Source organism: Streptomyces sp. NPDC049597, assembly GCF_040675505.1.
Taxonomy (GTDB): Bacteria; Actinomycetota; Actinomycetes; order Streptomycetales; family Streptomycetaceae; genus Streptomyces.
Genome location: NZ_JBFAOY010000006.1, coordinates 1 through 113,896, shown reverse-complemented (window position 1 = coordinate 113,896; position 113,896 = coordinate 1). Strand labels below are relative to the sequence as shown.

The 113,896-nt window shown below is 71.5% G+C and carries 103 protein-coding genes, 2 tRNA genes, 1 pseudogene and 1 riboswitch (1 of these 107 cut by a window edge); of the genes and pseudogenes, 63 read left to right on the top strand and 43 right to left on the bottom strand.

The window, feature by feature from the left end; all coding sequences use genetic code 11:
- The 15 genes from AB0K02_RS09970 to AB0K02_RS09900 form a co-directional block, all read left to right on the top strand.
- Positions 1-1,014: the 3' portion of an iron-containing alcohol dehydrogenase family protein gene (locus tag AB0K02_RS09970; RefSeq protein ID WP_365991869.1), read on the top strand. 48 nt of this gene lie to the left of the window's left edge; only the last 1,014 of its 1,062 coding nucleotides appear in the window; its start codon lies beyond the left edge, outside the window; its stop codon occupies positions 1,012-1,014.
- A complete protein-coding gene (locus AB0K02_RS09965) occupies positions 992-1,771 on the top strand; it encodes a CDP-alcohol phosphatidyltransferase family protein (RefSeq protein WP_365991868.1) in 780 nt (259 codons plus the stop codon). The genes AB0K02_RS09970 and AB0K02_RS09965 overlap by 23 nt, the downstream gene beginning before the upstream one ends.
- On the top strand, positions 1,768-2,652 hold the full coding sequence (locus AB0K02_RS09960) for a glycosyltransferase (protein ID WP_365991867.1): 885 nt from the start codon (positions 1,768-1,770) through the stop codon (positions 2,650-2,652). Before AB0K02_RS09965 ends, AB0K02_RS09960 begins: the two co-directional genes overlap by 4 nt.
- A gap of 84 nt (positions 2,653-2,736) precedes the next feature.
- The gene (locus tag AB0K02_RS09955; RefSeq protein ID WP_365991866.1) at positions 2,737-3,666 is read left to right on the top strand and encodes an ABC transporter permease; all 930 of its coding nucleotides are present in this window, start codon (positions 2,737-2,739) and stop codon (positions 3,664-3,666) included.
- Positions 3,659-4,456 carry an ABC transporter ATP-binding protein gene (locus AB0K02_RS09950; protein ID WP_365991865.1) on the top strand — a complete coding sequence of 266 codons (798 nt, stop codon included), beginning with the start codon at positions 3,659-3,661 and terminating at the stop codon, positions 4,454-4,456. Before AB0K02_RS09955 ends, AB0K02_RS09950 begins: the two co-directional genes overlap by 8 nt.
- A 408-nt stretch (positions 4,457-4,864) precedes the next feature.
- Positions 4,865-5,776: a squalene synthase HpnC gene (gene hpnC / locus AB0K02_RS09945; protein WP_365991864.1), complete on the top strand. Its 912-nt coding sequence runs from the start codon at positions 4,865-4,867 to the stop codon at positions 5,774-5,776.
- On the top strand, positions 5,773-6,723 hold the full coding sequence (hpnD, locus tag AB0K02_RS09940; protein WP_365991863.1) for a presqualene diphosphate synthase HpnD: 951 nt from the start codon (positions 5,773-5,775) through the stop codon (positions 6,721-6,723). The genes hpnC and hpnD overlap by 4 nt, the downstream gene beginning before the upstream one ends.
- A gap of 202 nt (positions 6,724-6,925) precedes the next feature.
- Positions 6,926-8,311 (top strand): hydroxysqualene dehydroxylase HpnE, encoded by a 1,386-nt coding sequence (gene hpnE / locus AB0K02_RS09935; RefSeq protein WP_365991861.1) that lies wholly within the window; start codon positions 6,926-6,928, stop codon positions 8,309-8,311.
- Between the two features lie 38 nt (positions 8,312-8,349).
- Positions 8,350-9,435: a polyprenyl synthetase family protein gene (locus tag AB0K02_RS09930; protein ID WP_365991980.1), complete on the top strand. Its 1,086-nt coding sequence runs from the start codon at positions 8,350-8,352 to the stop codon at positions 9,433-9,435.
- A gap of 133 nt (positions 9,436-9,568) precedes the next feature.
- Positions 9,569-11,608: a squalene--hopene cyclase gene (gene shc / locus AB0K02_RS09925; protein ID WP_365991860.1), complete on the top strand. Its 2,040-nt coding sequence runs from the start codon at positions 9,569-9,571 to the stop codon at positions 11,606-11,608.
- Complete coding sequence (locus tag AB0K02_RS09920) at positions 11,608-12,273, top strand: 1-hydroxy-2-methyl-2-butenyl 4-diphosphate reductase (protein WP_365991859.1); 666 nt, start codon at positions 11,608-11,610, stop codon at positions 12,271-12,273. Before shc ends, AB0K02_RS09920 begins: the two co-directional genes overlap by 1 nt.
- A 5-nt stretch (positions 12,274-12,278) precedes the next feature.
- Positions 12,279-13,298, top strand: a complete 1,020-nt coding sequence (hpnH, locus tag AB0K02_RS09915; protein WP_365991858.1) for an adenosyl-hopene transferase HpnH — start codon at positions 12,279-12,281, stop codon at positions 13,296-13,298.
- 58 nt (positions 13,299-13,356) lie between these two features.
- The gene (locus tag AB0K02_RS09910; protein WP_365991857.1) at positions 13,357-14,751 is read left to right on the top strand and encodes an aspartate aminotransferase family protein; all 1,395 of its coding nucleotides are present in this window, start codon (positions 13,357-13,359) and stop codon (positions 14,749-14,751) included.
- Between the two features lie 77 nt (positions 14,752-14,828).
- Positions 14,829-15,416, top strand: coding sequence for a helix-turn-helix domain-containing protein (locus tag AB0K02_RS09905; RefSeq protein ID WP_365991856.1), 588 nt, complete (start codon positions 14,829-14,831; stop codon positions 15,414-15,416).
- A gap of 13 nt (positions 15,417-15,429) precedes the next feature.
- The gene (locus AB0K02_RS09900) at positions 15,430-15,603 is read left to right on the top strand and encodes a DUF6126 family protein (RefSeq protein WP_365991855.1); all 174 of its coding nucleotides are present in this window, start codon (positions 15,430-15,432) and stop codon (positions 15,601-15,603) included.
- A gap of 18 nt (positions 15,604-15,621) precedes the next feature.
- Here the strand turns inward: AB0K02_RS09900 and AB0K02_RS09895 are convergent, their stop codons facing one another.
- Entirely contained in the window at positions 15,622-16,434 is an 813-nt protein-coding gene (locus tag AB0K02_RS09895; RefSeq protein ID WP_365991854.1) for a tyrosine-protein phosphatase, read from the bottom strand.
- A gap of 734 nt (positions 16,435-17,168) precedes the next feature.
- Positions 17,169-17,325: riboswitch (cyclic di-AMP (ydaO/yuaA leader) on the top strand.
- Between the two features lie 4 nt (positions 17,326-17,329).
- Here AB0K02_RS09895 and AB0K02_RS09890 point away from each other — a divergent pair.
- A complete protein-coding gene (locus tag AB0K02_RS09890) occupies positions 17,330-18,241 on the top strand; it encodes a LysM peptidoglycan-binding domain-containing M23 family metallopeptidase (protein ID WP_365991853.1) in 912 nt (303 codons plus the stop codon).
- 177 nt (positions 18,242-18,418) lie between these two features.
- A complete protein-coding gene (locus tag AB0K02_RS09885) occupies positions 18,419-19,210 on the top strand; it encodes an SGNH/GDSL hydrolase family protein (RefSeq protein ID WP_365991852.1) in 792 nt (263 codons plus the stop codon).
- Positions 19,211-19,387: 177 nt separating this feature from the next.
- On the opposite strand, the gene AB0K02_RS09880 is transcribed toward AB0K02_RS09885, so the two are convergent.
- Together AB0K02_RS09880 and AB0K02_RS09875 are read right to left on the bottom strand one after the other, a co-directional pair.
- Entirely contained in the window at positions 19,388-20,005 is a 618-nt protein-coding gene (locus AB0K02_RS09880; RefSeq protein WP_365991851.1) for a TetR/AcrR family transcriptional regulator, read from the bottom strand.
- A 76-nt stretch (positions 20,006-20,081) separates the two neighbouring features.
- Complete coding sequence (locus tag AB0K02_RS09875) at positions 20,082-20,660, bottom strand: carboxymuconolactone decarboxylase family protein (protein ID WP_365991850.1); 579 nt, start codon at positions 20,658-20,660, stop codon at positions 20,082-20,084.
- Between the two features lie 267 nt (positions 20,661-20,927).
- On the opposite strand from AB0K02_RS09875, the gene AB0K02_RS09870 reads away from it, so the two are divergent.
- The 6 genes from AB0K02_RS09870 to AB0K02_RS09845 all read left to right on the top strand — a co-directional run bounded on the left by AB0K02_RS09870 (position 20,928) and on the right by AB0K02_RS09845 (position 26,348).
- Positions 20,928-22,175: an MBL fold metallo-hydrolase gene (locus AB0K02_RS09870; protein WP_365991849.1), complete on the top strand. Its 1,248-nt coding sequence runs from the start codon at positions 20,928-20,930 to the stop codon at positions 22,173-22,175.
- A 352-nt stretch (positions 22,176-22,527) separates the two neighbouring features.
- Positions 22,528-24,375: an ATP-binding protein gene (locus AB0K02_RS09865; RefSeq protein ID WP_365991848.1), complete on the top strand. Its 1,848-nt coding sequence runs from the start codon at positions 22,528-22,530 to the stop codon at positions 24,373-24,375.
- Between the two features lie 7 nt (positions 24,376-24,382).
- On the top strand, positions 24,383-24,817 hold the full coding sequence (locus tag AB0K02_RS09860) for a roadblock/LC7 domain-containing protein (protein ID WP_365991847.1): 435 nt from the start codon (positions 24,383-24,385) through the stop codon (positions 24,815-24,817).
- Between the two features lies 1 nt (position 24,818).
- Positions 24,819-25,190, top strand: a complete 372-nt coding sequence (locus AB0K02_RS09855; RefSeq protein ID WP_365991846.1) for a DUF742 domain-containing protein — start codon at positions 24,819-24,821, stop codon at positions 25,188-25,190.
- Positions 25,168-25,782, top strand: coding sequence for an ATP/GTP-binding protein (locus AB0K02_RS09850; RefSeq protein WP_365991845.1), 615 nt, complete (start codon positions 25,168-25,170; stop codon positions 25,780-25,782). Before AB0K02_RS09855 ends, AB0K02_RS09850 begins: the two co-directional genes overlap by 23 nt.
- Positions 25,779-26,348: a GAF domain-containing protein gene (locus AB0K02_RS09845; protein WP_365991844.1), complete on the top strand. Its 570-nt coding sequence runs from the start codon at positions 25,779-25,781 to the stop codon at positions 26,346-26,348. The genes AB0K02_RS09850 and AB0K02_RS09845 overlap by 4 nt, the downstream gene beginning before the upstream one ends.
- Positions 26,349-26,420: 72 nt before the next feature.
- Here the strand turns inward: AB0K02_RS09845 and AB0K02_RS09840 are convergent, their stop codons facing one another.
- Together AB0K02_RS09840 and AB0K02_RS09835 are read right to left on the bottom strand one after the other, a co-directional pair.
- Positions 26,421-27,617 (bottom strand): acyl-CoA dehydrogenase family protein, encoded by a 1,197-nt coding sequence (locus tag AB0K02_RS09840; RefSeq protein ID WP_365991843.1) that lies wholly within the window; start codon positions 27,615-27,617, stop codon positions 26,421-26,423.
- A gap of 403 nt (positions 27,618-28,020) precedes the next feature.
- The gene (locus tag AB0K02_RS09835; RefSeq protein WP_365991842.1) at positions 28,021-28,473 is read right to left on the bottom strand and encodes an Lrp/AsnC family transcriptional regulator; all 453 of its coding nucleotides are present in this window, start codon (positions 28,471-28,473) and stop codon (positions 28,021-28,023) included.
- A gap of 181 nt (positions 28,474-28,654) precedes the next feature.
- Between AB0K02_RS09835 and AB0K02_RS09830 the strand changes: the two genes are divergently transcribed.
- The gene (locus AB0K02_RS09830) at positions 28,655-29,569 is read left to right on the top strand and encodes a DMT family transporter (protein WP_365991841.1); all 915 of its coding nucleotides are present in this window, start codon (positions 28,655-28,657) and stop codon (positions 29,567-29,569) included.
- 95 nt (positions 29,570-29,664) lie between these two features.
- On the opposite strand, the gene AB0K02_RS09825 is transcribed toward AB0K02_RS09830, so the two are convergent.
- Positions 29,665-30,192: a helix-turn-helix domain-containing protein gene (locus AB0K02_RS09825; protein ID WP_365991840.1), complete on the bottom strand. Its 528-nt coding sequence runs from the start codon at positions 30,190-30,192 to the stop codon at positions 29,665-29,667.
- A 132-nt stretch (positions 30,193-30,324) separates the two neighbouring features.
- Between AB0K02_RS09825 and AB0K02_RS09820 the strand changes: the two genes are divergently transcribed.
- On the top strand, positions 30,325-30,840 hold the full coding sequence (locus tag AB0K02_RS09820) for a DUF309 domain-containing protein (RefSeq protein WP_365991839.1): 516 nt from the start codon (positions 30,325-30,327) through the stop codon (positions 30,838-30,840).
- Between the two features lie 338 nt (positions 30,841-31,178).
- Here AB0K02_RS09820 and AB0K02_RS09815 read toward each other — a convergent pair whose 3' ends face one another.
- The 3 genes from AB0K02_RS09815 to AB0K02_RS09805 all read right to left on the bottom strand — a co-directional run bounded on the left by AB0K02_RS09815 (position 31,179) and on the right by AB0K02_RS09805 (position 34,395).
- Entirely contained in the window at positions 31,179-31,550 is a 372-nt protein-coding gene (locus AB0K02_RS09815) for a DUF488 family protein (RefSeq protein WP_365991838.1), read from the bottom strand.
- A 161-nt stretch (positions 31,551-31,711) separates the two neighbouring features.
- A complete protein-coding gene (locus AB0K02_RS09810) occupies positions 31,712-33,022 on the bottom strand; it encodes an MFS transporter (RefSeq protein ID WP_365991837.1) in 1,311 nt (436 codons plus the stop codon).
- A complete protein-coding gene (locus tag AB0K02_RS09805; RefSeq protein ID WP_365991836.1) occupies positions 33,019-34,395 on the bottom strand; it encodes a hypothetical protein in 1,377 nt (458 codons plus the stop codon). Before AB0K02_RS09805 ends, AB0K02_RS09810 begins: the two co-directional genes overlap by 4 nt.
- 136 nt (positions 34,396-34,531) lie before the next feature.
- On the opposite strand from AB0K02_RS09805, the gene AB0K02_RS09800 reads away from it, so the two are divergent.
- The 7 genes from AB0K02_RS09800 (at position 34,532) to AB0K02_RS09770 (ending at position 42,703) form a co-directional block, all read left to right on the top strand.
- Positions 34,532-34,975, top strand: a complete 444-nt coding sequence (locus AB0K02_RS09800) for an SsgA family sporulation/cell division regulator (RefSeq protein WP_365991835.1) — start codon at positions 34,532-34,534, stop codon at positions 34,973-34,975.
- Between the two features lie 197 nt (positions 34,976-35,172).
- Positions 35,173-37,596, top strand: a complete 2,424-nt coding sequence (locus AB0K02_RS09795) for a SpoIIE family protein phosphatase (RefSeq protein ID WP_365991834.1) — start codon at positions 35,173-35,175, stop codon at positions 37,594-37,596.
- Positions 37,597-38,045: 449 nt separating this feature from the next.
- Positions 38,046-38,261, top strand: a complete 216-nt coding sequence (locus AB0K02_RS09790) for a hypothetical protein (protein ID WP_365991833.1) — start codon at positions 38,046-38,048, stop codon at positions 38,259-38,261.
- Between the two features lie 174 nt (positions 38,262-38,435).
- Entirely contained in the window at positions 38,436-40,199 is a 1,764-nt protein-coding gene (locus AB0K02_RS09785) for a S8 family serine peptidase (protein WP_365991831.1), read from the top strand.
- A gap of 46 nt (positions 40,200-40,245) precedes the next feature.
- On the top strand, positions 40,246-40,524 hold the full coding sequence (locus tag AB0K02_RS09780; RefSeq protein ID WP_365991830.1) for a hypothetical protein: 279 nt from the start codon (positions 40,246-40,248) through the stop codon (positions 40,522-40,524).
- A gap of 344 nt (positions 40,525-40,868) precedes the next feature.
- Positions 40,869-41,588, top strand: coding sequence for a response regulator transcription factor (locus AB0K02_RS09775; RefSeq protein ID WP_365991828.1), 720 nt, complete (start codon positions 40,869-40,871; stop codon positions 41,586-41,588).
- Complete coding sequence (locus AB0K02_RS09770) at positions 41,585-42,703, top strand: HAMP domain-containing sensor histidine kinase (RefSeq protein ID WP_365991827.1); 1,119 nt, start codon at positions 41,585-41,587, stop codon at positions 42,701-42,703. Before AB0K02_RS09775 ends, AB0K02_RS09770 begins: the two co-directional genes overlap by 4 nt.
- 110 nt (positions 42,704-42,813) lie before the next feature.
- On the opposite strand, the gene AB0K02_RS09765 is transcribed toward AB0K02_RS09770, so the two are convergent.
- The 3 genes from AB0K02_RS09765 to AB0K02_RS09755 form a co-directional block, all read right to left on the bottom strand.
- The gene (locus AB0K02_RS09765) at positions 42,814-43,353 is read right to left on the bottom strand and encodes a DM13 domain-containing protein (RefSeq protein ID WP_365991826.1); all 540 of its coding nucleotides are present in this window, start codon (positions 43,351-43,353) and stop codon (positions 42,814-42,816) included.
- Positions 43,354-43,530: 177 nt separating this feature from the next.
- Positions 43,531-43,983 carry an SRPBCC family protein gene (locus tag AB0K02_RS09760; RefSeq protein WP_365991825.1) on the bottom strand — a complete coding sequence of 151 codons (453 nt, stop codon included), beginning with the start codon at positions 43,981-43,983 and terminating at the stop codon, positions 43,531-43,533.
- 246 nt (positions 43,984-44,229) lie between these two features.
- A tRNA-Pro gene (locus AB0K02_RS09755) sits at positions 44,230-44,303 on the bottom strand.
- 146 nt (positions 44,304-44,449) lie between these two features.
- Between AB0K02_RS09755 and AB0K02_RS09750 the strand changes: the two genes are divergently transcribed.
- Positions 44,450-45,154 carry a transketolase gene (locus AB0K02_RS09750; protein WP_365991824.1) on the top strand — a complete coding sequence of 235 codons (705 nt, stop codon included), beginning with the start codon at positions 44,450-44,452 and terminating at the stop codon, positions 45,152-45,154.
- A 64-nt stretch (positions 45,155-45,218) separates the two neighbouring features.
- Entirely contained in the window at positions 45,219-46,118 is a 900-nt protein-coding gene (locus AB0K02_RS09745) for a transketolase (protein ID WP_365991823.1), read from the top strand.
- Between the two features lie 87 nt (positions 46,119-46,205).
- Here the strand turns inward: AB0K02_RS09745 and AB0K02_RS09740 are convergent, their stop codons facing one another.
- Complete coding sequence (locus AB0K02_RS09740) at positions 46,206-46,790, bottom strand: ABATE domain-containing protein (protein ID WP_365991822.1); 585 nt, start codon at positions 46,788-46,790, stop codon at positions 46,206-46,208.
- A 105-nt stretch (positions 46,791-46,895) separates the two neighbouring features.
- Here AB0K02_RS09740 and AB0K02_RS09735 point away from each other — a divergent pair, with 105 nt between their 5' ends.
- A complete protein-coding gene (locus tag AB0K02_RS09735) occupies positions 46,896-47,687 on the top strand; it encodes an MBL fold metallo-hydrolase (RefSeq protein WP_365991821.1) in 792 nt (263 codons plus the stop codon).
- Positions 47,688-47,849: 162 nt separating this feature from the next.
- Here AB0K02_RS09735 and AB0K02_RS09730 read toward each other — a convergent pair whose 3' ends face one another.
- Complete coding sequence (locus AB0K02_RS09730) at positions 47,850-48,218, bottom strand: MmcQ/YjbR family DNA-binding protein (protein WP_365991820.1); 369 nt, start codon at positions 48,216-48,218, stop codon at positions 47,850-47,852.
- A 372-nt stretch (positions 48,219-48,590) separates the two neighbouring features.
- Between AB0K02_RS09730 and AB0K02_RS09725 the strand changes: the two genes are divergently transcribed.
- From AB0K02_RS09725 to AB0K02_RS09695, 7 genes are all read left to right on the top strand, one after another.
- Positions 48,591-48,664: transfer RNA gene (locus tag AB0K02_RS09725), tRNA-Pro, on the top strand.
- Between the two features lie 359 nt (positions 48,665-49,023).
- Positions 49,024-50,199 carry an acyltransferase gene (locus AB0K02_RS09720; RefSeq protein WP_365991819.1) on the top strand — a complete coding sequence of 392 codons (1,176 nt, stop codon included), beginning with the start codon at positions 49,024-49,026 and terminating at the stop codon, positions 50,197-50,199.
- An 814-nt stretch (positions 50,200-51,013) separates the two neighbouring features.
- The gene (locus tag AB0K02_RS09715; RefSeq protein WP_365991818.1) at positions 51,014-51,688 is read left to right on the top strand and encodes an LPXTG cell wall anchor domain-containing protein; all 675 of its coding nucleotides are present in this window, start codon (positions 51,014-51,016) and stop codon (positions 51,686-51,688) included.
- Positions 51,689-52,052: 364 nt separating this feature from the next.
- Positions 52,053-53,228 carry a glycosyltransferase family 4 protein gene (locus AB0K02_RS09710; RefSeq protein ID WP_365991817.1) on the top strand — a complete coding sequence of 392 codons (1,176 nt, stop codon included), beginning with the start codon at positions 52,053-52,055 and terminating at the stop codon, positions 53,226-53,228.
- Between the two features lie 93 nt (positions 53,229-53,321).
- Positions 53,322-54,305, top strand: a complete 984-nt coding sequence (locus AB0K02_RS09705) for an NAD-dependent epimerase/dehydratase family protein (RefSeq protein ID WP_365991816.1) — start codon at positions 53,322-53,324, stop codon at positions 54,303-54,305.
- 231 nt (positions 54,306-54,536) lie between these two features.
- Positions 54,537-54,704, top strand: a complete 168-nt coding sequence (locus AB0K02_RS09700; RefSeq protein ID WP_365991815.1) for a hypothetical protein — start codon at positions 54,537-54,539, stop codon at positions 54,702-54,704.
- Positions 54,701-54,835 (top strand): hypothetical protein, encoded by a 135-nt coding sequence (locus AB0K02_RS09695; RefSeq protein ID WP_365991814.1) that lies wholly within the window; start codon positions 54,701-54,703, stop codon positions 54,833-54,835. The genes AB0K02_RS09700 and AB0K02_RS09695 overlap by 4 nt, the downstream gene beginning before the upstream one ends.
- A 153-nt stretch (positions 54,836-54,988) precedes the next feature.
- On the opposite strand, the gene AB0K02_RS09690 is transcribed toward AB0K02_RS09695, so the two are convergent.
- Positions 54,989-55,741 (bottom strand): hypothetical protein, encoded by a 753-nt coding sequence (locus AB0K02_RS09690; RefSeq protein ID WP_365991813.1) that lies wholly within the window; start codon positions 55,739-55,741, stop codon positions 54,989-54,991.
- A 229-nt stretch (positions 55,742-55,970) separates the two neighbouring features.
- Entirely contained in the window at positions 55,971-57,149 is a 1,179-nt protein-coding gene (locus AB0K02_RS09685; RefSeq protein WP_365991812.1) for a glycosyltransferase, read from the bottom strand.
- A 511-nt stretch (positions 57,150-57,660) separates the two neighbouring features.
- Between AB0K02_RS09685 and AB0K02_RS09680 the strand changes: the two genes are divergently transcribed.
- Together AB0K02_RS09680 and AB0K02_RS09675 are read left to right on the top strand one after the other, a co-directional pair.
- Positions 57,661-59,076: an O-antigen ligase family protein gene (locus tag AB0K02_RS09680; protein WP_365991811.1), complete on the top strand. Its 1,416-nt coding sequence runs from the start codon at positions 57,661-57,663 to the stop codon at positions 59,074-59,076.
- 1,718 nt (positions 59,077-60,794) lie between these two features.
- Positions 60,795-62,636: a DUF4012 domain-containing protein gene (locus AB0K02_RS09675; protein ID WP_365991810.1), complete on the top strand. Its 1,842-nt coding sequence runs from the start codon at positions 60,795-60,797 to the stop codon at positions 62,634-62,636.
- Between the two features lie 46 nt (positions 62,637-62,682).
- Here the strand turns inward: AB0K02_RS09675 and AB0K02_RS09670 are convergent, their stop codons facing one another.
- The 3 genes from AB0K02_RS09670 to AB0K02_RS09660 all read right to left on the bottom strand — a co-directional run bounded on the left by AB0K02_RS09670 (position 62,683) and on the right by AB0K02_RS09660 (position 65,332).
- Positions 62,683-63,246, bottom strand: a complete 564-nt coding sequence (locus tag AB0K02_RS09670) for a low molecular weight phosphatase family protein (protein WP_365991809.1) — start codon at positions 63,244-63,246, stop codon at positions 62,683-62,685.
- 71 nt (positions 63,247-63,317) lie between these two features.
- On the bottom strand, positions 63,318-64,421 hold the full coding sequence (locus AB0K02_RS09665) for a glycosyltransferase (protein WP_365991808.1): 1,104 nt from the start codon (positions 64,419-64,421) through the stop codon (positions 63,318-63,320).
- Entirely contained in the window at positions 64,418-65,332 is a 915-nt protein-coding gene (locus AB0K02_RS09660) for an FkbM family methyltransferase (protein WP_365991807.1), read from the bottom strand. Before AB0K02_RS09660 ends, AB0K02_RS09665 begins: the two co-directional genes overlap by 4 nt.
- Before the next feature lie 196 nt (positions 65,333-65,528).
- Between AB0K02_RS09660 and AB0K02_RS09655 the strand changes: the two genes are divergently transcribed.
- Positions 65,529-66,728, top strand: a complete 1,200-nt coding sequence (locus tag AB0K02_RS09655; protein ID WP_365991806.1) for a glycosyltransferase — start codon at positions 65,529-65,531, stop codon at positions 66,726-66,728.
- 5 nt (positions 66,729-66,733) lie between these two features.
- The gene (locus AB0K02_RS09650) at positions 66,734-67,723 is read left to right on the top strand and encodes an NAD-dependent epimerase/dehydratase family protein (RefSeq protein ID WP_365991805.1); all 990 of its coding nucleotides are present in this window, start codon (positions 66,734-66,736) and stop codon (positions 67,721-67,723) included.
- Between the two features lie 116 nt (positions 67,724-67,839).
- On the opposite strand, the gene AB0K02_RS09645 is transcribed toward AB0K02_RS09650, so the two are convergent.
- Positions 67,840-68,961 (bottom strand): glycosyltransferase family 4 protein, encoded by a 1,122-nt coding sequence (locus AB0K02_RS09645; RefSeq protein ID WP_365991804.1) that lies wholly within the window; start codon positions 68,959-68,961, stop codon positions 67,840-67,842.
- A gap of 77 nt (positions 68,962-69,038) precedes the next feature.
- On the bottom strand, positions 69,039-69,785 hold the full coding sequence (locus AB0K02_RS09640) for a class I SAM-dependent methyltransferase (RefSeq protein ID WP_365991803.1): 747 nt from the start codon (positions 69,783-69,785) through the stop codon (positions 69,039-69,041).
- Positions 69,786-70,266: 481 nt separating this feature from the next.
- Between AB0K02_RS09640 and AB0K02_RS09635 the strand changes: the two genes are divergently transcribed.
- On the top strand, positions 70,267-71,598 hold the full coding sequence (locus AB0K02_RS09635; protein WP_365991802.1) for a UDP-glucose/GDP-mannose dehydrogenase family protein: 1,332 nt from the start codon (positions 70,267-70,269) through the stop codon (positions 71,596-71,598).
- A 254-nt stretch (positions 71,599-71,852) separates the two neighbouring features.
- Here the strand turns inward: AB0K02_RS09635 and AB0K02_RS09630 are convergent, their stop codons facing one another.
- Positions 71,853-72,890, bottom strand: coding sequence for an MraY family glycosyltransferase (locus tag AB0K02_RS09630; protein ID WP_365991800.1), 1,038 nt, complete (start codon positions 72,888-72,890; stop codon positions 71,853-71,855).
- Between the two features lie 8 nt (positions 72,891-72,898).
- Complete coding sequence (locus AB0K02_RS09625) at positions 72,899-73,990, bottom strand: GDP-mannose 4,6-dehydratase (RefSeq protein WP_365991799.1); 1,092 nt, start codon at positions 73,988-73,990, stop codon at positions 72,899-72,901.
- A 251-nt stretch (positions 73,991-74,241) separates the two neighbouring features.
- Between AB0K02_RS09625 and AB0K02_RS09620 the strand changes: the two genes are divergently transcribed.
- The 3 genes from AB0K02_RS09620 (at position 74,242) to AB0K02_RS09610 (ending at position 78,164) form a co-directional block, all read left to right on the top strand.
- On the top strand, positions 74,242-75,510 hold the full coding sequence (locus tag AB0K02_RS09620) for a nucleotide sugar dehydrogenase (RefSeq protein ID WP_365991798.1): 1,269 nt from the start codon (positions 74,242-74,244) through the stop codon (positions 75,508-75,510).
- Between the two features lie 131 nt (positions 75,511-75,641).
- On the top strand, positions 75,642-77,123 hold the full coding sequence (locus AB0K02_RS09615) for a polysaccharide biosynthesis tyrosine autokinase (RefSeq protein WP_365991796.1): 1,482 nt from the start codon (positions 75,642-75,644) through the stop codon (positions 77,121-77,123).
- A gap of 213 nt (positions 77,124-77,336) precedes the next feature.
- Positions 77,337-78,164 (top strand): glutaminyl-peptide cyclotransferase, encoded by an 828-nt coding sequence (locus AB0K02_RS09610; RefSeq protein ID WP_365991795.1) that lies wholly within the window; start codon positions 77,337-77,339, stop codon positions 78,162-78,164.
- Positions 78,165-78,184: 20 nt separating this feature from the next.
- On the opposite strand, the gene AB0K02_RS09605 is transcribed toward AB0K02_RS09610, so the two are convergent.
- The 5 genes from AB0K02_RS09605 to AB0K02_RS09585 all read right to left on the bottom strand — a co-directional run bounded on the left by AB0K02_RS09605 (position 78,185) and on the right by AB0K02_RS09585 (position 86,745).
- Positions 78,185-81,013 (bottom strand): AAA family ATPase, encoded by a 2,829-nt coding sequence (locus AB0K02_RS09605; RefSeq protein WP_365991794.1) that lies wholly within the window; start codon positions 81,011-81,013, stop codon positions 78,185-78,187.
- A gap of 190 nt (positions 81,014-81,203) precedes the next feature.
- Complete coding sequence (locus tag AB0K02_RS09600; protein WP_365991793.1) at positions 81,204-82,898, bottom strand: S8 family serine peptidase; 1,695 nt, start codon at positions 82,896-82,898, stop codon at positions 81,204-81,206.
- Positions 82,899-83,497: 599 nt separating this feature from the next.
- Positions 83,498-83,929 carry a pyridoxamine 5'-phosphate oxidase family protein gene (locus tag AB0K02_RS09595; protein ID WP_365991792.1) on the bottom strand — a complete coding sequence of 144 codons (432 nt, stop codon included), beginning with the start codon at positions 83,927-83,929 and terminating at the stop codon, positions 83,498-83,500.
- A 119-nt stretch (positions 83,930-84,048) separates the two neighbouring features.
- Entirely contained in the window at positions 84,049-85,617 is a 1,569-nt protein-coding gene (locus tag AB0K02_RS09590) for an amino acid permease (protein ID WP_365991979.1), read from the bottom strand.
- A gap of 126 nt (positions 85,618-85,743) precedes the next feature.
- Entirely contained in the window at positions 85,744-86,745 is a 1,002-nt protein-coding gene (locus AB0K02_RS09585) for a hypothetical protein (protein ID WP_365991791.1), read from the bottom strand.
- Positions 86,746-87,253: 508 nt separating this feature from the next.
- Here AB0K02_RS09585 and AB0K02_RS09580 point away from each other — a divergent pair.
- From AB0K02_RS09580 to AB0K02_RS09560, 5 genes are all read left to right on the top strand, one after another.
- Positions 87,254-88,708, top strand: a complete 1,455-nt coding sequence (locus AB0K02_RS09580; RefSeq protein WP_365991790.1) for an FGGY family carbohydrate kinase — start codon at positions 87,254-87,256, stop codon at positions 88,706-88,708.
- Complete coding sequence (locus AB0K02_RS09575; RefSeq protein WP_365991789.1) at positions 88,705-90,129, top strand: FAD-dependent oxidoreductase; 1,425 nt, start codon at positions 88,705-88,707, stop codon at positions 90,127-90,129. The genes AB0K02_RS09580 and AB0K02_RS09575 overlap by 4 nt, the downstream gene beginning before the upstream one ends.
- A 31-nt stretch (positions 90,130-90,160) precedes the next feature.
- A complete protein-coding gene (locus AB0K02_RS09570) occupies positions 90,161-91,471 on the top strand; it encodes an FAD-dependent oxidoreductase (protein ID WP_365991788.1) in 1,311 nt (436 codons plus the stop codon).
- Positions 91,468-92,916, top strand: a complete 1,449-nt coding sequence (locus tag AB0K02_RS09565) for an AlkA N-terminal domain-containing protein (RefSeq protein WP_365991787.1) — start codon at positions 91,468-91,470, stop codon at positions 92,914-92,916. Before AB0K02_RS09570 ends, AB0K02_RS09565 begins: the two co-directional genes overlap by 4 nt.
- A gap of 234 nt (positions 92,917-93,150) precedes the next feature.
- Entirely contained in the window at positions 93,151-93,699 is a 549-nt protein-coding gene (locus tag AB0K02_RS09560; protein ID WP_365991786.1) for a DoxX family protein, read from the top strand.
- Positions 93,700-93,742: 43 nt separating this feature from the next.
- Here AB0K02_RS09560 and pstS read toward each other — a convergent pair whose 3' ends face one another.
- From pstS to AB0K02_RS09545, 3 genes are all read right to left on the bottom strand, one after another.
- On the bottom strand, positions 93,743-94,867 hold the full coding sequence (gene pstS / locus AB0K02_RS09555; protein ID WP_365991785.1) for a phosphate ABC transporter substrate-binding protein PstS: 1,125 nt from the start codon (positions 94,865-94,867) through the stop codon (positions 93,743-93,745).
- A gap of 160 nt (positions 94,868-95,027) precedes the next feature.
- A complete protein-coding gene (locus AB0K02_RS09550; RefSeq protein WP_365991784.1) occupies positions 95,028-95,759 on the bottom strand; it encodes a hypothetical protein in 732 nt (243 codons plus the stop codon).
- A gap of 481 nt (positions 95,760-96,240) precedes the next feature.
- Positions 96,241-97,335 (bottom strand): magnesium and cobalt transport protein CorA, encoded by a 1,095-nt coding sequence (locus tag AB0K02_RS09545; RefSeq protein ID WP_365991783.1) that lies wholly within the window; start codon positions 97,333-97,335, stop codon positions 96,241-96,243.
- Positions 97,336-97,426: 91 nt separating this feature from the next.
- On the opposite strand from AB0K02_RS09545, the gene AB0K02_RS09540 reads away from it, so the two are divergent.
- On the top strand, positions 97,427-97,819 hold the full coding sequence (locus tag AB0K02_RS09540; RefSeq protein WP_365991782.1) for a metalloregulator ArsR/SmtB family transcription factor: 393 nt from the start codon (positions 97,427-97,429) through the stop codon (positions 97,817-97,819).
- Positions 97,820-97,886: 67 nt separating this feature from the next.
- Here the strand turns inward: AB0K02_RS09540 and AB0K02_RS09535 are convergent.
- The 8 genes and pseudogenes from AB0K02_RS09535 to AB0K02_RS09500 form a co-directional block, all read right to left on the bottom strand.
- Positions 97,887-98,420, bottom strand: a pseudogene (locus tag AB0K02_RS09535) (CorA family divalent cation transporter); the annotation flags it as partial.
- Between the two features lie 26 nt (positions 98,421-98,446).
- Positions 98,447-99,091: a TetR family transcriptional regulator gene (locus AB0K02_RS09530; protein ID WP_365991781.1), complete on the bottom strand. Its 645-nt coding sequence runs from the start codon at positions 99,089-99,091 to the stop codon at positions 98,447-98,449.
- A gap of 188 nt (positions 99,092-99,279) precedes the next feature.
- Positions 99,280-99,882: a hypothetical protein gene (locus AB0K02_RS09525; RefSeq protein WP_365991779.1), complete on the bottom strand. Its 603-nt coding sequence runs from the start codon at positions 99,880-99,882 to the stop codon at positions 99,280-99,282.
- A complete protein-coding gene (locus AB0K02_RS09520) occupies positions 99,870-100,268 on the bottom strand; it encodes a hypothetical protein (protein ID WP_365991778.1) in 399 nt (132 codons plus the stop codon). The genes AB0K02_RS09525 and AB0K02_RS09520 overlap by 13 nt, the downstream gene beginning before the upstream one ends.
- Entirely contained in the window at positions 100,247-101,212 is a 966-nt protein-coding gene (locus AB0K02_RS09515; protein ID WP_365991777.1) for a hypothetical protein, read from the bottom strand. Before AB0K02_RS09515 ends, AB0K02_RS09520 begins: the two co-directional genes overlap by 22 nt.
- A 241-nt stretch (positions 101,213-101,453) precedes the next feature.
- The gene (locus tag AB0K02_RS09510) at positions 101,454-103,445 is read right to left on the bottom strand and encodes an AAA family ATPase (protein ID WP_365991978.1); all 1,992 of its coding nucleotides are present in this window, start codon (positions 103,443-103,445) and stop codon (positions 101,454-101,456) included.
- Positions 103,446-103,701: 256 nt separating this feature from the next.
- Positions 103,702-103,908, bottom strand: coding sequence for a hypothetical protein (locus AB0K02_RS09505; RefSeq protein ID WP_365991776.1), 207 nt, complete (start codon positions 103,906-103,908; stop codon positions 103,702-103,704).
- Positions 103,909-104,081: 173 nt separating this feature from the next.
- Positions 104,082-104,492 (bottom strand): phosphopantetheine-binding protein, encoded by a 411-nt coding sequence (locus AB0K02_RS09500; protein WP_365991775.1) that lies wholly within the window; start codon positions 104,490-104,492, stop codon positions 104,082-104,084.
- Between the two features lie 29 nt (positions 104,493-104,521).
- Between AB0K02_RS09500 and AB0K02_RS09495 the strand changes: the two genes are divergently transcribed.
- On the top strand, positions 104,522-104,713 hold the full coding sequence (locus tag AB0K02_RS09495; protein WP_365991774.1) for a hypothetical protein: 192 nt from the start codon (positions 104,522-104,524) through the stop codon (positions 104,711-104,713).
- A gap of 279 nt (positions 104,714-104,992) precedes the next feature.
- On the opposite strand, the gene AB0K02_RS09490 is transcribed toward AB0K02_RS09495, so the two are convergent.
- The 4 genes from AB0K02_RS09490 to bfr form a co-directional block, all read right to left on the bottom strand.
- Positions 104,993-106,027: an ABC transporter ATP-binding protein gene (locus tag AB0K02_RS09490; RefSeq protein WP_365991773.1), complete on the bottom strand. Its 1,035-nt coding sequence runs from the start codon at positions 106,025-106,027 to the stop codon at positions 104,993-104,995.
- A 1-nt stretch (position 106,028) separates the two neighbouring features.
- Complete coding sequence (locus AB0K02_RS09485) at positions 106,029-107,480, bottom strand: iron ABC transporter permease (protein WP_365991772.1); 1,452 nt, start codon at positions 107,478-107,480, stop codon at positions 106,029-106,031.
- Between the two features lie 122 nt (positions 107,481-107,602).
- Entirely contained in the window at positions 107,603-108,685 is a 1,083-nt protein-coding gene (locus tag AB0K02_RS09480) for an iron ABC transporter substrate-binding protein (RefSeq protein ID WP_365991771.1), read from the bottom strand.
- A 115-nt stretch (positions 108,686-108,800) separates the two neighbouring features.
- Positions 108,801-109,280 (bottom strand): bacterioferritin, encoded by a 480-nt coding sequence (bfr, locus tag AB0K02_RS09475; RefSeq protein ID WP_365991770.1) that lies wholly within the window; start codon positions 109,278-109,280, stop codon positions 108,801-108,803.
- A 386-nt stretch (positions 109,281-109,666) separates the two neighbouring features.
- On the opposite strand from bfr, the gene AB0K02_RS09470 reads away from it, so the two are divergent.
- The 6 genes from AB0K02_RS09470 to AB0K02_RS09445 all read left to right on the top strand — a co-directional run bounded on the left by AB0K02_RS09470 (position 109,667) and on the right by AB0K02_RS09445 (position 113,433).
- Positions 109,667-110,131 carry a VTT domain-containing protein gene (locus AB0K02_RS09470; RefSeq protein WP_365991769.1) on the top strand — a complete coding sequence of 155 codons (465 nt, stop codon included), beginning with the start codon at positions 109,667-109,669 and terminating at the stop codon, positions 110,129-110,131.
- A gap of 71 nt (positions 110,132-110,202) precedes the next feature.
- Positions 110,203-110,424, top strand: coding sequence for a hypothetical protein (locus AB0K02_RS09465; protein ID WP_365991768.1), 222 nt, complete (start codon positions 110,203-110,205; stop codon positions 110,422-110,424).
- A 400-nt stretch (positions 110,425-110,824) separates the two neighbouring features.
- Complete coding sequence (gene panD / locus AB0K02_RS09460; RefSeq protein ID WP_177147334.1) at positions 110,825-111,241, top strand: aspartate 1-decarboxylase; 417 nt, start codon at positions 110,825-110,827, stop codon at positions 111,239-111,241.
- A gap of 74 nt (positions 111,242-111,315) precedes the next feature.
- Positions 111,316-111,657, top strand: a complete 342-nt coding sequence (locus AB0K02_RS09455) for a GNAT family N-acetyltransferase (RefSeq protein WP_365991767.1) — start codon at positions 111,316-111,318, stop codon at positions 111,655-111,657.
- 224 nt (positions 111,658-111,881) lie between these two features.
- Positions 111,882-112,697 carry an MBL fold metallo-hydrolase gene (locus tag AB0K02_RS09450; protein ID WP_365991766.1) on the top strand — a complete coding sequence of 272 codons (816 nt, stop codon included), beginning with the start codon at positions 111,882-111,884 and terminating at the stop codon, positions 112,695-112,697.
- 52 nt (positions 112,698-112,749) lie between these two features.
- Positions 112,750-113,433, top strand: coding sequence for an aspartate/glutamate racemase family protein (locus tag AB0K02_RS09445; RefSeq protein WP_365991764.1), 684 nt, complete (start codon positions 112,750-112,752; stop codon positions 113,431-113,433).
- Positions 113,434-113,896: the final 463 nt, after the last annotated feature.

Below are 113,896 nucleotides of genomic sequence, written 5' to 3'. Positions count from 1 at the left end.
CGCGCGGGAGCCCTGGACGACCTGGCCGCGCTCCTGGCGGACCAGCGCATCTCCGCGTCCGGCAAACTCGCCTTCGCCGTCAGCGGCGGCTCGGGGCAGGCGCTGCGCGAGCGTCTGGCCCCCGCGCTGCCGGGCGCCGACTGGTACGAGGTCTGCGACGGCACCATCGACTCCGCGGTCAAGCTCGCCGACGACATCAAGGGCAGCCGCTACGACGCGGTCGTCGGCCTCGGCGGCGGCAAGATCATCGACGTGGCGAAGTACGCCGCTGCCCGGGTCGGGCTTCCGCTCGCCGCCGTCGCGACCAACCTCGCGCACGACGGCCTGTGCTCGCCGATCTCCATCCTCGACAACGACAACGGCCGCGGCTCCTACGGCGTGCCCTCGCCGATCGCCATGGTCATCGACCTCGACGTGGTCCGCGACGCCCCCGTGCGCTTCGTCCGCTCCGGCATCGGCGACGCGATCTCCAACATCTCGGCGATCGCCGACTGGGAGCTGTCCCACCGCGTCAACGGCGAGCCGGTGGACGGCCTGGCCGCGGCCATGGCCCGCACCGCCGGTGAGTCCGTGCTGCGCCACCCCGGCGGCGTCGGCGACGACGAGTTCCTCACCGTCCTCGCCGAGGCCCTGGTGCTCTCCGGCATCGCCATGTCGATCAGCGGCGACTCGCGGCCGTCGTCGGGCGCCTGCCACGAGATCAGCCACGCCTTCGACCTCCTCTACCCCAAGCGGGCCGCCAGCCACGGCGAGCAGGTCGGCCTCGGAGCCGCGTTCGCGATGCACCTGCGCGGTGCGCGCGAGGACGCGGTCCTGTTCGCCGAGGCACTGCGCCGGCACGGGCTGCCGGTGCTGCCGGAGGAGATCGGGTTCTCCGCGGAGGAGTTCGTCCGCGCCGTGGAGTACGCACCGCAGACCCGCCCGGGACGGTTCACCGTCCTCGAGCACCTCGACCTCACCACCGATCAGATCAGGGACGCGTACGCCGACTATGCCAAGACCATCCGTAGCTGAACTGCGTCCGGTCGTTCACCCGGCGGGTGTCAAGGACCGGCGCAGCGGAGAGCACTGGGGCGGGCGCCTGTACATGCGGGAGATCTCGCTGCGCGTCACCCGCTGCCTGGTGAACACCCGGGTCACGCCGAACCAGCTGACCTACCTGATGACTCTCGCGGGCGTCCTCGCCGCTCCGGCCCTTCTGGTGCCGGGGATCTGGGGTGCCGTCCTCGGCGTGGTGGCGGTTCAGCTGTACCTGCTGCTCGACTGCGTCGACGGCGAGGTGGCCCGCTGGAAGAAGCAGTTCTCGCTGTCCGGCGTCTACCTGGACCGGGTCGGCGCCTACCTGTGCGACGCGGCGGTCCTGGTCGGCTTCGGCCTGCGCGCCGCGGACCTGTGGGGCAGCGGCCGGATCGACTGGCTGTGGGCCTTCCTCGGCACGCTCGCCGCGCTCGGCGCGATCCTGATCAAGGCGGAGACCGACCTGGTCGGCGTCGCCCGCCACCAGGGCGGCCTGCCCCCGGTCAAGGAGGCGGCGGCCGAGCCGCGCTCCTCCGGCATGGCGCTCGCCCGCCGGGCCGCCGCCGCGCTGAAGTTCCACCGGCTGGTCCTCGGCATCGAGGCGTCCCTGCTCATCCTGGTGCTGGCCGTCCTGGACCAGTTCCGGGGCGACCTGTTCTTCTCGCGCCTCGGCGTCGCCGTGCTGGCCGGCATCGCGCTGCTGCAGACCGTGCTGCACCTGGTCTCGATCCTGGCGTCGAGCAGGCTCAAATGACCGCTCCGCTCAAGCTGGGCGCGGTCGTCATCACCATGGGCAACCGCCCCGACGAACTGCGCGCGCTCCTCGACTCGGTCGCCAAGCAGCACGGCGACCGGATCGAGGTCGTCGTGGTCGGAAACGGCGCCCCCGTGCTCGACGTCCCGGACGGCGTGCGGACCGTGGACCTGCCTGAGAACCTGGGCATCCCGGGCGGGCGCAACGTGGGCATCGAGGCGTTCGGCCCGTCCGGCAGGGACGTCGACGTCCTGCTCTTCCTCGACGACGACGGCCTGCTGGCGGGCGCCGACACCGGCGAACTGGTGCGCCAGGCCTTCGACGCCGACCCCCGGCTCGGCATCATCAGCTTCCGCATCGCCGACCCCGAGACCGGGCTCACCCAGCGCCGCCACGTCCCGCGGCTGCGCGCCAGTGACCCGATGCGCTCCTCGCGCGTCACGACCTTCCTCGGCGGCGCCAACGCCGTGCGGACCGAGGTCATCGAGCAGGTCGGCGGGCTGCCCGACGAGTTCTTCTACGCCCACGAGGAGACCGACCTCGCCTGGCGCGCGCTCGACGCGGGCTGGGCCATCGACTACCGCGCGGACATCGTCCTGCTCCACCCCACGATGCCGCCCTCGCGGCACGCGGTCTACCACCGCATGGTGGCCCGTAACCGTGTGTGGGTGGCCCGCCGCAACCTGCCCGCGCCGCTCATCCCCGTCTACCTGGGCGTGTGGGTGCTGCTCACGCTGCTGCGCCGGCCCACGGTGCCCGCGCTGAAGGCGTGGTTCAGGGGCTTCGCGGAGGGATGGCGGACCCCCTGCGGACCGCGCCGTCCCATGAAGTGGCGTACTGTGTGGCGGCTCACCAAGCTGGGCCGACCTCCTGTCGTCTGACAAGCTCGGTTCTGAGAGCATCTGGGCCGAAGGACACACAGAGCCCCGATCAGCCCCGCATCGTGAACACGGAAGTTTCAACTTGTGAGTGACACAACCCATGACGGTGCCGTCGCGATGAGCCCTACGCCGTCGCCCGACGACGGCCTCTCGCCGGCGCAGCTCGCCGCCAAGTACGGACTGTCCGTCTCCGGTGCCCGTCCCGGCCTCGCCGAGTACGTCAGGCAGCTGTGGGGGCGGCGCCACTTCATCCTGGCGTTCTCGCAGGCCAAGCTCACGGCCCAGTACAGCCAGGCGAAGCTCGGCCAGCTGTGGCAGGTGGCGACCCCGCTGCTCAACGCGCTGGTCTACTTCCTGATCTTCGGTCTCATCCTGAAGGCCAGCCGCGGCATGCCGGTCGAGGTCTACGTGCCCTTCCTGGTGACCGGTGTGTTCGTGTTCACGTTCACCCAGAGCTCGGTGATGGCGGGCGTCCGCGCGATCTCGTCCAACCTGGGCCTGGTGCGGGCCCTGCACTTCCCACGCGCCTCGCTGCCCATCTCCTTCGCGCTCCAGCAGCTCCAGCAGCTGCTGTTCTCCATGCTCGTGCTGGTCGTCATCGTCGTGATCTTCGGCAGCTATCCCACCTGGTCGTGGCTCCTGGTGGTCCCGGCGCTGGCCCTGCAGTTCCTGTTCAACACCGGGCTGGCCATGATCATGGCGCGGCTCGGTGCGAAGACCCCGGACCTGGCCCAGCTCATGCCGTTCGTCATGCGGACCTGGCTGTACGCGTCGGGTGTGATGTTCTCCATCCCGGTCATGCTCGCCGACCGGCCGGCCTGGATCGCCGACGTCCTGATGTACAACCCGGCGGCGCTGTACATGGACCTCGTCCGGTTCGCACTGATCGACGGCTACGGTTCCGAGAACCTGCCCTCGCACGTGTGGGCGTCGGCCCTGGGCTGGGCCGTCGTGATCGGCTTCGCGGGCTTCGTGTACTTCTGGAAGGCTGAGGAGCGCTACGGCCGTGGCTGACGAAAAGAACGACATCAGGTCCGCCGCACGCGTGCCGACCGTCATCGCGGACGACGTGCACATCGTCTACCGCGTCAACGCGGGCGGCGGTGGCAGGGGGAGCGCCACCGCGGCCCTGAGCCGGATCCTGCGGCGCGACAAGGGCGAGTCCCGCGGGGTGCGCAAGGTGCACGCCGTACGCGGTGTGTCCTTCACCGCCTACCGCGGCGAGGCCATCGGCCTCATCGGCACCAACGGCTCCGGCAAGTCGACCCTCCTGCGGGCGATCGCCGGCCTGCTGCCCGCCGAGAGCGGCAAGGTGTACACCGACGGACAGCCCTCGCTGCTCGGCGTCAACGCGGCGCTGATGAACGACCTCACGGGCGAGCGGAACGTCATACTCGGCGGCCTGGCCATGGGCATGTCGCGTGAGGAGATCCGCGAGCGCTACCAGGGCATCGTCGACTTCTCGGGCATCAACGAGAAGGGCGACTTCATCACCCTGCCCATGCGCACGTACTCCTCCGGCATGGCGGCCAGGCTCCGTTTCTCCATCGCCGCCGCCAAGAACCACGACGTCCTGATGATCGACGAGGCCCTGGCCACCGGCGACCGCCGCTTCCAGATCCGCTCCGAGGAGCGCATCCGCGAGCTCCGCAAGGAGGCCGGCACGGTCTTCCTGGTCAGCCACAGCAACAAGTCGATCAGGGACACCTGCGACCGGGTCCTGTGGCTGGAGAAGGGCGAGCTGCTGATGGACGGCCCGACCGACGAGGTCATCAAGGCGTACGAGAAGGAGACCGGCAAGTAGCCGTCACCACGCCCCGGGCCCCCGCCGCAGGCCGAGCGGCGGGGGCCTCGTGCACGGGGTGGGTCCTGTCGCCGTGTCCCCCCTGATCCGCTCGGAACGCAAGGGCGAAGTCCTGTGCGTCCAGGGGAGGTTGGGGTGAATCGACGCGTCTGCCCCGGGGCGGGCGGTACCCCGGGACTGTGTCGCGCGTTGTACGACGTAAGCTGTAGCGGTGCGGAATCGCGGCAAGTGAGGGGATTTGTCCCTCACGTCTCGGGGGCGGGACGGTCACCGGAGGTGAGGACGGGCGGCGGCGTGTCCGAAATAGGATGTATTGGGTCGGCAGTGTAGAACGGGAGATGTGACGGCCATGACGGAATCTCTCCAGCTCCGCGACGCCTGTGCCGTCCCCGTACCGGGCAGTGCGCGGTGACGGCCGCCGGGGAGGCGCACGAGGCGTCCGCCCGCGCGACCCTCGACAAGGCCGCGGACGAGAACTTTCCGGTCGCACCCTTCTTCCTCCCGCGTGACTGGCGCGATGACCTCATGGCCGTCTACGGATTCGCCCGTCTCGTCGACGACATCGGTGACGGCGACCTCGCCCCCGGCGGCGCCGACGCCCGCAGCCTCGGTGTCGACCCCGCCGAGGCCGACGACCCGCTCGTCCTCCTGGACGCCTTCGAGGCCGACCTGCGCCGCGTCTTCGACGGCGAAACCCCGCGTCATCCGCTGTTGAGCGCCCTGCGGCCCACCGTCCGCCGCCACTCGCTCACCCCCGAGCCCTTCCTCGGCCTCGTCGCCGCCAACCGGCAGGATCAGCTCGTCCGCCGCTACGGGACCTGGGACGACCTGCTCGCCTACTGCGAGTTGTCGGCCACCACCGTCGGCCGGATGGTCCTCGCGGTCACCGGCACGTCGAGCCCCGAGCGCATCCGCCGTTCCGACGCCGTGTGCACCGCGCTGCAGATCGTCGAGCACCTCCAGGACGTCGCCGAGGACCTCGCCCGCGACCGCGTCTACCTGCCCGCCGAGGACCTCGCGCGCTTCGGCGTCACCGAGGAGGACCTCGCCGCCCCCACGGCGAACGCCTCGGTGCGGGCGCTGATCGCCTACGAGTGCGGGCGGGCCCGTGACCTCCTCGACGAGGGCACGGCGCTCGTCGGCAGCGTGCACGGCAGGCTGCGGCTGCTCCTCGCCGGATTCGTCGGCGGTGGGCGCGCCGCCCTCGCCGCGATCGCCACGGCCGGACATGATGTGCTGCCCGGACCGCCCAAAGCCGCGAAAGCACATGTGCTGCGCGAAACGGGAGCGGTCTTGCGAGAAGCGTGCAGGAAGGGATGAGCCGGACGATGGAGGGATCGCCCCAGACACCCGCGCCGGTGCAGGCCGCGTACCGCTACTGCGAGGTCGTGACCGGGCAGCAGGCCCGTAACTTCGCCTACGGCATCCGGCTGCTGCCGGCCGACAAGCGCAAGGCCATGTCGGCCCTGTACGCGTTCTCCCGGCGGATCGACGACATCGGTGACGGTGCGCTGACGCCCGAGGCCAAGTACGCCCGGCTGGAGGACACCCGGCAACTGCTCGACCGCGTCCGCAAGGGCGTCGTCGAGAACGACGACACCGACCCCGTCGCCGTCGCGCTCGCCGACGCGGCACAGCGCTTCCCCCTGCCGCTGGACGGGCTCGACGAGCTCATCGACGGCGTCCTCATGGACGTGCGGGGCAGGACGTACGAGACCTGGGACGACCTCAAGGTCTACTGCCGCTGTGTCGCGGGCGCGATCGGCCGGCTCTCGCTCGGCGTGTTCGGCACCCTGCCCGGCGCACGCGGCACCGAACGCGCCGCCGAGTACGCCGATACGCTCGGCCTCGCCCTTCAACTGACCAACATCCTCCGCGACGTTCGCGAGGACGCCGCCAACGGGCGCAGCTACCTGCCCGCCGACGACCTCGCGCGCTTCGGCTGCTCCGCGGGCTTCCACAGCACGACCCCGCCGCCGGGGGCCGACTTCGCGGGCCTGGTCCACTTCGAAGTGCGCCGCGCCCGTGCGCTGTTCGCCGAGGGCTACCGGCTGCTGCCCATGCTGGACCGCCGCAGCGGTGCCTGCGTCGCCGCCATGGCGGGCATCTACCGCCGCCTGCTCGACCGCATCGAGCGCGACCCCGGGGCGGTGCTGCGCGGCCGGGTCTCCCTGCCCGGCCACGAGAAGGCGTACGTGGCGCTCCGCGGCCTCTCGGGCGTCGACGCCCACCACATCGGCCGCCGCACACAGGGGGGCCGCGCGTGAGCACCCTCGCGGCCGCGGCCCCCCGAGGGCCGCTCGCCACTTTCGCCCGGCCCGGGCCGCACGCCGCCGCGGCCGCGGTCGTGAGGCAGCGGCCCACGTCACGGCCCCGCCGGGCCGTGCCAGGGCCTCACGCGCATCGTGCGCCCCTGGTGGCACCCGCGCCGGAGAGCATGTCCGTGACGCCTCGGAGGAGGGGGAGCCGATGACGGGCGACGACACCCCGGGTCGGCACGCCGTGGTCGTCGGCGGCGGTATCGCCGGAGTCACCGCCGCGCTGCAACTCGCCGAAGGCGGACTCGAGGTCACCCTCCTGGAGGGGCGGCCCCGCCTCGGCGGACTCGCCTTCTCCTTCCGCCGCGGCGACCTCACCGTCGACAACGGCCAGCACGTCTACCTGCGCTGCTGCACCGCCTACCGCTGGTTCCTCGAGCGCATCGACGCGGCCGCGCTCGCGCCCGTGCAGGACCGGCTGGACGTCCACGTGCTCGACGCGGCGGCACCCGGAGGACCGCGGCTCGGCCGGCTGCGGCGTACCGCCCTGCCCGTACCGCTGCACCTCGCGGGCGGGCTCGCCGCCTACCCGCACCTCTCGCTCGCCGAGCGCGTCGGCGTCGCCCGCGCCGCGATGGCGCTGGGCAGGCTCGACCCCGCCGACCCCGCGCTCGACGGCATCGACTTCGCCACCTGGCTCGGCCGGCACGGCCAGTCGCCGCGGGCCGTCGCCGCCCTGTGGGACCTCGTCGGCGTCGCGACGCTCAACGCCCGCGCGCCGCACGCCTCCATGGGCCTCGCCGCCATGGTCTTCAAGACCGGGCTGCTCTCCGAGCCCGGCGCCGCCGACATCGGCTGGGCGCGCGTACCCCTCGGCGAACTGCACGACACCCTGGCCCGCAAGGCGCTCGACGCGGCGGGTGTGCGCACCGAACTCTCCGCCCGCGTGCGGGGCATCACCCGTGCCGGAGGCGGGCGTTGGCGGGTGGCGGCCGGCGGCGAGACGCTGTACGCCGACGCCGTCGTCCTCGCCGTGGCGCAGCGCGAGGCCCACGCCCTGCTGCCGGAAGGGGCCCTGGACGACCCCGACCGGCTGCTGGACATCGGCACCGCCCCGATCCTCAACGTCCATGTCCTGTACGACCGCAAGGTGCTGCGCCGCCCGTTCTTCGCCGCACTCGGCACGCCCGTGCAGTGGGTCTTCGACCGCACCCACGCCTCCGGGTGCACCGAGGGCCAGTACCTGGCGCTGTCGCAGTCGGCGGCCAAGGACGAGATCGACGATCCCGTCGCCGTGCTGCGCGAGCGCTACCTGCCCGAAGTGGAACGGCTGTTGCCCGCCGCGCGCGGCGCACACGTCCGCGACTTCTTCGTCACCCGGGAGCGCACGGCGACGTTCGCGCCCGCCCCCGGCGTCGGCCGTCTGCGGCCGGGCGCGCGCACGCGTGCCCCCGGCCTGTACCTTGCTGGCGCGTGGACTGCCACCGGCTGGCCCGCGACCATGGAGGGTGCCGTGCGCAGCGGGTTCAGTGCCGCCGGTGCTGCGCTCTCCGCGCTCGGCCGTCGCCATGAACATCCGCTCAAGGAGGCGGCGTGAGCACCAGTACTGGAAAAAGAGGAGTAAGCGTGCCGACAGTGCCCTCGGCGAACCCGGCTGAAGACACCGCACAGACCGCCCAGGCCGTGGAAGACACGGACATCGCCGCGCTGCTGGAGCGCGGACGCACCCTGTCCACCCCGGTGCTGCGCGCCGCCGTGAGCCGGCTCGCCCCGCCCATGGACACCGTGGCGGCCTACCACTTCGGCTGGATCGACGCCGAGGGCCGCCCCTCGGCCGGCGACGGCGGCAAGGCGGTGCGCCCCGCGCTCGCGCTGCTGTCGGCCGAGGCGGCCGGGGCCGCGCCCGAGGTCGGCATTCCCGGCGCGGTCGCGGTCGAGCTCGTGCACAACTTCTCGCTCCTGCACGACGACCTGATGGACGGCGACGAGCAGCGCAGGCACCGCGACACGGTGTGGAAGGTGCACGGCCCCGCGCAGGCCATCCTCGTCGGCGACGCCCTCTTTGCGCTGGCCAACGAACTCCTGCTGGAGATGGGCACGGTGGAGGCGGGCCGCGCCACCCGCCGCCTGACCACCGCGACGCGCAAGCTCATCGACGGCCAGGCCCAGGACATCTCCTACGAGCACCGCGAGCGGGTCACCGTCGAGGAGTGCCTGGAGATGGAGGGCAACAAGACCGGCGCACTGCTGGCCTGTGCCGTCTCCATCGGCGCGGTCCTCGGCGGCGCCGACGACCGTACCGCCGACACCCTGGAGGCGTACGGCTACCACCTCGGACTGGCGTTCCAGGCCGTCGACGACCTGCTGGGCATCTGGGGCGACCCCGTCGCCACCGGCAAGCAGACGTGGAGCGACCTGCGCCAGCGCAAGAAGTCCCTGCCGGTCGTCGCCGCGCTCGCCGCCGGCGGCCCGGCCTCCGAGCGCCTCGGCGAGCTGCTCGCGGCCGACGCCAAGAGCAACGACTTCGACAGCTTCTCCGAGGAGGAGTTCGCCGCCAGGGCCGCCCTGATCGAGGAGGCGGGCGGCCGCGAGTGGACCTCCCAGGAGGCCCGTCGCCAGCACGCCGTCGCGATCGAGGCGCTCGACGGCATCGACATGCCGGAACGGATCCGCGCGCAGCTCGTGGCGCTCGCGGACTTCGTCGTCGTACGGAAGAGATGATCACCATCACACGCAGCACGAGGCGGAGCAGCAGCCGCGCCATATGAATCGCGTCGCCGGCCGGTGACACCGAGCGTCACCGGCCGACGGAGACCCCAGCACAGCAGAGGACCACTGCAACGAAGGGGAAGCCATGACAGCGACGACCGACGGAGGCAACGGGCCCCTGCGGGCCTCGGCTGCCGCTGCCGGCAACACGACCGCCCCCGCCGCCGGCACGGCCACGACGGCCACGGGGCCGAAGGCCCCGGCGGACGTCCGCGAGGCCGCCGGGAAGGCGGTGGAACGGGCGGTCGACCATCTGCTCCGACGCCAGGACGCCCAGGGCTGGTGGAAGGGCGACCTCGAGACCAACGTGACGATGGACGCGGAGGATCTGCTGCTGCGGCAGTTCCTCGGCATCCAGGACGAGCGGACCACCGAGGCGTCCGCCCGCTTCGTGCGCGGGCGGCAGCGTGAGGACGGCACCTGGGCGACGTTCTACGGCGGCCCCGGTGAACTGTCCACCACCATCGAGGCGTACGTCGCCCTGCGGCTCGCCGGGGACCGGCCCGACGACCCGCACATGCTGCGCGCGGCGGCGTGGATCCGCTCGCGCGGCGGCATCGCCGCGAGCCGTGTCTTCACCCGGATCTGGCTCGCCCTGTTCGGCTGGTGGAAGTGGGAGGAGCTGCCCGAGCTCCCGCCGGAACTCATCTTCCTGCCGCCGTGGTTCCCGCTGAACATCTACGACTTCGGCCAGTGGGCACGCCAGACGATCGTCCCGCTCACCGTCGTGTCCGCCAAGCGGCCCGTGCGTCCGGCGCCTTTCCCGCTGGACGAGCTGCACACCGACCCGGACAACCCCAGCCCGCCCAAGGCGCTTGCCCCGGCCCGGACTTGGGACGGGTTCTTCCAGCGTGCCGACAAGGCGCTGCATCTGTACCACAAGGTCGCCCCCCGCCGTCTGCGCCGTACCGCGATGAACAGCGCGGCCCGCTGGATCATCGAGCGCCAGGAGAACGACGGCTGCTGGGGCGGCATCCAGCCCCCCGCCGTGTACTCCGTGATCGCGCTGTACCTGCTCGGCTACGACCTGGAACACCCGGTGATGCGGGCGGGCCTCGAGTCGCTGGACCGGTTCGCCGTCTGGTACGAGCAGGACGGGCTGCCCGTCCGCATGATCGAGGCGTGCCAGTCGCCGGTCTGGGACACCTGCCTCGCCACCATCGCGCTGGCCGACGCTGGCCTGCCCGCCGACCATCCGGCGCTGGTCAGGGCCGCCGACTGGATGCTCAGCGAGCAGGTCGTACGGCCCGGGGACTGGTCCGTGCGCAGGCCCGGACTGACGCCCGGCGGCTGGGCGTTCGAGTTCCACAACGACAACTACCCCGACATCGACGACACCGCCGAGGTCATCCTCGCCCTGCGCAGGGTCAGGCACCCCGATCCGGAGCGTCTGGACGCGGCCGTCCAGCGCGGCGCCCGCTGGAGCCTCGGCATGCAGTCGAGGAACGGCGCCTGGGGCGCGTTCGACGCCGACAACACCAGCGCGTTCCCCAACCGGCTGCCGTTCTGCGACTTCGGCGAGGTGATCGACCCGCCGTCGGCGGACGTCACCGCGCACGTCGTGGAGATGCTGGCGTACGAGGGCAAGGCCGGCCACCCGCGGACCCGCCGGGCGATCGAGTGGCTGCTCGCCGAACAGGAGCCGAACGGCGCCTGGTTCGGCCGCTGGGGCGTCAACTACCTCTACGGGACCGGTTCCGTGGTTCCCGCGCTCACCGCGGCCGGACTGCCCGTGTCCCACCCGGCCGTGCGCCGGGCGGTCGGCTGGCTGGAGTCGGTCCAGAACGACGACGGCGGCTGGGGCGAGGACCTGCGCTCCTACCGCGAGGAGAAGTGGATCGGGCACGGCCCCTCCACCGCCTCCCAGACGGCCTGGGCGCTGCTGGCGCTGATCGCGGCGGGTGAGCAGGACGGCAGGGCCGCCCGGCGGGGCGTCGCCTGGCTCGCCGGCGCCCAGCGCGCCGACGGCTCCTGGGACGAGCCGCAGTTCACCGGGACCGGCTTCCCCTGGGACTTCTCGATCAACTACCACCTGTACCGGCAGGTCTTCCCCCTCACCGCGCTGGGCCGCTTCGTGCACGGCGAACCCTCCGCCGCCCGCGCGCACTCCCGCAAGGGGGGCTGATGGCCCGACCCCCGGAGCCGGCCGGCTCCGCCGCACGGCTGCTGATCGCCTGCGCGCTCGGCATCGAGAAGGCCGCCCTGCGCAGCGGCGTCCGCGGCCTGGACACGGACGGCCGGCCCGGGGACGTCACGGTGCTGCGCACCGGGATGGGGCCGGTCAACGCGGAACGGGCCGTGCTGGCCGCCTGCGCGAGCGGGCCGCTGCGCGAGGCCGCCGTCGTCGCCTCCGGTTTCTGCGCGGGGCTCGCCCCGGGCATGCACCCCGGTGACCTGGTCGTCGCGGACGAGACCCGCGTCGACGAGGTCACCACCGCGTGCACGGCTGCCGGCCTGCTGCGCCGGGCGGTCGCCAGGGCCGTGCCGGGACGCACCGTGCACGGCGGTCTGCTGACCGGCGTCGACCATGTGGTGCGGGGAGGCGAGCGCGCCCGCCTGGAGGCCACCGGGGCGATCGCCGTCGACATGGAGTCCGCGGTCACGCTGAGCAGCGCGCTGCGCGCCGGCCCCCGCCCGGTTGCGGCCGTCCGGGTGGTCGTGGATGCTCCGGAGCACGAACTGGTCCGTATCAGCACGGTGCGCGGTGGAATATCGGCTTTCCGTGTTCTTCGTGCCGTCCTTCCCGCTTTTTACGAATGGCACCGTTCTTTGCTGCTCCCCAGGAGGTGAGCCAGATGGCCATGCCACTCCGCCAGACCATCAGGGTCGGGACCTATCTCTTCGAACAGAAGCTCCGCAGGCGTGAGAAGTTTCCCCTCATCGTCGAACTCGAACCACTGTTCGCCTGCAATCTCGCGTGCGAAGGATGCGGCAAGATCCAGCATCCCGCCGGCGTGCTCAAGCAGCGGATGCCGGTGGCGCAGGCGGTCGGAGCGGTGCTGGAGTCCGGGGCCCCGATGGTCTCCATCGCCGGCGGCGAGCCGCTGATGCATCCCCAGATCGGGGAGATCACCCGCCAGTTGGTGGCCCGGAAGAAGTACGTCTTTCTCTGCACGAACGCGATGCTGCTGCGCAAGAAGATCGACGACTTCGCACCGTCGCCGTTCTTCGCCTTCGCCGTGCACATCGACGGGCTGCGCGAGCGGCACGACGAGTCGGTCGCCAAGGAGGGGGTGTTCGACGAGGCGGTGGAGGCGATCAAGGAGGCCAAGCGCCGCGGCTTCCGTGTCACCACCAACTCGACCTTCTTCAACACCGACACCCCCCAGACCGTCATCGAGGTGCTGAACTACCTCAACGACGACCTCGAGATCGACGAGATGATGATCTCGCCCGCGTACGCCTACGAGAAGGCGCCCGACCAGGAGCACTTCCTCGGCGTCGAGCAGACCCGCGAACTGTTCAGGAAGGCGTTCGCCGGGGGCAACCGGCGGCGCTGGCGGCTCAACCACTCCCCGCTCTTCCTCGACTTCCTCGAAGGCAAGGCCGACTTCCCCTGCACGGCCTGGGCCATCCCCAACTACTCGCTCTTCGGCTGGCAGCGCCCCTGCTACCTGATGAGCGACGGCTACGTCCCCACCTACCGCGAACTCATCGAGGACACCGACTGGAGCAAGTACGGACGGGGCAAGGACCCGCGCTGCGCCAACTGCATGGCGCACTGCGGGTACGAACCGACCGCCGTGCTCGCCACCATGGGTTCGCTCAAGGAATCCCTGCGCGCCGCCCGCGAGACGATCAGCGCCGGCCGGTGATCCCGCGGCGGCAGCCCAGGACCGGCCCGCCGAGGGCCCAGGCAAGGAGAACTGAGTGATGAGCGAGGCATCCAAGGGCTTCGACCTGGCGACACTGCTGGCCCGGCGGGGGGCCGAACGCTACGAGCTGCACGCCCGTCACCTCAACCACCAGCTGCCGCGCGTGCTGCACACCATCGGCTTCGACAAGGTCTACGAGCGGGCCGAGGGCGCGTACTTCTGGGACGCCGACGGACACGACTACCTGGACATGCTCGCCGGGTTCGGCGTCATGGGCCTCGGGCGCCACCACCCGGTCGTACGAAAGGCCCTGCACGACGTGCTCGACGCCTCGCTGCCGGACCTCACCCGCTTCGACTGCGCTCCGCTGCCGGGTCTGCTCGCGGAGAAGCTGCTCGCCCACACCCCGCACCTGGACCGCGTGTACTTCGGCAACAGCGGGACGGAGGCGGTGGAGGCGGCGCTGAAGTTCGCCCGGTACGCCACGGGGCGGCCGCGCATGCTCCACTGCACACACTCCTTCCACGGTCTGACCACGGGCTCCCTCTCGGTCAACGGCGAGCCCGGATTCCGGCAGGGCTTCGAGCCGCTGCTGCCCGACTCGGCGATCGAGCCGGGTGATCTGGACGGCCTGGAGCGCGAGTTGCGGTGCGGTGACGTCGCGGGTCTGATCGTCGAGCCCATCCAGGGCAAGGGCGTGCTGCCGAGCCCGCCGGGATTCCTGCGGGCCGCGCAGGAGCTGCTGCACCGGCACAAGGCGCTGCTGATCGCCGACGAGGTGCAGACGGGCATCGGGCGCACCGGCGACTTCTACGCCTTCCAGTACGAGGCGGGCGTCGAGCCCGACATGATCTGCCTCGCCAAGGCCCTGTCCGGCGGCTACGTCCCCGTCGGGGCCACACTCGCCAAGGACTGGATCTTCAAGAAGGTCTACTCGTCCATGGACCGGGTGCTGGTGCACTCCGCCAGCTTCGGATCCAACGCCCAGGCGATGGCCGCGGGCCTGGCCGTCCTGTCGGTGCTGGAGGACGAGCACGTCGTGGCGAACGCCCGGGTGACGGGCGAGCTGCTGCGGGCGCGGCTCGCCGCGCTCGTGGACCGCTACGAGCTGCTGCGTGAGGTGCGCGGCCGCGGCATGATGATCGGGATCGAGTTCGGGCGCCCGGAGTCGATGCGGCTGCGCAGCCGGTGGGCCATGCTGCAGGCCGCCCGGAAGGGACTGTTCGCGCAGATGGTCGTCGTGCCGCTGCTGCAGCGGCACCGGATCCTCACCCAGGTGTCCGGCGACCACATGGAAGTGATCAAGCTGATCCCGCCGCTGATCATCGGCGAGCGCGAGGTGGACCGGTTCGTGGCGGCGTTCACGGCGGTCATGGACGACGCCCACAACGGCGGCGGGCTGGTGTGGGACTTCGGCAAGACGCTGGTCAGACAGGCCATGGTCAACCGCTGAGCACACCGCCGTCGCGGGCCTTTTGCCTATGAGGCAAGAAACTTGCCTCTGGGGCAAGAGCCTGGCGCAATGGACGCATGACCACTTCCGCCGCACCGACGGGCGAGGGGCTGCACCAGGTCGCGCCGCGGCTGCGCGATCTGCGCCGCCGCCGCGGGCTGACCCTCGAGGCCGCCGCCCAGCGCGCCGGCCTGTCCCCGGCCCACCTGTCCCGGCTCGAGACCGGCAACCGGCAGCCCTCGCTGCCCATGCTGCTCGCCCTCGCCAGAATCTACGGTACGACGGTCGCCGAGGTTCTCGGCGAGCTCCCGCCCGAGCGCGAGCCGGTCATCCGGGCCGGCCGCCGCGAACCGGCGACCGCCGACGGCTGGACGTACCACCAGGTCGGTGCCCCCGGCCGGGCCATGCAGGCCCTGCGGGTGGTCGTCCCGTACGGCACCCAGGGCGATCTGATCCGGGTGCACCCGGGCGAGGAGTGGCTGTATGTCCTCGCCGGGCGGCTGCGGCTCGGACTCGGCGACGCCGTCCACGAACTGACGCCCGGGGACAGCGCGCACTTCGACTCGCTCACGCCGCACCGCATCGCGGCCGCCACGCCGGAGGGCGCGGAGCTGCTTTTCATGCACACCCTGCTGCAGAGTCCCGATCCGCACCCGCACGCCTGACCCGGAGGTTGTGATGACGCCCACATGGGACCCCTTGGACAAGCCCCTGGCCGACGCGCCCGAGAACAGGCGCGAGGACCGTTTCCCGCGCGGCCTGGTCATCCGGCTGTTCGCCTACCTCGTGGCGGGGCACCTCGTTGCCGCGTTCCTCTACCTGCTGTTCCTCGTGGGCGGCCAGAACCAGTAGGCGGCGCCCGCCCGGGGCTCAGCCCTCCTCGACGAGCCGTTCGCGCAGCAGCTCACGCGTCTGCGCGGAGAGCCCGAGCCCCTTCGCGAGGTACTGCTCGGTGCCGCCCCATGTCTCCTCGATCGTCTCGAACGCGGCGGACAGATAGGCGGCGCGGGCGTCGAACAGCGGGCTCAGCAGGTCCATGACCTCCTCCGACATGGCCTCGGGGGAGTCGTCGCCGCGCTTGACCTTGTAGCGGCGGTGCGGGTCGTTGGACTTCAGGTAGTCCGCCTCGATCGCCTCGCGCTCCACGCCGACGGCGAGCAGGGTCACCGCGATCGACAGGCCGGCGCGGTCCTTGCCGGCCGCGCAGTGCATCAGCGCCGGGACGCTGTCCTCGGCCAGCGCGTGCAGGACGCGGCTGTGCTCGGCGGTCCGCTCCTTGACGATCATCCGGTACGAGGCGATCATCCGGGCGGCGCCCTTGCCGTCGGCGAGGATGGACTTCAGCTGGTCGAGGTTGCCGTCCCGGACCATCTTCCAGAACTCCGCGCCGTCGGCCGGGTCGCTCAGCGGGAGATTGACGTTGCGCACGCCCGGCAGCTCGACGTCCGGGCCTTCCAGCCTCTGGTCCGCCGCATTGCGGAAGTCGAAGATCGTGTGCAGCCCGAGGGACGCGAGGAAGGCGGCGTCGCTCTCGGTGGCGTGCGCGAGGTGTCCGCTGCGGTAGAGCCGGCCGTGCCGCACGCGCCCGCCGTCCACGGTCGGCAGTCCGCCCACGTCCCGGAAGTTTCGCACCCCGGCCAGCCGGGGCTCGGTCGACGGGGCCTGCGGCAGCTGCTGCGTCACGTGGACTCCTTCAGGTGACGGCCGTCGGCGCCGTTCGCCGACGATGGCGCGATCCGACGATACGGCACAGGTTCATGAGGCAACCATGTCGGTCGGGGCGCGTTCGGTGCCCGCGGGCGCGGCTGTGGGACCGCCGCCCCGGCACCGTTACGAGGGGCGGTGTCCGCCTCGCACCCGCGGCACGGCGTGACGGGCTCCGCGTGGAATTGCCGGCGCCGTGACCGAAACCGAGGAGCCGGCACCGGTCCGGTCGGATTCCGTTTGGGTGCGGGGGAACTGCCGTCATTCGCGGGGCGTATCCCTGGGAGCCGACGCGGCTGAATTCAGGATGACCGGAAACGGACGATGAGAGGGTTCCGCCGCAGGCCGTGCGGCAGCAGGGGACGAAGTCGGGCGTTGTGGACCGATCTTGACACCCAAGTGCACGCTTAGATGATTATTCGCGCCTTCTGTCCGAATTGAGGCTTTGCGGATAACGTGCCCCGCCTGCGGGTGAGATGGGCCGTGGCTCGTGAGCAGGATCATATTCGTGACGGAACGTGCCCGCTTTCCCCGTGTCAATTCCGTCGTCTGCAAGGGAATTGACCGCCTCTCGTCCACGGAGGGTGACGACCGGAGCGGCCCGGAAAACACGACGGTGAAAGTCGGGGGGAATTCGCGGCTTGTTCCGCCCGGTGGACTCGCCTACGGTCACGCTCAATCCGGACGGACCGCCTAATCCTGCCGCCGACCGGACTTCGAACCCACCCACGCGTGGCAGGAGCGGGGGACCCAGGTAGTACGCCGTATCCGAAGAATTCGGACGGCTCGGGGTTAATTCGTGCAACAAGTGCGAACGGGCACCTCCAGCCCGAACCCGACAGCTCACCTCGCAGGCGCCGGAGAGGAATGCGCCATGCCCGGAAAGGGTAAGCACCGCCGTCCCAAGTCCCACCCCCTCACCCGCGGCTTCGCCGTCGCCGGTGCGGGCAGCGCCGCCATAGCCCTGCCGCTGCTCGGCGCGACCGGCGCCAACGCCGCGACCCCCGCCGCCGCTCCCCAGAAGGTCGCCCCGGCCTCGGTCCCGGCGGCCGCTCCGGCCGCCGAGAAGAAGGCCCCGAAGACGTACACCGTCGTCGCCGGGGACTGCCTCGCCGAGATCGCCGACGAGCAGAACGTCCGCGGCGGCTGGAAGAAGCTCTACAACGACAACCGCCGCGCCATCGGTGCGGACCCGGCGCTGATCCACCCGGGTCTCGAACTGACCATCAACGCGAAGTCGAAGGCGAAGAACGACCCCGAGCCGCGCTCCGAGTCCACGCCCCGGTCCTCGCGCGACGCCTCGCGGACCGCCGCTCCCGCCGCTCCCGCGGCCGCTCCCGCCGCTGCCGAGGCCCCCGCCGAGAAGGCCGCCCCGGCGTCCTCCGGCTGGACCCTTCCGGTCGGCGGCGGTGTCTCCACGCCGTACCGCGCGTCCGGCGCCATGTGGTCCAGCGGGTACCACACCGGTGTCGACTTCATCGCCGGAAGCGGCACGAGCGTGAAGTCCGTCGGCCCGGGCACCGTCGTCTCGGCCGGCTGGAACGGCTCGTACGGCAACGAGGTCGTCATCCAGCACGGCGACGGCACCTACTCGCAGTACGCCCACCTCTCCTCCCTGTCCGTCTCCAGCGGTCAGAGCGTCTCGGGCGGCGACCAGATCGGTCTGTCCGGCTCCACCGGCAACTCCACCGGTCCGCACCTGCACTTCGAGATCCGCACCAGCCCGTCGTACGGCTCCGACATCGACCCGCTGGCCTACCTGCGCCAGCACGGCGTCTCCATCTGACGTACTCCGGTGGCCCGTTGGGCCGCCGACCGCGCATCCCTCGTTCCGTCCGGCGGCGGAGCGGGGGATTCCGCGTATTCCGGCTTGGTGGAAACTTGACCGGTGGCACAGATCACCTCGCGTCAACCCCTCCTTACGGTCGCGTAGGTCACATCCGTAAAGGAAAGATGTGCTCCCGTGGCAGACGATTCGAGAACAGAGAACAAGGGCGCATTCGGGTCGTACGCGGCGATCGGTGACAGCTTCACCGAGGGCGTGGGAGACCCCGGTCCCGACGGGACGTACGTCGGCTGGGCGGACCGGTTCGCGGTGCTGCTCGCCGACCTGACGCCGGAACACACCTTCCGGTACGCCAACCTCGCCGTACGCGGCCGCCTCCTCGACCAGATCGTCGACGAGCAGGTCCCGAGGGCCAAGGAACTCGCCCCAGACCTGGTGACGTTCTGCGCGGGAGGCAACGACATCATCCGGCCGGGCAGCGACCCGGACGACGTGGCCGAGCGGTTCGAGCGGGCGGTCGCCGACCTCAAGAGCTCGGTCGGCACGGTCATGGTGACCACCGGCTTCGACACCCGGGACGTGCCGGTCCTGCGCCATCTGCGCGGAAAGATCGCCACGTACACCGCGCACGTGCGGGCCATCGCCGACCGCCACGACTGCCCCGTCCTCGACCTGTGGTCGCTCAAGTCCGTTCAGGACCGGCGTGCCTGGGACGCTGACCGGCTGCACCTGTCGCCCGAGGGCCACACCCGCGTCGCCCTGCGCGCCGCCCAGGTGCTCGGTCTCGACGTACCCGCCGACCCGGACCAGCCCTGGCCGCCGCTCCCGCCGCGCGGTGCCTTCGAGGTGCGGCGCGACGACATCCACTGGGCGCGGGAGTACCTGGTGCCGTGGATCGGCCGGCGGCTGCGGGGCGAGAGCTCCGGCGACCACGTGGCGGCCAAGCGCCCGGACCTGCTGCCGCTCTGAGCGGAGCCGGCACAGCGCCCGGGGCCCGCGCCCCGGGCGCTCCGTCATGGTGCCGCGAGCCGCCGGTCCGACGGCGAGACATCCACCGGACCCGCCACGCCCCCGCCGAGGGAGCACAGCGTCCCCGGCTCCCGGCCCGTCTCCCGCGGACGCGGGCCGGGCCGACGACCGGCCCGGCTAGCGGGACGCCGTGAGCGCCTCGCGGTCCACCCCCAGCTCGCGGGCCAGCGCCTCGTCCGTCCACTGCAGCATCGCCGCACGGGTCAGCGACCCCGCGTACGACGTCATCTGCACGGCGAGCCCGTCGAGGAACGCCGTCAGACGCCAGGCCGCGGCCGCCGGGTTCTCGCACGTGAACTCCCCGGCCTGCGCGCCCTCCGCGATCACCTCGGTGAGCGCCGCCTTCCACTGCTGGTCGAGGGCGCGGGCGACCTCGCGCAGGGCCGGATCGCGCAGGGAGGCGGCCCAGGCGTCGATCCACAGCCGCCAGCCCTTGGCCTGGCCGGTCGGGGCGTACCAGCGCACGGCCGCCCGCAGCCGGCGCAGCGCGGAGGTGCGTCGCCCGAGGAGCTTGCGCAGATGGGCCAGGTCGGCGTCGGCGGCATGCGTGAACGCCGCGGCGACCAGCTGTTCCTTGGACGAGAAGTGGTAGAGCACCAGGGCGCTGGAGACGCCGAGGGAGGAGGCGACATCGGCGATCCGCACGGCCGCCACACCCCGCTGCTCGATCTGCTCGACAGCCGCGTTCAGCAGTTCCTCACGCCGCTCCGACACGTTCAACCGAATCCTCGCCACGGCGTCACCCTACACAGCCGATCTTGGACGGGACCCCCTTCCCGCCGACGCGGAAAGGGGACTCGGCGCTCACCGCTCAGGCCGTCGTTCCGGCGGCGGACCGTGCGGCGGCCGGGATCTCGCAGTGGTCCTTGAACCCCTGGCTCGTCAGGCCGAGCGCCGCGTTGATGCGCGAACGCAGGTTCTCCACCGCCACCATCGCCGTCAGCTCCACGAACGCCTCCTCGCCCAGCACCGCGAGCAGGCGTCCGGTCAGCTCGTCGGTCACCTCCGGCGGATTCGCGGTCATCGCCTCGGCGTACTCCATGACGTCCCGCTCCAGCGGGGAGTAGACGTCGCTGTCCCGCCACACGGGCACGTCCTGCAGCTTGCGCGCGTCCATCCCGCGCGTCCGGTTCTCCCAGTGGCCGAAGTCCATGCACCAGCTGCAGCCGATCGACGCCGCGGACGCCATCGTGGCCAGCGCCTTGAGGTCCGTGTCGAGCGCCTTCCACCGGGCGACCGACATCTCCAGCCGCAGGTCGGTGAACAGCACCCGCCGGTTGTGCCCCAGTGCCCGTACCGGGTCGAGCGCCTTGCCGTACCTGCGCCGCGTGTACCACTCGGTGAAGCGCAGGAACAGGGTGCGGCGCGGGGCGAGGGAGATACGGGCCATGACGTGCCTCCTGAGGTCGTCGTACAAGGCTCCGTACCCGTCGTACGGGCCTGCGTGGTGTGCTCTCACCGGTACGACGGACGGGCGTCGCCGGGATGTGACATCGCGTGGGCAGGGTTCGGCGCGGGGCCCGTGGGGAGGGTCACGGAACACCGGCGCCGGAGTGCGCGTTGCCCGTCATGACGGATCGGACGCAGCACAGGACACCCCGGCGTGACGTGCGTGCCCGCACATAATGAAGAGAGCCCCCGATCATCAGGAGGTGTCGTGACCGGCGCTGGTTCCCACCACTCGCTGAGAGCCCGGCTGCGTTCACTCAGGCCGGCCGCCTTCGGAGCCGACCCGGCCGGGGAGCGGATGGCGAGAATCCGCCGCTCCCCGAACTTCGCCGACGGCGTCTTCCACAACCCGGTGGGTGCGCGCACCAGGCCCTCCGGCGGTTCCATGGTCGAATTCGCCAAGATCTACTTCGAGAAGGAGGCGCGGGCCCGGCGGACCCCGGTCGGTCATGTGCCCGTGCACCCCACCACCGTCGCGGATCTCGCCCGCCCGCCCGCCTCCGGCCTGCGGCTGACCTGGATGGGCCACTCCAGTGTCCTGGCGGAGATCGACGGCCGCCGGGTCCTGTTCGACCCCGTCTGGGGCGAGCGCTGTTCCCCCTTCTCCTTCGTCGGCCCCAAGCGGCTGCACCCCGTGCCCGCGCCGCTCGCCGCTCTGGGCGCCGTCGACGTCGTGGTGATCTCCCACGACCACTACGACCACCTCGACCTGCCCACCATCAGGGCCCTCGCCGGTACGGGCACGGTGTTCGCGGTCCCGCTCGGGGTGGGCGCCCACCTGGAGCGCTGGGGCGTGGCTCCGGACCGGCTGCGCGAGCTCGACTGGAACGAGTCGGCCGAGGTCCACGGCATCCGGCTGACCGCCACACCGGCCCGCCACTTCTGCGGGCGCGGACTGCGCAACCAGCAGCACACCCTCTGGGCCTCCTGGGCGGTGGCGGGCCCCGAGCACCGGATCTACCACAGCGGCGACACGGGATACTTCCCCGGCTTCACGGACATCGGGGCGCAGCACGGGCCGTTCGACGCAACCATGATCCAGATCGGCGCCTACTCCGAGTACTGGCCCGACATCCACATGACACCCGCCGAGGGCACGCGGGCCCACCTGGACCTCCAGGGCGGTACGCCCTCGGGTGTGATGCTGCCGATCCACTGGGGCACCTTCAACCTGGCGCCGCATCCGTGGGCCGAGCCCGCCGAGGGCACCGTCACGGCCGCGGCCGGTGCCGGAGCAGCCGTCGCGCTGCCCCGCCCCGGCGAGCCCTTCGAGCCGACCGCGGAGAACGTGCCGTCCGCGCTGTGGTGGCGGGCGGTCGCGACCACTCCGGCCGGGGGCTGGACGGCAGCGACGGACGCCGCGACGGCCACGGCGACGGCCGTCACGGCCCCGCAGGCGCCGCCCGCGGCCGACAAGGACCCGGGCGGCACCCCGGAGGCCGCGCCCTCCCGCTGACCACGGGAAACGCGCCGAGCCGGCCCACGCCGCAACACCCGTCGGCCGCGTGCTCTTCGGCGGCCGGATCGGAACGGCCGGTTCCAGCCATGAGCGTCACTGTCGACCCCGTTGCCGCACCGCGGCAGCGGGGTCGACGCCTGTTTCGGGCTGATGTACGAACCCTCATACCAGAGCGGGACGAACGGCGGGGAAGTTTCCCAACTGCCCGCCGTACGCGTCCACTCCGCGACTACCGTGTGTGGCCGGTGATCCACGGTGGGCTCTTCCTCGTGTGCCCTCGGCCCGCCGCTCACCGACCTCGCCCAACCGCAGTACGCCGATTCCTGGGGCCCACGTACCAAGGACGCCGATGTCTCACCTACGCGCACCCGCCGCGCGGTCCGACCGCCGAGAGGGCGGACGTCACGGCCGGCCAGGCACCCGCACCCTGTCCTCGCCGGGCCGGTCGGGGACCGCCCCGCCGCCGCGGACCCGCATACGACACCAACTCCTGCGCACCGCGGTCCTGCCCACCGTAGTCGCCGCCCTCAGCGGCGCGGCAGCGGTGCTGTTCACCCTGCGTGTCACCTCCCCCGAGCCGACCCTCGGCCTGTGGGCCGTACTCCTCGGCACGGCCGCACTGGCCGCCGCGGCCGTGGCAGCGGCCGCCGCGGGCGCCGACCGCACGGCCACGTCCCTGCTCGACCGCGCCTCCGCACTGCGCCGCACCACCACGCGCGGACAGGCCGAACTGCACACCGTCGTCGAGGGACTGCGCCGCGGGGAAGGCCCCCCGCCCCGCCGAGACCCCGTCCCACCGGCCCCCGGCTCCGACGAATTCGATCTCCTCGCACAGGAGTTGGCCCGCTCCCACGAGGCCGCCGTCGCGGCGGTCGTCCAGGCGTCCCGGCTCTCCAGCAGCGTCGGCAACGAGCAGAAGGTCGAGGTCTTCGTCAACCTCGCCCGACGGCTCCAGTCCCTCGTCCACCGCGAGATCCAGCTGCTCGACGAGCTGGAGAACGAGGTCGAGGACCCCGAGCTGCTCAAGGGCCTGTTCCACGTCGACCACCTCGCGACCCGCATGCGCCGGCACGCCGAGAACCTCGCCGTCCTCGGCGGTGCCATCTCCCGCCGCCAGTGGTCGAACCCGGTCACCATGACCGAGGTGCTCCGCTCCGCGATCGCCGAGGTCGAGCAGTACCCGCGGGTCAAGCTGGTACCGCCGATCGACGGCACACTGCGCGGACACGCCGTCGCCGACGTGATCCACCTCCTCGCCGAACTCGTCGAGAACGCCACCCTGTTCTCCGCGCCGCACACCCAGGTCCTGCTGCGCGCCCAGCACGTCACGGCCGGGCTCGCCGTCGAGGTGGAGGACCGCGGCCTCGGCATGCCCCTCGGTGAACAGGACAAGATGAACGCCCTGCTCGCCGATCCCGACCAGGTCAACGTCGCGCATCTGCTGCAGGACGGGCGGATCGGCCTGTTCGTGGTCTCCGCGCTGGCCCGCCGGCACGGCATCGTCGTACGGCTGCAGTCCAACATCTACGGCGGGGTGCAGGCCGTCCTCGTCCTGCCGCAGTCACTGCTCGGCGCCGAAACGGGCGGACGCGCGCAGCACGAGGGCGAGCCGGCCTCCGCCGGGCCCCGTATCGCCGCAACCTCACCGCCCCAGCTGCCGCAGCCACCGGCGACTCCCCGGCCGCAGCCCGCCGGGACGGGCGCCCAGCCGCAGCCCGATCCGCATCCGCGGACAGGGCTCCCGTCCGAGCCGCACCCCCATGCACGGACACAGCCGCAGCCGCTTCCCGCCCAGCGCGAGCCGGTCCGGGTCTCGGACCGGCTCGAACCCCTCCCCGTACGCGGCGAGCACGGCGAGCGGCCCCAACCGGCCGCCGCCCGGCCCGACCACGGCCACCACACCCCGCCTCACCGGGAACCGGCCCCGGACCCCCGTCAGACCGAGGTGGACCCGCTGCGCCCCCACGCGGTGCGCGACACCATGGGCCGCCCCCAACTCCCCAAACGCCGCAGTCAGGAGCACCTGGTCCCGCAACTGCGCGACGCCCCCGCGCCGCGCAGGGACGACGACCAGGCCCTCCACGACCCGGGACTGATGGCCGCCTTCCAGCGCGGCATCGGACTCGCCGCGTCGCAGCCGCCGACCGCCTCCGCACGATCCCACCCGCACCCCCGGGACACCACCACCAAGGAGTAGATGCACCATGGCGAGCGATGTGCCGTCCGGCCACGTCTCGGACCTCGACTGGCTGCTCAGCGGCCTCGTACAGCGAGTGCCGTACACCCGCAACGCTGTACTGCTCTCCTCCGACGGCCTCGTCAAGTCCGTGCACGGCCTGGACAACGACAGCGCGGACCACATGGCCGCCCTCGCCTCCGGCCTCTACTCACTGGGCCGCAGCGCCGGCGCCCGCTTCGGCGACGGCGGCGAGGTGCGCCAGGTGGTCGTGGAACTCGACTCCACCCTGCTGTTCGTCTCCACGGCCGGCTCCGGCACCTGTCTGGCCGTGCTCGCCGGACGCGAGGCCGACGCCGCCGTGCTCGGGTACGAGATGGCGATGCTGGTCAAGAGCGTACGACCGTACCTGGTCACGCCGGCCAGAGCGGCCGCGGGGGCGCCGAGCGCTGCGGGGCAGTGACATGCCCGTGCCCAAGGAGGGGCCGCTGCTGGACGACGCGGCCGGCCGGCTGATCCGTCCGTACACGGTCAGCGGCGGCCGCACCCGTCCGACGACGGCGCTGGACCTGCTCAGCCTGGTGATGGCCACCGGATCGGCGCCGCGGGAACACCTCGGCCCCGAACACACCATGGCGCTCGGACTGTGCCACGGGCCGACGTCGGTCGCCGAGATCTCCGCGCACCTGAGACTGCCGGCCGTTGTCACCAAGGTGCTCGTGTCCGACCTCGTGGACTGCGGCGCCGTCACCGCGCGGATGCCGCGCGGCCATGACACACCCACGGACCGATCCCTCCTGGAGGCGGTGCTCGATGGCCTACGACGACGGCTCTGAAGCCGCCGACCTGTTTCCGACCGCGCTCAAGGTCCTGGTCGCGGGCGGTTTCGGAGTGGGCAAGACGACGTTCGTCGGAGCGGTCAGCGAGATCGACCCGCTCAGCACGGAGGAGCTGCTCACCCAGGTCAGCGCCGCGAAGGACAGCCTGGACGGCATAGAGGCCAAAAGGACGACCACGGTCGCCATGGACTTCGGCCGGATCACCCTGGACGCCCGCCATGTGCTCTACCTCTTCGGCACACCCGGCCAGGAGCGCTTCTGGTTCATGTGGGACGAGCTCTCCGAGGGCGCGCTCGGAGCGGTCGTCCTCGCGGACACCCGCCGCCTGGAGGAGTCCTTCTGCGCGGTGGACTTCTTCGAGCGGCGCGGCATCGGGTTCGTCGTCGCCGTCAACGAGTTCGACGGCGCGTACCGCTACGAGCCCGATGAGGTGCGGGCGGCGATCGACCTCAGGCCGGAGGTGCCGGTCGTGCTGTGCGACGCGCGGGTCTCCGGCTCCGGCATCGCGACCCTGGTCACCCTCGTCCAGCATCTGCTCACCACCACTGCCCACTCCGCCCCGGCACCGAGCCATGGAGCACCGACATGACGTACGACCCCACCGGCCACCTGCTGCTCACCCCGGTCGACCGCGAGGCACCCGCCCGGGTGCGGCGTCTGCGCCAGCTCGGGTTCGGGGAACGGCCCGACCCCGCCTTCGACGACTTCGCCCACAAGCTCGCGGAGGTGACCGGCGCGCCGTACTCCATGGTCAACTTCATCGACGAGAACCGGCAGTTCTTCGCCGGGCTGCACACTCCGGGCGGCACGCACGGCGGCACCGACCTGAGCGCGGCCGCGACGGGTGGCGAGGTCAGCCGGTACATGGCACGCGACCACGGCTACTGCCCACATGTGGTCGTACGGCGCAAGGCGCTCGTCCTGGAGGACGTCTGCGACTACCCGCGTTTCGCGGGCAATCCGGTCGTCGACGAGATCGGCATCCGCTCCTATCTGGGCGCGCCGCTGATCGACCGCACGGGGATCGCCCTGGGCACCATCTGCGTGGTGGCCACCGAGCCGCGTCCATGGGGCAGGGCGGGGCTCAAGACGATCAAGTCGCTGGCGGCGGAGCTGATCGAGCAGATCCACCGACGGGAGGACGGGAGCATCTGAGGCGCGCTGCGCGGGTGCCCGGGGGCGTGCCGCCCCACGAGCCGTCCTGACGCGGTGTCGCCCGCGCACGCCTCAGCCGGTGGGCGCCATCCGTACGGCGTCCGACAGCCGCTGGGACCACTGGCCCTTCGCGGTGCCGAGCGCGACCTCGGCCAGCCGCAGCAGCTGGACGTCGGAGGTGCCGGCGGGAGCGAACATGTGCAGCGCGTCCCGCATGTAGCGCTCGATGGGCCGGTCCGTGAACAGTCCGGCGGCGGCGTGGATCTCCATGGCGTTGCGGGCGGAGTCGATCGCCGACTCCACGTTCACCAGCTTGGCGTTCATCAGCTCGGCGTCGCAGGGCGCGCCCGCGTCGAGCAGGTGGACCGCGTGGTAGGCGGCGAGCCGTGAGGTCATCAGCCGCGACTGCATCGTGCCCAGCTTCAGCCTGACGGACGGCAGTTCGTGCAGCGGTTTGCCGTAGCGGCGGCGCTGCTCGCAGAAGCGCGTGGTCTCCTCCAGGATCGCCTGGTGGATGCCCAGGGACACGGCGGTGAGGTTGGCGCGCCCGTACAGCACGCTGGAGGAGTACGCGACGGACAGTCCGTCGCCCTCCTCACCGAGGCGGTTCACGGCGGGGACACGGCAGTTGTCGAAGAACAGCTCGCCGAAGCTGAAGCCGTGCAGTCCCATCGCCGGCTTCTGCTCGCCGATGCGGAACCCCGGCCGGCCGGACTCGACGAGGAAGGCGGTCAGCCCGTGTGAGCCGGGGCCGGTGCGCACCACGACACCGTGCAGATCACCGACATGGCTGTTGCCCACATAGACTTTTCGGCCATTGAGAACGTAGTCGTCGCCGTCGCGCACGGCGGTCGCGCTCATGCCGAGCACGTGTCCGCCGGACTCCGGCTCGGTGACGGCGATGGTCGGCAGGCATTCGCCGGCGGCTATCGCCGGAAGCCAGGTCTTCTTCTGCGCGGCGTCGCCGAAATGGACAATCTTGGCGACGCCGAGCTGCGACGCCTGCACCATGGCGCCCATCGCCCCGCTGACCCGGGACAGCTCCTCGATGATGATGGTCTTGGCGAGGTGGCCGAGGGCCATTCCGCCGAAGTCGGCACTGATCGTGACACCGAGCCACCCCTGCCGGGCGATCAGCCGAGAGAGGTCCCTGTCGGCCGCGCGGGTCGCCTCCATGGCCGGAATGCGCGGGCGCACCTCCCGCTCGGCGAAGTCCCTCACCTGAGCACGCAGCCGGTGATGCAGCCGACTGGCGAAGTAACCGTCCATCGCGAGCTCCCCTCCGCATGACGCCTGTTCGCGCAGTTGTGCGAGCAGGTGGTGCGTCGGCGGTGGCCCCCGTCCCGAACAGGCCGACCACTTCAGCCTGTTGACCCTTCCCGGCCGGAACAAGACCGACGCCAACTTTGGCCGAAATTCAGAGCATTGACGTTTGATTGGGCATATGAGCCGGGTGGTACAGCCTGCTCCGTCGCCGCTGGGGACCATTCCCCCTGGATCTTTTCCTGCCACATGCCAACGGCAAGAAGTGCGCAGGCCTGCGGTGGAACCGCCGCTGGGGACACCTCGGATGGGCACAGGAGTGCCATCGAGGAACATCCGTGGGGTCGATGCGGCGCCCGCCAAGGCCGAAAACCGACCTCGTCCGGGCTGATCGCGACCCTGGAGGACCTCACATCGGCTCGATGGCGTTCTTCCGCAGGTGCCCGTAGACCACCGACGTGCGTACGTCCGCGAGCTCCGGTCGCTCGGTCAGCTTGTCCAGGACCACCGAATTCAGATGGTCGGTGTCGCGCACCGCCACATGGAGGAGGAAGTCGTCGGCGCCCGTGAGCACGAAGACCGCGATCACCTCGGGCATCCGCGCCACGAAGGCCTGGAACTGCTCGATGACCGCACGCGTCGGCGGCCGTACCCGCACGGCGATGATCGCCTGCAGTCCCCGGCCGAGCGAGGGGAGATCCACCTCGGCGTGGAATCCGAGCAGCACCCCGCGCTCGCGGAGGGAGCGCACCCGCTCCAGGCAGGTGGAGGGTGCGATGCCCAACTCCTGTGCCAGGTCCCGGTTGGTGCGCCGACCATCCTGCTGGAGAAGCCGCAGCAACGCCGAATCAAGTTCATCCATATTCCGTTGCACTCCCGGGGTTCCGAATGATATTCGGTAAGCATGTCATGTAGCCGCACTGATTGCTAGTCTGCGCGCGATTGTTCCGTTCATGATTCGCTTCTTCACTGTGCGGTCCGGGCGGAGTCGAGGAGTGCGGACGGGAAGGGCATCAGGGGTGGACGAGCCAAAGACCAGGGTCTTGGCGATCTGTTCCGTCGTGGCGGCAGCGCTGTTCTGGAGCAGCTCGTACGCGGTGACCAAGGAGGTGCTGGCGGACGTCGGGCCGCTGACCATCGGGGCCATCCGTTTCACGATCGCCGCCGTGCTGCTCGGGATCATGGTGCGCTTGCGCCGCAAGCCGGTCGCCCGGCCGGACGCCCGCCGACGGCGGATGATCCACCTGAGCGGCCTGCTCGGCATCACGGTCTACTTCGTCCTGGAGAACATCGGCGTCGAGTTGTCGACTGCCTCCGACGCCTCCCTGATCGTGGCCTCATATCCGCTGATGACCATGCTCCTGGAGCTGGTGGTGTTCCGGACCAGGATGCCGCTGCTCAGGGTCGGCGGCGTGCTGCTCGCCACGGGGGGAGCGTTCCTGGTCGTGCGCAACGGGGCGGAAGTCGGAGGCAGCGCACGCTGGTTCGGCGATGTCCTCCTGCTGCTGGGCGGGCTGGTGTGGGCCGGGTACAACGTGCTGGGCAAGTACGCGGGCCGTGGGCAGGACGCGGTGAACCTCACCTACCACCAGACCGTGGCGGGCGCCGCCGGCTTCCTGCTCGCCTCGCTCCTGGAGATCGGGGACTGGCGCCGGCCGGACGCCACGGCCTCGGCGCTGCTCGCCTATCTGGCCGTGGCCTGTTCCGTCGGCGGCTTCCTCCTCTACAACTACGGTCTGCGCCGGATGACCTCGAGCGTCGCGGTCAACATCCTCAACCTGGTACCGGTGTTCGGTGTGCTCGGTGCCGTGGTCATCAACGGAGAGACAGTCCGGCTCGCGCAGGTCTTCGGCGGCGTGGTCATCATCGCCGGTGTGGCACTCGGGCTGGTCGAGCGCCGAACGGCCGTAGGGAAAGCCGCAGTTCCCGATCCGGCCCCGGTCGGCGAGCGCGCCTGAAGGCGGCCGCACGTCGACTGCTCCGGCACCCGGGCCCGGAACCTCACGGGCGCGGCCGGTCCAGGAAACGTGCGGTCACCGGAGGCCGTGGCCCGTCACTCCGCGGGGCCGCCGGGCTGATCCGCCGCGACCGGGCCGCCGCGGTCCCAGCCCGGGCTGTGCACCGTCAGGCGCAGGTCGTCCGGCAAGACCTCGGCACCGCAGTGGCGGCAGCTGTGGACCATGTCCAGTTCCTCGCCGCAGGAGTGGGTGAAGACGGCGGGCGGCTCGTCCACGAGCCAGCGGTCGCCCCAGTCGCGCAGCGCCGTCAGCACGATCAGCAGGTCGCGGCCCGCTTCGGTGAGGTGGTACTCGAACCGGGGCGGGTGCTCGCTGTACCGGCGGCGGGTGACGACACCCACCGCCTCCAGGTGACGCAGGCGTGCGGTCAGGACATCGCGCGGGGCGCCGGTGTTGCGGGCGATCACACCGAAACGGTGGTTGCCGAAGCTGATCTCCCGGACCGCCAGCAGCGCCCACTTCTCTCCGACCGCCTGGAGCGACACGGCGATCGAGCAGGGCCTGCCGCGCGGGTCCATGGTGAGCGCGGCGGCCGGTCCGTCCCCGGGCGTCGGTGCCTTCATGGTCCCAGGTTGCCACATCCAACTCAGTCCTCCGGTCCGGCGCCCGCCCCCAGCGGCGGCCGCGGCTGGGGGCGGGCCGCAGTCCCCGGTGCCGCAGCCGAGCGCGTCGGTCGGCCGGGGCACAATCGCGGTATGGACGAGCAGCGCAGTGCCGGGCCCCGCCGTGACCGCGACGCCGAGGGCCGCGCCCGCAGCGCCCGGCCCCGCGACGGTCTCGGGCGCCCCCTCCCGTACGGCGCTCCCGGGGTGGAACGACAGCCCGAGGGCGTGCGGCGCACCGGCCCCGAGACGGTGGCCGAGGCACAACGGCTGCTGGACGCGGGTATGCCGTTCCACGCCCACGAGGTCTTCGAGGACGCCTGGAAGTCGGGCCCCAGTGCCGAACGGGAGCTGTGGCGTGGGCTTGCCCAACTGGCGGTCGGCCTCACGCACGCCGCCCGCGGCAACACCACGGGCGGCGCCCGCCTGCTGCTGCGCGGAGCGGAGCGGATCACGCCGTACCGGGGACCGTACGGGATCGACGTTCCGGGCCTGGCTCGGTGGGCCCGGGAACTGGCGGACGGCCTCACGGCCCCGGTGGACCCGGCGGCCGAGGCCCCGAAACTGACAGGTGGTCCGGCACGGCGAGTATCGGGCCCCGGGACGTGACGTACGGGGCCGGGACGTGGCGTACACAGCAAGGCACGTGACGTACGCGGTCCGGCATGTGGGCGTACGCAGCCCCGGCACGTGACGCGTCCGGTTTGGGCGCGTGAGGTAGTGCGGGCCGGGAGGCGACGGGTCCGGTTTGGGCGCGTGACGTACGAGCGCCGGGACGCGACGAGTCCGGTTGCGCGCGCCCGGGCCGGCGGCAGGAACCTGCCCCCAGGCGCGCCGCCCGGCGCGCGGTGGTGCGTCCGCCCGCATGAATTGACCCGCGCGGCGGCCGTGCGGGGGGCGTCGACCCGGGCGGGACTCCCTCTCGGCCACGGCCAGGACCCAGAGCCCTAGCGGCGCCCGCGGAGCAGGCGCAGCAGCACCGACGCATGGCTGACGTCCGGGTCCTTGGCCGCCGTGAGCAGGGTCAGCGGTCCGCTGGCCGCCAGGGCCCTGAGCCGTTCCAGAGCCTCGGCCGCCCCCGGCTCGGCGAGTTCGTCCTCGTAGCGCCTGCAGAACTCCTCGTACGTCCCCTCCGGGCCGTGGTACCAGCGGCGCAGTTCCGTCGACGGTGTGAGCGCCTTGGGCCATTCGTCGACGCGCGCCTCGGTCTTGGCCAGTCCGCGGGGCCAGAGCCGGTCGACGAGCACGCGCACGCCGTCGTCCGGGTCGGGCGTCTCGTAGACCCGGCGGACCTTCACCCTGTCGGAACGTCGCTGCATTCCCCCAGGGTCGCCGCCCGGCCGCCCGGGAGGCAGCGGAACGCGGCCGTACGGTCTACGCCGGTGCGAGGCCGCGCGGAACAGCGCCGCCTCGACGAAGTCGGCGCGTCCTGGCGTGCGACAGCCGTCCCGGCGCCACAGCCCGCCCGGCGCTCCTCGCCTCAGGCGGGCTCCCCGGCGTGTGTGTCCGGCAGCCGCAGCAGGCACAGCAGGCTCACCGCACAGACCCCGACGAGGTACGCCGCCACCGCCCAGGGCACGCCGTCGCCCGTCGTCTGCGAGAGCCTGCTGTTGATCAGGGGCGTGAGCGCTCCACCGAGCACCGCCCCCAGGTTGTACGAGACCGCCGTCCCCGACGTGCGCAGGCCCGGTGCGAACAGCTCAGGGATGTACGCGCCCTGCACGCCGAGCATGGTGATCAGGGCGAGGAGCATCACCGTCGTGCAGGCCCACAGGGTCGGCAGGCCACCGGTTCCCAGCAGCGCCAGATACGGCACGGTGGTGACGCCCATGGCCAGGCAGCCGACGACGCTCAGGGTGCGCCTGCCGTAGCGGTCGCCGAGCGCGGCGGCGACAGGCGTGGCGGCGGCCATCACGGTCATCGCCGCCATCAGGCACAGCAGCGTCCCGGTGGCGGTGAAGCCCGGGCGGCCCACGAGGTGGGACATCGCCCAGGTGGTGGCCGTGTAGTGCACCGCGTACGTGCACATGACCGCGCCGGCCACGAGCAGGACGCGTGCCCGGTGCCGCCGCAGGACGGTCCGCAGCGGGGAGCGGGCGAGGGCGTCGTCGCGGGCGAGCCCCTGGAAGACCGGCGTCTCGACGATCCTGGACCGCAGCAGGAAGCCGGTCAGGGTGAGGAGCCCCGCGCACCAGAACGGCACGCGCCAGCCCCACGCCAGGAACTGCCCCTCGGGGAGGGCCGCCGAAAGCGCGAGGACGCAGCCGTTGGCGAGCAGGAAGCCGATCGCCGGGCCGGTCTGGGGGTACGAGGCCCACAGTCCGCGGCGGTCGGCCGGCGCGTGCTCGCCGGCGATCAGGACCGCCCCGGTCCACTCGCCGCCGATCCCGAGACCCTGGACGAAGCGGAGGACGACGAGGCAGACGGGCGCGGCGACGCCCAGCTCCCGGTAACCCGGCAGCAGTCCGACGGCGAACGTGGCGAGGCCCGTGACCAGCACCGTGGACTGCAGGACGACGCGCCGGCCCAGCCGGTCGCCGATGTGGCCGAAGAGGACCGAGCCGAGCGGGCGCGCCACGAAGCCGGTGGCGAAGGTCCCGAACGCGGCCAGCGTCGCCGTCGCCGGGGCGAAGCCGGGGAAGAAGACGGGGCCGAACACGATCGCGGCGGCGGTGGCGTAGAGCGCGAAGTCGTAGAACTCGATGACCGTGCCGACGAGTGCCGCGCCCGTGACCCGGTTGACGGATGCCGGTCTTCGTACCGGGCGCTCGGTCGGCTGCCGGATGCTCAAACGTCCTCCTCGGCCGTCCACAGCCGCGCACGCTCCTCGAGCTCGACGGCGGCCTGCACCCTGCGCTGCCGGTACGGGGCCAGCTCGCGCCGCATTCCGGCGACCGCGCGCGTGACACGGGCGGAGCGCACCCCGTCCATCAGCTGCAACGCCTGTTCCCATGTGGCGCACGCCTGTTCCACCAGGCCCTGGCGGCACTGCATCGTCCCGGTGTGCGCGACGCTGAGCGCGGTGATGCGCCGGTGCTCGCTGCCGGAGCGTTTCCCCACGGACCGGCTGAAGTGGTGTTCGGCGACGTCGTAGGAGCCGAGGTGCTCGGCTGCCTTGGCCGTGTGGTTGCCCACGCAGGCGCTCGCCGATCCCCACAGCGCCGCCCAGAACGGCATCTCCCTCTCGTCCGCGCCCCCCACGAGCCGGGCCGCGCGCGCCGCCTCCGCGACGGCCTCCCGGCCCCGGCCGGCCATGGCGAGCGCGCGGGCTCGGGTGGCGACGTACAGGGACTCGGTCGCCGGGTCCGTACGGCCCCGCGCGCGCCGCAGCGCTTCGTCGACGAGGTCGAGCGAGTGCTCCGGGCGGCCCACCTCCATGCCGTGGTGGGCGAGGACGCGCAGGACGAACGCGCCGTGAAGGTCGTCCTCCGCCTCGTGGGTGAGGGCGTACGCCTGGAGGTAGTAGCGCTGGGCGAGTCCCTGTTCACCGGCGTCGTACGCCTTCCAGCCGGCCAGGTAGGCCACGCACGCCCCGGCCGACAGCATCTGCCGCTTGAGTTCCCCGGTCCGGAAGCGGGCGCGGCACAGCGCGGCGACGTCGCTTCTGAGGTACTGCACCAGCGCCGTGCGTCCGTGCTGTCCGCCGAAGCGCTCGTCAACGGCGGTGAACAGCCGGGTCATCTCCCGCACGGCCGCCACCTCCGCCTCTCCGGCGGTGCCGGTGCCGTGCCCTGCGGCTTCCGGCGCCGTGCGGGGTGCGCCCGCTGCCAGGGGGAGGGCAGCGGCGGCGACGCTGTAGGGGACGGTGCGGGACCAGGCGGTGCGGTCGATGTCCGCCGCGGCGAGGGCGTCGAGGACCTCCAGCGGGTCGCGCTGGTCGCCGGGCCGCGGAAGGGGGTCGTCGTCGGCCTCGGGGGAGGTCACCAGGCCGAGCTGGACCGGTGACACGGGCAGCGGCAGCCGCCGCGACAGGGCCTCGGCGATGAGCTGGGCGGTGGCGCGTCCCGGCCGGGTGCCCGCGATCCAGTGGGCGACGGCGGAGGAGTTCGTGCGTGCGGGGATGCCGTTCTCGGCGGCGAGGGCGCGGATCTGGCGGGCGAGGTCGGCGTAGCTGTAGCCGGACTCGCGCACGGCGCGTGCCAGTCGCTCGTTCCTGGGGCGCACACAGCACTCCGTTCTGCTCGGGGTCCGGGTTTAAGCGGTCTAAGCGACCCTGCCGCCGACGGACGCTATCCAGGCGGTGGGCGATCCCGTTGATTCCTCGTCAGAAGACCGCACGCATGGGTGAGGAGCCCGCCAAGTGCCCGCACGCTCGCACGGTTTCCGGGAGGATGAGCCGGATGCGCGCACGGTCGTGGAGCGCGAGCTGGAGTTCGAACTCGTGCTCGGCGCCCGGGCGGCCGCGCCCACGCCGCTGGCGGTACCGAGCCGGCTGGTCTACCGCGTCAGTGATCCGTACGCCGTGCACATCTCCTTCCACATCGACACGCCCGCCCCCGTCAGCTGGACGTTCGGGCGGGACCTGCTCATCGACGGGGTGTACCGGCCGAGCGGCGAGGGGGACGTGCGGATCTGGCCCGCCACCGTCCACGAGGAGCGCAGCGCGATCTGCCTCTGGCTGTCCGCGCCGGACGGGAACGCCGTGCTGCGGGCTCCCGCCATGGCGCTGACGTCCTGGCTGGAGCGGACGATGCGGCTGGTGCCGCCGGGCGACGAGCGGCTGGTCGTCCCGGCAACCCCCTGAACCACCGTGATCGCGGCATTACGTCCACAGGTGAATATTTCGCTCACTTGTCCAAGGACGGCTGCCGTCGGCCGTCCGCGCGGGCATCATTCAGTCCCTGCTCCTTGGTCCTGACGCCTGACTAGCTGCGAACGTCCGGTGAACGGCAGCATGGGAGAGAGGGCGACGCCTGTCCGCGTACGGAGGCGGTACAAACTTTGACAAGGCAAGACTTTGCGTTCTGCGGGGCCGAGCTGGCAGCTGTCTACGTGCTGGCCGAGGAGGACGACGGCCTGCGCCTGGCCGAGGTCGCCGGGGACCGCGGCGGAACGCACGGGCTGCCGGCGCACGTCCCGCTGACCGGCCGCTCCCCGGCGGCGGACGCCTTGCGCACGGGCCGGCCGCTGTGGCTCGGGCCCTCGGACGTCGCCGCGTACGGGGCGGGCGGGGAGGCTCCCCTCCTCCACCTGGGATCGGGCCCCTCTCCGGCCCCGCTGTCTCTGGGGGCCCTGCCGCTCGGCCGCGGCGCCACGGAGCTCGGGTGCCTCGTGGTCGCCGGGGACGTCGGCGGCGGCTTCGACGCCGACAGCCGCACACTGCTGGAGCTCTACGCCGACCAGGTCGCTGCCGGGCTCGAATCGGCCGCGGCCCGCTCCTCCGGCCGCACCCCGCAGCAGCGCTCGCACGGCCCCTCCCTGATGCCGCCGCAGGGCGGCGCGTTCACGCTGACGCTGAGCACGGGCGCGATGGACGCGGATCCCCAGATGCTGGGGCTGCTCGGCATGGCGCCCGAGAGGTTCGACGGCCGGGCGGAGACATTGCTGGCCTGCGCGGTGCCGGACGACGTGCCGGCGCTGATGGACATCGTGGAGCCGGGCCGACTGGCCGAGGCGGGGGGCCAGTTGGCGTTCCGCGTCCGGCGCCCGGGTGGCGAGCTGCGCTGGCTGGGGCTGCGGTGCCGGCTGCGGTTCGGGGCCGACGGAACACCCGAGCGCATACTCGGCGTGGTGGCCGACGCCGCCTACCTGCGGCCCACGGCCGACGAGGTGGCCGTCGTGCAGGAGCTGTCCGCGAAGCTGGCGGGAGCCACGACGGTACGGGAGGTCAGCCGGCTCGTGGTCTCGGCGCTGAGCGGCCCGCTGCGCGCTGACCGGATCGCCGTGGCGGAGCTGCAGGGCGACCGGCTCTTCGTCACCGTCCTCGACCCGCCGGACCACCACGCCTGGCCGCAGGTGTGGCAGTCCGAATGGCGCTCCGAGTGGCCGGACGCGTCGTGCCACGCCCTGCCCACCCTGCAGAACGCGCTGCGCGACGGGCATGTGAGCCTGTGGACGTCCGGCACCGGTCTGGAGCCCGGTCTGGCCGGGATCGGTCCGGGCGGTCTGGCGGTGCTGCCGCTCCCCGCGGACGGGCGCATGGTCGGGGTCTGCCTGGTGGGGTGGGACGCGCCGCACCGGTTCGGCCCGGAGGAGCGGTCGCTGCTGACCGCGGTCGCGGGCCTGGTGGGCCAGGCCCTGACCCGGGCGCACGCCCTGGACGCGGGTCACGAGCTCGCGACGACGCTCCAGCGCAGTCTGCTGCCGCGGAAGCTCCCGGCACTGGCCGGCGGGGTCGCCGTCGCCCGCTACCTCCCCGCCACGGTCGGCCTCGAGGTGGGTGGCGACTGGTACGACGTGATCCCGCTGAGCGACGAGCACGTGGCCCTGGTCATCGGCGACGTCCAGGGCCACAGCGCCGGCGCCGCGACGATCATGGGCCAGATGCGCACGGCCGTGCGCGCGTACGCGGTGGAGGGACATCCGCCCGACGTGGTGCTGGCCCGTGCCAATCGGCTGCTCGTGGGCATGGAGACGGACCTGTTCGCCACCTGCCTCTACGCGGACCTGGACATGGAGGAGGGCATCGCCCGGTTCGCTCGGGCGGGGCACCTGCCGCCCGTGCTGCGCCACCCCGACGGGACGACCCAGGAGCTCGCGGTCGAGGGAGGGCCGCCGCTCGGGGTGCTGGCGGACTCCGAATTCCCCATGACCGAGGCGGGATTGGCCCCGGGGACGCTGGTGACGATGCTGACGGACGGACTCGTCGAGTCGGCGCATCTCGCACTCGAGGACGGCATGCTGCGGTTGCGCGAGGTCCTCGCGGACGCCGACCTCGCCGACACGGGGCGGGTCGCGGACCGGCTGCTCGGCAGTGCCGACGGCCGCGACGACGATGTTGCCGTGCTGTTGCTGCGCTACGACGGCACCCGCGCCCGGCCCCGGCGGACCCACTGGACGGTGTGGCGACTGCCGGACGCGGTGATGCACGCACGCCGCTTCACGGCACGGACGCTGAGGTCGTGGGGTGTGCGGGACGAGGTGGACGTGGCGCTGCTGGTGGTGTCCGAGCTGGTCACCAACGCGATCGCGCACACCAGGGGCGAGGTGCGGCTCAGTCTGACGCTCTCGGCGGAGCGGCTGCGCATCGGGGTGAACGACGCGTCGCCGCGCAGTCCGGTCAAGCCGGCCAACGTCGACTGGGAGGCCACCGGCGGCCGCGGCCTGCTCATCGTCGAGGCGATCTCGGCGGCCTGGGGCTCCGTACCGCTCAGCGGCGGCAAGCAGGTCTGGGCGGACATCGCGGTGACGCCGGCCGACGTCTGAGGGCGGCACGCGGGGACAGAAGGCGCCCGGCCCGGCGAACTCGAGGCCGATGTACTCCAACCCGCCGCGGGTGTGGGCCCGCATCGCCGACCTCGTCTCACGCGCCGACGTGGGCTCCTGACGAGGGCGAGCGGGGGCCGGGTGCGTGGCACCGGCTCTTCTGAGTCACTGTCAGGGCGGTGCGGTCACGGCGGAGAAACCGCCCACCGGTGGGCGCGGGGATGACGAACAGGAGGGAGGTGAGGCCCGCCGCCCAAGATCACGCCCGGCCCTTGACGGTGTGCGCCCACACGGAGCAGCATGGGACATATGCGTACGAAATAAGTATAAATCGCCCGCGTGGGACGTATAGGCATGGAGGTCCCTGCTCATGGACCGCGCTGGTGGACACCGATACTCCTGTACGCCGTCCTCGGCCTCGTGGCGATGCTGTTGCCCTGGCGCCCACTGTGACGCGGTGGTGGAACGGACTGTTCCAGCCCAAGCCGAAGGGTGCTGACGCCCTCATCGAACTCCTCGCCGTCTCCTGGTGGTTGGCGTTCGGCAGCGGGCCGGACTTCCTGCCCAACGGCGGCGAACCGTCGAAGGCCGAGGCGCAGTTCACGTGCGCCGTCCGGCTGGACCGGCCAACGGGCCAGCCCTGTCACGAGCTTGTCCTGCTGTAGGGAGGGCTCCTCACGGCATCGGTCCAGGACTCCGGCCTCCTGGACAGCCGGCCCGACCGTCCGGACGCGATCCGTACGCCGGACACGCACGGTTCCTCCCTGCTCTCGACGACTCGAAGCCGCCACGGCACACGACATGAACAGAGCAAGGTTTGGCAGGACGAGGAGAATGCCATGGCCATCGAGAAACTGGCGCCGCCGCTCGCCGCGGCGTACGAGCGCTACCTGGAGGAGGGACGCAGGCGCGGCCCGCTGCGGAGGCCGGCGAGGATCATGGGGCTCGTCTCCGTCGAACAGTCCGCCAAGCCGGTGCGCGTCGTCGTCTCGCTGGAGTGCGACCCCGACGTGCGGCCGGCGGGGGAGTGGGGCGACGAGGCGGAGGTCAACGAGGGTGGCCGCCGGATCCGGACGGCGATCGTGCCGCTCGACGCCGTCGAGCGGCTGTCCGAACAGCCCGGCGTACGCCGTGTGGTGCCTGCCTCGCAACTGCGCCCGTCCCTCGATCTCGCGCAGGGAAAGGCCGGCGTGCCGGCGTTCCGCAACCGTACCGGGCGCACCGGCGCCGACGTCCTCGTCGGCGTGGTGGACACGGGTGTCGACTCGGCGCATCCCGAGTTCGCCGGGCGCATCGAACGAGTCTGGGACCAGACGCTGAGCGGCGGCAGCGGCGTGCCCGAGGGCCGCTACGGCGCGGAGTTCACCGGCGCCGAGCTGGGCGCGGGTTCGCTGTCCCGCGACACGGACGGACACGGCACGCACGTCGCGGGGATCGCGGCGGGCACCGAAGGCGTCGCCCCGCAGGCACGGATCGTCGCGGTGAAGACCGACTTCCAGGACGCGCACATCATCGACGGCATCCAGTACGTCTTCCGGCTGGCGAACGAGCTGCACCTGCCGGCGGTGGTGAACCTCAGCCTCGGCGGCCACTTCGACCCGCACGACGGAACGGACGTGATGTCCCTGGCCATCGAGGAGGAGTCCGGGCCCGGCCGCATCGTCTGCTGCGCCGCGGGCAACGAGGGCGACGACGACATCCACGCACGCATGAGGGTCGCGAACGGCGGCCGCCGTTCCGTCCCCTGCCACCCCGGCAGGATCGACGGCGTCCCCTCCCTCTTCTGGCTGAACGGCTGGTACCCCGGCGGGGATCGGCTGGACGTCGCCATGGTGTCACCTGCGGGCGACAGCACCCCGTTCCAGCCGGTCACGACCCTGGGATCGCCGGTGCACACCTTCGAACTGGCCGGCGGCACCGTGCAGATCGTCACGCCCGGCGCCGACCCGGCCAACGGAGACCACAACTTCTTCGTGGCCGTGGAACCGGCCGTGCCTGCCTCGGCCCTCTCCTCGGCCGCCTGGCGGCTGGTGCTGCGCGGCGCGAACGTGACCGGCGAGCACTGCACGGCCGACGTGTGGATCCTCGGCCGGGCGGAGGCGACCCCCCAGCCGCAGTTCAGCGGCCCGTCCGTGCACGACGCGCTCAAGGTGGGCTCCCCGGGCGCGGCCACGTCGGCGATCACCGTCGCGGCCTCCACGACCCGCACGGAATGGCAGGACATCGACGGCATCACCCGTCACGCGACCTGGCTGGAGCCGAACGACATCGCGAGCTTCAGCAGTGAGGGCCCGCGCCGCGACGAGGCGCACAAGCCGGACGTCACCGCACCGGGCGCGATGATCGTGTCCGCCCTGTCGCGGGACGCCGTGGAGCTGCGCAGAGCCTTCATGATCGACAACCGTCATGTCGCGTTCCAGGGAACGAGCATGGCGTGCCCGTTCATCGCCGGTGTCGTCGCGCTGCTGCTCCAGGGCGATCCCGGCGCGGACCCGGCGAAGGTCCTCTCCGCCCTGACCGCCGCCGCGGCGATCCCCGGCGGGACTCCGGGCGCGTTCGACCCCAAGTGGGGTCACGGACTGGTCGACGCGAGCCGCCTCTGAGTCGTTCGCAGCCACTCCGGGACACCCCTCTGTGACAATCGAGGACGTGGACTACGGAAAGCTCGACGTCTCGCTCGCAGCCGCCGTGGACACCGCGAGCGGTGATCCGGACGCCCGGAACCTCCTGGTGACCGTTCACCTGCACGCGGTGCCCACGGCGGCGCAGCGGGGAGTCCTGCGCGACGCGGGCGTCGAGGTCCCAGCCCCGGACCGCACGGTGGCGACCGGCACGGTCTCCCGCCGAGGCGTCGAGACCCTCTCCCACGAACCGTGGGTGCGGTCCCTGGCCCTGTCGTCGACGCGTCGCCCTCTGACCGGGCCGTGACCGCGACCGGCCCGCCGCTGGTCAGTGCCCCGCGACGCCGTCAGGCCCTGACGCCGGGGCGCCCGCCGTCAGGGCGCCCGGGGCGGCGATGCGCCGGGCGGGGCCGGACCGGGAAGCGGGCGGCGATCCAGGGGCAGGGCCCGGGCCTCCTCCGGACGGGGACGGACGACGTCCACGGTGTCGGCGGGCACGACTGGCACCGCAGGGATTCCCGTCTGGCACCGCAGGAATTCCCGTCGGGCATGGCGGGCATCGACCCCCGACTCCTTACGGAACACGGACGTCGGCCGTCCGGCGTGATCCGGCAGAGGACACCGCGAGGCAGCTGGTGCAACGCTGGACCCATGAGTACGCGAACGCCGCCCGCCCGGATCCTCGTGGTCGACGACGATCCGACCGTCGCCGAGGTCGTCACCGGCTACCTGCACCGGGCCGGCCACAGCGTCGACCACGCGGCCGACGGCCCCACCGCCCTCGACCGTGCGGCCCGCCAACCTCACGACCTGGTCGTCCTCGACCTCATGCTGCCCGGCATCGACGGACTGGAGGTGTGCCGCCGCCTGCGCGCCGACCGTCCCGTTCCGGTGATCATGCTGACGGCCCGCGGAGACGAGGACGACCGGATCGCGGGCCTGGAACTGGGCGCGGACGACTACGTCACCAAGCCCTTCAGCCCGCGGGAACTGGTCCTGCGGGTCGAGTCCGTGCTGCGGCGCAGCCGCACCGGAACCCCCGCAGGCGGCGGGCAGCCGGTGCCGCGCAGGGCCGGGATCCAGCTGGACCCGCAGACCCGGCGCGCCACCAAGGACGGGCAGCCGCTCACCCTGACCCTGCGGGAGTTCGATCTGCTCGCGCACTTCCTCACCCACCCGGGGCGGGCGCACAGCCGCGAGGAGCTGATGCGGGACGTGTGGGGCTGGGACTTCGGCGACCTGTCCACGGTCACGGTGCACGTGCGCCGCCTGCGCGCCAAGATCGAGGACGACCCGGCCGCGCCCCGGCTGATCCAGACCGTGTGGGGCGTCGGCTACCGCTTCGAGCCGACGCAGGAGGGGAAGCCGTGAACGACATCCTGCTGATCGCCCTCTTCGCCTTCGGCGGTGCGGCCTGCGCGGGTGCGCTCGGAGCCCTGGCGCTGCGCCTGCTCCGGTACCGGTCGGTCACCGTGTCCCTGGCCGTGGTCGCGGCGGTCACCGTCACCGCCATGCTCGCCGGCACCCTCGCCGTGGCCTGGGCGATGTTCCTGTCCCCGCACGACCTGACCGTCGTCACTCTCGTCGCCGCCATGGCAGCCACCGTCTCCCTGGCCACCGCACTGCTGCTGGGCCGCTGGGTGGTGGCTCGCAGCCGGGACCTCGCGCGCGCTGCACGGGACTTCGGCAACGGAGGCAGTTTCGCCGCCCCACAGGCCCGCGCCACGGCCGAACTGTCCGACCTCACCCGCGAGCTGGCGGCCACGAGCGCCAAGCTCGCGGCCTCCCGGGAACGCGAACGCGCACTGGAGACCTCTCGCCGTGAACTCGTCGCCTGGATCTCCCACGATCTGCGCACCCCGCTCGCCGGACTGCGCGCCATGGCCGAGGCCCTGGAGGACGGAGTGGCGACCGACCCCGCCCGCTACCACCGGCGGATCCGCACCGAGGTCGAACGCCTCGACATCATGGTCGGCGACCTCTTCGAGCTTTCGCGTATCCATGCCGGCGCCCTGGAGCTGACCCCCAGCCGCGTCTCCCTGCGGGATCTGGCCGCCGACGCCCTCCTCGGCGTCGACCCGCTGGCCAGGGAACGCGGCGTACGGCTGCTCGGCGAGGACATCGCCCACGTGCCGGTCGACGTGGACGGCAAGGAGATGACCCGGGTCCTCGCCAACCTCCTCGTCAACGCCATCCGCCACACCCCGGCCGACGGCACCGTGGCCGTGGCCGTCGACCGGCGCGAGGACACGGCCGTGCTGTCCGTCACCGACGGCTGCGGCGGCATCGCCGAGGAGGACCTGACGCGCGTGTTCGACACGGGCTGGCGGGGCAGCAGCGCGCGGACGCCCCCGGCCGGCGCCGGACTCGGGCTCGCGATCGTTCGCGGCATCGTCGAAGCCCACGCGGGACAGGCCGAGGTCCGCAACGTGGCCGGCGGCTGCCGCTTCGAGGTGACCCTGCCACTGGCCCGCGCCGGCGTGTGACAACCGGGACAACCGGGACGAGTCCGCGGTGATGTGCCTGACGTCGCCGATCCGGAACTCGCCGGTCACCGCACCGCCTGCGACGCGCCGCGGATGTCAGCCGCGCCGGATCAGGGGGCCGTCAGCCGGGCCGCGCCGAAGGAGACGTCGAAGCGGTCGCACCAGATGGCGACGCTGGTGTACTCGGACAGCTTCAGGTCCGCCGGGATCGGGTAGTTCTGGTCGCCCTTGTTGCCCTTGAGGTCGCCCAGGCTGACGTACTTGCCGTCGTCGAAGACGTGCCAGCCCGCCCGGCCTTCCTTCACCGGGGCATCGGTCAGCCACACCTTCAGATCCGGCCCGTTGCTGGTCTCCAGCCCCTCCAGCCGCAGGGTGCGCGAGCCGTCCGGCAGCCGGACGATCTTCGCGGTGCCGGTGGTGGTGTGCTCGTGGCTGACCAGGTCTCCCCGGGCAAGGGTCCGAGGGGCCGGCGGCGTCGCGGTGGCGGGGGCCGACGCACTCGGCGTCGCGCTGGGGAGGGACTCGCGGACCGTCTGGTCCTGCCACAGCTTCCACGGCTCGAACCAGTACAGCCCTGCGGCCACCACCACGAGCACCACCGCCACTGCCGCGATCACCCACGGCCGACGCCGTCCGCGTTCACGTTCCACCGTGTCCTCCTGCCTCGTCGTTCACTACGCATTCAACGTCATCGGGAGCACGCGGCCCAGGGAGGTGCCCATGACGGAAGTCTTACGGCGGGTGCCCTGGCCGCGACCGCCGCGACGGGCTGGCGCAGACGCCGCACCGGTGTTCCCGTGTTCTGTGCGAGGCCGTACGGAGCATGATCACCCCTGCGGCGGGCGGAGCCGCGCCTCCAGGTCGCGCAGATCCCTGACCAGCGAGGCGCGGACCTTGCGCCCCATCAACGGCGCGGCCAGACGGTAGTAGCCGGAGGCGTCCCCCCGGACGCGGATGCGCGCGAGAGTGCCTTCCGGACGCGGATCGAACGTATAGGTGACGTGCATCGGCATGGGACCCGCGACGGACACCATGTCGAGCAGCCCGGACGGCTCGTAGCCGGCCACGCGCAGCACGTAGTCGATGCGCTTGCCCAGAAAGTACGCGGTCCGCGTCACCTCGGCCCCGACGCCGAAGCCGCCCGTGTCGGCCTCGCGGGTCAGCGTCGCCCGACGGATGCCCTGGGTCCACTCGGCATCGTGCCGCCAGTCCATGGCGTAGGCCGCCACTTGCTCGCACGGCAGGGGGATCACTCGCTCCGCGCTCTCGTCGATCCGCATGCCGCCCGCCGTCCTCCGGTCCCGCCCCCCGCTCGTCTCCATACAGGCACCAGACCCGCCCCCGGGCAAGCGGACGATCAACCAGCAGGCCCCCTCCGCAGCCCGGCGGCCGCGCTGTCGCTGAGCGTGCCGACACGAAGCAGGCTCGGCGGCGGCCCGGCGCGTGCGACCACCGCACCCCCGGACGCACGAAAGGCCGTCCTCTCGATCACGAGAGAACGGCCTCCGACCTGCGTTTCCGCACAGTCGGGACGACAGGATTTGAACCTGCGACCCCTTGACCCCCAGTCAAGTGCGCTACCAAGCTGCGCCACGTCCCGGTGCCCGTGTGACCTGGGGTTTCCCCCGGCCCAACGCGCATGAGAACAATACCGCACTCGACCCGGTGGTCACGAACCGGTATTGCGCCACCCCGCGCCGAGGGCGTGCTTGACCTCGACCAAACTTGAGGTTGCACGGTGGGGTCATGACGACGACGCAGAGCACGCAGTCAGCCGGATTCGGCGATCTCACCCGGCTCATGGCCCTGATGACCGGCGACGAGAAGCACGGCCCCGCCGCGACCTCCACCCTCGACGCGCTGTGGATCCTGTACGACCGCGTGCTCCGGGTGACCCCCAAGACCGCCGACGCCCCCGGGCGGGACCGCTTCCTGCTCTCGAAGGGGCACGGCCCGATGGCGTACTACGCCGTTCTCGCGGCCAAGGGCTTCTTCCCCGAGGAGTGGCTGCCGGGCTTCGGCTCGTACGACTCCCCGCTCGGGCACCACCCGGACCGCATGCTCGTCCCGGGCGCCGAGATCGGCAGCGGCTCGCTGGGACACGGGCTCCCGATCGCCGTCGGGACCGTGCTCGGGCTGCGGGCACAGGGCCTGACCGACCCGCGGGTGTGGGTGCTGATCGGTGACGCCGAACTCGACGAGGGCAGCAACCACGAGGCGATCGCCTACGCCGGACCGGCCGGCCTGGAGCAGCTGCACACGCTGGTGATCGACAACTCCTCCGCGACGTACGGCTGGCCGGGCGGCATCGCCTCCCGCTTCGAGGCGGCCGGGTGGTCGGCCGAGACGGTCGACGGCCGCGACCACGAGGCGCTGTACGCGGCGTTCACCGCGCCGCACCCCGGACGGCCGAGGGCGGTCGTCGCCCGGGTCGAGCCCAAGAACGCGTGATCACGCGGCGCGCCTGCGGCGACCCGCGGTCCTTCCACCACTGCCACGAGGGGAACCACGAACGATGGACACCATGCGCGACCGCTTCATCTCCACCACGACGCGACTGCTGGACGAGGATCCACGGCTCGCGCTGGTCCTCGCCGAGATCAGCCGGGACGGCTTCGACGCCGCCCAGCGGCGGCACCCGGACCGCGTGATCAACGTGGGCATCCGCGAGCAGCTCCTCATCGGCACCGGCGGCGGCATCGCGCTCACCGGGATGCGGCCGATCATGCACACGTTCGCGAGTTTCCTGGTCGAGCGGCCCTTCGAGCAGGTGAAGCTGGACTTCGGTCACCAGGGGACGGGCGGGGTGCTGGTCAGCGCGGGCGCCTCGTACGACTGGCCGGCCGGCGGCTTCACGCACATGTCGCCGGGCGATGTCGCCCTTCTGGACACGCTGGACGGCTGGACGGTGCACGTACCCGGCCACCCCGACGAGGCGGAGTCCCTGCTGCGCGAGGCCGTGCGAGGGGACGCCCGGGTGTACGTCCGTCTGTCGAACCAGTCCAACGCGGCGCCCCGTCCGGTGACGGGGGCCGGTTTCCTGACCGTACGGGAGGGCCGGGGCGGCGTCGTGATCGCCGTGGGCCCGATGCTCGACAACGTCCTGGCGGCGACGGAGGGCCTCGATGTGACCGTTCTCTACGCCACGACGGTGCGCCCCTTCGACGCGGCGGCGCTGCGGGCGGCGGCCGGGGCCCAGCGGGCCGCCGACATCGTGATCGTCGAGCCGTACCTCGCCGGCACGTCCACGACCCGGGCCACCGAAGCCCTGTCCGAGGTGCCCCACCGCGTGCTCGGCCTCGGCGTCGCACGCCGCGAGCTGCGCAGGTACGGCACGATCGACGAGCACCTGACGGCCCACGGCCTTGACGCGGCGGGCCTGCGGGAACGGATCACGTCCTTCCTCGCGCGCTGACTCCCACTCACACCGCCCGACGGCCCCGGCCCCGCCCGGGACAGGGCCGCCGGGCGCCACACACCTCCGCTCGGGAGGGGTGCTTCGTCAATCCGTCCCGGACTGCGTGCGGCGGGCGTAGGCGCGGGCGGCGCGGGCGCGGTCGCCGCAGCGGGTCGAGCACCAGTGACGGCGTCCGTGGCGGAGCAGGTAGCGGTTGCAGGGGGTCGACCCGCAGGGGGTGAGCCGTTCCGCGTCGGGGCCGGTGAGGAGGTCGGCGGCGTCGGCGGCGAGGGTCGCCAGAGCGTGGTCGACGATCTCGCTGGTGGGATGCGGAGTCGCCCGGTAGGGCCCGTTCTTGTCGTCCCACTGCAGCAGGGGAGCCGTGGGGACACGGGTCATCGCGTCATTGACGGCGGCGACAGCGGCCGGGAGTGCGGGAAGCCCTGCGGTACGGGAGGCGAGCAGCCCCCTGATCTGTTCGCGCAGCGCGCGCAGTTGTGTCGCGCACATCTCCCGCATGCCGATGTCGACCGGGGCGAGGCCGCGTTCCGTCAGCCATTCGTTCGCCGACGCGGGGTCCCCGAGGAGATCCCTCACATGCCCCCCGGGCAGCGCGATCGCGCTGTTGGCGAGGGCGAGGGAGGGGTACTGCTCCTCGCCCGGCGCAGGCGGGAGGGCGGAGTCTGCCATCACGGCTTCCTTCTCGGTTCTCACGGTACGGCTTGCTTGCATCCGTGAGGAAGGCGTACGGTCTCCTCACGGTCAACTCTCATTCTATCCGTGAGGTGCTTCCCTGTGTCTTCTCTGCCCGCGACGGCTGTGCAGTTCCCGGTCCGCGTCTTCGGCGGCCCGACCGCTCTCTTCGAGTACGGCGGTCTGCGCTTCCTGACCGACCCGACCTTCGACGGCCCCGGCGACTACCCCGCGCCCGCCCGTCCGACCCTGACCAAGACCGCGCCCTCCCTCGGCACCCCCGCCGACCTCGGCCCTGTCGACGTGGTCCTGCTCTCCCACGACGAGCACGCCGACAACCTCGACAACACCGGCCGAGCCCTGCTCGCCGACGTGCCTCTCACCCTCACCACCCCCGGCGGCGGACAGCGCCTCGGGGGGAAGGCCAGGGGACTGGCGGACTGGGAGTCCGTCGAGCTGGAGCGTCCCGGCGGCGGCACGATCACCGTGACCGGCGTCCCCGCGATCCACGGCCCCGGCCCACGCGAGGCGGTCGAACCGCTCACCGGCCAGGTCGTCGGCTTCGTGCTCACCGGAGAGGGCCTGCCCACCGTCTATGTCAGCGGCGACAACGCGTCCCTGGACATGGTCAAGGAGATCGCCGCGCGCTTCGCCCCCGTGGACACCGCCCTTCTGTTCGCCGGTGCTCCCCGCTTTGCCGTGGTCTTCGACAGTGAACTGCTCGTCCTGGACAGCGCCCAGGCCGCCGAGGCCGCCGGAATTCTCGGTGCCCGCCGGGTCGTTCCCGTCCACTACGACAGCTGGGCCCACTTCACCGAGGGCCGCGACGAGCTGGCGGCCGCCTTCACCGCTGCCGGCCTGGCCGACCGCCTGGACTGGGGCCACCAGGGCTGAGCCGAGCGGGACCGGCGTCGTTCGACGGCAGCTCGCCCTCCCGGCGGCTGTGCCTCTGCCGCCAATACGCCCCAGGGGACCCGGCAATGCAGCCGGGCCCCCGGCGGCCGAAAACGCCAGGGGCCTGCCCCGGCGCTCCCGACCGCCCCGCGCTCCCGCCCCTCATGCCTGCGGCGGACGCGCCAAGTCCGGGTGCGCGTCGAGGAGTTTGCGGGGAGCCGCCTGGCGCCAGGAGTCCAGGAGGATGGCCCGCAGTTCCTCCTCGTCCTCCAGCGCCCCCAGCCGCACCCGCAGCCACGCGTAGTTGTCGTCGTGACCCGAGCGCAGGAAGAACTTCTGCGGCTCCGCCGCGATCAGCTCCTCCCGTTCCTCCTTCGGGCACTTGACGCCCATCACCCGGTCGTCGTCGTCCAGTGAGGCGAAGATCCGGCCGCCCGCCTCCAGCCGGAAGGTGGGCATGCCCCAGGACAGCTTCTCCATCGCGCCCGGCAGCGCCAGCGCGATTCTGCGTACGTCGTCGGCAGTGGCCATGCGACGACCGTACGACGCACCACTGACACACGCCCGTGACCGCCGTGCGAGGACCGCGCATGGGTCCCCGCCGCGGTCCGGCCGGCTACACCGGGCCTCAACTGCCCAGCACAGCGCGCGCTTTTGACCCAAAGACCCCCGTGAGGGCTGAACCTACGCTGTGCCGCGTATCCAGACAGCGCTTTCCCTTGTGCCGGACTCATCTGCACCCGGGAGCGCCATGAGCAGCCACGGACCACAGGGCTCGACCAGCCGAGGCGCGGCGCGCCGCATGGACGGAACCGGCACACGGCGGGTTCGTGACCATCAAGCCGAGTGCGGTATTGTTCTCATGCGCGTTCGGCCGGGGGAAACCCCAGGTCACACGGGCACCGGGACGTGGCGCAGCTTGGTAGCGCACTTGACTGGGGGTCAAGGGGTCGCAGGTTCAAATCCTGTCGTCCCGACTCGAAAGAGTCGCAGACCAGGGGCCGTTTCAGAGAAATCCGAAACGGCCCCTTGGTCATTTTTCCGGGACCAGTCGGGGGACGAGCCTCCTTGGCCGCGACAGGTGACGGCGGCGACCTGCCTCCGTACCGATGGCTGGGGGCGGGGCGTGTTCAACGCCGATGCCGGCGTGGCTCCTGTTGTCACCGTGGATCCAGTAACACGTGGCCGGCGTCCTTGCCGAGCGGCATGTGAGTGAATTCCCACGGAAACACTTTCGGCCGACTTCGATCCTGATTGGCTGTCCGGTTCGGCGGCATAGCGTTGCCCCGTCAACGGACCGAGCGCGGCCGACTGGGGATGCTTCGTGGTGTCGCACGTGGATGTACGCAACAAGGACCGAGCCTTCAGAACACTCGACGGAATCCGCGGTGTCGCCGCGCTGTGCATCGTGGTTCTGCACTCGCACCGGTACTTCGGCGACCCCCTGCCGTCCGCACAGATGGCTGTCGACCTCTTCTTCGTGCTGAGTGGATTCGTCCTCGCGCATGCCTATGAGGAGCGCTTCCGCGAAGGCATGAGTCCCTGGCGCTTCATGCTGGCGCGGTACGTGCGGCTCTACCCGGTGTACCTGCTGGGCATCGTTCTGGGGTTGGTGCAGGCACTGGCCATGATGCGGTACCAGGGGCAGGAGGTGATGGAGAACCACCCGGAACAGCAGTGGACATGGTCCGAGCTGCTCGTGGACCTTCCCTTCGCGGCCTTGATGCTGCCCGATCCGTTCGCCACTGCTCTGTTCCCGCTCAATGGCATCATGTGGTCGATCTTCTTCGAGCTGCTCGCCAATCTGGTGTGGGTACTGTCCCGTCGTCTCCTGGAATCCACCAAGGTCCTCGTCGGTGTCGTCCTTGTCGCCGGGGCACTTTTCACCGGTGCTGCCCTCTGGTGGGACTCCACAGCACTCGGCCCCGGCTGGAACACATTCGCCGGTGGCTTCGTGAGAGTTCTGTACTCCTTCATGCTGGGAGTTCTGCTCCATCGTTTCCACCGCGCCGTACGCGTCCCTCGCATTCACCCGCTTCTCCTGCTCGGAGTCCTGCCGGCACTTGCCGCCCTGGATCTGAGCACCACGAGCCAGCTGCTCTGCGCACTGGTCGTGTTCCCCTTGCTCGTCCTGCTGGGAGCCAAGACCGAGCCGCAGGGGGCCACCGCCTATCTGTGCAGCAGGATGGGACTCGCCTCCTATGCGGTGTACGCCCTGCACAAGAGGCTGTACATGCTCAGCTGCGGAGTCCTTCTGCAGTTCTTCGGTCTTCGGGTGGAGCAATACGCGCCATGGAGCGGTCTGGTCTTCCTCGTGCTGCTGGTCGCGGGTTGCGTCCTCCTGGCCGACCGATTCGAAACTCCTGCCAGGCGGGGGCTGTGGCGCCGCCTCGCCCCGTCCGAGGTCGTGACGTTCAAGGCCGTTGCGTCACGTCCCCCGCAGAGCGAAAATCCCGATGCGGGCCCGGACGACGCACGCCCGCAGGTCGGCCCGTCGTCGAAGAGCTCTTAGGCCGCACACAGGGACAGGGTGAAGGGACCGAATCCGACCGAAGGAGTCGGAGATCCACCTTGTCACGGCCGGAAGGCTTCGCTTTGCCGGTCAGAATCCGGTGAAACCCTCCCGGGAATCCGGCTCCTCCTCCGGTTCAGCTCGTGCGGCAAAGAAGGACCATTCCGGTCACGCGCTGAGACACGAAGGGGGCCCGCTCTTGCGGTCAGGTCTGGCGAGGAGCGAGGGACCAAAGCAGATCCGCACCGTGATCGCCAGCCATGAAGGCCACACGAGCGCACCTCTTACACCGTCCTGACGAGCCGTGTGGTGAGCCTGTTTGGGGGGAGCCGCCCACGTCTATGGATCCGGTGCTTGGACGGCAGGCCTCGATTGTGTGCCGTCGAATGCGAGCGCAGAAACGGGTCGGTGTCCGGAAACAGAGCCACGGCGGGAAACGGACACGGCAGACAGCTCTGTCCTGCAACGCGGTCCGACCCTCCATATCGGCAAAACAAGAAAATCATCCCTGATCAAGCGTCGTCCGAAGGAGCCCCAAACGATGCCCAGACGCTCCGGATGGCGAGTCGCACTGGCCGCCTCCACCGTAAGCCTCATTGCCGCAGCTCCCCTCATCGCTGTGGAGCCGGCACTGGCTCAGCCATATCCGCCAGGCCCAAGTATTGAACTCGACGACGTCACACTGGCTCCCGGCGATGAGGTCGACTTCGTCGCGACCGGATTCCAGCCGCACGAAGAGGTCGAAGCAAGTCTCGTCCCTGATGGCGACGGCGCGGCGGGCGCTGCCGGGGCCGCCGCCAGTACCACTGGATCGGTGAACAACGCCGTCCTGAGAGGATCCGCTTCGTTCCCGGCGCTCCTTTCGGCCCCGTCCACCGGCGACGGTGACGACGGTCATGACGACGGCGGCGACGACGGTGGCCGGGAGACCGTGGAACTCGGCACCTTCTTCGCGGACGCGAATGGCCGCGTGAGCGGTACTGTCACGATTCCCGAGGACACCAAGCCCGGCGAGTACGACTTCACGCTCGAAGGTCTGGAGTCGGGTCTCGTGCTGACCGCACAGGTGACCATCGAAGGCGACGACCACGACGACGACCACGGTGACGACCACGGCCGGGGTGACGACGACCACGGTGACGACCACGGCCGGGGTGACGACGACCACGGTGACGACCACGGCCGAGGCGACGACCACGGCGACGACGACCACGGCCGGCCCGGCCACGGCGGCGGCGACCACGACGACGACCACGGCCGATCCGGCCACGGCGGCGGCGACCACGACGACTCCTACGACGACCGGGGCGACCACGACGACTCCGACAGCGGCGGCAAGTCGTCCGACGACCACGGCTCCTCGCTCGCCAAGACCGGCTCGTCGGATGCAACGGTGGCCATGGCCGCCGCGGCAAGCGGCCTCGTGCTGCTGGGCGGAGGATCTCTGGTCCTCGTCAAGCGTCGGCGTTCGGCGGCTCACCAGAAGTAAGTCGAATTCCTGCTCGTAGCGTCGGCAGAATCTCGGACAGCACTCAGCTGTCCGAGATTCTGCTGCTTGCCGTGGCGAGCCTTGCTGAGCAGCCAGAGGGATGCGCTTGCTGTCGCTGACCCGCAGCCCCCGCCGCGAGTCGCCGCGCACACGGAGTAAGCGGCCATTGAGGGAGGAAATCCCGATGTTGCTGTTCCTCTCTCCCGCTGCGGCCCTACAAGCCGGTCGTGTTCGCTTCTGGCCGGCAGACCATAAGGGATCATGCGTGGTGTAGCGCCATCCTCGATCGACATCCGATTCAATCGCCGCGTGCGTCGCCCTGTCGGTGGTGAATGACAAAGCCTGCGGCGGAGATGGCACATGAATGGAGCAGATTGCGATGCATATTCTGCGGCTGAGTTACCGAGTTCCGCCGATGCCGGGCGGGATGGAACGCCATGTGGAATGCCTGACGCGTGAGCAACTGGGCCGTGGGCACCGTGTGACCCTGGCTTTCCGTCACGGAACGGCAGTGCCGGACGGTGCCACGCGCCTGTCCCTCGGCAGGACCGCTCTGTCACGCTTCCTGGCGCCGAGATCCGACCGGGCCGCCTTCGCGGCGGAGGCATCGGCGACGATCCGGCGGTTGACCGGCGGCTCACATGCTCATGGCGTGGATCTGCTGCATCTGCACGGTGACCAGATCGAGGCCCTGTGGCTGGGTCCCCTGTGCCGCCGCCTCGGCATCCCGCTGTGCATGACCGTCCATGCCAGACTGTCCGACCGGCGACCGCGACTGACCCGGCACGCTTTCCGGTTCGTGGACGCGTTCGTCGCCCTGGGGTCGGGGACCGCGAGTGATCTGGTGGCATGCGGAGTGCCCGAGCGACGCATCCTCACCATGTCCAGCGGTCTCGACCTGTCCCGCATGCCCCCGGCCGTCGGCCCCGAAGGTCGTGAGCCCGGACTGATCGTCAGTGTCGGCGCGCTGGACCCCATGAAGAACCACGGCCTGCTCATCGAAGCGTTTCACGAACTGGCCCGAAGCCGGTCCGGGCTGCGCCTCGTCATTGCGGGCGAGGGTCCGGAGCGGGAACGTCTCGCCGAACTCGCCGCCGCCGGACCGGGAGTCCAACTCGCCGGTGCGCTGCGCCGGGACGAGGTGTACGCACTGGTGCGCCGCGCGGAGGTGTTCGTCCTGGCATCGCGGCGTCTGCCGGGGAAGGGTGAGGGTGTACCCACGGCCGCGCTGGAGGCATTGGCGCTGGGCACCCCCGTCGTCGTGTCGTCGGAGGCTTCGCTTGATCCGGTGGTCACGATCCCGAACGCATACCGGGTCTTTCGTGCCGGAGTGAAGGCGGATCTGGTGGGCACGTTGCGCACCCTGCTCGACGACGCCCCTGGGCGGCACGTCATGAGCGAGCGCGGGAGACGCGCGGCAGCGGAACTGGGCTGGCCGGCGGTCGCCGGAAGGGTCGAGGAGTGGTTTCGCGTGGCGCTGGAACGTCGTCACTCATGCGTGCAGGCGGGCCATTTGGCCGCGCCATGGCGTGTCCCATAGTCGCATAACGGGGCATATCGGAATACTGAGATTATCCAGTCACTCAGGGCTATTTCGATGAGTGCGGCGGGCAACTGAAGAGAGGGAAAGCGCGTGAGTGGAGCACCGGCAATCGAGGACGCAGTGGTCACCGGAGCCGCTGGATTCATCGGCTCTCACGTGGTCGAGACTCTGCTGCAAAGTGGTGCGAGGGTCGTCGGCGTCGACCGTCGATCCCCCCGAGAGGATCCCGAGGCGGCGCGCAACCTCTCCAAGGCGTTGGAGAATCCTGCGTTCAAGCTCCTTGAGTGCGACCTCGTCAGCGACGAGATCAAGCCTTGGGCGAACGGCGCGGACACGGTCTTCCATCTCGCCGGCGTGCCGGGGGTCCGGCCGTCATGGGGAGGCGCTTTCTCCCAGTACCTGGAGTGCAACGTCCTGGCCACGCAGCGGCTCATGGAGGCGTGTGTCTCGCTGGGCGTCCGCCGTGTCGTTCTCGCTTCCTCGTCCAGCGTCTACGGCGACGGCACAGGTCCGTTCAGGGAGGACGGGCTCACGGCTCCGCTCTCGCCGTACGGGGTGACCAAGCTCGCCGCCGAGCGTCTCGCTCTCGCCTACGCCCTCGCACCGCAGAGCCCCACCAGCGTCGTCGCGCTGCGCTACTTCACGGTGTACGGCCCACGGCAACGATCGGACATGGCCATCGGCCGCATGCTGCGTGCCGTGCTGACCGGTCGGCCGCTGCGGCTGTACGGGGACGGCCGCCAGCGCAGGGACTTCACCTACGTCGGGGACATCGTGGCCGGGACCCTCGCTGCCGCGACCGCGACGGCGACCGCAGAGGCGGTCAACGTCGGCGGCGGCAACAGCGTCTCCATGCTCGACGTCCTGCGATGCGTCGCCGAGATCACCGGGCAGGAGGTGCCGATCGTCAGTGACGCCGAGCAGCCGGGCGACGTCCAGGTCACTGCCGCTGACATCACCAAGGCACGTGCCCTGCTCGGATATGACCCCTCCGTACCGTTGAGGGAGGGAATCGAGCGTCAGTGGAACTGGCTGTCCACTCACGAGCCGGCGGCCACAAGTGCCCTGAGCTGACGGCGTCTTTCGTGGAGCACCACCGAAGGGCTCTCGCGGTCGGGCTGCCTCGGCTTTTGAGTGTCTGTCCGATTCAGCTGCCGTGGAAATGTGGGTGACTTCGCGAGTGGCTTGTCGATCGTCCGTCAATGGGTCGAGCACGCGGGAGCGGTTCCTGTGGCTTCGCCGGCCGGCGGATATCTCGCGATGCATGCCGTCCCGGCCGGAGTGCGGCGGTATACGGCACCGACGATGGCCGACTTGGTCGAGCGTGCTGAATCCTTCGCCACTACGGCGGCCGCCTTCGTCGAGACTCTGGGATGGAGTACGCCTCAGATCTCAGAGGTGCTGGACGAGTACCGGGAGGTCGAGTCAGGACTGAACGACCGGTACAAGGATGTGCGCCGGAGTTCCCCGTGACCCACGGCGTGGAGGCGCAGACCGGCGCCTTTCTCTACGCCGTCGCCCGGTTGCTCAAGCCGAAGACCGTGGTCGAGACGGGAGTCGCGGACGGCCGCTCTTCGTTCGTCATGGGCGCGGTTCGCCGATGACCCGGATCGTCCAGCTCGTCGGTGGCTCTCGTCCTGCCCCAGGAGCTCCGGCGGGTGCGGTGAAGCGGGCTGGTGAACAGCTCGGTGCCCCTGCCGGGCTTGGGCTGTTCACCAGCAGAAGACGGCAGCCCGCCCGGCACGTCGACGTCTCTGTCAGCCGCTGTGCGCCTTCTGGCGCCTTCGTGCCTGCGCACCGAGACGCCGGGCGGCCTGCTCGTAGAGGGGCCCGGGCAACACACTTCTCGCGACCATGGTGGACCAGACGTACGGTGGCCGGTGGAGGCCGAGCCGGTAGCGCCACGCTGCCTGCAAAGCGGTCCGCCTCGGCGGGGTCTCCTGCGTCAGCCACTTGCGCATCGCGGCGCTGCCGCCTGGCGCGGCCAGTGTGTCGGGGGTGACGAAGTGAACCTGCCCGTCACGAAGTCGCTGTTCGACGAGTTCCTGACGGTGATTCTGGCTCGGGATCTTCCTTACGTCGAAGTCGACGTACACGCTCGTCAGCCGGCAGATCGCGCCGCTGTCGAGCAGGTCCTCGAGCACATCGCACTCACTTCCCTCACAGTTGAGTTTCACGAAGATCTCGTCGTCGGGCGAGGTGTTGGCCAGCAACCAGTCGGTGGCCCGCAGCAGTGCGACGGTTTCCTGCGCGGGGCGTGCATCGGACTGTGTCTTGTCCGCGTAGACACTCGCTCCGAGGAGACCGCTGCCGTAGAGAGTCGTCGTTGTCTGCTTGTTGGAAAGCCCCGCGGGAACGATGGTCAGCCGCGAGTCCCGGAAGCTGCGGAGCAGGCGCTGGCAGGTGCGAGAGGGTTCGAACGAGTAGAGCGTGTCGAATCCCCAGCGCGGGTCCAGGGCGATGTCCAGTGACTCCCCGTAGTGTCCCCCCACGTCGAGAAAGATTCGCACGGTGGATTCCTTCCACGGATCTCATGCCGGCTGGACGGAACCTCTGTCCGTCCAAGAGGACAAGTCTTACGGCCTCGAACCGAGAAGTGAGGTCAGACACGCCCCGGCTCAGGGAACAGGCGCCTCTGCGCAATGTCACCCCTGTTCTCCCGAGCACCCGTGTTCTCGGCGGGAGCGGGCCGGCCAGGGATGTGCCCGAGGTGGTCCGGCGGCCCAAGGGACGTCCGTCTCACGTGGCCGCGACGGAACGGATGAGAGCGGCCACGGCGTCGATGTTCACGTCGAAGCCGTATTGCGCGAGAACGTCGCCGCGTACCGCGGCCAGTTGCTCGTCGCTGGGCGGGGACGCGAGGACCCGTCGTACTCCGTCCGCGATCGAGGCGGCATCCGGTGCCACCAGCGTCACGCTCTCCCAGCACGCCGCGGCGGCCGGAATGCCACCCACCGTGGTCGCGACCACCGGCACCGCGGCGGCCGTGGCCTCCAGAAGGGTCCGCGGCAGTCCTTCGTCCCGGGAAGAGATGACGAAGAGATCGGCGCGGGCCAGTTCCGCGCGGATGTCGTCGACTCCCCGTGCGCCTAGGAAGTCCACATGACCGGTCAGGCCGAGCTGGGCGGCCTGTGCGTTCAGCTGCGCCCGGAGCGGTCCGTCCCCCACGATCCGCAGCCGTGCCGAGGGGAGCGTTCGCACGAGCTCGGCCATGGCCGGCAGGAGGAGGTCAAGGCCCTTGGAGGGATGGAGCCGGCCGACCGTCAGGAGCCGAGGCACCTCCGGATCGGCGAGCGGCGGCCTGTCCCGCCGCAACGGCTGCTCCCAGACGGGCAGCAGCCGCGGCGGGACGAGTACCGACGGGATGCCTCGCCGGGCCAGCCCGTCCTGCATCGACCGGGCGACGACCCGGCAGCCGTCGGCGTGCCGGGTGAAGGCGACGGCTGCCCGCCGCAGCACGATCTGCCGCCAGCGGCCGAAGACGGCGACCGGCAGCGCCAGGAGGTCCCCGTGGACGTCGATGAGCAGCGGACACCTCGTGGCGCGGGCGACGATCCAGGCGGACGGCCACCCCCAGGGTTCACCTCCGTTGATCACCACGGTGTCACCCCTGCCGAGGGCGGCGCGCGCGACGCGCACTCCGTGGCGTGCCGCCCCGGCCGCCCAGACCAGCGATCGCAGTATCCCCGGGCGCCGCGGGCGCCTGAGCACATGCAGCGCTCCCCGCCGGCACTCCAGTTCGGGGCCCGCCCAGATGCATTCGGCGGCGCCGAGGCGGCTCGCGAGTGCGGCCCAGGTGCGGAAGTCCGCGGAGTCCTGGACGTCCGCCTGCCGGGAGCCCGAGAACGTCACCACTGTGACCGGGCGCTGCGCCGGATCGACGGCCACGGATCCGGCGGACTGCAGTCCGGCGGTCATGACGGGTCGCCCAACACGACCCAGACGAACGTCGAGTCGTCCCAAGAGGTCATGTCTTCCTCCAAAGTAGGCCGGCTGGTCGTGGCACTGTGGAACGGGAGCCTGCTCGTCCTGCGTGGACGCAGAACGTGCATGCGTCGCTCTGCGACGCGTCCCCTGGCCGCTGGGGCTGGGAGACCTCCACGCATCCGACGCCGCGGACCGATCCTCGAAGATCGTCCGGACAGGACCGAGTGGAAGCCGCCACAGCCTGACACGGCCGACGCCGGCAGGGGCCGGCGACCGGGCCGCCGGGGCCATCCGTACACCCCTCCGGCGGACATCCGCCCGGGCGTCGTTGCACCCGGAGGAGTAGGCCGTTCCGCGCGCCGGATCCGCAACGGCTCGCGCCGGGGCAATACTCGGCCCTCGACATGTCCAAGGACGCCTGCTCATTGTTCTTCCGTCCGCACTGCGACGTCTCGGCGGGACTCACACGAGGAGCTGTCCTGTCTGCGGCGGAGGAAACAAGATGCCGGTACTTTCGCGACAGGCCGCGCCGATCCTGGCTCTCACGGTTTCGGTGGCTTTGATCGCCCACTTCGCGGGCCCCGGCGGGCCGCTGCCCGTGGCGGTCACCGCCGTGATCACGCTCTCGGCACTCTTCCTGCCACCCGAAGTGCTGCTGGCAGCAGCCCTCGTGACGGGCAGTGGCCTGGGCTTCACCGCCCTCCAGTCCCCGCTCGTCGGGCCGCTGCTGCTGCGCGATCTGCTGGTGCTCGCCTGCCTGGGCTGTCTCCTCCAGCGGCGTGAGGGCGACGTGACGCTCGACAGAACTCTCGCCGTATGGCTGGCGCTGTTCGTCGGCTGGTCTCTGCTGGCCACACTCCACGCGGGCACATCGGCGACCCCGCTGCTCCGGATCGCTGTCTACGGCGCGGTGTTCCTGCTCGTGGCCCGTCACCGGACGCACCGGAAGCCGGTCTACGTCGTCGTCACCTGCTACGCCCTGGTCAGCGTCGTCGGAGGAGTGATTCAGGGCCAGACGAGGCTGGTCGGTCTGGACATCGGAGATCCCGCGCAGACCGGGGGCCTGCTCCTGGCGGCACTGTGTCCGCTGCTGACAGCGGAACTCCGGACGCCCTGGCGGTGGCTTGTCGGTGCCGTACTGCTCGGCGGCATCTGCCTGACGATGACCCGCAGCGTCTGGTTCGCCACTGTCGTCGTGCTCGTCGTCTGGGCCTGGAAGAAGGTGACGGTGCCCAGGCTCCTCGTCGTGTTCACGGCGCTCGCCCTGGTGGGGCTGCAGACCGTCAGCTGGGTCACCAGCGTCTTCGGGCTCAACTCCACCAGCGCGGACTACCGCTGGCAGACCATCGAGGCCGGCCTGCGTCGCGGGATCGAAAGCCCCCTCTTCGGCAGCGGATGGGGCTATGCCTCCTCCAGCATCGACCAGGCCGTGCCGTCCTATCTCTACCAGGCAGTGGACCACGTCCTTCCGTACAACCTGTTCGTGTGCGTCTTCGCCTCGGTGGGCGTACCGGGCGTGCTGCTGCTCGCGCTCTTCCTGTGCCGGCTGCTCCGCTGTCTGGTGGCGAGGCGCGGCGCGCCGCTGTTGTTCACGGTTGCGGTGCTCGCGATGTCGCTCACGGAGATGACCTTGTATGCCGGGTCCACGCTGACACTGCTGTTCTTCGCCTACGCGGGTATGGGGCTGGCCCCGGCAGCTGATGAACTGAAGTCGTCGGACCGAGTGGCGACGGCAGGAGAAGGAACCTCACGGACGACGGCGGGTGCCGATGCCCCTCATGCCGACGTCGTTCCCGTGGGCTCGCGGGCCGGGGCCGTCGACGGACCCGCGTGCGGCAGCGACCTGACGAGCACCCGCAGCACGAGGAACCAGCACGCCGTGCTCAACGCCAGCAGGCACAGCGAACCCGAGGCGTAGGCCAGCGCCATGTGCTTCGGGCCCTCCCAGAGCTGGGTCACGGCGACCAGCATGCCCAACTGGCAGACACCCTCGGCAGTCAGGAACGCCAGCCGGACGCCGGGGAACCCGAGGGCCGCCGGCAGCACCTTGCCCCAGATCACCGTCCCGCGCAGCGCGGCCCCGGCCAGAAGCACCACCGCCGCCGTCGACAGCGCCGTGTACTCGGCGCCGTACACCAGGCCCAGGAGCAGTCCGGTGAGGGGAGCCGCGACCGCCACAGCCACGGCCCCGACCGCTCCGGTCAGGACACTGGAGCGGAGGGCGTCCTTCGTCACCGCCGTACGGCGTCCATGGGCTCCGGCCAGCGCCAGGCGCGGATAGAGCTGTGCTGCCACGGGGCTGACGAAGCTCAGGAAGAAGCGGGACATCGACGTCGCCACTTTCAGATAGGTCACCAGTGTGGGCCCCCCGAACACTCCGGCGAGCACGGAAACGCCGCTCTCCGAAGCAGCGGAGACCGATCCTGTCGCCGATGTCTTGACCAGGAACGGCATGAGGCCCGCCGGCAGTGCGACGGGCTCGGCGGCAGGCGGACCGCACGCCTCGCGCACGCGCCGGACAGCGTCGGTGGTGAGCACGACCGTCGAGACCAGCCCCGTGACCACGGTCGCCGTCAGATACCCGACGGGGCCGGCCACCAGCAGCCCAGTCAGCGTGACCACACATCCGAACACGGCGACCGCGAGACGTACAGCGCCCAGCCGGAACAGCTGGCCGGTGAGCGCGTAGCCGGCGGAGGCGCTTCCCGCGGGTGTCGCAACACCGGCTCCCAGCACGGCGGGGATCAGTAGCCACAAAAGCTCGGCGGACAGCCATCCGGTGGCAGCGGCAGCGAAGGCCACCACCACGCCCACGATCGTGGCCAGCAGCCCGGTGGCGAAGTCGAGGCGGACGAGCCGGTGGTAGAGCTGAGTGCCGCGGCCGGCCCCACGCAACTGCTCGGCAGGTACGAACCGCTGCTGCGCGTCTTCCAGGCGGGGGTCCCACAGCAGGAACCAGACCGTTGCCACGGACTGGACGAAGAGCACCTGTCCCGCGTCGGCGCCGCCGACCTGCCGCACCAGCGCGGCCGTGGTGACGAACGAGAGTACCGCCTCCACCTGGCCGGCAACGGTCAGCGAGCTGAAGGTCCGCAGGTGGCGTTTCCAGGCCCGGCGCTCGCCGACCGGCCGCGACGGCTTCACAGGCTCACGGCGAGCGTGCGACCGCCGATGAGCGGGCCGACCGCGACGAGCCCTACGGCGACCACATCTCGCGATTCACTGCACGCGCCTCGTCGCACCTTCAGCACTCCGTACGCTCCTCAACGCCCCTTCCGGGTATTGACGCATGCCCTCAGGGCTCTCATCCCGACTGTTTGTGTGTGTCCCTCCTGCACCACTCCGATGCAGCAACATCACTCCCGTGCGGCCCCTTCACATCGGAGCACGGGTGGGCCCTTACGCCATCCGGTGGTTTCGGGCAGGCGGACCGCTCGGGCACCACGCGGGGGTTATGTATGCATCTGTCGGAGGACCGCAAGGGCCGCGATGCGCAAGGGACCGACCGAACTCATCTGAGGAGCGTGAAGAGATGACGACCCCGTCGAGACGGCGTTCCGCCTCGCTCACTTCGTGTGAGGCACCGTCGAACCTGCACCGGCGGCTCCGATGAGGGCTCTTCGTGCGCGCTTTTGGGTGGAGCGAAAGGGATGGACCGGCTTCGGCCGGCCGGCCGAAGCCGATCCAGCACCCCCGTCGTTCCGGCGGCGGGTCGTCTACGTCGTCGGGGCGGCCGTGCTGCTGTGTCTGGCCGGGGCCGGGTGGATCGCGGTCACCGCCCTGATCGCCCGCTCCGAACTCCTCGCCGCCCAGCGTTCCTTGGACGCGCTGCGCCATTCGTTCTCCGGGCCCGCGCCGAAGGCCGCACAGACGGCCGGCGCGCCATCGTCCGCGGATCCGGAGGCGGCGATGCGATCCGCGGCAGAGCATGCCGCCCGGGCCCATCGCCTCACCTCCGGCCCCGCCTGGTACGTCGCCGCGGAGGTACCTCTCCTCGGCCGGCCACTCACCACGGTGCGCGGTGTGACGCATGCCGCCCACCGTTTGACGAGCGATGTGCTCCCTCCGGTCGTGACCATGGCGGCTGGCGGCAAGGACTCGCGCGACGGCTTTGAGGCCATGCTGTCCCGGCTGGACAAGACGGCTCCTGAACTGGAGCGGGCGGCACAGGTGGCCGCCGACACGAGAGACGACACCCATGAACTGCCGTCCCGTACATGGGTGGGGGCCGCCGACCAGGCGCGGGCCGAGTTGGTGCGCCGGCTCGACCGGATCGCCCCGGCGATGACCGACGCAGCCGTGGCGGCACGTGTGGTGCCGCCCATGCTGGGCGCGGACAGTCAGCGGCGGTATCTCGTGGTCTTCCAGAACACCGCCGAGGCGCGCGGCACGGGCGGACTGCCCGGAGCGTTCGCCGTACTCACCGTCGAGCAGGGGCAACCGCGCTTCGAGACCTTCGGCACCGACACGATGCTGGCCGATGCCGAGCCCTCGATCGATCTGGGGGCCGAGTACAAGGCCCAGTACGCGCGCATGGACCCCGTCGGCACCTGGGCCAACTCCAACATCAGCCCGCACTTTCCCCATGCGGCCCGCATCTGGTCGGCAGCCTGGTACGACCACAGCGGAGAACGGGTGGACGGAGTGATCGCTCTCGACCCCAGCGGACTCGCGAGGCTGCTGCGGGCGACCGGTCCCGCGCGGATGCCCGACGGTACGGAGCTCACCGCCGACAACGCACTGGACCTCGCGGAACGAGACGGTTACGCGCGCTATCCGGACAGCGTGCAGCGCAAGCAGTTCCTCCTCGACGTGGCGCGTACGGCGGCCACGTCGCTCATGGAGGCCTTGGGCGACCCCCAGCGGCTCACCGCACTGCTCAGAGGCACGTACGACATCATGGCGGAGGAACGCCTGAAGGTCTGGAGCGCCCGGGAGGACGAGCAACGGCTGCTGATGACCCGCCCGTTGAGCGGTGCGCTTCCGTCGACGCCGGATCCCTTCGCCGGCGTGGTGGTCAACAACGCCGCGGGGGGAAAGCTCGACTACTACCTGGACCGGGAGCTGCGCTGGACCCCGGGCCGCTGCACCCGGGACGGGCGGCTGGTCACCGCGCGGATCACACTCACCAACCGTGCCCCCGCCACAGGGCTTCCCGCGTACGTCACCCAGCGCGGCGACAAACCGTCCTACCCGACGCGACCCGGTGACAACAGGCTGCTGGTCTCCTACTACGCCAGCGAGGGCGCACGACTGACCGATCTGACCATCGACGGCCGTCCCGCGATGCTGCACAGCGGCGTCGAGCGCGGTCACCCCGTCTACACCGCCGACGTGGAACTGCCGGCGCAGAGCACCCGCACCGTGACGCTCCGGCTCGTGGAGCCGGTCAGTCACCGTGCGCCGGTAATCCTGCGGCAGCCGCTGGTCACGCCGCTGCGGACCCTCGTGGAGCCCTACCCTGCCTGCGGTGCCTGAGCCGGACACACCTCCCCGCGGGCATACTTCTCAGCGGACGCACCTCTCAGCCGAGACCCATCGCCACGGCGATGCGCTCCACCGAATCCTCGATACGCCGCACGCACTCCCGTGCCAGTGCCTCGCTGCCCCCCAGCGGGTCGGCCACGTCGTCATCGGTCGGGTCCGCCGTGGCCGCGCCGCGCCTCGCCGCGGCCCCCGCGACGAGCGCGGCGAACCTGGCGGCCGGATCCACCAGATCCGCGCCGTCCTCCGCCCGCACCAGCCGGGCGAACTCGCGCAGGCTGAAGGCACGGGACAACGCCCGCACAGGCGCCAGGCGCACCGCCGCCTCACGATGCTCGACCCCCGCCCCGAGCACCAGGTCCGCGCTTTCGACCAGCCCGGCCGTCAGCCGGCGGGCCCCCGCCCGCGACGGCTCCCCGCCCCGTGCGACGACCGCGGAAGCGGCCGCGGTCTCCATCGGAGTGCCCGGGACGGCACGCGTGCCCGCGCTGCTGAGACGAATCGCCTCCCGCACCGCGGCCAGCCGCTCCCTCAGCAGGCACTCGGCGAGCGGGGAGCGGTACAGGTTGGCCGTGCACACGGTCAGCACATGGAATTCCGGCACACGTGATGTGCCGGAGGGAGAGGCACTGCCAAGCATTACGCCCGTACGTTCTGACACGAGATCGCCGTCCATCAGCCGCGTACGCCGCCCGCCCCGGCGGCGTACAGTTCGTCGAACCACGCTGTCGTGGCCTTCACATCCACCGCCTCGGCGCCGGCGCGGGCACCGGCGGCGAGTGCCGCGTGCACATCGGGCCGCATGGCCCGCAGCATCGCCTCTGCCAGCCGCCTCGGGGAGCCGTGCGGCACGAGAATGCCGTTGTCGCCGTCGCGCACCAGGTCGGGCACACCGCCGACGGCCGTGGACACCACCGGCACGCCCGCCGCGATCGCTTCCATGACCACCACGGGAAGGCCCTCGTACGAGGAGGACAGCACCAGTGCGTCCGACGCTGCCACCAGACGGTTGGCTCCCGCGACCGCACCCAGGTACCGGACCCGCTCCCGCAGCCCCCGCCGGTCGACCTCCGCGAGCACCTGCTCCCTCAGGGGGCCGTCGCCGGCAAGGACCAGGAGTGCCTCGGGGCGCCGGGCGAGCACCTGTTGCGCCGCCTCGATGAGCAGCGTGTGGTTCTTGGGCGTACGGAAGTTCGCCACGCACGCGAAGACGAAGGAGTCCGCGGGAATCTCGAACTCCGAGCGCACGTCCTGGGCGCGTCGGGCCCAGGAGCGCTGTGCGGCCACGTCCACGCCGTGGATCCGGGTCCGCACCCGGCGCGCTCCGCGCACCGTACGTGCCTGCGCCACCTGCGGGGACACGGCGACCGTGACATCGTCCAGCCAGCGAGTCGACCGGTCGAGCAGCATGGTGAGCGGGCGGTACCACACCGAGTGGACGGTGGAGACCAGCAGGGGACGGCGGCGCATCAGACGCAGGAACGGGCGCAGCAGAGCCGCCGGCGCGGGGGAGTGGACGTTGACGACGTCGGGGGACTGCCTGCGTACGACACGGACCAGCTGGACGTAGCGCAACCATCGCGGGACGGACCGCAGATCGACGACGTTCACTCCGCAGGCACGCAGCTCATCGGCGAGCGTCTCGGTGGAGGCACGGAGGAACACCACGGTGTAGGCGCGGTTGTCGCGAGGCGCGCCACGCAGCCGTTCCACCAGGAGGACCTCGGCGCCACCCACGTCGAGTGACTTGATGACCTCGCAGATCCGGGCCGTCGTCACCGTGCCACCCGCCGCGCCCCGCGTCTGCGCGCCCGGGACGGCAACGGGCCGGTTCCCCGCCCTCGGCTCTCGCGCAGCCGGGCCTCGACCTCCGGCAGGCGTTCCCGCGAGACCGCGAAGACATCAGGCCCGCGGGTGCCCGGGCCGGGGACGAACCGGTCCAGCCAGGGCTCGTAGTGCATGAGTTCGTACCCGTGGTCCCCGAGCCAGTGGCGCACCTCGTGGACCGACGAACCGAACCGCGCGAGGAAGGGATCGACGAGTTCGAGGAACCACACCGGCGGGTCGGCACGGGACAGCAGCTTCTCCGCTCCGCGCAACGCGCAGTGCTCGGCGCCCTCGATGTCGAGCTTGCCCATCGCCCATGAGCGGTCCGGCAGCGTCTCGTCGAGGCGTACGACCCGCGCGGACACGACCTCGCCGACGTCCTCCGGGGTCCGGATCCGGGAACCGGTCCCGCGCAGCACGAAGGGCAGCGTGCCGGGACTCTCTCCGACCGCCAATTCGTGCACCGACACGGAACTCAGCCGATTGTTTTCCACGTTCTCGCGCAGCCTCTGCACATAGACCGGGTGAGCCTCAAATGCGTGCACCTCGCCCATGTCCGCCACGACTTTGGCCGCCAGAAGAGTGAAGATTCCCTCGTTGGCGCCTCCGTCGATGAATCCGTCACCGGGGCGCAGATAGCGCTTCATGAAGGTCATGGCCTCGAAGTCGGGCAGGCCGCCGAAATAGAGCAGACGGCCCACCTGAGTGCTGTCAGGATGGGTCCGGAACCGCATGCCGTCGTAGACCTTCAGGTCGAAGGGCCTGCCCACCAGGCGTTTGTGCGCCTGCCACAGCGCCATGCGCGCGTAAGCCCTGGGGCGCCGGCCCCGGTTGGCCGGATGGTTCCAGATCAGTCTGAGCATTTCCTGCACGGTAGTCGGCATGGGCTCCTGCTTCCGACGCAAATGGGCAGTGCATTTGCCGTCCGTCTCCTGAACGAGGAGACCCGGCTGGGTCTGTGCCGTTTATATCCGGCACGACCGGGCGCGCCGGGGGCCGCCACGCGGGCTTCTCATGCCCTTGACAGAAAGTGGGCTGCACTCCGCCTAATATCGGCACATGTCGCCCGCCATCCAGCGAATCAGCGGTTCCGGAATTCCTCGCCTGCGCGTGATGAGGGTGATCGCCCGCATGAACATCGGCGGTCCGGCCGTGCAGGTCTCGGCACTCATGCGCGGCATGGATCCCGAGCGGTTCGAGCATCGTCTGATCACCGGATTCGTGGGTCCGGGAGAGGCGGACCATCTGGAGCAGCGCGCGCCCGGTCTCCCCGTGCAACGGATCAACGGCCTGGGGCGTGCCGTGCGGCCCTCGGACGACGCACGCTGCCTCGCCGAACTCGTGACAGCCATGCGCCGGTTCCGGCCCCACATCGTCCACACGCACACGGCGAAGGCCGGCGCGCTCGGCCGGACCGCCGCCGTACTGGCCCGGGTGCCCGCACGAGTGCACACCTTTCACGGCCACCTCCTGCACGGCTACTTCTCGCCGGCGAAGACCAAAGTCGTGGTGGGCGCCGAACGCGGACTCGCGGCCCTCACCGACCGTCTGGTCGCCGTGGGCGGGCGGGTACGCGACGATCTCGTCGCCGCGGGTATCGGAAAGGCCGCTCAATACACGGTGGTTCCACCCGGAACCAGGCTCGCCCCTGCGCCCGACCCCGCCGAGGCCAGGAGCTTGCTGGGACTCCCGCAGGGGTGCCCGGTGGTCGCGTACGTCGGGCGCATCACCGCGATCAAACGGCCCGACCGTCTCCTCGCCGTCGCCCGTGAGGTGCACCGGGCCGTACCGGAAGCCCACTTCGTGGTGTGCGGAGCAGGAGACTTCCGGCCGGATCCGGAAGCCGTCGCCGAACTCGGCGACTCGCTGCACCAGCTGGGCTGGCGCGCGGACGTCGAGACCGTGTACGCCGCGGCCGACGTGGTGCTGCTGACATCGGACAACGAAGGCATGCCGGTGAGTCTGATCGAAGCCGGGCTCGCCGGGCTGCCGACCGTGGCCACCGACGTCGGCAGTGTCGCGGAGGTCGTGCAGAACGGAACGACAGGCCTCCTGGCCCCACCGCGGACCGCCGACCTCGCACGCCACACGGTGACGCTTCTGCGCAACCCGCAGCTGCGCCGGGAAATGGGGGCGCAGGCGCGTGCCTTCGCCACCCGGCGCTTCGGCGAAGAGCGCCTGGTGGCGGACACGCAGGCCCTCTACACCTCCATCGCCGTCGCCCGCGGCTGGTGGACCGCACCCTCGTCCGAAAGGTGAGCACAGTGAACGTCCTAGTCACCGGAGGTGCCGGGTTCATCGGCGCCAACCTGTGCCGAGAGCTCGTGTCGCGCCCGAACCTCGGCAAGGTCATCGCCCTGGACGATCTGAGCACGGGCTCGGCGGCCAACCTCGCGGGCACCGACGTGGAACTGGTCGAGGGCAGCATCCTCGACCCCGGACTCCTCGACAGCGTCGTGCCCGGAATGGACGCCGTCGTGCATCTCGCGGCGCGCCCGTCCGTACCTCGCTCGCTGGCCGACCCGGTCGCCAGTCATCACGTCAACGCGACCGGCACGCTCAGGGTCCTGGAGGCCTGCCGGCGGGCGGGCGTCCACGTGGTCGCCGCGTCGTCCTCATCGGTCTACGGAGCCACCGAGGTCCTGCCGAAGCACGAGGATCTGGCGACGCGGCCACTGAGCCCCTACGCCGCGAGCAAGCTCGCCACCGAGGCGTACGTCCTCGCCTACGGAGCCTCGTTCGGCCTGCCCACCCTGGCGTTCCGCTTCTTCAACGTCTACGGGCCGCTGCAGCCGGCCGGCCATGCGTACGCCGCTGTGGTCCCGGCCTTCGTCGACGCCATGCTGCGCGGCACCCCGGTGCGGATCTTCGGGGACGGACTGCAGAGCCGGGACTTCACCTATGTCGGAACCGTCGTCCGGGTGCTGGCCGACGCGGTGATGCGCAAGGTCTCCTGCGACCGTCCGGTGAATCTCGCCTTCGGTACCCGGATCACCGTTCTCGACCTCGCCCGGGAACTCATGGACATCACCGGGCTGCCGGCCGACATCCGGCACGAGCAGCCGAGGGCGGGGGACGTCCGCGATTCCCAGGCGGCGGACGACCTGCTGCGTGAACTCTTCCCCGACGTCGTCCAGGTGCCTTTGAAGGAGGGACTCGCGAAGACGGTGACCTGGTTCCGCTCCCTCCCGGGCTACGCGGCGCGGGGTGCGGGGCGGCAGCCCGCCGAGCCCGTTCCGGTGGACGTGGCCTGACGGGACCCTGCCGAGGCCCTGCCGTTCGAGCCCGCTGCCGTCAGCTCGCGGTCGGTGGCTGCAATGGCAGAGCCGATGCAGACGTGCAGCCCGGACGATGCCCGGGCTGCACGCCCTCACAGGAGCCCGTGCAGCATCGCGGCCACCCGATCGGGGGAGAACTCGCTCTGCGCGCGGTGTCGCAGACGCTGCCCCAACTCGTGCCGTTGCCCAGGGTCAGTGGCCATCACCGACCGCAGGTGTCCGGCCAGCGCGTCGAGATCACCGACCGACGCCACATAGGGGTAGCCGGTACCCACGACATCCGCTGAACCGCCCGCATCGGTCGTCACCACCGGTGTGCCGGAGGCCATCGCTTCCAGCAGCACCCGCGGGAAGCCCTCCTCGTAGCTGGGCATGACGACGGCGTCCGCCGCCGCGTACAGCCGTGGCAGGTCGCGATTGGGCACTGCGCCCAGGAGCTGCATACGGCTGCTCCGCACCGGGTCGGCCGCCTCGCGCTCGAGGCGGGACCGCTCCGGGCCGTCTCCGGCGACGACGAGCCGGACCCGTACGCCCGAGGCCAGGGCCTCCGGCGCGTCGGAGACCATGTCGACCAGGGGTGCGAGGAGGCGGACACCTTTGCGGTATGACAGCCGGTGTACGAAGAGCACGACGAACTCGTCCTCGGCCCACCCCAGTTGTGCCCGCGCCTTGTCGCGTGCCACGCGCTCGAGAGGGGCGAAACGTCCGGCGTCGACATCGTTGTAGAGCAGCCGCATCCTGTGCCGAGGCACTCCCCACATGTCGGCCATCAAAGGGACCATGGTCTCCGGTCCGGTGACCAGGCAGTGCACCAGCCGGGCCGTGATCTTGTTGATCAGTTCGTGGGCTCTGAGCCGGACGGTCCGGCGCTGTTCGGGCGCCCGAACGCCGGGCAACCCGCTGCGCCACAGCAGGATGCGGTGGTGGTACAGCGGGCGGGTGAGAATCAGGACGATCAGGAACAGGGTGGAGTAGCGCAGAAAGTAGGTCCGGTAGCCGGCGCGCGACAGGCGGTGGACCGTGAGCGCGGTGCCCAGCACCCGGCCGATCAGGCTCCGGCCGGGGACGCGCAGCAGAAGCCGGACTCCCGCGAGTCGCGCCGGAGGTGTTCCGCGCTCGACAGCGGCCGCGACGTCCGTGCGTCGACCCAGTGCCGCCAGCAACGCCGGGATGTGTGCGAAGTGCTCGGACTCGTCGTCGGTCAGGTGGGGCACCACATAGACGAGCCGGGGACGCTCAGCGGGCCCTGGGGAGCTCGCTGAGCGGTGTGTCCTGCCGTACGGCACGCCGGTCACTGACCCAACCGCTCGAGTTGGGCCTCGTGCCGCTGAGGCACTCCCGGCAGGCGGACCGCGCCGGTGATCTTCCTGGAGTCGAACAGGAAGGCCGGCCGCTGACGGCGGCGTCCGCAGAAGTCGAGGAAAGCCCTGCTGCAGTTGACGTCGTCACTGGCGATGACGCCGCCGGCCGTCATCCGCTGCCAGGCCTGCTCGTACTCGAACAGCTGCGGCAGGTAGAGGTGGTCGCTGTCGTGGAAGAACAGGTCGATCTTCCCGACGTCGCCGAGGGCCCGGCTCAGTGACGACTCGGGCCTCCGGCGGTCGAGGATCTCCAGTTGCCACTGCGGGTGCCTGCCGACCAGCCGGCCGGCGGTGCGGTTGATGTCGAAGCTGTGCAGCACGCCCGTGCCGTTGTGTTCCAGCGCGGCGAGGAGCAGCCACGACGACCGGCCGTCGGCCACACCGGTCTCCACGACCGTCTGCGGCTTCAGCAGGCGGCCGAGCCCGTACAGGACCGCGCTGGTCTCGGCCTCCACACCGTGGGTCTGGGGGTAGAAGAGTTCGATCTCGGCGTAGCGGCGGGACAGCCGTTCGGCGACTTCCGGGTACTCGGCCAGGACCTGCCTGACTTCCTCGGGCCCCCAGCCCAGGTTCTCGAGGAAGGCGGCTGCTGCTGTGACGACGGACCCTCCGGTGCGCGTGAAGTCCATGACGGCCGGCGCCGTGTACCGCCGGATGCCGGTTCCCAGGGTCCGCATGGCGAGATATCCGCTCACCACTGATGCGACAGGCCCCACGCCGGAGTGCGTGACCCATCGACGAACCGTCGACGCTCGGCCCACGGCGACCTCCTCGATTTCTCGTTGTGTTGATGCGTTTCACAACGTAACACCCGATATAGAGGCATATGTCATGCGACGCGAGGCGACAGGGGATTGGCTGATCGTTTGGTGATGAGCCGTGGATCCCCTCAAGCAGATGACAGGGCAGGGGAGTTGGTGGAGGGGTTTGGCGGCAGCCACCCGTTCCCACAGGTCATCAGGTGTCTGAGGAGACCGACGTGTTCCTGGTCCTTGCCGGCGCGGCCTTGCCTGCAGGGCCGGCCTCACACCCCACTCCGAGCGTCAAACCATCCTGTTACCAGGGCATATACCCAGGAATGGGAGAAAATGCCATTAGTCTGGCGCCCTGACCGACCCGGACAGACCGGGTGGGAGTAGGGAAAGGAGCGTCGGCACCATGCGCGTATCCGTCATCGGCTGCGGACACCTGGGTATCCCGCACGCCGCTGCAATGGCCGAGATCGGCCACGAGGTCATCGGAGTGGACCTCGACCAGGCGAAGGTCGACCGGCTCAACGCAGGCGAGTGCCCGATCCACGAAGCGGGCCTCCCCGAGTTGCTGGCCGGCCACACCGCTTCCGGACAGCTCCGCTTCACCACCGACATGGCTGAGGCCGCCGCCTTCGCCGACGTCCACTTCCTCGCGGTCGGCACTCCTATCGACGCCGAAGGCCGCAGCTACGACACGGGCCAGGTCTTCGGCGCAGCTCGTTCCCTGGCACCTCACCTGACCCGCCCCTGCGTGATCATCGGGAAGTCCACGGTCACGGTCGGAACCAGCCGCGACCTTGCCGGCCTCCTCGCACGTCTTGCCCCTGCGGGAGAGGACGTCGAGGTCGTGTGGAACCCGGAGTTCCTGCGCGAGGGTCACGCCGTCGAGGACACCCTGCACCCCGACCGCATCGTCGCCGGCGTCCCTTCCGCCCACGCCGAGGACGTCGTGCGGGAGATCTACGCCCCGCTGCTGAAGAACCAGGTTCCGCTGTACGTCACCACTCCCGCCACAGCTGAACTGATCAAGGGCGCAGCCAACGCCTACCTCGGCATGAAGATCTCCTTCATCAACGGAGTCGCCGACATGTGCGCTGCCGCCGGCGCGGACGTCCAGCAGCTCACCGAGGCCATCGGCCTCGACCCCCGTATCGGCCGCGGGGGGCTCAACGCCGGTCCGGGATACGGAGGAGGCTGCCTCCCCAAGGACATCCGCGCCTTCACCGCCTCCGCCCTCAGCCTCGGGGCCGACGATGCCGCAGCACTCCTGCGAGCCGGCGAACAGGTCAACGAATCCCGCCCTGCCGCCGCTCTCCGCCTCATCGAAGAGACCATCGGGCGGCCGGTCGAGGGTGTACGGGTCACCGTCTGGGGCGCCGCCTTCAAGGCCGGTACCGACGACGTCCGTGAGTCGCCCGCGCTCGCAATCGCCGTGCTCATGCACCAACGCGGTGCCACCGTCACGGTCCACGACCCCCACGCAGTCCTCACCGCGAGGCGCCGCCATCCTGAACTGGACTACCACGAGGACATGGACGACTCCGTCAAGGACGCGGAACTGGTCGTACTGGCCACCGAGTGGCCGCAGTTCCGGGACGCTGACCCGAAGTACCTCACCACGCTGGCTGCGGAGTCCGTCATCGTCGACCTCCGCAACGTCATCGACGCCGACGAGTGGCGTACGGCCGGATGGACCGTTCGCCAGTTGGGCCGCCCCGCGGGCTGCTGCAGCAGCTGACCAGGTGGCGGACCGTATCCGGTTGGCGGGCGGCGTTCACAGTGCCGGGTGAAGGAGATCCGGGCCGGGCCGAGGCCGCGTGTGAGCCGGTGGAGGCATGATGCCCTGAGGGGCGTGGTGGATCAGAAGAACCCGATGGAGGCGACGAGCCGGCGGATCGTGCAGTCGCCTCCGTCGAGGTGTGGCCTCTCACGGGGCGGTGGGAGCCCGGTGTGCGCGGGCCTCGCGGGCCGCTGCCCGGTCCCCCCAGCCGATCACGCCGTCCCGCTCCGGCTGGCCTCAGAGCTGTTCGCGGGGACCGCGCTGTACACGGGGACTCGCAGAAGCCTGAGCCAGACGACGGCGGTCACGGCGACCACACTGATCAGCACGACCGGCTGCGGGACGGCCTTGAGCATGACGAGCACGGCCGTCAGGCTCGTCATCGCTGCGAAGCCTCCGATGACCACCGCCACCTGACGAACCGTCAGCCCCAGCTGCCGGAGCCGATGGGCGATGTGGTCCTTGCCGCCCTGCAGCACAGGGCGCCCCTCCCTGCGTCGCGCCACCATGACCAATCCCGTGTCCGCGGTGACCACCAGCGTGATGAGCAGCAGACTTCCGTATCCGGAGAGAGCGGTGCTGTCCTTGTGCAGGGTCATGCTCGCGGACGACACCAGGAAGCCCACGAAGAGCGCGCCCGCGTCACCGAGAAAGATGCGCGCCGGGTGCCAGTTGTGGAACAGAAATCCGGCGCAGGCCCCGGCGAGGGCGGCGGTGACCGCCGCCATGCCGACCAGTCCGGCAGTCAGCGCGGCGCAGCACAGGAATGCCGCGATGACCGCGGTCACCGTGGACACCACGCCGTCCATGTTGTCCAGCAGATTGAACGCGTTGGTGGTGAAAAGGATCCACATCACGGCGAGGACCGCGTCGACCCACGTGCCGAAGAGCACGGGATGGCCGCACCACACGACGACCACGAGCGCCGCAGCCGCCTCGACGGAGAGCCGCACCCGGATACTGAGCGGCCGGAGGTCGTCGGCGAGGCCGAGCACGGCGATCACAGCGGCACATCCGAGCACGACGCCAAGGGTTGAGTCACTGCCGCCCGCGGCGTACATCACCAGACTCGCGGAGCCCGCCGTCGCCACTGCGACAGCCATGCCGCCCAGATACGGCGTGGGGGAGACATGCACCTTACGTGCCGCGGGCTGGTCGGTGTATCCGCGCCGCACGGCGAGGAGACGCAGGGGCTCGGTCAGCAGAGCGGCGACGGCCAGAGACACCAGCCCCGCGAGTGCCGTCACCATCCATGGACTCAAACCGGACATGGACTCGCCGCCGTCGCCCGTCCGTCGGTGTCACCGGTGTGTCCTCCGTCCGTGTGACGGGAAGCCGGCTCCTGCTGCGGCATTTCACCACGGGCGTCCGCCGCGCAGTCCGCCAAGGCGTCCGCCACGGCGTCCGTGAGGATGTCGTCGAGGTTCCGGCGCGGTCGCCAGCCGGTGAGGGCCCTCAGTTTCGTCGTGTCGGGGACCCGGCGGTCCATGTCCTCGAAGCCCGGTCCGTACGCCTCGTTGTAGGAGACACGCTCCACGGTCGACGCGCTCTTCGCGCACCTGATGATGCGTGCGGCGAGATCGAGAACGCTGATTTCCTCGTCGCTTCCGATGTTGAACGTCTCTCCCTCGGCCTCCGGACGGTCGATCAGCGAGAGGAGTGCCGCGACCACGTCGTGCACATGGAGGAAGCAGCGACTCTGCCGACCGGTGCCGTAGACGGTGAGCGGTTCACCTTGTACCGCCTGTCGGGCGAATCTCGGAATCACCATGCCGTAGGCCGGGCTCTGACGGGGGCCGACAGTGTTGAAGAAGCGCACGATGGTCGCACGCAGTCCGTACTCACGGCGATACAGCTCGGCAAGGATCTCGTCCACCGCTTTGGCCGTGCTGTAGGACCATCGCGGCACGCAGGGGCTTCCCAGAATGCGGTCGGACATCTCGGTCAGCGGCCCCGACGAGTTCTTGCCGTAGATCTCCGATGTGCTGGCGAGAATGACCGGCCTGCCGTGGCGGTACGCCGCTTCGATGACGTTTTCGGTTCCCTTGGTGTTGACGGTGAAGGACCTCAGTGGTTGCTCCATGATGAGCTTCACCCCAACTGCTGCGGCCAAATGCACGACCCGGTCGCATTCACCTACCAGCTTTTCGACCAGCGGCGCATCGAGCACGGAGCCGTGGATGAACTGGAAGTGTCCGTGACTGCGTGCGCCGGCAAGGTTCTGCAGGCGTCCAGTGCTGAGATCGTCGAGTACGACGACCGGCTCGCCACGGGCCAGCAGTGCATCGACGAGATGGGAGCCGATGAATCCGGCTCCACCAGTAACCAGGTACTTCGGATGGTCCGTCACGCCGTCACTCCATGTCTGTGGGTGGGGCATTGCCAGGGTCATGTCCACCGGCGACGCAGGGCAACGATAGCCCGGAACGGCATGAACAGTGTGAATTGATTCATAGGTTAGTCCACTTGCACGTCCGCTCAGAGGACAGGATGACTCTGTTTGCCTGAAGCGGTGTCACTCCCCGGAACATGGCGGGGTGAGCCTGGCATACATGGCGCGTATTCCATCGCAGCATTCGGCAGGCGAGAGGAGAGTCAGACGTGTCGGTGTCAGCGAAAAGGGTGGTCGTCGTCGGCCAGGGGTACGTGGGTCTTCCGCTCGCCATCCGTGTGGTCGAGGCCGGGCACAACGTCGTGGGTCTCGACCTGGACGAGATGCGCGTCAAGCGCCTGGCGGCCGGTGAATCGTTCGCCGAGGACGTCACGTCCGCCCGCCTCCTGGCCGCCCTGAACTCGGGCCGCTACCTCCTCAGTACCGACTACGCGGATGCCGCGGGCTTCGACGTGTGCGTCATCACGGTGCCCACGCCGCTGAAGAACGGCGCGCCCGACCTGAGCTACGTGGAAAGCGCCGCAGAGGCGGTCGCGCCGCACCTGCGGGCGAACGCCACGGTGATCCTCGAATCCACCACGTACCCCTGCACGACTGAACACGTCGTGCGCCCGCTGCTGGAGGCGCACAGCGGACTTCGGGCCGGCGAGGACTTCTTCCTGGGGTACAGCCCGGAACGGATCGATCCGGGAAACCGGACCTGGCGGCTGGAGAACACACCCAAGGTGGTCTCCGGGATCGACGACGTCTCCCTGCGGCATGTCCAGGACTTCTACGACGATGTGGTGGAACGCACCGTCCCGGTGAGCTCACCGCGCACCGCGGAGCTGACCAAGCTCCTGGAGAACACGTTCCGTCATGTGAACATCGCCCTGGTCAATGAGCTTGCGATGTTCTGCAGGCCGCTCGGCATCGACATCTGGGAAGTGATCGACGCGGCGTCGACCAAGCCTTTCGGATTCATGCGCTTTCTGCCCGGGCCCGGCGTGGGCGGTCATTGCCTGCCCATCGACCCGTCGTATCTCTCGTGGCAGGTCAAACAGGCACTGCAGCACGACTTCCGCTTCGTGTCACTCGCCAACGACATCAACAGCCATATGCCCGATCATGTGGTTCTGCGGGTGGCCAGAGGACTCAACACGCGGCGCAAGCCGGTCAACGGAAGCCAGATCCTGGTCCTCGGGCTCGCGTACAAGAGGAACACCGGCGACATCCGGGAATCCCCTTCGCTCGCCGTCGCCCAGGGACTCCAGAAACTCGGCGCACACGTCCTCGCGGTGGAACCGCATGTGGATCCCTCGCAGTTGCCCCCGGACATTCTGTGTGTCGAACTCACCGAGGAACAGGTCGCGTCGGCCGACGCGGTGGTCGTCGCCACCGATCACGACGCTTTCGACTACGCGATGGTGGAGCGTGTGGCCCATTACGTGTTCGACGCCTGCAACCGCTGCCGTTCAGGCGCCGCCGAGCGCCTCTGAGAAGACGTCGATGTACTCCGCGGAGGAGTACTGAGGGTACCGAGTGGCCGAACACGCACGCCGTGCGTCTGAAATTCTCGGTGCCGACCCTAAGGTGACTGTGCAATTAATCGCTCCGATCGGGGAAGATCTTGGATTTGCATCAATACCTACGAGTCCTTTCCCGCCGATGGCGCGTCATTGCCCTCATGGCCTTGCTGGGAACGGCGGCGGGTGTCCTCGCAAGTGGCCTTGCCACTCCCGAGTACCGGGCGACGACGACCCTCTTCGCCACCCTTCAAAGCGGCGACGACACGTCCCAGCTCAACCAGGGGAACTCGTTCACCCAGGCAAGAGTTCAGTCGTACGCCGACATCGTGGCGAGTCCTGAGGTGACCACACCGGTCGTGAAAGCCCTCAAGCTGAAAATGACGCCGAGCGAACTGGGCTCGCGGGTCTCGGCCGAGGCTCCGGTCAACACCGTGCTGGTCCATCTGACGGTCACCGACACCCGTGCGGCACGAGCCGCCCGGATCAGCAATGCCGTCGCCGGCCGCTTCGCCCAGGTGATCAGGGAGCTGGAAAGTCCCAACGGGGACACGACCGAGTCCCCGGTGCGGCTCACCGTCATCCAGCCCGCGAGCGTGCCGTCCGCCCCTTCGTCACCGAAGACGACGCTCAACGTCGCACTCGGCCTGGCCGTGGGCCTGGTCCTCGGCCTGGGGATCGGCGTCGCGCTGGAGACCGTGGACACGTCGATGCGGGACTCCAAGGCCCTGGCCGAGTGCCTGGCGGCCGCCGGCGGGCCACCTGTGCTGTCGAGCATCGTGCACGACTCGCGAGCCTCGCGGCGCCCGGTCTCCCTGCGCGACGACACGCACAGCACCCGTGCGGAGGGCTTCCGGAAGCTGCGGGTCAATCTGCAGTTCGCCGAAGTGGGCAAACGGCCGAAGATCATTGCCGTCACCAGCCCGTTGCCGCGTGAGGGCAAGAGCAGCGTGTCGGTCAACCTCGCCGCCACACTCGCCGAGGAAGGGGCGAGGGTGTGCCTGATCGACTGCGACCTGCGCCGTCCCTCCGTCCACTCGGCCCTCGGCCTGGTCAGGGACGCCGGGCTGACCACTGCTCTGGTGGGCAGGGCCGGGGTGCGTGAGGTGCTGCAGTCGGCAGGGTCCTTCTCGGTCCTCACCAGTGGGATGATCCCGCCGAACCCGACCCAGATCCTCGGCGGTGCGAAGTTCGCGTCGTTGCTGCAGGACCTCGCCGAGGACTTCGACCACATCGTCGTGGACACCGCTCCGGTGCTTCCGTTCGCCGACACCCCGGCGATGGCGCAGGCCGTCGACGGCTACCTGCTCGTCGCACGTGCCGGACGGACGAGCAGGGGCCAGGTACTCGACGCCCTGCGCATCCTCGAACGCGTCAACGTGCCCGTACTGGGAGCCGTCCTGAACGCGGCTCCGGCACGAGGCGACGGCGAGGCGCACGGCTATGCGTACCGCTACCAGCCGAAGCCCGACTCGGCAGGCCGCCTGTCGGCGCTCGTGTCGACGCGCCTGGCGTCCGTGGTCCCCCGCCGTGGACCGTCCGCCGACGGTGACAGGGCGTCGACGTCGGCCAGGACGCGGTCGTAGAACCGGACGGGCGGCCACGGCCCTCGGCCCGTGCCGTCCCGTGAAGTCCGGCGATGCCCAACAGGGCGTCGCCGGACTTTGCCGTTTCGGGGGTGCTGGGCGCCCGCCTGCTGCGGACATGCAGTACGGGCGGCTGCGCCATTGGGACGACCGCCGCCGGCCGGTCCGGCGGGCACGCCCGAGCCGGCCGGGCCCGTGTGCCAGTGTGCAGCCATGCGGCTTGCGTTCCTGGTCCCCGTGGCGACCGTCGCCCTGTTCGTCGGCTCGTGCGACACGGGCGACGGAGCCGTGGAGAACCGACGGGGCATGTCCGGGCAGACAGCGGCACGGGTCGAGCCGTTGACGGTGCGGGTCGTCGAGACCCTGCCTCATGATCCGACGGCTTTCACCCAGGGCCTGGAGATGGCCCACGGCAAGCTCTACGAGAGCACGGGCCTGCCCGGCCGCTCGACGATCCGGACCGGTCGGCCCGGCGCCCCGCCGGCACAACGCACCGAACTGCCCGAGGAGTTGTTCGCCGAGGGAATCACCGTCATGGGACCGACGCTGTGGCAGCTCACCTGGCAGAACGGCGTCGCCATCGAGCGGGACGCCGGAACGCTGGAGGAACTGCGCCGGGTGCCGTACGAGGGGGAAGGCTGGGGGGTGTGCCACCAGCGGCACCGCGATCGGCTCGTGACGAGCGACGGCACCTCCCGGCTCGTCTTCCGGGACACCCGGACTCTGGAGAAAAGGGGCGAGGTCGCCGTCACCGCCCGGGGAAAGCCGGTGGGAAGGCTGAACGAGCTGGAATGCGTCGGCGACATCGTGTACGCGAACGTCTGGCCCACCGATCGGATCGTACGCATCGACGCCGGCTCCGGTGAGGTGACCGGTGACATCGCCGTACCGGCACTGCTCAGCGACGCCGAGAGACGGCACGCGGACGTCCTGAACGGCATCGCCGCGGTTCCCGGGACCGAGCAGTTCCTGCTGACGGGCAAGTGGTGGCCCAAGATGTTCCGGGTCTCGTTCGTCTCCGCGGCGGCCGGCAAGGGGTAGCCGCCATGGCGGGGACATCCTCAGCTGTTCAGCGCCGTCGCCAGTTGGGCCCGGGAGCGGACGTCCAGCTTCTGGTAGATGCGGGTCAGCCTCGCCTCCACCGTCTTCACACTCAGGTACAGCTTCGCCGCCGCCTCCTGGTTGCTCGCTCCCTGGCCCACCAGCCTCGCCAGTCGCAGCTCCGCGTCGGTGAGGGCCGACAGAGCGCCGCCCCGCGGGGGCACCGTCTCCGCCGGGGGCGTCGGGCTCTCCGTCGCGAGTGCCAGCCACGGTGTGGCGCCCGCCCGTTCGAAGACCGCGGCAGCGGCCTGCAGCGCGCTCGCGGCCGCCGACCGTCTGCGGCGGCGGCGCTCGACACGGGCCAGTGTGATCAGCGCCCGGCCGCGCTCCAGCGGAAGCCCTGCCGCGCCGTACCGTTCGGCGACCTCCGTCAGCAGCGACGCCGCCTCGTCCGGGCAGCCGCTCGCGGCGAGGAGGACGGCATGCGCCCGGTCGCAGCCGAGCAGCACCGTCGTGCGGCCGAGCCGGTCGGCCACCGGGCGGACGTCCGCGAGCAGCGCCTCCGCCTCGTCCAGGGCGTCGACCGCGACCAGGGCCTCGGCGAGCTCCTCGTGCCAGCGCAGCATCGACGGGTCGACGGTCGCCTGGGCATGCTCGCCGGTCTGCACCCGGCGCAGCGTCTCCAGCGCGGTGGCGACGTCACCGGAGAGCAACTGGACCCGGCCCAGCGCGTAGAGGCTGCGGGACAGGAAGACGTGGTCGCCCTCCTCCTCCGAGGCCTGCGCGCTGCGCCGCGCGTAACTGGCGGCACGCGCGAAACTTCCGCCGGCCGTCTCGGCGAGGGCCAGCGCGTACCAGGCGGGACCCGGCGACAGCCCGGCCTCCAGCGTCAGGGCGAGCGACCGTCCGGCGTGTGCGAGTGCGGCGGAGCACTGGCCCCGCCGCGCTTCGACCTCCGCGAGCGTGCGGAACAGTTCGATGGCGTCCTCCACCGAACCGCGGCGTTCGACGAGCGGCAGCAGCGCCCCGAGCTGGTCGCGGGCATCGGTGAGGCGGTCGTCGAACATCGCATGGCGGATCGTCAGGATCTGGGCGGCGTTGCGGACGCCGAGCGGGCGCTCCACCCTTTCGAGGGCGCGCGCCTCGGCGAGTACGCGCTCCGCGTCCGGCGATCCGAGCACCCGGTCCATGCGTGCCTGCACCGTCAGTGCCTTGGCCGCAGTGGCACGGTCGCCCACCGACGCCGCGAGCGCGGCCGACTCCACGGCCGCCGCGCGTGAACGCACCGGATCGCCGTCCGCCAGCACGTACTTGACCGCCAGCCGCAGCTGCACGGCGGCGCGCAGCGCCGTGTCGCCCTCCGAGTCCTCCATCGCGTGGACATAGATCTCGTCGAGGTCCGTCAGCCCCTGACCCGCGGTGTCCAGCACCGCGAGCCGGGCCCGCACCCGGTCGGCCGGGGACGCGTCCCGAGCCAGCAGGTCCGTCGCCGCACGCATCGCCAGGTCGGCGCGTGCCGCGCGGGCCGCCTCCTCCGCCGCGTCGACGAGCCGCGCGATGCGCTGCGGGCCGTGCAGGCCCGGCGTGGACTCGGCGGCGAGCAGGGCGAGTTCGGCGGCGAGCGTGCTGTTGCCGCGCCGCCGCGCCGTCTCCGCGGCGGCCGACACCTCCGCGGCCAGCCCCTCGTCGGGGACGTCGGTGGCCAGTGCCCGGTGCCGTACGGCCTCGACCGGGTCGTCGACGACCCCGGCGAGCGCCGCGTGGCCCGAGCTGCGCTCGGTCCAGCAGGCGTCGTGCACCAGGGTCGAGGGCAGGAGGCCGGCCGAGAAGGCGACCGTGCCGTCCTCCGTGAGCCGGATCAGCGACGCGCGTTCGGCTGCCGCCAGATCCGCCTCGGCGGTCGGCCGCCCGGCCCGGCGGATCAGCGAGGCCGACGGCCGCAGGGCGAGCGCCGCGAGCAGGAGGGTCGCGCGGACGTCCGGCGGGACGGCGCCGAGCAGCGCACGGGCGAGGTCCCGGGCGCGCCCCGACAGCGACAGGGACTCGGCGTGGTGCACCGGTGTGCGTGCGTCCGCGAGGGAGCGGCCTACGGCCAGCGCGAGCCGTGGGTTGCCGCCGCTGGCCTTGTGGATGCGGCCCGCCATGCGGGCGGGCAGCCGGTGGTGGATGAGGAGTTCGGCGATCTCGTCGGCCTGCAGGGGCGGCACGTTGAGCACATCGGCCTCGGACGGTTCCCAGAGCGGCTCCGCCGTCGCTCGTGGTCCGGTCCCCCCGTCGGACGGGTCGCCGCCCGTGCCGTACGCGGCCGGGATGTCGACGGCGACGGCCCTCAGTCCGGGGGGCGCCAGACGGAGCGCGAACCGGAGCAGATCGGCGCTCGCCGGGTCGATGCACTGGACGCCGTCGAGCACCAGAAGAGCGGGCCCGCGCGCGGCCACGGTGCGCAGGATGCGGGCGATGGCCAGACGCAGGGCGACCGGGTCCCAGCCGCCGTCCGGCATCGGCGCCTCACGGCACAGCATGGCGACGGCGGCACGCTGCGGGCCGGGCAGGTCCGCGAGGACGTCCCCCTCGGGGCCCGGACCCTGCGCGGGCAGGGCGGCGACGGAGGCGATGAGCGCGGCCGCGGCCGCACCGGGGATGCCGCGGTCGGCCGGCAGCGCGGCCAGCCAGAGCACGGTCTCGCCCCGCGCCTCCGCGCGTGCGGCGGCGGACAGCGCGACCTCCGTCTTGCCGACTCCCGGGGGACCGGTGAGCAGCGCACGGCCACCAGTGCTCAGCACACGGTCCAGGCGGGCGAGCAGTTCCGCGCGGCCGACCGGCTCGGCGCGGTATGCGGCCGATGTCATGAGCCCACCACCACCCTCCGGCGTGCGCGGGCCCCCTGCCCGTTCGAGCAGAGGATACGAACCCTGTCCCCTCAGTCCAGGCCCGTCGTCCGGCATGCGGACAGGTCTGGACTTACACAGCCGGACGGCGCGCCCCCGGATCAAGCCGGGAACGCGCCGTGACCTGCGGTGATGCATCCGATCGGGTGGATCAGAAGGTGAGGCTCCAAGAGTCGATGTAGCCGGTGTCACCCGAGGCCACATCGCGGACCTGGAGCTTCCAGGTGCCGGCCGCGACCTCGCTGGAGGCGTCGACGGTGTAGGTCGCGAGGACGTTGTCGGCGCTGTCCGAGCCGGAGGACGCCTTGAGGTTGCGCACCGTGCCGTCGGGGGCGATCAGGTCGATCACCAGGTCGCCGCGCCAGGTGTGCTTGATGTCCACGTCGACCTTGAGGGCGGCGGGGGCGTTGCCGGTGCGGTCCGTGACCGCGATCGACGAGGTGACGGTCGAGTTGTCCGCGATCGTCACGTTGTTCGTGTTCGTGTAGACCGAACCGCCGGGGGTGGTGCCGGAGACGGCGTTCACCGTCTTGGTCGCGTCCGCGATGCCGGCGCCGCAGCCGCCCGTGCACGTGCCGGGCAGCGGCCTGGCGTTGGCCTTGATGGCGGACTCGATGTCGGCCGGGGTCAGCGTGGGCTTGGCGGACTCCAGCAGCGCGGCGAGGCCGGCGATGTGCGGGGCGGCCATCGACGTGCCCTGGTAGGGCTTGTAGTTCTCGGTCGACTGGGTGGTGGTGCCCGAGTTGAGCGTCGAGAGGATGCCGTTCTCCGGGGTGGTCACCGTGCCGGGGGTGTCCGTGGCGCGGCGGGTCTCGCCGCCGGGCGCGGAGACGTCGACGATGGTGCCGTAGTTGGAGTAGAACGACCGGTTGCCCTCGCGGCTGGTGGACGCCACGTTGATGATGTTCGCGCAGTTGGCGGGGGTGAAGCCGGAGGCGTTGGTGTTGCTGTTGCCCGCCGCGACGACCACGGTGGTGCCGCGGGAGACGGCGCCGTTGATCGCGTTCTGGTAGATGCTCGGGCAGGTGCTGCTGGCGCCGCCGAGGCTCAGGTTGATGACCTTCGCCGGGGTCGCGTTGGCCGGGATGCCCGGCACGGAGCCGCCGGAGGCCCAGGTGATGGCGTCCGCGATGTCAGAGGAGGAGCCGCCGCACTTGCCGAGCACGCGGACGTGCTGGACCTTCGAGCCGTACGCGATGCCCGCGACGCCCTTGGCGTTGTTCGTCGTCGCCGCGATGGTGCCCGCGACGTGCGTGCCGTGCCACGAGGAGTTGCTTGCCCGCGAACCGGTGCCGCACTCGCCGTCGGTGGCGTTCCAGTCGCCCTCGTCCTTCGGGTTGCTGTCGCGGCCGCCGCCGTCACGGGCGTCGGTGGAGCTGGAGATGAAGTCGTAGCCGGCGACGGTGTTCGCGGCGAGGTCGGTGTGCGCCGCGTACCCGGTGTCGATGACGGCGACGGTCACGCCGCTGCCGGTGGTCTTGTCCCAGGCGCCGGGCACGTTCATGCCGCCGGTGGCCTCGAAGAGGTCCCACTGCTTGGCGTACTCGGTGTCGTCGGGGGTGACGGCCATCGCGTAGGCGCGGATGTCCGCCTCCACGGAGGCGACCTGCGGGTCGGCGCGGAACGCGTCCATGACCTCGGCCAGGTCCTTCGTGGACGCCTCGCCCCCGAGGTCGACCAGGGCCGAGCCGCCCGCGAGCCGGCGCTCGAACGACAGGCTCTCGCCGGTCGTCCCGGCCTTCTCGGCCGCGTCGCTCCTGGCCGCCGTGTTGGACGTGGCCTCGGCGGCCTGGGACTTGTAGGTGACGATGACCTTCTCCACCGGCGCGGCCGGAGGGGTGGTCATCGCCTGCGACGCCGGGGCGGGCTTCGGCGCGGGAGTCGCTGGCGTTGCGGCAAACGCCACGGAAGTCGTCGCGGCAACGCCGGCGAGCGTGGCGCTCGCTGCCGCGACGGCTATGAGTCTCCGCCTGGAACCGTTCAAGGTGTTCCTCTCGAATGACGGTTTCTTTCGCCGAGCGGGCGGCGCGGGAACCGCGGTCGCGGTGTGGGGGTGCTTACCGCGATTCCCCGGGCCGGGTAGCCCGCGCGCCGCCGCCGGCACGACGGCCCCCCTCTTCGGGGCCGTACCGGCAGAGCCCGATCTGCATGCACCTGACAGGCAAGGCGTGGAGCTCGCGAGTCAGGGTCGGCGGGATCTGCCGGTGCGGCAGACAGTAGGAAAACCTGAGGTGAACGCGATACGGGGAAAACCCTTGTCCCCCTCGCCGCTCCCGAGGGGGAGGGAGGGGGACGGGGTGTCAAGGGCGGGAAACGGCCGGGGAAACAGCCAGCCGCCCGCGGCCTGTGGCCGACGGGCGGCTTGCCCTTTCCCGTTCTGTCCGAGCCGAGGGGGCCCGGCCCGCTCGTCTCCACACCGGCGACGTCGCCGTTGTGGAGACGAGCTCACACGTCGCCGAGGTCCGAACTCAGCCAGTGCTGCGGCCGCATGTGGACGACCACCTGATCACCGTGGTTCTTCCAGGCGAAGTCGACGTAACCCTCGACCTTCTCGGCCGGAAGGTAGCGGGCGGAGATCTCGACCAGCTGCTCCCGCGTGGCCGGCACGGTGTCGATGACAGGGCCCTCGACCGACACGTACCGGATGGTGGGCTCCACACGGTCGACCATGAGGCTGAACCGCCCCGCCCGCGCGATCAGCTGCCCCTTGCGGGAGTCGCGGCCCGTCATGATCCATACGTCGCCGCCCGGGGCGTACTGGTACCAGATGGGCACCGTGAGCGGCGCCCGCCCGCCGTCGTCGCCCGAGTCGACCGCGAGCGCGGCGATATGGGGTTCGGCGAGGAACTGCTCACGCTCGTCACGGGAGAGGGCCACGACACACTCACTCCTTCGGTACGCACAGCACGGAAGACGTCGGACTCCGGGAACGGAGCGCCTTTCGCCCCAACGCCCTTGCCACGCCGGTCATTCCGGCGTACGCGGCCCGTTGCGCGTCAGACGATGTTCTCCGCGATCTCCGCCTGCTCGCGGGCGTTGCCGTACGCGGCGGGCGTGCTGTACGTACGCCGGGCGACGAACCACCACACGGTGGCCAGGACCAGCACGGCCACCAGCGCGATCGAGGCGTAGTTCATCGAGTCGACCGTCACCGGACTCGACTGCGGCAGGCAGAACAGGACCGTCACACACGCCACCCACACGACGGCGACCCAGCCGATCGGCCTGCTCCAGCGGCCCAGACTCCACGGACCCGGCCGGAAGCGGTCACCCGCCCGCAGTCGGAGGTAGACCGGGATCGCGTACGCCGGGGTGATGCCGATGACGTTGATCGCCGTGACCGCGCCGTACGCGGTCGCCGAGTACAGCGACGGCAGCGCCAGCACACAGGCGAAGCCCACCGACAGCCACACCGCGGGCACCGGCGTCTGCGTACGGCTGCTGACCTTGCGCCACAGCGCGGAACCGGGCAGGGCGTTGTCCCTGCTGAACGCGAACACCATGCGGCTCGCCGCCGCCACCTCCGCGTTGCCGCAGAACAGCTGCGCGACGATCACCACGAGCAGCAGGGCGGACGCGGCGCCGCTGCCGAGCGCGTCGATCAGGATCTGCGCCGGCGGCACACCGGTCGCGGTCTCCTGGGTGCCCGCGTAGTCCTGGATGGCGAAGGTCAGGCCCGCGAGCAGTGCGAAACCCGCGATCCACGACACCCAGATGGAACGGACGATGCCCTTGGCCGCGCTGACCGAGGCGTTCGACGTCTCCTCCGACAGATGCGCGGAGGCGTCGTAGCCGGAGAACGTGTACTGCGCCAGCAGCAGACCGATCGCTGCCACGTAGAGCGGGTTGTCCCAGCCCGTGTCGTTCACGAACTCGCCGAAGACGAACTCGGGCGACTGGTGGTCGGACGGGACGATCGCCAGGGCGCCGACGATCAGGGCGACACCTGCCAGATGCCACCACACGCTGATGGAGTTGAGCAGGCTCACCAGCCGCACACCGAACAGGTTCAGCGTCGCGTGCAGCAGCAGGATGCATACGAAGATCAGCATCGTGGAGCCGGGTGTCGGCTCCACGCCCCACTGCAGATTGAGGAAGGCGCCCGTGAACAGGGCGCAGCCGTAGTCGATGCCGGCAATCGCGCCCAGCAGGCCGAGCAGGTTCAACCAGCCCGTGTACCAGCCCCACTTGCGGCCGCCGAGCCGGTCCGCCATGTAGTACAGCGCGCCCGAGGTCGGGTACGCACTCGTGACCTCGGCCAGCGCCATGCCGACGCACAGCACGAAGAGCCCGACGCCCGCCCAGCCCCAGAGCATCACCGCGGGACCGCCGGTGCCCAGGCCGAAGCCGTAGAGCGTCATGCATCCCGACAGGATGGAGATCACCGAGAAGCTGATCGCGAAGTTGCCGAAGCCGCCCATGCGGCGGGCGAGGACCGGCTGGTAGCCGAGTTCGCGAAGCCGCTCCTCCTCGTCCCTGGGCGGAACCCGGCCGGAGCCGGACCGGCCCGTCGCGGGCGGCGGCGACGGCGGGGGCGGCGGGGACGGCGGCGACGGCGGGGACACGGACAACGGGAACACCTCCGGGGAAAAGGCGATGCACGGAGTGGAACGGGGGAGCGGATCGGCGGATCGAGGCCGGATCGGGGGGGCGGCCTCGCCAGGCACGGGCGACGCCTTGCGGACTCGGCCCTAGGGACCGGGGCGCGTCTCCCGGGCCGCGGTGAGACACCGGGACCGGGCGCGCAGGAACACCTCCTTCGCCAGCGAGGCGTCCTGGGGATCACGGGTGCGGTACGACCACGGCGGCGGCGTGTAGTACGGGCCGAGCGCCTCGAACACCCGGCCCGCCTCGGCGAACTGCTGCGCACCCCACAGCGCGTGCGCCAGATGACCGAGGTCAAGCAGCGAACGGCGGGCCGGGTCCGCAGCGTCGAACCATCCGGCCAGCGCCGCCCGCGCCTCCCGCGCCGCGTCGTCGGTCACCCAGTGCAGGTCGAGCGCCTTCTCGTGGCCGTGTTCACGGCGGTAGCGCTCCACCCGCACGTACAGCGGGAGCACCTTCACCGCCGACCCGGGCGGAGCCGATGACGACGCCCACTGGACGAAGTTGAACGCGTCGGACAGATGCCCCCCGGACCGGCGGCCGTACACGAACTGCAGCATCCGGTGGTACGCCTCGCGGTTGTGCGGATCGCGCTTGTCCGCCTGGGCCAGCAGGCCCCACGGGCCGGGGAAGAGCATCGGACCCGGCGGCGCCGCGCGGTGCTCCTCCAGCCGCTGCCCCTCGTCGAGCTGCGCCAGGGCCAGCAGGCACACCCAGGGCACCGGGTCCTCGGGAGCGGCATGCGCCGCCGCACGGCAGCCCTCCCAGCCCTCCTGCCACAGTTCGCCGGTGCGGTGATGCCCCTCGCGGTGCGCCCGCAGAGCGCGCTCCACGACCACACGGCAGTGCATGACGGCCGCCGCGGGACTCTCCGGCTCCTCCGCGCGCCATGCCTGGACCGTGTCGGATCCGGCGGCGACAGCGGCCAGCACCTGCGTCCGCTGGGTCCACACCGCCCAGTCCGTCGTGTCCTCCAGCAGATTCCGCATCGCCAGCCAGCGGCCGGTGCGCAGGTCCTGGAGGGCGGCCCGGAGCCCGCCGTCGTGACCGGCCGGGTGGTACACCGGCCTGAAGTCGTCCTCGGCCATCAGCCGGTCCTCCCGTGCCGGGCCGTCCGGGGCTCGGCGGTCACGGCCCTGACCCTTCCGGTCCCCTCGGTCCGTGGCAGCGCTCGGGCGGTGAACATAAGCTCATGGGGCCTCTTGGGGAGATGGGGAGAGGTGAGGCGTGCGCGTGTGTCCGGCGAGGCATCGGCGTCCAGCGGACCGGGGACGTCCGGGGTGGCCGGTCGCCGCGGGCGAGGAGCCGGACGACCGGCAGCGCACCGGCCGTCCGTTGTGCGGGGGCAGACGTCCGGTGGTCGGCCCGGACGCCGGCAGGCGATGTCACACCGACGGGGAGCTGCGCCGGCCCCCCGTTCCGTTTGCCGTGACGCGCCGATCTTACTCAACCACTCGAACAGATCAAGGAGTTGATTGATGTATCCGTGGGAGGGGAGGCCGGTCGGACCTTGACGCGGACGGCGGGCTGCACCACGCTCTTCGGCAGCGATCAAGACGTCGATCAAGGTTTCTACGAGCGGAGAACGGGGTGGCCGTGACAGGCCCTGTGCTTGCCGTCGACCAGGGAACGTCCGGGACGAAGGCGCTGGTCGTCTGCCCCGAGCGGGGCGTCATCGGCAGCGGCTTCGCACCGGTCGCGCCGCGCTACGGGCCCGGCGGCCGTGTCGAGGTGGACCCCCGTGCGCTGCTCTCCTCCGTCGTCGACGCCGGGCGCCAGGCGCTCTCCCGCGCGGGCGAACCGGTGCTGGCCGTCGGCCTCGCGAACCAGGGCGAGACCGTCCTGGCCTGGGACCCGGCCAGCGGCGAGCCGCTCACCGACGCCATCGTCTGGCAGGACCGCCGCGCCGCGCCGCTCTGCGACGAACTCGCGCCGTACGCAGAAGAGTTGAGGCAGCTGACCGGACTGCCGCTCGACCCCTACTTCGCCGCCCCGAAGATGGCGTGGATCCGCCGCGAGCTCACCCGCGACGGTGTCGTCACGACCAGCGACTCATGGCTCGTGCACCGGCTCACCGGAGCGTTCGTCACCGACGCCGCCACCGCGGGCCGGACCCAGCTCCTCGACCTCGACACCACCGACTGGTCGCCGCGAGCCCTCGACCTCTTCGGTCTCGCGGGTGAACGGCTCCCCGAAGTCGTCGACGCGGACAAGCCGGTCGGCGTCACGACCGCGTTCGGCCCCGGCATCGCCCTCACCGGCCTGCTCGTCGACCAGCAGGCCGCGCTGCTCGCCCAGAGCGTCACCGAAGCGGGCACCGCCAAGTGCACCTACGGCACCGGCGCGTTCCTGCTGGCGCAGACCGGGCCGACGCCCCGCCGTGCCACGACCGGTCTCGTCAGCTGCGTCGCCTGGCGGCTCGGCGGACGCACCAGCTACTGCCTCGACGGCCAGGTCTACACGGCCGCGTCCGCCGTGCGCTGGCTCACCGACCTCGGCGTCATCTCCGGCGCGGCCGACCTCGACCCGGTCGGCTCCGCCGTCCCCGACAGCGGCGGCGTCACCTTCGTCCCCGCGCTCGCAGGGCTCGCGGCACCCTGGTGGCGCGGCGATCTGCGCGGCTCGCTCACCGGACTCGGTCTGGACACCGGACCCGGGCACCTCGTCCGCGCCCTGTGCGAGGGCATCGCCGCCCAGGTGGCCGGGCTCACCGACGCCGTGGCCGCCGACCTCGGCACCCCCCTCACCTCGCTGCGCGTGGACGGCGGTCTCACCCGCTCCGCACTGCTCATGCAGACCCAGGCCGACCTGCTCCAACTGCCTGTGGAGGTATCGGCGTTGCCCGACGCGACCGCCCTCGGCGTCGGCGCCGTGGCCCGCCTCGGCACGGACCCGGCACTGACACCGGGGCAGGCCGTCCCGCAGTGGGCGCCGTCCGCCGTCTACGAGCCGCGGATCGGTGCCGACCAGGCCGCCGAGCGGCTCGCGCGCTTCCGCGCCGAGGTGGACGCCCTGCTGGAGCGCTCGCCTGCGACGGAAACCGCCGTATGACCGTCACGACCAGCGGCGAGCTGCCCGGCAGCCTCTACGACGTCGTCGTCGTGGGCGCCGGTGTCGTCGGCGCCGCCATCGCCCGCGAACTGGCCCGGTACCGGCTGCGCACCGCCCTGGTCGACGCGAGCGACGACGTGGGCAACGGCACGTCCAAGGCCAACACCGCCATCCTCCACACCGGTTTCGACGCCGTCCCCGGCTCCCTGGAGGCCCGGCTCGTCCGCGAGGGACAGCGCCGACTCGCCGCCTACGCCGCCGAGAGCGGCATCCCCGTCGAACCCGTCGGCGCGCTCCTCGTGGCCTGGGACGAGGAGCAGCTCACCGCCCTGCCCCGGCTCGCCGACAAGGCCGTACGCAACGGCTGCCACGACACGCGCCTGCTGGACGCGGCCGAGACCTACCGCCGCGAACCGCGCCTCGGCCCCGGCGCGCTCGGCGCCCTGGAGGTCCCCGGCGAGGCGGTGATCTGCCCCTGGACCACGACGCTCGCCTACGCCACCCAGGCCGTACGCGCCGGAGTCGCCCTCCACCTCAACTGCCGGGTGGAGTCGGTCACCGGGGGAGCGGTCCACGAACTGTCCACCGAACGCGGCCTGTTGCGCACCCGCTACCTCGTCAACGCGGCCGGGCTCCACGCGGACGAGATCGACCGCCTGCTCGGCCACGACGACTTCACCGTCACCCCGCGCCGCGGCCAGCTGATCGTCTACGACAAGCTCGCCCGCCCCCTCGTCCGCCACATCCTGCTGCCCGTGCCGACGGCGCTCGGCAAGGGTGTGCTCGTCGCACCCACGGTGTACGGCAACGTGCTGCTCGGCCCCACCGCCGAGGACCTCGACGACAAGCGGGCGACCGGCTCCACGGCGCAGGGACTCGCACTCCTCCGCGAGAAGGGCCGGCGCATCCTGCCCGACCTGATCGACGAGGAGGTCACCGCCGTCTACGCCGGACTGCGCGCCGCCACCGGGCACGAGGACTACCGCATCCGCTCCCGTTCCGCGCAGCGTTACGTCACCGTCGGCGGCATCCGCTCCACCGGGCTGACCGCATCGATGGCCATCGCCGCGTACGTCGTGGGGCTGCTTCGCGACGCGGGACTCGATCCCGGACCCGCCCGGTCCCTGGAACCCGTGCGCATGCCCAACATCGGCGAGGCGTTCCCGCGCCCGTACCAGCGAACCGATCTGATCGCCGCCGACCCCGAGTACGGCACGATCGTCTGCCACTGCGAGCGCGTCACCCGCGGCGAGATCCGCGACGCCCTCACCGGCACGCTGCCTCCCGCGTCACTCGACGGTCTGCGGCGGCGCACACGCGCCCGCGGCGGCCGCTGCCAGGGGTTCTTCTGCGGCGCCGCCGTCCGTGACCTCTTCGACGCCCACCGCGCCGGCGAGTCGGCGGGCGGGGGCACCCGATGAGCCGCCGTGACCTCCCGCGCGGGGGAGCCCGATGAGCCGCCGTGAGCTCGCCGGTGACGCTGCGGCCGGCCCGCAGCCGCGCCGCCGCGAACGCGCTGTCGACGTGCTCGTCGTCGGCACCGGCCCGGCGGGCCTCGCCGCGGCCGCCCGGCTCGCCGCCCACGGCGCGGGCAAGGTCGAAGCCATCGAACGCGACCAGGATCCCGGCGGCATTCCCCGCCACTCACCCCACCGGGGCTTCGGCCCTCGCCACCGCCTTCTCGACGGGCCCTCCTACGCCCGCGTCCTCGTCGACGCCGCCACAGCGGCCGGGGCCGTGCTGCGCACCTCGGCCACCGTCACCGACTGGGCCGGGCCGCTCACCCTCGACCTCACCACCCCCGCGGGACTGGAACGGGTCACCGCGCGGGCCGTCGTCCTCGCCACCGGCGCCCGCGAACGCCCCCGCAGCGCCCGCCTCGTCCCCGGCACCCGGCCGGACGGCGTGCTCACCACCGGTGAACTCCTGCGCTGTGCACACCGGTTCGGCCGCCGCGTCGGCAGCCGCGCCGTCGTCGTCGGCTCCGAGCCCGTCGCGCTCACCGCCGCCCGCACCCTGCGCGGGACCGGCACCCAGGTCGTCGCGCTCGTCACCGACCGGGAGCACGGCCCGCCGCAGTCCCCGCGCCATCGCGTCCCGGTCCTGACCGGCACCACGGTCGCCGAGCTGACCGGACGCGGCAGGCTCACCGGCGTACGGCTGCTCGGCCCGGACGGCGTCCTGCGCCTGATCGCCTGCGACACGGTGGTCTTCACCGGCGACTGGATCCCCGACCACGAACTGGCCAGGCACGGCGGCGTACCGCTCGACCCCGCCACCCGTGGCCCGGCGGTCGACACCGCCCTGCGCACGGCACGGCCCGGGGTCTTCGCCGCGGGCAACCTGCTGCGCGGGACCGAACCAGCCGCCACGGCCGCCGACGAGGGCCGGCACGCCGCCACGGCCGTCCTGCGCCACCTCGGCGGCTCACCCTGGCCGGGTACGGGACCGCGCCTCCGGTGCGAGCCGCCGCTGCTGGGGATCACCCCGAACCTCCTCCCTGCCGCCGGCCCCCCGCCTCCGCACGGCCGCTTCCTGCTGCGCACGGCGCAACGCCTGCCGCACGCCGTCCTCGTCGTGGAACAGGGCGGCCGACTGCTGCACCGGCAACCGCTGCTCGGCACCGCCGTGCCCGACCGGGCCGTCCACCTGTGGGCGGGCTGGCTCGGCGGCGTGGACCGGGACGGCGGCGAGATCCGCGTCAGCGTCATGTCCGATTTCCGCCAGCCGGGGACCGCGGAGCCCCCGATACTGGCCCCATGACCATCGACGGCGGCGGAACGGCCGACGGGTGCCCCGCGCGGCCACTGCCCGAGGACGGCCACACCGGGGCTCTCACCGAGGACAGCAGGTACCAGGCGGTGACCAGCCGCGACGCCCGCTTCGACGGCGTGTTCTTCTTCGCCGTCTCCACCACCGGCATCTACTGCCGCCCCAGCTGCCCCGCGGTCACGCCCAAACGCCGGAACGTCTCCTTCTACCGCACCGCCGCTGCCGCCCAGAGCGCCGGATACCGCGCCTGCCGCCGCTGCCGCCCCGACGCCGTGCCCGGCTCCGCCGAATGGAACGTCCGCGCGGACGTCGTCGGCCGCGCCATGCGGCTCATCGGCGACGGCGTCGTGGACCGCGAGGGCGTCGCGGGACTCGCCACCCGCCTCGGCTACAGCGCCCGCCAGGTGCAGCGCCAGCTCAACGCCGAACTGGGCGCGGGGCCCATCGCGCTGGCCCGCGCGCAGCGCGGTCACACCGCACGCGTCCTGCTGCAGACGACGACGCTGCAGGCCGCGGAGATCGCGTTCGCGGCCGGGTTCGCGAGCGTACGGCAGTTCAACGACACCATCCGCGAGATCTACGCCGCCACCCCCAGTGAGCTGCGGTCCGCCCGCCCGGGGCGCGCCCTCCCGCAGGGCGGGGGAGCGGGCGTTGCGCTGCGGCTGGCCTACCGGGGCCCGTACGCCGCCCGCGACATGCTCGACCACCTGGCGGCCCGCGCCGTCCCGGGCGTCGAGGAAGTCGTCGGCGACGACGGCTCGCGCACCTACCGGCGCACCCTGCGCCTGCCCTGCGGTGCCGCCGTCGCCGAGGTGTCCGAACGGCCGGGTCCCGGCGGCTGGCTGGAGTGCCGCCTGCACCTCGCCGACCTGCGCGACCTGACCACGGCGACGCAGCGCGTGCGCCGCCTGTTCGACCTGGACGCCGACCCCTGCGCGGTCGCGGACCGCCTCGGCGCCGACCCCGTCCTCGCCCCGCTGGTCGCGGCCCGCCCCGGCCTGCGCGCCCCGGGCGCGGCAGACCCGCACGAGGCCGCGCTCCGGGTCGTGGCCGGTGCGTCGGCGGCGGAACTCGTGGCGGCGTACGGAGAGGAGCTGGGCGTCCCCAGCGGCGGCCTCACCCGCCTCTTCCCACGCGCCGAGAGCCTGACGGAGACCGGTACGCCCGCGCTGCGTTCCCTGGCGACCGCTCTCGCCTCCGGCGACGTCATCCTGGACCCGGGCGCGGACCGAGAGCAGACCGAGCGCCGTCTGCTCGCCCTCCCCGGTATCGACGCCGCGACGGCCGCCCGTATCCGCATGCACGCCCTCGGGGACCCGGACGTACTGCTGCCCGACGACCCGGCGCTGCCGGCCGGCGCCGACCCGGAACGCTGGCGTCCGTGGCGCTCGTACGCCATGCAGCACCTGCGGCGAGCAGAGGGCGGCCGTCCGTAGACGGGACCCCGCCGCAGCCGCACGGACATCGCGGCACCAACAGGCGGGCGGGTGAACGCCGTTGTCCCCGGGACCGCCGCCCGCAGCGCGTTCCTGTTACGCGGAGGGGCGCCCCCTCCGCCCATGCGCTGCCGCGTGTGCCGTCACCCGTACGGACCAGCAACGCAGCGGCCCGGACGCCCGGCAGGCCGAGAGTGGATGGCGTCGCCCATGTCGTCCGCACCGGGAGCAGCCATGACCACCTTCAACCGCCGTGACGTCGGACTGTTCGTCCTGCGGGTCGGTACCGGCGCCGTGCTCGCCGCCCACGGCACGCAGAAGCTCTTCGGCTGGTTCGGGGGAGGCGGCCTGGAGGGGACCAGCAAGGGGATGGAGGCCATGGGCTTCCACCCGCCCAAGGGGAGCGCCCTCGCCGCCGGCCTCGCCGAGACGGGCGGGGGCGTGCTGCTGGCCCTCGGGCTCGCGACTCCGGCCGCCGGTGCCGTGGCGGCGGGCAACATGGCCGGAGCCGTCTCCGTCCACGCTCCGGCCGGCTTCTTCGCGCAGTCGGGCGGTTTCGAGTACCCGGCGTTCCTCGGATTCTCGGCGGCGGCCCTCGGCGTCGCCGGTCCCGGTCGGTACTCGCTCGACCACGTGACCGGCCACCGCTTCGACCAGCCGTGGACGGTCGCCGCCGCCTTCCTGGCCAGCGCGCTCGCGGCGGCGGCCGTCGTCGGCAAGCGCGTCAAGGACCAGGCGGAGCCTGACCCGGACGCGGAGCCCGAGGACCCCTTCGACGAGTGACCCGGCGTCCGCCGCGACGGCGTCCCGTGGCCGCTCCCGCCCGTCAGGACAGGCTCGCCACCACGTCCCGCACCCGGGCTGCCAGCGCCGGCGGCAAGGGTGCGTAGTGCAGCTTCGCCAGGTCGTTCTGGCCCTCCTCGCCGGCTGTGTACGTGAGGAAGGACTTGAGGGCCGGGAGCGCCCCGGCCGGTGTGCCCTTGTCGCAGACGACCTCGTACGTGACATGGACCAGCGGGTACGCCCCCGGGGCCTTGGTCGCGTAGTCGAACTCCACCGTCAGGTCCTTGCCGCCGCCGTCGCCCACCTCGGCCGCGGCGATGCCCGCCGACGCCGCCTTCGCCGAGACGGCGACAGGCTCCGGCGCACCGGTGTCCAGCCTGACCGTCGGAATCTTCTCCTCCGCGGCGGACGACAACTCGAAGTACCCGATGGCGCCGTCCGTGGTGTACACCTGCGAGGCCACGCCGTCGGAACCCGCCGCCGAATGGCCCCCCTTGGCCTGCCACGCCTTCTCCGCCTCGTAGGGCCAGTCCTCGGGGGCCGCGGCGGCCAGATAGGCGTTGAGGTTCTGCGTGGTGCCCGAACCGTCGGAGCGGTGCACCGCGCTGATCGGGGTCGGGGGCAGTGCGACGCCGGGATTCAGCCGCCGGATCTCCGGGTCGTCCCACGTGGTGATCTCCGAGTCGAAGATCCTGGCGAGCGTCGGCGCGTCGAGGACCAGGTCGTCCACGCCGTCGACGTTGTAGCCGACGGCGATCGGCCCGCCGACCATGGGCAGGTCGATGGCCCGGCCTCCGGGGCAGGACTGGCGGGACGCCTCGACCTCGTCCGGCTTCAGCGCGCTGTCCGTGCCGGCCAGCACCGTCGCCCCGCGCAGGAACTGGGCGACACCGCCGCTCGAACCGATCGCCACGTAGCGGATCTGCACCCCGGGGCACGCCTGCTGGTACTCCCGCATCCAGTGCCTCATCGCGTTCTGCTGGGCGGTGGAGCCCGACCCCGCGAGCTGTCCCTTCTGCGCGCAGACGATGTCGCTCGGCGCCTTGGCGGCGGCCCGCTCGCCGTCGCCGGTCGCACCGGTGCCGCACGCGGTCAGCGACGCGGCCCCTGCCAAGGCCGCCAGTCCCGCGCCGAGCCGTCGTAGCCGATTGATCCGTCCGTGCCGCACCTGCGTTCCCTCCCTGAGCCAGGGACACAGATGCTTTCCGACACGGATGCTCGTCCGGTGACGTCCAGGCAAACGGCGGGCGTCGTTCAGGTGTTCTTCGGTCCCGATGTGCCATCTGCTGTGCCGGTGGGGCGGCGGTCGCGGTCCGGGCCGTCGGCGGTCAGGCCGGCGACCCCCAGGCCGTTGTCAGCCCGTCCAGCCACGCCGGCGGCAGTTCGGCGGCGTCCCACTCCTCCCGCAGCGCGGACGGGGCCGTGGCGAGTCGCTCCAGCACGGCGATGCTGGTGGGGGAGTGGATGAGGGAGTAACGACCGTGGATCGCGATGCTGCTGCCGGGTCCGTAGCCCGCGTAGAGCCGCTCCAGGCGCACCCGATGGGCCGAGGCGAAATCCGCCAGCAGACCGGCGTAAGCGGCCCGTTGCCTGGAGGTCATCGTGCCGAGGACGGCGGTGAGCACCTGTTCGGTGACCTCGGGATCGAGGTCGGAGGCCGAGGTGAACGACAGGTAAAGGGGCGTGACCGCCACCTTCGCCCGCTCCACCTCCATCCTCCGGACCGGAGGGCGACGGTCGGGAGCGCCGTCCGACGGGTCGGAGCCGACGACGTGTTGCAGCGCTCGTTCGGCGATGGCGCCGAGCTCGTCGGCGACGGCCTGTGCGCCGTCGAGCAGGCCGGCCTCGTAGAGCTCGCCCTTGTCCCCCGGCGCGTTCCGCCCGATGCCGCTGACCTCCCTGTGCGCGAGGGCGAGGGCACCGGCCTCGACGAGTCCGATCAGCTCCTCCGCGTCACCGGAGTAGACGCCCGCCCGCGCGAGGAGCTGGAGGAGGGTCGTCCTGGCGTTGAGAACGCTGACCGCGTCCAGCTGTTGCCGTCCCTCGTCGGCGGCGTTCATCAGATCCTCCTCATCACATGGGCGGCGCGGTGCGCGTACGTTCCCGCTTCACGGTCCTCGGCCCTCGATGCTCTCAGTTCGGCGCTGCCGCCGTTGCGCCGACCGCCCGGAGACAGGAGGCGGGCTCGGGCCGCCCGGCCTCACCGGGGCCGTCGGCCAGGCCAGGCCGTCGACGGCGGCGTTGCCACGCGGGGCGGTCGGGAACACCGAGCGAGGCGTCAACGACCGGCGGGGCCCGCCGCGTCGAACACGCGCAGCTCGGGTCGACCACCGCGCCGACGGCACAGGCCGATGTCGGGTGGGCAGCATCTGCGGGGACCGCTGCGCCCGGGCGAGGACGTCCGCCTCGGAGTCCGAGGCCGGTGCGTCGCCGTACGGCTCGACGACCGTCTCGGCCGGCACGGCGACGCCGCCGACTCAGGCCCAAGTCAGTGTCCGCGAGTTCCTCACCTGCGGCGCCGGCTGGGAGCGGGCCGACGACTCACAGCCAGCCGTTGCGTTTGAAGCCTCGGTGGATGAGGAGGCAGGCGACCGCGATGGTGCTGAGCACCAGCGGATAGCCGTAGGTCCAGCGCAGTTCGGGCATGTGGTCGAAGTTCATGCCGTACACGCCGCACACCATGGTGGGCACGGCGACGACGGCGGCCCAGGCGGTGATCTTGCGCATGTCCTCGTTCTGGGCGACCGTCACCTGGGCGAGGTGGGCCTGGAGGATCGAGTCGATGAGTCCGTCGAAGGAGCTGATCCGCTCGGTGGCGCGGGCGAGGTGGTCGGCGACGTCGCGGAAGTACGGCTGTATGGCGGCGTCGACCGAGGGGCAGGGCTGGGTGGCCAGCACCGCGAGCGGGCGGGCGAGCGGGACGACGGCCCGCTTCAGTTCGAGGAGTTCGCGCTTGAGCTGGTAGATGCGTCCGGCGTCGGGGGCCTCGGACCCGCGTGGAGCGAACACGTCGGTCTCGACGTGCTCGATGTCTTCCTGGACCGCGTCGACGACGGTGAGGTAGTCGTCCACGACGTGGTCGGCGATCGCGTGCAGCACCGCCGAGGGGCCCTTGGCGAGCTGCTGGGCATCGGCTTCCACTGCCTCTCGCAGCGGTCCGAGCGAGCCGTGGCGTCCGTGGCGGACGGTGACGACGAAGTCGGGGCCGGTGAAAACCATGATCTCGCCGGTGTCGACGACCTCGCTGGTGGCCGTGAGCTGCTCGTGCTCGACGTAGGTGACGGTCTTGAACACGGTGAACAGGACGTCGCCGTACTGCTCCACCTTGGGGCGCTCGTGGGCGTGGACGGCGTCCTCGACGGCCAGCGGGTGGAGGTCGAAGAGTTCGGCGATGCCCGCGAACTCGTCCTCGGACGGCTCGTGCAGGCCGATCCAGACGAAGCCGTCCCCGTGCTTGCGGATCCGCCGGAGGGATTCCTCGATGCCGTCCGCCCCGGAGAGGCGGCAGCCGTCGCGGTAGGCGACGCAGTTGACGACGGTGGTGCCGAGCGGTGAGCGGGCTGGGTGGCTGAGGTCCACGCGGCGCGTCCGCCGGGCCAGGCGGGCCATCTTGCGCAGGCTTCCGACCATCGACATGCCGCCGCTCCTTCACCGGGTCCGGTCACTGGGCCGGAGCTCCCCACCGCCGGCCCGGGCGCCTTGTGCACCCCACCGGTACCCTACTTGCGTGGATGCGCAAGTAGAAGGGTGGAGCGCGGAGGCCGCTGACCGTGCGGTGGCCGTGCTGAAGGCGGTGGCCGACCCGTCGCGGTACCGCCTGCTGTGGGCGCTCAGCCGCCGTGAGCTGCCGGTGGGCGAGCTGGCGCGGATGCTGGGCGCGCAGGTGGCCGCGACCTCGCAGCACCTGGCGAAGCTGCGCGCGGCCGGCCTGGTCACCTCGCGGCGCGAGGGCACACGCGTCTACTACCGGGCGGCGGGCGTGCGCGGCCTGCTGGAAGAGGCGGCGCAGCTCGCGGGAGACGCCGGCACCGGCTCCGCGGGGCCGGGAGGCGGTCCCCGCAGGGAGCCGGCGGCCGTGGCAGAACAGGCGGAGCCCCCGGCGCGGACCGTGCGACGGTAGGGCTGCGCGCCTCCCGGCCGGAACAGGGGCACGGCCGGCCCGGCTGCCGCATGCCCGCGGTGCGGGCTCAGAGCCAGTCTCGGCGTTTGAAGACCACGTACAGGCTGACGCAGACCAGGGCCATCAGGGCGATGGCGAAGGGGTAGCCGAGGATCCAGTGCAGCTCCGGCATGTGGTCGAAGTTCATGCCGTAGACCGTCCCGATCAGGGTCGGCGCGAAGAGGATGGCAGCCCAGGACGAGACCTTCTTGATCTCGTTGTTCTGGGCATGGCCGGCCTCGGCCAGCAGCCGCATCTCCTCGTTCTGCGCCTGGGCGACCAGGGTGGCGTTGACGGTGAGGATGCTCTCCAGCATCTGGCGGAAGCTGTCCACGCGCTCGGCGGCCGTGGTGGCGTGGTCGGCCACGTCGCGCAGGTAGCGGCGCAGCTCCTCGTCCGTGCCGTACTTGTCGAAACCGGCCTCCAGGTCCCGCATGATCTTCAGCAGGGGGCGGGCGGCGCGCTGGAAATCGATCACCTCGCGCGAGAGTTCGTAGATGCGGCGGGAGACCTTCGGGTCGCCGCGGAAGACCTCGGTCTCGATCTCGTCGATGTCGTTCTGCCGCGGTCGTTGGTGTCCCTTCGGTGTCACTTCTCGGCGGTCGCCCCCGCCAGCCCCTGGCGCAGCAGGGCGTAGGCGTGATCCGCGTCGGCCACCGCCTCGGGGTGGACCTCGTCCGCGGACCGGCCGGCGACGATGCGCTGCCAGTTCACCGAGGCCAGGATGCGCTCGGTGGCGATGACCTGGCCGGCCAGCAGGGCGGCCGTGATCTCGCGGTCGGAGTCGAGCGCGTCGACCAGGGCCTGGGCGAGCGCTTCCTCGGCGTGGGCCAGGTACTGGCTGACGCGCGCCACCAGGCTCGGCGTGGAATACACGAGGTGGTGGAAGGCGAGGACGTGCTCGTCGTCGTTGAGCCCCGTGATGGGGTCACGGGCTGCCAGTCCGTCCAGGAAGTGCTGGTGCAGGGCGTCGATCGCGGACACCCCGGGCGGCCGCTCCGCGACGACGGTGCTGCTCACCGTCTGGTGGTCGGCGAAGCGGTGGACGACCAGATCTTCCTTGGTGGGGAAGTACTTGAACAGCGTGGGCTTGGAGACCTCGGCGACGGCCGCGATGTCGACGACCGAGACCTGGTCGAACCCGTGCTCAAGGAAGAGCGTGATCGCCGTGTCGGAGATCGTCTCTCGCGTTCGCTGTTTCTTGCGCTCCCGCAAGCCCATCGGCGCATTCACCACGCCATCCTAGCACATCCCTTACCCAGGCAATCAGGTAACCGAGTCTCTAAATTGACTTGGTTAAGAAATCAGCTCTAGTGTCCGCCAACGGAGACGGACCGGCCGGACGGACTGCCGCCCGCGGTGAGGGAAGGACATCAGGACATGGCACAGGCAACAGCGGCCTCCACCGAGAGGTCGGTGCGCTACCGGTGGTGGGGGCTTGGGGTGATCGCCCTGGCCCAGCTGATGGTCATGCTGGACACGGGTCCGGCTCGCCCAGGCGCAGCCGGGCCTCCGCCACCCGGTGCGCCACGCGATGAGCGTGCGCCCCAGCTCTCCAGGGCCTTGCCGCACGCCAGGAAGTCGCCGAGGGCGGCCTGAAGTCGCCCGGTGGCCAGGTGGAACTGGCCTCGGGCGTACAGGTAGTGCTGGCCGAAGAGAGTCTGGAAGACCGCCTCGGGCACCGGCCGGCCGAGCCGGGCCCGCGCCTCGTCGTAGCGTCCCATCGCGGTCAGCGCGTACACCGAAGTCGCCAGCGGCAGGCCGATGCTCAGACCCCAGCCCCGTGACGAGATCCGCGACAGGGCCAGGCCACTGTGCCGCTCGGCCTCCAGCAGCCGGCCCTGCCGGATGAGGTTCGCCGCCCGCAGCGAGGACAGCAGCGCGTCCCAGGTCGGGATGTTCCGCTCGGGGGCCGCCTCCAGGAGCGTGGTGCACCAGGCGTCGACCTGCTCGGTGCGGTCGGCATAGAACAGCGTCATCAGAGCCAGCCGGATGGTCTCAAGCGTCGGCGTCAGGCTGGACATCTCCAGTACATGCGCGGCGCCGACCACCGCCGGCTCGGGTTCGCCGCCCCGCAGTACGACGGACAGGGCAGTGTGGCCGCGTGCAGGCGCGGCTGTGCGGCGATCGCGGCGCAGCCGATCTCGTCGGCGACGTCGAGGGGCGCATCGCCGAACATGCGCCGGTGGAACGGCGGGCACAGCACGGACAGCCACCGCTGCAGCGCCCGCACCTCGGCCACGCCCTCCCCGCCCGGGTCGTCGGCCAGTCGGTCGGCCAGCTCCAGAACCTCCGTGGCCTCGTCCACATATCCGCGCCAGACCAGGTTCTTGATCAGGGGCATCACCCCCGACGTGGCCGTGAGATGCCCGGCCTGGAGCGCCTCCTTCAGTTCCGGGAGCCGGCGCATCGCCTTGGCCGGGTCGACCTGCCAGGCGGACAGCGTGCGCTGGAACAGGATCGAAGCCCGTTGGGGTCCGTCGGGGCAGATGGCGTGGGCCAGGTCGAACAGCCGCATCGCCTTCGGGAACTCGTCGTGGGCGAGCGCGTCGGCCCGGCTTCCTGGAGCAGTGGGGGCGCCCAGGCTTCCGCGATACCTCCGGCCGCCATGATGTGTTCGGCCACCGTGGCCGGATGGGCGTCGTTGTCGTGCAGCAGGACGGCGGCCCGGCCGTGCAGCCGGGCCCGTTCCTCGGCGGAGACCTCGTCTCCCAGCACCGTGGGCATACCCGGGTGGCGGAAGCCCGGGCCCACCAGCAGGCCGGCCTGGGTCAGCTCCTGCAGGTGCCGGGTGGTCGGACCGGTGCTGCTGCGGTCGAGCAGCACCTGCAGCGCGTCCGGCCCCAGCACCGCCAGGTGCCGGGCGAGATCGGCCGCAGGCGCGCTGGCCCGGTGGACACAGTCGACCACCGCGGAGTCGAACACCTCCCCGGCGACCGGACGTAATGTGGCCGTGTCCCAGCTGTGCAGGGCGTTGCGGGTGTCTTCGATCAGCGCCTGCGTCAGCAGCGGGCTGCCTCCGCTCGCCGCGTGGAACTCCACGGCGCCGGCCTCGTCGGCCGGCACGCCCAGCCGGTCGGCCAGCAGCAGCCGGACGTCGTCCACGGTCAGCGGGCCGACCCGGAGCTGATGGAACCCGGGCTGCCGGGCGAACTCGGCACGCGCGGCGGCGTACGGCGGCAGCGCCTGGGGCCGGTCGGTGAACACCGCCAGAACCCGGGAGGCGACCATACGGCGGGCGAGGTGGCCCAGGCAGCCCAGAGACTCCGGGTCGGCCTCGTGGATGTCGTCGACGGCGAGGACGAGGGGATGGTCGTCGGCCAATTCCATGACGGCCGCGCAGAATTCATCCATCGACTTGTCGCGTTCACCTTCCGGCGCCCGGGTGGCCGCCGCAAGACTGCGGCCGACGGCTGCGAGTGTGTCACTTGTATGCTGTGAAACTCCTTTGAATCGCCCTGTGTGGCAGAGGAGTTGGTGGACGACGGTCAACTTCGAAAGCCGGCGGCGATTTTCCGCCTTGGGGTTCTTCGAGTGGTCGCAAAATGCGGCCCGGGGAATCCCCTGGGCCGCACCATCTCGGACGGTCCGCGCCTCAGGCGGCGAGCGGCTCCGGCAGCGGCCGGGCGTGCAGGACGTCGAGCCGGGACACCGCACGCGTCACCACGACGTACAGCCGGTGCAGTCCGCGCGGCTCGGACTCGACGATCGCGGCCGGCTCCACCACGACGACATGGTCGTACTCCAGGCCCTTGACGACCGTCGCGGGCAGCACGGTCACCCGGGCGGCCGTGCCGACCTCCTCGGCCGTCGCCGTCTCGATGCCCGCCCGGCGCAGCGCCGCCGAGGTGGCGGCGACCGCGTCGTCGGCGGCGATGACGGCGACCGACCCCTCGCGGTCGAGGGCCGCGCGGACGGCGGACACGGTGGCGGACGCCAGGTTGTCGACGGCGCTGACCGTCAACTCGCCGTCATGGCGCAGCGAGCGGGCCGGCGGCACGTCCACGCCCAGTGCGCCCACCAGCCGGTTGGCCAACTCCATCACCGCGGCGGGCACACGGAAGCCGGTGGTCAGCGGGACGACCGTGGCCTGCGCCTTGCCCAGGTGCGTCAGCTGCTCCTGCCAGGTCCGTGCCGACCACGGCGCCGTCGCCTGGGCCAGGTCGCCCAGCACCGTGATGGAGCCGAACGCGCTGCGCCGGGCGATCGCCCGGCACTGCATCGGCGACAGGTCCTGGGCCTCGTCCACGACCACATGGCCGTAGCCCTCTGGGCGTTCGATGAGCCCCGCGACCTCGTCGAGCAGCAGCATGTCCTCGACCGACCAGGTGGCGCTCTTCTCCGACCGCGGAGGCTTCGCCCACAGCAGGGCCCGCTGCTCGGCGGCGTCGAACACCCCGTCCGCCGCGGCCTCCATCACCGCCGGATCGCTCAACAGCGTGGCCACGACCTCCTCCGGCCGCGCCACCGGCCACGCCGCCTCCAGCAGCGCGGCGACCGGCTTCGAACGGCCGATCTTGCGCGCCCAGGTCACGCTCTTCGGGCCGGCCCGCCGCTCGGCCTGCTGCTGGATCAGCGTGACCACCCGCGAACGCACATGCTCGCGGCCGATCCCGTACGGCACCCCCATGCCCCGCACCTCGTCGATGACCCGGGCCAGGTCGTACGAGTCCACCCGCCAGCGGTACGAGCCGTCGGTGACCGCGATGGACTCCTCCGGGTGCCCCACCCGGGCGTACAGCGCGCGCTCAAGGACGGTGGCCATACGGTCGCTGTGCTTCAGGACGCTGACGTCCTCGGATTCCGCCCGCCGCACCGGGTGCCGTGCGACGACGTCCTCCATCGTCAGCTGGGCGATGTCGATCTCGCCCAGCGATGGCAGCACCTCGGAGATGTAGCGCAGGAAGGTGCGGTTCGGGCCGATGATCAGCAGACCGCTGCGCTGCAGCCGCTCGGGGAACGTGTAGAGGAGATACGCGGCGCGGTGCAGGCCGACGGCGGTCTTGCCGCTGCCCGGGGTGCCCTGCACACAGACCGACTCGTTCAGCTCGCTGCGGACCAGGTTGTCCTGTTCCGGCTGGATGGTGGCGACGATGTCGCGCATCGGGCCGAGGCGGGGCCGCTCGATCTCGGCGGCGACGATCGCGCTCGCCGCGTCGCCGCCGTCGTCGCCGCGGGCGTGGTCGAGGTGCTCGTCCTCAAGTCCGGTGAGGTCCTCGGGAGCGCCGTGGCTCCACGGCGCCCACCCGAAGCGCCGCCGCACCGCGACGCCGCGCGGCTCCAGGGCGCTCGCCTGGTAGTAGGTGCGGGAGACCGGCGCACGCCAGTCGATCACCAGGGGCGGTGCGGCCGGGTGTTCCGAGACCCGCCTGCGGCCGATGTAGTACCGCTGCCGCCGGTGGTCCCCCGCCTCCTCGGAGTCCTCGAAGTCGAGCCGGCCGAAGAACAGCGGGCTGTCGGGCTCCTCCGCCATCTGCCGTGCGCGGGTGCGCAGGTAGCGGCCGAGCGCCTCGGCGCTCGCACCGTCACCCGACACGTCCTCACCCGCGACGACCTGGTACTGGGCATCGTCCACCTGCCGGGTCATCGCCTCGCGGCACACCGCGACGTACCCACGCTCCAGGGCCAGCTCGTCGTCGAGTCCGACGGCCTCCTGCGTGCCGTACGTGTCCTGGACGTGTGACGTCATCGATCGAGACCCTTCCGAGGTGACGGCCTTGCGCGCCACCCGGCAGGGCCGGACGGCGAATTTCCGGTCCCAGCATAACTGAACCGGGTTAATAGACTGGCTGAGTTGTGTTATTGGCGGCCGGTTGTCGTCGAACAGCGCTCCCTGCGGCCGGTCACCGCCGGGCCGCGATCAGCGCGCCCAGCACCGCCGCACGCACCAGATGGCCAGGGGCGTACAACTCCTTGCCGATCCACAGCGGAGGATGGCGCTCGAGATCCAGACCGTGCTGCAGCAGGAAGGAGCAGCCCCGGCGTACGGCCTGTGCCGCATACCCGGCCCGGGTGCCGTCGTCGCCGGTCAGCCCCAGCAGGGTGCGCACCGCGTAAGCGGTCTCCTCCGCCGTGCCCTCCCAGCGGCCCCGGGGCGGGCGGGGACCCGGCCGGCCCCTCGAACGTGTCCTGCCACAGGACCCGCCACGACGGCGGCACGGTCGCGGCGGACGCGGTGGACGGGGCGGTGGCGTGGTTCTGGTTCACGGTCTCCATGTCTTTCTCAGGCTCCGTCTTCCTCAGGTTCCCGGGCCGACGGTGCGGCGGCGTCCGGATCGAGGTGGGCGGCCATGGCGAGCGGGGTGGGACGGGCGAACAGGTCGGCCAGGCGTACCGGCACGCCGAGTGTCTTCTCGATGCGCTGCACGAGCTGGGCGCCAAGCAGCGAATGCCCGCCGCTGTCGAAGAAGTCGGCGTGCGGGCCGAGGGCGGTCCGGCCGAGCGTGCTCTGCCACAGGGCGAGCAGCCGCCCGGCCGTCCCCGTCTGCGCCTCCGTCGAGGCCTCCGCCGGCCCTGCGGCCGCGGCGCTCCGCTCGGAGCGGCGCTGCTCGGCGAGGCGGGTCAGCGCGAGATGGTCCCGCTTCTCGTTGGCGGTGGTCGGCAGCGACTCCAGCACGACGATCTCCTGGGGCACGGCGGCGGAGGGCAGCAGGGACCGGGCATGTGCGTCAGCCCGGCGCTGTCCACCCCGGCCGCCCCGGCTGCCCCGTTCGCCGGTTCCACGAAAGCGACCAGGGCGGCGTCCGGCCCGCGCCGGCCCACCACGACGACGGCGACGTCCCGTACGTCCGGACGGTCGAGCAGCACCGCCTCCACCTCGCCCAGTTCGATCCGGTGGCCGCGCAGCTTGTCTGAGGGTCGGTCCGGCCCAGCAGCTCGACACTGCCGTCGGACCGCAGCCTGGCCAGGTCGCCGGTGCGGTAGTGGCGCCCGTACACGGGGTGGTCGCCCGCGGAGGACGGGCAGCTTGCGGGCCGGGGCCTGCAGGAGGCCCATGGCCGCCGGCATGGCCTTGTACGACCGGGGCAGGCGGTCACTGACGGGGTGGGACAGGTCGGGAGGCGGGACTTGACGAGGCGGCGCCTGCTTGGAGGGCGTGCGAACTCGACTCACGTCAGGGCGGATGGCGCCCAATCAAAAGGCGCGGGCGCGGCCCCGCACCCGCAAGCCGACCCGGTCGCCGAGCGCGTACGGGAGCGCCGACGGGTCGAAGATGCGGGCGGTCACCTCCGTCCCGTCCGCGAGGCGCAGCACCAGGAGGGCGTCGTGGCCCTGGAAGTCGCGGCGTACGACGGCGGCCGCGACCGTGCTCGCATCGCCGAGTGGCACCACATCGATCTGTTCGGGGCGCAGCAGCACCCGCGTGCTCGCGGCCGCGGTTCCTGCGGCGCGGTCGACCGGGACAGTGCCGAGCGAGGTCCGGGCGAGGTCGCCGTCGACGGTGGCTCGCAGCCAGACCGCCTCGCCGACGAATCCGGCCACCCAGGGATCGGCGGGTGAGCTGTAGACCAGCTCCGGTGGTCCGCTCTGCACGATGCGGCCGTCCCGCATCACGGCGACCTCGTCCGCGATGGACAGCGCTTCGGCCTGGTCGTGCGTCACGAGGACGGCCGTGGCGCCGTCCGCGCGAAGAGCCTGGCGCACATCATGGCGCACTTCGGAGCGCAGGGCGGCGTCAAGGGCGCTGAACGGCTCGTCGAGCAGGACCACCGGCGGGCGCGGTGCGAGCGCCCGCGCGACCGCGACGCGCTGCTGCTGGCCGCCGGAGAGGTGGTACGGCATCCGGTCCTCGAAGCCGGACAGGCCCACGAGCTCCAGGATCGAGGCGACGCGTCCCGCCCGCCGCGCCGACCGGTCGAGACCGTAGGCCACGTTCCCGCGCACGGACAGGTGGGGGAAGAGCGCGCCCTCCTGGGGCACCACCGTGATCCGGCGCCGCTCGGGCGGCACCGCGGCACCGGGGGCGGCGACCGTGCGGCCGTCGATCCGGATCTCCCCGGCGTCCACGGCCTCGAAGCCGGCGACACAGCGCAGCAGTGTGGTCTTGCCGCAGCCCGAGGGGCCGAGCACCGCCGTCAGGGATCCCGGGCGGACGACCAGGTCCACGCCGCGCAGGGCTCGCACAGGGCCGTACGCCTTGTGCACTCCGCCGATGCGCAGTTCGGCCATGTCAGCCGCCTCCCTTGGCGAGGACACCCGTACGCACCGAGAGCCACCAGGTCGGCACGGCGGCGATGAGCACCAGCAGGGCCGCGTAGGGGGCGGCCGCCGCGTACGCGGAGACGGCCGTCCGCGTCCACAGCTCGGTGGCGAGGGTGTCCATTCCGGTGGGGCGCAGCAGCAGCGTGGCGGGCAACTCCTTCATGCAGGTGAGGAAGACGAGTGCGGCGCCGGCGCCGATGCCGGGCGCGGCCAGCGGCACGGTCACCGTCCGCAGTACGTACAGGCGCCGCCGCCCGAGAGAGCGGGCCACCTCCTCCAGTTCCGGTGGGGCCTGCACCGCGGCGGCGCCGACGGCGGCGACCGCGAGGGGCAGGAAGAGGGCGGCGTACGACAGGGCGAGCAGCCAGACGGTCTGGTAGAGCGGGTACACCACGTTGATCCCGAAGAAGACCAGTGACAGCCCGATCACCAGACCCGGCAGCGCGTGCGACACATAGGCCAGGCGGTCGAGGGCGACGGCGACAGGTCCCGGCGCCCTGGCCGTCAGTAGTCCGAGCGGCAGGGCGAGGAGCATGACGAGCGCCGCTCCGGCCAGGGACACGGACAGGGAGTTCCCCGCCGCCACGGCGATCTGGGTCGTCGACCCGGGCCGTGAGACGCCTTCGCCGAACCACCGGACCAGGCTCGCCGCCGGAACCCCGAGGGACAGCGCCGCGACGCCGGCGAGCCAGAGCAGGGCCGGCCACCGCAGGCCCCCCAGACGCAGCCGTACCGGTGGCCGCCCCGCCCCGCCGCCGAGCCGGGCGTACCGGGCTCCACGACGCCGGGTCAGCTGCTCGGCCAGAAGGATGACCATGGTGAGCACGACGAGCACGGTGGCGAGCACGAGTGTGCTCGTGCGGTCGAAGCCGAGATTGATCGCCGTGAAGACGGCCCGGGTGAGGACGTCCACGCGCAGGATGGAGACGGCGCCGAAGTCGGAGAGCACATACAGGGCGACGAGCAGCGCCCCCGCCGCGACCGCGGGCCGCACCTGGCGCAGTGTCACGCCGAGGAAGGTGCGCCACGGGCCGCGCCCGAGCGACCGTGCCACCTCCTCCTGCGCGGGGTCGGCGCTGCTCAGCGCGGCCGCGACCGGGAGGTGGACGTAGGGGTGCGACACCAGCGTGAGCACGAGTGCCGCGGCCCAGAAGCCCTCGAAGCGCGCGGAAGCGGGGACGGTGGAGACCCATGCGAACCCGGCGACGTAGCTGGGCACGGCGAGCGGCAGCGCGGCCAGTACGCCGAAGAACCGTCGCGCGGGCACGTCGGTGCGCGTGACGAGCAGCGCCGATGTCACGCCGAGTACCGTGCACGCCGCGGTGACCACCGACGCCAGCGCGACGCTCCGGGCGGTCAGTGCCCCGGTCCGCGCGGTGAACAGCTCGTCCGCGATCCGGGCCCAGCCGGCGTCGGCCACCCGGACCCCCAGGTAGGCCAGGGGGATCAGGGCGACGCCGACGCCGAGTGCGGCGCCGACAGCGAGGGCCGGACGCGGGAGCGGGCGCCGGACCCGGCGGAGACCGAGGGCGGGCGGCGTACTCAGGCCAGCCCCGAAGCCTTGATCATTTCGACCGTGGTCCGGAGGTCGGCCAGGTCGTCGAGATCGATGTCCGGCGCGTCCAGCGAGGAGAGCGCGGGCAGTCCGGGAGCGCTGTCGACACCGGCCACCAGCGGATACTCGTATGTCTCCGTGGCGAAGTAGGACTGTGCCTCGGTGCCCAGCAGGTAGTCGACGAACGCGCGGACGTCCGGATCGTCCTCGGCCTTGCGCAGTACGCCGACTCCGGAGACATTGACGAGGGAGCCGACGTCCCCGTCCCGGAAGAAGTGGTTCTTCGCCTTGAGGGCGTCGACGGTGGTGCCTTCCTCCTTGGCCAATTCGTACACGTAGTAGTGGTTGACCAGCCCGGAGGCGATCTTGCCGCTGTTGACATCGGCGACGATGGGGGCGTTTCCCTCCCTGATCTGTGCGTCGTTGGCCTTCAGCCCATTGAGGAACTCCTGGGTGCGCTCGTCTCCGTGCTCCACCCGCATCGCGGTGACGAACGCCTGGAACGAGCCGTTGGTCGGCGCGATGCCGACCTTGCCCTTCCACTCGGGACCGGTCAGCTCGAACACCGACTTCGGGAGATCGGCCACGGGGACCTGGCCGGTGTTGTAGACCATCGTGCGGACCCGGCCGGTCACCCCGACCCACTGGCCGTCCTTCGACCGGTAGGCGTCCGGCACCTTGTCCAGGACCTCGTCCGGCAACGTGGTGAACAGGTCCTGTTCGGCCACGGCTCCCAAGGCGCCGGCGTCCTGGGCGAGGAACACATCGGCCGGGCTGCGGTCGCCCTCCTCCTGGAGCTGGGCGGCCATCGCCGCGGTGTCGCCGTACCGCACCTCGACCGTCGTGCCGCTCGCCTGGCGAAAGCGGTCCAGCACGGGCTTGACCAGGGATTCGCTCCGACCGCTGTACACGGTGATCTTCCCGTCGGAGGCTCCGTCTGCCTGTTGTCCTTCCGCGGTCTCGTCCCCGCCGCAGGCCGCGAGAGTCAGCACCAGCAGACCGCCGACGGCCGCAGCCGTGGCGCGTCGTGCGACGCCTGTCCGGTGGCCGTTCCCTTGAGCTGTGCGCACGCTCTCACTCCCTGATGACGGGTCGAGGGTCCATTAGGTCAGCCTTGCCTCATTTAGGGCAGGCTAATTCGGACATGTCCCCATGCGGCCGCGACACGGCGAGAGCGAGGCGGAGTCAGCTTCCCGGCTGTTCGACCAACTGGGCGATGTACAGCGCCTCGCCGAGCTTGTCGAGCAGCGCCAACTGGGTGTCGAGATAGTCGATGTGGCTCTCCTCGTCCTTGAGGATCGACTCGAAGATGTTGGCGGACGTGACGTCGCTCTTGGCCCGCATGACGTCGATGCCGCGCCGGAGGCGATCGACGGCCTCCGCCTCCACCTCCCGGTCGGCCCGCAGCATCTCCTCGACCGTCTGTCCGACGCGGACGTGGAAAAGGCGCTGGTAGTTCGGCAGGCCGTCCAGTACGAGGATCCGGTCGGTCAACGTCTCCGCGTGGTTCATCTCGTCGAACGACTCGTGCCGCGTGTGGGCGGCGAGCTTTGTCCAGCCGAAGTTCTCCTGCATCTTCGCGTGCAGGAAATACTGATTGATCGCGGTCAATTCGGCGGTCAACTGTTCGTTGAGGAATTCGAGAACCTCGGAATCGCCCTTCATGGAGATCGGCTCCCTTCCGCACGTGTCAGGGCGGATGCCTCCATCCTCACGCCGCTCGCTTGATCACATCCAGGAAGCATGCCCTTACCGCCGAGCACGGCCACGGCACAACTGCCTCCGGCCTCGTCCTCGCCGTCGGGCATCGGTGCCGTGCATCCGGCGCATGGGCGTTCGGTTAATCTGGCTGTGCCGGGTGACGCCGGCTCGGCGTCAGGCTCGGGTTCCGGTGCCGCCGCGGTGGAAACGCAGGGACGGAACGGGCAGAGGCGGACCACAGGTGAGAGACGGAGACCGGGCCTGTGCCCGTCGCGGGCCGGCTGTGGCGGGACATGCGGCAGGGGTGACGAGGGACGCGGGTCCCGGCCCGGCACCGAGGGTGAGGCGTCGTGGATAGGGTCGCGCTCACGGCTGCGGCACTGTACGCCGTCGTTCTTCTGCGCGCCGGAGGGACATTCGCCGTCGGGTGGCTCGCGGGTGCCGGTGCCAGGCGCAGCAAGCTCGCCGGTCGGATCTCCTCGGCCAGGTTCCAGCGCGCGGAACGGGCGATCCAGCGATGGGGCGCGCCGGTGGTGGCCGTCTCCTTCCTGACCATCGGTTTCCAGACTGCTGCCAACTTCCTCGCGGGCAGTATGCGTATGCCCCTGCCGCGCTACCTTCCCGCACTGTTCCTTGGGGGAGCGTGCTGGGCGCTGGTCTACGCGACCGCCGGGCTCGGCGTGCTCGACCTCCTGGCAAGACTGCTCGCCGCGCCGACGGCAGTCCGTGTGGCCGCCGTCGCCGCTCTTCTCCTCGCGGTCTGCGGGGTGGCGGTCCACCTCCGAAGAAGGCGATGCACCCGGTCTGATGACTGACGGCAGCAGCGAGCCGGGAGGAAGAGCGAAGCAAGTCGCCTCGGCTCGAACGCGCTGACCCCTGGGGAGAGTTGAGGCCGATCGCCTGGGCCGGTCGAGCGCAGTACGCGCTCGACCTCACCGGCGGCCCCGACGGGCAGCAGGACGACGTCCTCGTACGGGAGTGGCTGCGGGCCGGCGTCGAACTCGTGGGCGGGACCGCCGCCGACGACACCGCGGCCGCCTGGCTGCGCGCCGTCGCGGCCGTCATCGAACTGAAGCAGCTGACCCGGGCGCGGGGCGGGAGTACGTGATCCGCGCAGCCGATCCGACTACGGCGGCGGCTGTGAACGCGGTACGCCGTCCCGCTCACGACGCCGGGCACGTTCGGGAGCATGCTCGACGTGCGGCCCGACTCCCTGTCTACCGCCTTCGCCCCTGACTGCCGCCCGGACCGCCGGAGTGACGGTGATCACGGAGACCCTCCACGGGGGCGTTGCGTAGGCTGGGATCGTCGTCGCGGTGCGGGAGCGGAGGGCCGGTGCGGCCCTCTCGATCCGACCTGACGATGTCTCAGGAAAGTCAGTGAGCGGTCAGTCCGAGTCCTGGTAGACCGGGGAACGGCTGACCGGACACGCGACTCGCCGTAAGGTAGGGAAACCGCACTTGACCTGCACGAACGCAGGCAGGGAGCCTAGGTTCAGGAGTACCTCGATGCTGCGCACCATGTTCAAGTCCAAGATCCATCGCGCGACCGTCACCCAGGCCGACCTGCACTACGTCGGCTCCGTCACCGTCGACCGCGACCTCATGGACGCCGCCGACCTCCTGCCCGGCGAGCTCGTGCACATCGTCGACATCACCAACGGCGCCCGCCTGGAGACCTACGTCATCGAGGGCGAGCGCGGCAGCGGAGTCATCGGCATCAACGGGGCGGCCGCCCACCTCGTCCACCCCGGCGACCTCGTGATCCTCATCAGCTACGCCCAGGTCGACGACGCCGAGGCACGCGCCCTGGTGCCCAGCGTCGTCCACGTCGACGCCGGCAACCGGATCGTGGCCCTCGGAGCCGACGCGTCCGCACCCGTGCCCGGCACCGACACCGCGCGCAGCCCCCACGCCGTCGTCTGACCCCCCGCGTTCCACCGCCGGCGGGGACCGCCCGCCGGCGGCCCCGTCCGACGCATCGAGGAGAGAACCCCGCCGTGGGAGAGATCGAGATCCGCGACAACCGGTCCGCCGGACTGCTGGAAGCGCACCTGGACGGGGAGGTGGCCGGCCGCATCGCGTACTTCGTGCTGGCCGGCGACACCGCCGCACTCGTCGCCGTGCACACCGTGGTCGAGCCGGGCCACGAGGGGCAGGGCATCGGGGGCGCGCTCGTGCGGGAGTTCTACGCGACGGCGGCGCGCGAGAACGTCCCCGTCGTACCGCTGTGCCCGTACGCCGCGAAGTGGGCGCTGAAGCACCCCGAGGAGGCGCCGGCCGCGCCCGCCGATCTCGTCCGGGAGGCCGAGGAACAGCTCAAGGCACACCCCGAGCTGTGACGACAGCGGCACGCTGAGCCCCGGGACCGGCGGCGGTACCGCCGCCGGTCCCGGGGCATCCCGGGGGCCCGTGCGGCAGCGTGCCCGGCCCGACGGGAGGACACTGTGAAACACAAGCACTGATGTCGGCCCGGGGGGCATGCACAACCGCACAGGGCCGTACGCGACCGCGGCGCCATGAGCCGTGATCCGATCCCTGCACCTGGGGGGTTTCCGGAGAAGCCATGGCCATTCACCGCATCGGACACGAGATCAGCGTCCTCGGCGACCACCTGCCGGTCCCGGGCATCGGCTACCTCACGGTCAACGCCTTCGTGCTCCACGCGGCCGAACCCGTCGTCGTCGACACGGGACTCGGCCTGCCCGACCGCGCCTTCCTCGACATGGTGGGCAGCGTCGTCGACCCCGAGGACGTGCGCTGGATCTGGCTCACGCACCCCGACCGCGACCATACGGGCGGGCTGTTCGCGCTCCTGGCCGCGGCGCCGCGGGCGCGCCTTGTGACCACGTACCTCGCCGTCGGCATCATGTCGACCGAGCGGCCCCTGCCCCTGGAGCGGGTCCACCTGCTCAACCCGGGGCAGTCCCTCGACGTCGGCGACCGGGTCCTGCGCGCCTTCCGGCCCCCGCTGTTCGACAACCCCGCCACGGTCGGCTTCTACGACGACAAGTCGGCCGCCTGCTTCAGCTCCGACTGCTTCGGCGCCCCCATCGCCAGCGCCGACCTCGCCGCGGGGGCCACCGCGGGCGACATCAAGGACGACGAGCTGCGGGCCGGGCAACTGCTGTGGGCCACCGTCGACAGCCCCTGGATCCACTGCGTCGACCCGCAGAAGTACGCGGCCAGTGTGCGGCCGCTGCGCGAGATGGAGCCCGAGGCCGTACTGAGCACCCATCTGCCCCCCGCGCTCGGCATGGCCCCGCAGATGATCGACAACATCTCCGCGGCGCCCGAAGCCGATCCGTTCGTCGGCCCCGACCAACAGGCGCTGGAGCAACTGCTCGCCGGCTTCGAGGCAGGAGGCGGCGCCCCTCGATGAGCCCCGGTGCCGCCCCAGGCTGGTGCGAGTCGGTACGCCCTACGATTCCGGCATGCTGGCACTGCTGCACACGTCCCCGGTCCACGTCCCGGTCTTCGACGCCCTGCGCGACACCCACCACCCGGCCCTGCCGCTGCGGCACCTCGTCCACGAGGACCTGCTCGCACGGGCCCGGCGCGACGGTCCGGACGCGGTCGCGGCCGCCGTCGCCGACGTGATCGCCGGCGCCGCCGCGGACGGCGCCCATGCCGTGCTGTGCACCTGCTCGACCATCGGCGGCGTGGCCGAGGCGGCCGCCGACCGGGCCGGCGTCCCCGTGCTGCGGGTCGACAGGCCCATGTGCGCCGCCGCGGCCCGCCGGGAACGGGTCATGATCGTGGCCACCGTCGCCAGCACACTCGAACCGACCGCGGCCCTCATCCGCGAGGAGGCCCGCGGCCGTCAGCCACGGCTGCGCACGCTGCTCGTCGAGGACGCCTGGGAGCGTTTCGAGGCGGGGGACCGGGACGGATACCTCGACGCCGTGGCGGCCGCCGTCGACGAGGTGCGCGACGCGGACGTCGTCGTACTGGCCCAGGCGTCGATGGCGGCCGCGGCGGCCCGGACCCGGACGGCGCTGCCGGTGCTCTCCAGCCCGGAGCCCGGTCTGCGGGCCGCGGCCGGGGCGGCCGCGTCCGCCGCCGGCCCCGCGGCGGGGCGCCCGGCGGCCGACGGCACCCCCGGCTCCGGTCCGTGACCTCAGGCTTCGCCGCATCCGGTGGGACCTCGGGTTTCGCCGCATCCGGTGGCCTGACGACTGGACCCGGCGAGGGTGGGAACGCGCACCCGTAGAGACCGGGAACGCACCCCCTGGAGGTCCGGCATGACTCACCCCTACCCTGATCCCGCACCTCCCGTCCCCACACCGGATCCCGGCGTGCCCCCCGATCCGGGGCCGCTGCCCGGGCCGGTGCCGACGCCGACGCCCCAGCCGGGCCCCGCACCGGACCCGATCCCGACACCGCCGGGACCTGCTCCGGAGCCCGTACCGCCTCCCGAACCCCAGCCGGGCCCTGCCTGACCGGACCGGCCCCCCGACCGGCCGCAGACACGGCCGGTCGGGCCGGTCCGGGCACGGAAGGTCCCTTCGGCGGCGGTTCGGGGCACGGAAGGCCGCCCGGCGCCGGTCTGGGGTACGGAACCCCTTCGGCGGCGGTTCG

Bases quoted from the DNA above. Each gene is read 5' to 3' on its own strand.
- AB0K02_RS09775 (WP_365991828.1), top strand. From the start codon at position 40,869: ATGAGTACGCGAACGCCGCCCGCCCGGATCCTCGTGGTCGACGACGAT.
- AB0K02_RS09585 (WP_365991791.1), bottom strand. From the start codon at position 86,745: ATGGCCGAGGACGACTTCAGGCCGGTGTACCACCCGGCCGGTCACGAC.
- AB0K02_RS09560 (WP_365991786.1), top strand. From the start codon at position 93,151: ATGACCACCTTCAACCGCCGTGACGTCGGACTGTTCGTCCTGCGGGTC.
- AB0K02_RS09605 (WP_365991794.1), bottom strand. From the start codon at position 81,013: ATGACATCGGCCGCATACCGCGCCGAGCCGGTCGGCCGCGCGGAACTG.
- AB0K02_RS09890 (WP_365991853.1), top strand. From the start codon at position 17,330: ATGCCCGGAAAGGGTAAGCACCGCCGTCCCAAGTCCCACCCCCTCACC.
- AB0K02_RS09730 (WP_365991820.1), bottom strand. From the start codon at position 48,218: ATGGCCACTGCCGACGACGTACGCAGAATCGCGCTGGCGCTGCCGGGC.
- bfr (WP_365991770.1), bottom strand. From the start codon at position 109,280: ATGAAGGGCGATTCCGAGGTTCTCGAATTCCTCAACGAACAGTTGACC.
- AB0K02_RS09490 (WP_365991773.1), bottom strand. From the start codon at position 106,027: ATGGCCGAACTGCGCATCGGCGGAGTGCACAAGGCGTACGGCCCTGTG.
- AB0K02_RS09965 (WP_365991868.1), top strand. From the start codon at position 992: ATGCCAAGACCATCCGTAGCTGAACTGCGTCCGGTCGTTCACCCGGCG.
- AB0K02_RS09655 (WP_365991806.1), top strand. From the start codon at position 65,529: ATGTCGCCCGCCATCCAGCGAATCAGCGGTTCCGGAATTCCTCGCCTG.
- AB0K02_RS09835 (WP_365991842.1), bottom strand. From the start codon at position 28,473: ATGGATGAACTTGATTCGGCGTTGCTGCGGCTTCTCCAGCAGGATGGT.
- AB0K02_RS09640 (WP_365991803.1), bottom strand. From the start codon at position 69,785: ATGCGGACCCTGGGAACCGGCATCCGGCGGTACACGGCGCCGGCCGTC.
- AB0K02_RS09820 (WP_365991839.1), top strand. From the start codon at position 30,325: ATGGACGAGCAGCGCAGTGCCGGGCCCCGCCGTGACCGCGACGCCGAG.
- AB0K02_RS09445 (WP_365991764.1), top strand. From the start codon at position 112,750: ATGCTGGCACTGCTGCACACGTCCCCGGTCCACGTCCCGGTCTTCGAC.
- hpnD (WP_365991863.1), top strand. From the start codon at position 5,773: ATGAGCCGGACGATGGAGGGATCGCCCCAGACACCCGCGCCGGTGCAG.
- AB0K02_RS09845 (WP_365991844.1), top strand. From the start codon at position 25,779: ATGACGTACGACCCCACCGGCCACCTGCTGCTCACCCCGGTCGACCGC.
- AB0K02_RS09660 (WP_365991807.1), bottom strand. From the start codon at position 65,332: ATGCTCAGACTGATCTGGAACCATCCGGCCAACCGGGGCCGGCGCCCC.
- AB0K02_RS09510 (WP_365991978.1), bottom strand. From the start codon at position 103,445: ATGACCCGGCAGGTGGACGATGCCCAGTACCAGGTCGTCGCGGGTGAG.
- AB0K02_RS09710 (WP_365991817.1), top strand. From the start codon at position 52,053: ATGGAGCAGATTGCGATGCATATTCTGCGGCTGAGTTACCGAGTTCCG.
- AB0K02_RS09860 (WP_365991847.1), top strand. From the start codon at position 24,383: ATGGCGAGCGATGTGCCGTCCGGCCACGTCTCGGACCTCGACTGGCTG.
- AB0K02_RS09525 (WP_365991779.1), bottom strand. From the start codon at position 99,882: ATGTCCAGCCTGACGCCGACGCTTGAGACCATCCGGCTGGCTCTGATG.
- AB0K02_RS09745 (WP_365991823.1), top strand. From the start codon at position 45,219: ATGGACACCATGCGCGACCGCTTCATCTCCACCACGACGCGACTGCTG.
- AB0K02_RS09855 (WP_365991846.1), top strand. From the start codon at position 24,819: ATGCCCGTGCCCAAGGAGGGGCCGCTGCTGGACGACGCGGCCGGCCGG.
- AB0K02_RS09960 (WP_365991867.1), top strand. From the start codon at position 1,768: ATGACCGCTCCGCTCAAGCTGGGCGCGGTCGTCATCACCATGGGCAAC.
- AB0K02_RS09815 (WP_365991838.1), bottom strand. From the start codon at position 31,550: ATGCAGCGACGTTCCGACAGGGTGAAGGTCCGCCGGGTCTACGAGACG.
- AB0K02_RS09680 (WP_365991811.1), top strand. From the start codon at position 57,661: ATGCCGGTACTTTCGCGACAGGCCGCGCCGATCCTGGCTCTCACGGTT.
- AB0K02_RS09825 (WP_365991840.1), bottom strand. From the start codon at position 30,192: ATGAAGGCACCGACGCCCGGGGACGGACCGGCCGCCGCGCTCACCATG.
- AB0K02_RS09685 (WP_365991812.1), bottom strand. From the start codon at position 57,149: ATGACCGCCGGACTGCAGTCCGCCGGATCCGTGGCCGTCGATCCGGCG.
- AB0K02_RS09630 (WP_365991800.1), bottom strand. From the start codon at position 72,890: ATGGTGACGGCACTCGCGGGGCTGGTGTCTCTGGCCGTCGCCGCTCTG.
- AB0K02_RS09910 (WP_365991857.1), top strand. From the start codon at position 13,357: ATGAGCGAGGCATCCAAGGGCTTCGACCTGGCGACACTGCTGGCCCGG.
- AB0K02_RS09575 (WP_365991789.1), top strand. From the start codon at position 88,705: ATGACCGTCACGACCAGCGGCGAGCTGCCCGGCAGCCTCTACGACGTC.
- AB0K02_RS09545 (WP_365991783.1), bottom strand. From the start codon at position 97,335: ATGTCGATGGTCGGAAGCCTGCGCAAGATGGCCCGCCTGGCCCGGCGG.
- AB0K02_RS09450 (WP_365991766.1), top strand. From the start codon at position 111,882: ATGGCCATTCACCGCATCGGACACGAGATCAGCGTCCTCGGCGACCAC.
- AB0K02_RS09920 (WP_365991859.1), top strand. From the start codon at position 11,608: ATGGCCCGACCCCCGGAGCCGGCCGGCTCCGCCGCACGGCTGCTGATC.
- AB0K02_RS09760 (WP_365991825.1), bottom strand. From the start codon at position 43,983: ATGCGGATCGACGAGAGCGCGGAGCGAGTGATCCCCCTGCCGTGCGAG.
- AB0K02_RS09740 (WP_365991822.1), bottom strand. From the start codon at position 46,790: ATGGCAGACTCCGCCCTCCCGCCTGCGCCGGGCGAGGAGCAGTACCCC.
- AB0K02_RS09565 (WP_365991787.1), top strand. From the start codon at position 91,468: ATGACCATCGACGGCGGCGGAACGGCCGACGGGTGCCCCGCGCGGCCA.
- shc (WP_365991860.1), top strand. From the start codon at position 9,569: ATGACAGCGACGACCGACGGAGGCAACGGGCCCCTGCGGGCCTCGGCT.
- AB0K02_RS09850 (WP_365991845.1), top strand. From the start codon at position 25,168: ATGGCCTACGACGACGGCTCTGAAGCCGCCGACCTGTTTCCGACCGCG.
- AB0K02_RS09550 (WP_365991784.1), bottom strand. From the start codon at position 95,759: ATGAACGCCGCCGACGAGGGACGGCAACAGCTGGACGCGGTCAGCGTT.
- AB0K02_RS09515 (WP_365991777.1), bottom strand. From the start codon at position 101,212: ATGGATGAATTCTGCGCGGCCGTCATGGAATTGGCCGACGACCATCCC.
- AB0K02_RS09610 (WP_365991795.1), top strand. From the start codon at position 77,337: ATGCGGCTTGCGTTCCTGGTCCCCGTGGCGACCGTCGCCCTGTTCGTC.
- AB0K02_RS09875 (WP_365991850.1), bottom strand. From the start codon at position 20,660: ATGGCCCGTATCTCCCTCGCCCCGCGCCGCACCCTGTTCCTGCGCTTC.
- AB0K02_RS09700 (WP_365991815.1), top strand. From the start codon at position 54,537: ATGGCCGACTTGGTCGAGCGTGCTGAATCCTTCGCCACTACGGCGGCC.
- hpnH (WP_365991858.1), top strand. From the start codon at position 12,279: ATGGCCATGCCACTCCGCCAGACCATCAGGGTCGGGACCTATCTCTTC.
- AB0K02_RS09900 (WP_365991855.1), top strand. From the start codon at position 15,430: ATGACGCCCACATGGGACCCCTTGGACAAGCCCCTGGCCGACGCGCCC.
- AB0K02_RS09840 (WP_365991843.1), bottom strand. From the start codon at position 27,617: ATGGACGGTTACTTCGCCAGTCGGCTGCATCACCGGCTGCGTGCTCAG.
- AB0K02_RS09785 (WP_365991831.1), top strand. From the start codon at position 38,436: ATGGCCATCGAGAAACTGGCGCCGCCGCTCGCCGCGGCGTACGAGCGC.
- AB0K02_RS09570 (WP_365991788.1), top strand. From the start codon at position 90,161: ATGAGCCGCCGTGAGCTCGCCGGTGACGCTGCGGCCGGCCCGCAGCCG.
- AB0K02_RS09750 (WP_365991824.1), top strand. From the start codon at position 44,450: ATGACGACGACGCAGAGCACGCAGTCAGCCGGATTCGGCGATCTCACC.
- AB0K02_RS09865 (WP_365991848.1), top strand. From the start codon at position 22,528: ATGTCTCACCTACGCGCACCCGCCGCGCGGTCCGACCGCCGAGAGGGC.
- hpnE (WP_365991861.1), top strand. From the start codon at position 6,926: ATGACGGGCGACGACACCCCGGGTCGGCACGCCGTGGTCGTCGGCGGC.
- AB0K02_RS09600 (WP_365991793.1), bottom strand. From the start codon at position 82,898: ATGACCACCCCTCCGGCCGCGCCGGTGGAGAAGGTCATCGTCACCTAC.
- AB0K02_RS09520 (WP_365991778.1), bottom strand. From the start codon at position 100,268: ATGCGCCGGCTCCCGGAACTGAAGGAGGCGCTCCAGGCCGGGCATCTC.
- AB0K02_RS09635 (WP_365991802.1), top strand. From the start codon at position 70,267: ATGCGCGTATCCGTCATCGGCTGCGGACACCTGGGTATCCCGCACGCC.
- AB0K02_RS09905 (WP_365991856.1), top strand. From the start codon at position 14,829: ATGACCACTTCCGCCGCACCGACGGGCGAGGGGCTGCACCAGGTCGCG.
- panD (WP_177147334.1), top strand. From the start codon at position 110,825: ATGCTGCGCACCATGTTCAAGTCCAAGATCCATCGCGCGACCGTCACC.